The 115,093-nt window shown below is 61.5% G+C and carries 106 protein-coding genes, 2 tRNA genes, 1 pseudogene and 1 riboswitch (1 of these 110 only partly in view); of the genes and pseudogenes, 76 read left to right on the forward strand and 33 right to left on the reverse strand.

The window, feature by feature from the left end; genetic code table 11:
* Window positions 1–1,105 carry the 3' portion of a GNAT family N-acetyltransferase gene (locus LKX83_RS07540; protein ID WP_227881562.1) on the forward strand. The gene continues 278 nt to the left of window position 1, outside the view, so 1,105 of the gene's 1,383 nt are visible here — the last part of the coding sequence; the start codon falls outside the window, past its left edge; the stop codon is at window positions 1,103–1,105.
* A gap of 161 nt (window positions 1,106–1,266) precedes the next feature.
* Here the strand turns inward: LKX83_RS07540 and LKX83_RS07545 are convergent, their stop codons facing one another.
* Window positions 1,267–2,583, reverse strand: a complete 1,317-nt coding sequence (locus LKX83_RS07545) for a voltage-gated chloride channel family protein (protein WP_370639042.1) — start codon at window positions 2,581–2,583, stop codon at window positions 1,267–1,269.
* A gap of 54 nt (window positions 2,584–2,637) precedes the next feature.
* Window positions 2,638–2,698: riboswitch (Fluoride riboswitch) on the reverse strand.
* A gap of 119 nt (window positions 2,699–2,817) precedes the next feature.
* On the opposite strand from LKX83_RS07545, the gene LKX83_RS07550 reads away from it, so the two are divergent.
* The 3 genes from LKX83_RS07550 to LKX83_RS07560 all read left to right on the forward strand — a co-directional run bounded on the left by LKX83_RS07550 (window position 2,818) and on the right by LKX83_RS07560 (window position 4,743).
* Window positions 2,818–3,144 carry a GyrI-like domain-containing protein gene (locus tag LKX83_RS07550; RefSeq protein WP_227881563.1) on the forward strand — a complete coding sequence of 109 codons (327 nt, stop codon included), beginning with the start codon at window positions 2,818–2,820 and terminating at the stop codon, window positions 3,142–3,144.
* Between the two features lie 390 nt (window positions 3,145–3,534).
* Window positions 3,535–4,506, forward strand: a complete 972-nt coding sequence (locus LKX83_RS07555; RefSeq protein WP_227881564.1) for a copper amine oxidase N-terminal domain-containing protein — start codon at window positions 3,535–3,537, stop codon at window positions 4,504–4,506.
* Between the two features lie 63 nt (window positions 4,507–4,569).
* The gene (locus LKX83_RS07560) at window positions 4,570–4,743 is read left to right on the forward strand and encodes a hypothetical protein (protein ID WP_227881565.1); all 174 of its coding nucleotides are present in this window, start codon (window positions 4,570–4,572) and stop codon (window positions 4,741–4,743) included.
* Between the two features lie 63 nt (window positions 4,744–4,806).
* Here LKX83_RS07560 and dat read toward each other — a convergent pair whose 3' ends face one another.
* Window positions 4,807–5,643, reverse strand: a complete 837-nt coding sequence (gene dat / locus LKX83_RS07565) for a D-amino-acid transaminase (RefSeq protein WP_227881691.1) — start codon at window positions 5,641–5,643, stop codon at window positions 4,807–4,809.
* 109 nt (window positions 5,644–5,752) lie between these two features.
* Here dat and LKX83_RS07570 point away from each other — a divergent pair, with 109 nt between their 5' ends.
* Together LKX83_RS07570 and LKX83_RS07575 are read left to right on the forward strand one after the other, a co-directional pair.
* Entirely contained in the window at window positions 5,753–6,496 is a 744-nt protein-coding gene (locus tag LKX83_RS07570; protein WP_227881566.1) for a uracil-DNA glycosylase, read from the forward strand.
* On the forward strand, window positions 6,493–7,314 hold the full coding sequence (locus LKX83_RS07575) for an SPL family radical SAM protein (RefSeq protein WP_227881567.1): 822 nt from the start codon (window positions 6,493–6,495) through the stop codon (window positions 7,312–7,314). The genes LKX83_RS07570 and LKX83_RS07575 overlap by 4 nt, the downstream gene beginning before the upstream one ends.
* A 6-nt stretch (window positions 7,315–7,320) precedes the next feature.
* On the opposite strand, the gene LKX83_RS07580 is transcribed toward LKX83_RS07575, so the two are convergent.
* The 3 genes from LKX83_RS07580 to LKX83_RS07590 form a co-directional block, all read right to left on the reverse strand.
* Window positions 7,321–8,325: an S-layer homology domain-containing protein gene (locus LKX83_RS07580; protein WP_227881568.1), complete on the reverse strand. Its 1,005-nt coding sequence runs from the start codon at window positions 8,323–8,325 to the stop codon at window positions 7,321–7,323.
* Between the two features lie 159 nt (window positions 8,326–8,484).
* Window positions 8,485–8,560, reverse strand: a tRNA-Val gene (locus tag LKX83_RS07585).
* A 431-nt stretch (window positions 8,561–8,991) separates the two neighbouring features.
* Window positions 8,992–9,669, reverse strand: coding sequence for a helix-turn-helix transcriptional regulator (locus LKX83_RS07590; RefSeq protein WP_227881569.1), 678 nt, complete (start codon window positions 9,667–9,669; stop codon window positions 8,992–8,994).
* Window positions 9,670–9,726: 57 nt separating this feature from the next.
* Between LKX83_RS07590 and LKX83_RS34280 the strand changes: the two genes are divergently transcribed.
* The 6 genes and pseudogenes from LKX83_RS34280 to LKX83_RS07620 form a co-directional block, all read left to right on the forward strand.
* A complete protein-coding gene (locus tag LKX83_RS34280) occupies window positions 9,727–10,098 on the forward strand; it encodes a carbohydrate-binding protein (protein WP_370639043.1) in 372 nt (123 codons plus the stop codon).
* Between the two features lie 84 nt (window positions 10,099–10,182).
* The gene (locus tag LKX83_RS07600) at window positions 10,183–11,592 is read left to right on the forward strand and encodes an AraC family transcriptional regulator (RefSeq protein ID WP_227881570.1); all 1,410 of its coding nucleotides are present in this window, start codon (window positions 10,183–10,185) and stop codon (window positions 11,590–11,592) included.
* Between the two features lie 95 nt (window positions 11,593–11,687).
* Window positions 11,688–13,403, forward strand: a complete 1,716-nt coding sequence (locus LKX83_RS07605; protein ID WP_227881571.1) for an ABC transporter substrate-binding protein — start codon at window positions 11,688–11,690, stop codon at window positions 13,401–13,403.
* A gap of 142 nt (window positions 13,404–13,545) precedes the next feature.
* Window positions 13,546–14,472 (forward strand): ABC transporter permease, encoded by a 927-nt coding sequence (locus LKX83_RS07610; protein WP_370639048.1) that lies wholly within the window; start codon window positions 13,546–13,548, stop codon window positions 14,470–14,472.
* A gap of 13 nt (window positions 14,473–14,485) precedes the next feature.
* A complete protein-coding gene (locus LKX83_RS07615; RefSeq protein WP_227881573.1) occupies window positions 14,486–15,388 on the forward strand; it encodes a carbohydrate ABC transporter permease in 903 nt (300 codons plus the stop codon).
* 144 nt (window positions 15,389–15,532) lie between these two features.
* A pseudogene (locus LKX83_RS07620) lies at window positions 15,533–15,646 on the forward strand (IS1595 family transposase); the annotation flags it as partial.
* A gap of 115 nt (window positions 15,647–15,761) precedes the next feature.
* Here the strand turns inward: LKX83_RS07620 and LKX83_RS07625 are convergent.
* Both LKX83_RS07625 and LKX83_RS07630 read right to left on the reverse strand, forming a co-directional pair.
* Window positions 15,762–16,463, reverse strand: coding sequence for a hypothetical protein (locus tag LKX83_RS07625; protein ID WP_227881574.1), 702 nt, complete (start codon window positions 16,461–16,463; stop codon window positions 15,762–15,764).
* A gap of 109 nt (window positions 16,464–16,572) precedes the next feature.
* Window positions 16,573–16,648, reverse strand: a tRNA-Val gene (locus LKX83_RS07630).
* 179 nt (window positions 16,649–16,827) lie between these two features.
* Here LKX83_RS07630 and LKX83_RS07635 point away from each other — a divergent pair.
* Window positions 16,828–16,983, forward strand: a complete 156-nt coding sequence (locus LKX83_RS07635; protein ID WP_227881575.1) for a hypothetical protein — start codon at window positions 16,828–16,830, stop codon at window positions 16,981–16,983.
* A 73-nt stretch (window positions 16,984–17,056) separates the two neighbouring features.
* Window positions 17,057–17,275, forward strand: coding sequence for a hypothetical protein (locus LKX83_RS07640; protein WP_227881576.1), 219 nt, complete (start codon window positions 17,057–17,059; stop codon window positions 17,273–17,275).
* Between the two features lie 222 nt (window positions 17,276–17,497).
* Here LKX83_RS07640 and LKX83_RS07645 read toward each other — a convergent pair whose 3' ends face one another.
* Window positions 17,498–18,226 (reverse strand): MBL fold metallo-hydrolase, encoded by a 729-nt coding sequence (locus LKX83_RS07645; RefSeq protein ID WP_227881577.1) that lies wholly within the window; start codon window positions 18,224–18,226, stop codon window positions 17,498–17,500.
* A 179-nt stretch (window positions 18,227–18,405) separates the two neighbouring features.
* Here LKX83_RS07645 and LKX83_RS07650 point away from each other — a divergent pair, with 179 nt between their 5' ends.
* The 3 genes from LKX83_RS07650 to LKX83_RS07660 all read left to right on the forward strand — a co-directional run bounded on the left by LKX83_RS07650 (window position 18,406) and on the right by LKX83_RS07660 (window position 19,860).
* Entirely contained in the window at window positions 18,406–18,630 is a 225-nt protein-coding gene (locus LKX83_RS07650) for a hypothetical protein (RefSeq protein ID WP_227881578.1), read from the forward strand.
* A 242-nt stretch (window positions 18,631–18,872) separates the two neighbouring features.
* Window positions 18,873–19,451: a copper amine oxidase N-terminal domain-containing protein gene (locus tag LKX83_RS07655; RefSeq protein WP_227881579.1), complete on the forward strand. Its 579-nt coding sequence runs from the start codon at window positions 18,873–18,875 to the stop codon at window positions 19,449–19,451.
* 118 nt (window positions 19,452–19,569) lie between these two features.
* The gene (locus LKX83_RS07660) at window positions 19,570–19,860 is read left to right on the forward strand and encodes a DUF1292 domain-containing protein (protein ID WP_227881580.1); all 291 of its coding nucleotides are present in this window, start codon (window positions 19,570–19,572) and stop codon (window positions 19,858–19,860) included.
* Between the two features lie 104 nt (window positions 19,861–19,964).
* Here LKX83_RS07660 and LKX83_RS07665 read toward each other — a convergent pair whose 3' ends face one another.
* Window positions 19,965–20,387 (reverse strand): DUF1885 family protein, encoded by a 423-nt coding sequence (locus LKX83_RS07665; protein ID WP_227881581.1) that lies wholly within the window; start codon window positions 20,385–20,387, stop codon window positions 19,965–19,967.
* Window positions 20,388–20,494: 107 nt separating this feature from the next.
* Window positions 20,495–21,964, reverse strand: coding sequence for an aminotransferase class I/II-fold pyridoxal phosphate-dependent enzyme (locus tag LKX83_RS07670; protein ID WP_227881582.1), 1,470 nt, complete (start codon window positions 21,962–21,964; stop codon window positions 20,495–20,497).
* A gap of 222 nt (window positions 21,965–22,186) precedes the next feature.
* On the opposite strand from LKX83_RS07670, the gene LKX83_RS07675 reads away from it, so the two are divergent.
* A complete protein-coding gene (locus LKX83_RS07675) occupies window positions 22,187–23,371 on the forward strand; it encodes an MFS transporter (protein WP_227881583.1) in 1,185 nt (394 codons plus the stop codon).
* Window positions 23,372–24,155: 784 nt separating this feature from the next.
* Here LKX83_RS07675 and LKX83_RS07680 read toward each other — a convergent pair.
* Window positions 24,156–25,040 carry a transposase gene (locus tag LKX83_RS07680; protein ID WP_227881584.1) on the reverse strand — a complete coding sequence of 295 codons (885 nt, stop codon included), beginning with the start codon at window positions 25,038–25,040 and terminating at the stop codon, window positions 24,156–24,158.
* Window positions 25,041–25,661: 621 nt separating this feature from the next.
* On the opposite strand from LKX83_RS07680, the gene LKX83_RS07685 reads away from it, so the two are divergent.
* Window positions 25,662–28,670: an efflux RND transporter permease subunit gene (locus LKX83_RS07685; RefSeq protein WP_227881585.1), complete on the forward strand. Its 3,009-nt coding sequence runs from the start codon at window positions 25,662–25,664 to the stop codon at window positions 28,668–28,670.
* Between the two features lie 111 nt (window positions 28,671–28,781).
* Here the strand turns inward: LKX83_RS07685 and LKX83_RS07690 are convergent, their stop codons facing one another.
* A complete protein-coding gene (locus tag LKX83_RS07690; protein ID WP_227881586.1) occupies window positions 28,782–29,423 on the reverse strand; it encodes a YktB family protein in 642 nt (213 codons plus the stop codon).
* A 178-nt stretch (window positions 29,424–29,601) separates the two neighbouring features.
* Between LKX83_RS07690 and LKX83_RS07695 the strand changes: the two genes are divergently transcribed.
* From LKX83_RS07695 to gndA, 3 genes are all read left to right on the forward strand, one after another.
* Window positions 29,602–30,198: a hypothetical protein gene (locus LKX83_RS07695; protein ID WP_227881692.1), complete on the forward strand. Its 597-nt coding sequence runs from the start codon at window positions 29,602–29,604 to the stop codon at window positions 30,196–30,198.
* Window positions 30,199–30,337: 139 nt separating this feature from the next.
* Complete coding sequence (locus LKX83_RS07700; RefSeq protein ID WP_227881587.1) at window positions 30,338–30,991, forward strand: SGNH/GDSL hydrolase family protein; 654 nt, start codon at window positions 30,338–30,340, stop codon at window positions 30,989–30,991.
* A 116-nt stretch (window positions 30,992–31,107) separates the two neighbouring features.
* Window positions 31,108–32,523: an NADP-dependent phosphogluconate dehydrogenase gene (gndA, locus tag LKX83_RS07705; protein WP_227881588.1), complete on the forward strand. Its 1,416-nt coding sequence runs from the start codon at window positions 31,108–31,110 to the stop codon at window positions 32,521–32,523.
* 16 nt (window positions 32,524–32,539) lie between these two features.
* Here the strand turns inward: gndA and LKX83_RS07710 are convergent, their stop codons facing one another.
* On the reverse strand, window positions 32,540–32,824 hold the full coding sequence (locus LKX83_RS07710) for a hypothetical protein (RefSeq protein ID WP_227881589.1): 285 nt from the start codon (window positions 32,822–32,824) through the stop codon (window positions 32,540–32,542).
* Between the two features lie 133 nt (window positions 32,825–32,957).
* On the opposite strand from LKX83_RS07710, the gene LKX83_RS07715 reads away from it, so the two are divergent.
* Complete coding sequence (locus LKX83_RS07715) at window positions 32,958–33,485, forward strand: shikimate kinase (protein ID WP_227881590.1); 528 nt, start codon at window positions 32,958–32,960, stop codon at window positions 33,483–33,485.
* Here the strand turns inward: LKX83_RS07715 and LKX83_RS07720 are convergent.
* Window positions 33,480–33,782 (reverse strand): rhodanese-like domain-containing protein, encoded by a 303-nt coding sequence (locus tag LKX83_RS07720; RefSeq protein WP_227881591.1) that lies wholly within the window; start codon window positions 33,780–33,782, stop codon window positions 33,480–33,482. The two genes, LKX83_RS07715 and LKX83_RS07720, sit on opposite strands and share 6 nt — an antisense overlap.
* Window positions 33,783–33,899: 117 nt before the next feature.
* Between LKX83_RS07720 and aroA the strand changes: the two genes are divergently transcribed.
* From aroA to ptsP, 4 genes are all read left to right on the forward strand, one after another.
* Window positions 33,900–35,192 (forward strand): 3-phosphoshikimate 1-carboxyvinyltransferase, encoded by a 1,293-nt coding sequence (gene aroA / locus LKX83_RS07725; protein WP_227881592.1) that lies wholly within the window; start codon window positions 33,900–33,902, stop codon window positions 35,190–35,192.
* Between the two features lie 40 nt (window positions 35,193–35,232).
* Entirely contained in the window at window positions 35,233–35,661 is a 429-nt protein-coding gene (locus LKX83_RS07730) for a CoA-binding protein (RefSeq protein WP_227881593.1), read from the forward strand.
* A gap of 163 nt (window positions 35,662–35,824) precedes the next feature.
* On the forward strand, window positions 35,825–37,711 hold the full coding sequence (locus LKX83_RS07735; RefSeq protein ID WP_227881594.1) for a glucose PTS transporter subunit IIA: 1,887 nt from the start codon (window positions 35,825–35,827) through the stop codon (window positions 37,709–37,711).
* A complete protein-coding gene (gene ptsP / locus LKX83_RS07740) occupies window positions 37,708–39,462 on the forward strand; it encodes a phosphoenolpyruvate--protein phosphotransferase (protein ID WP_227881595.1) in 1,755 nt (584 codons plus the stop codon). Before LKX83_RS07735 ends, ptsP begins: the two co-directional genes overlap by 4 nt.
* Window positions 39,463–39,578: 116 nt before the next feature.
* Here the strand turns inward: ptsP and LKX83_RS07745 are convergent, their stop codons facing one another.
* Window positions 39,579–40,100, reverse strand: coding sequence for a type 1 glutamine amidotransferase domain-containing protein (locus tag LKX83_RS07745; protein WP_370639044.1), 522 nt, complete (start codon window positions 40,098–40,100; stop codon window positions 39,579–39,581).
* 109 nt (window positions 40,101–40,209) lie between these two features.
* Between LKX83_RS07745 and LKX83_RS07750 the strand changes: the two genes are divergently transcribed.
* From LKX83_RS07750 to LKX83_RS07770, 5 genes are all read left to right on the forward strand, one after another.
* Window positions 40,210–40,659, forward strand: coding sequence for a VanZ family protein (locus LKX83_RS07750; protein WP_227881597.1), 450 nt, complete (start codon window positions 40,210–40,212; stop codon window positions 40,657–40,659).
* Between the two features lie 135 nt (window positions 40,660–40,794).
* Complete coding sequence (locus tag LKX83_RS07755) at window positions 40,795–41,169, forward strand: hypothetical protein (RefSeq protein WP_227881598.1); 375 nt, start codon at window positions 40,795–40,797, stop codon at window positions 41,167–41,169.
* A 98-nt stretch (window positions 41,170–41,267) separates the two neighbouring features.
* Window positions 41,268–41,642: a bacillithiol system redox-active protein YtxJ gene (gene ytxJ / locus LKX83_RS07760; protein WP_227881599.1), complete on the forward strand. Its 375-nt coding sequence runs from the start codon at window positions 41,268–41,270 to the stop codon at window positions 41,640–41,642.
* A gap of 124 nt (window positions 41,643–41,766) precedes the next feature.
* Complete coding sequence (gene ccpA / locus LKX83_RS07765) at window positions 41,767–42,774, forward strand: catabolite control protein A (RefSeq protein WP_227881600.1); 1,008 nt, start codon at window positions 41,767–41,769, stop codon at window positions 42,772–42,774.
* Window positions 42,775–42,926: 152 nt separating this feature from the next.
* A complete protein-coding gene (locus LKX83_RS07770; protein ID WP_227881601.1) occupies window positions 42,927–43,622 on the forward strand; it encodes a 5'-methylthioadenosine/adenosylhomocysteine nucleosidase in 696 nt (231 codons plus the stop codon).
* Between the two features lie 945 nt (window positions 43,623–44,567).
* Here the strand turns inward: LKX83_RS07770 and LKX83_RS07775 are convergent.
* Together LKX83_RS07775 and LKX83_RS07780 are read right to left on the reverse strand one after the other, a co-directional pair.
* Entirely contained in the window at window positions 44,568–45,749 is a 1,182-nt protein-coding gene (locus tag LKX83_RS07775) for an acetoin utilization protein AcuC (RefSeq protein ID WP_227881693.1), read from the reverse strand.
* Window positions 45,750–45,784: 35 nt separating this feature from the next.
* On the reverse strand, window positions 45,785–46,417 hold the full coding sequence (locus tag LKX83_RS07780) for a GNAT family N-acetyltransferase (RefSeq protein WP_227881602.1): 633 nt from the start codon (window positions 46,415–46,417) through the stop codon (window positions 45,785–45,787).
* Window positions 46,418–46,634: 217 nt separating this feature from the next.
* On the opposite strand from LKX83_RS07780, the gene acsA reads away from it, so the two are divergent.
* Window positions 46,635–48,359, forward strand: coding sequence for an acetate--CoA ligase (acsA, locus tag LKX83_RS07785; protein WP_227881603.1), 1,725 nt, complete (start codon window positions 46,635–46,637; stop codon window positions 48,357–48,359).
* Window positions 48,360–48,460: 101 nt separating this feature from the next.
* Here acsA and LKX83_RS07790 read toward each other — a convergent pair whose 3' ends face one another.
* Window positions 48,461–51,556 carry a penicillin-binding protein 1A gene (locus tag LKX83_RS07790; RefSeq protein ID WP_227881604.1) on the reverse strand — a complete coding sequence of 1,032 codons (3,096 nt, stop codon included), beginning with the start codon at window positions 51,554–51,556 and terminating at the stop codon, window positions 48,461–48,463.
* A 235-nt stretch (window positions 51,557–51,791) separates the two neighbouring features.
* Between LKX83_RS07790 and LKX83_RS07795 the strand changes: the two genes are divergently transcribed.
* Both LKX83_RS07795 and LKX83_RS07800 read left to right on the forward strand, forming a co-directional pair.
* On the forward strand, window positions 51,792–52,313 hold the full coding sequence (locus LKX83_RS07795) for an NfeD family membrane protein (RefSeq protein WP_227881605.1): 522 nt from the start codon (window positions 51,792–51,794) through the stop codon (window positions 52,311–52,313).
* Between the two features lie 49 nt (window positions 52,314–52,362).
* Entirely contained in the window at window positions 52,363–53,838 is a 1,476-nt protein-coding gene (locus LKX83_RS07800; RefSeq protein ID WP_227881606.1) for a flotillin family protein, read from the forward strand.
* A 105-nt stretch (window positions 53,839–53,943) separates the two neighbouring features.
* Here LKX83_RS07800 and rpsD read toward each other — a convergent pair whose 3' ends face one another.
* Window positions 53,944–54,543 carry a 30S ribosomal protein S4 gene (rpsD, locus tag LKX83_RS07805; protein ID WP_227881607.1) on the reverse strand — a complete coding sequence of 200 codons (600 nt, stop codon included), beginning with the start codon at window positions 54,541–54,543 and terminating at the stop codon, window positions 53,944–53,946.
* A gap of 365 nt (window positions 54,544–54,908) precedes the next feature.
* On the opposite strand from rpsD, the gene LKX83_RS07810 reads away from it, so the two are divergent.
* The 6 genes from LKX83_RS07810 to LKX83_RS07835 all read left to right on the forward strand — a co-directional run bounded on the left by LKX83_RS07810 (window position 54,909) and on the right by LKX83_RS07835 (window position 60,455).
* Window positions 54,909–56,876 carry a diguanylate cyclase gene (locus LKX83_RS07810; RefSeq protein WP_227881608.1) on the forward strand — a complete coding sequence of 656 codons (1,968 nt, stop codon included), beginning with the start codon at window positions 54,909–54,911 and terminating at the stop codon, window positions 56,874–56,876.
* A 154-nt stretch (window positions 56,877–57,030) separates the two neighbouring features.
* A complete protein-coding gene (locus LKX83_RS07815) occupies window positions 57,031–57,690 on the forward strand; it encodes a hypothetical protein (protein ID WP_227881609.1) in 660 nt (219 codons plus the stop codon).
* Between the two features lie 107 nt (window positions 57,691–57,797).
* The gene (locus tag LKX83_RS07820) at window positions 57,798–58,913 is read left to right on the forward strand and encodes an aminopeptidase (RefSeq protein WP_227881610.1); all 1,116 of its coding nucleotides are present in this window, start codon (window positions 57,798–57,800) and stop codon (window positions 58,911–58,913) included.
* Between the two features lie 83 nt (window positions 58,914–58,996).
* Window positions 58,997–59,236 (forward strand): HPr family phosphocarrier protein, encoded by a 240-nt coding sequence (locus LKX83_RS07825; protein ID WP_227881611.1) that lies wholly within the window; start codon window positions 58,997–58,999, stop codon window positions 59,234–59,236.
* Between the two features lie 141 nt (window positions 59,237–59,377).
* Window positions 59,378–59,986 (forward strand): DedA family protein, encoded by a 609-nt coding sequence (locus tag LKX83_RS07830; protein ID WP_227881612.1) that lies wholly within the window; start codon window positions 59,378–59,380, stop codon window positions 59,984–59,986.
* Between the two features lie 178 nt (window positions 59,987–60,164).
* Window positions 60,165–60,455: an Fpa/YlaN family protein gene (locus tag LKX83_RS07835; protein ID WP_227881613.1), complete on the forward strand. Its 291-nt coding sequence runs from the start codon at window positions 60,165–60,167 to the stop codon at window positions 60,453–60,455.
* An 81-nt stretch (window positions 60,456–60,536) separates the two neighbouring features.
* Here the strand turns inward: LKX83_RS07835 and cax are convergent, their stop codons facing one another.
* Window positions 60,537–61,595 (reverse strand): calcium/proton exchanger, encoded by a 1,059-nt coding sequence (gene cax, locus LKX83_RS07840; RefSeq protein WP_227881614.1) that lies wholly within the window; start codon window positions 61,593–61,595, stop codon window positions 60,537–60,539.
* 181 nt (window positions 61,596–61,776) lie between these two features.
* On the opposite strand from cax, the gene LKX83_RS07845 reads away from it, so the two are divergent.
* Window positions 61,777–62,160 carry an Asp23/Gls24 family envelope stress response protein gene (locus tag LKX83_RS07845; RefSeq protein ID WP_227881615.1) on the forward strand — a complete coding sequence of 128 codons (384 nt, stop codon included), beginning with the start codon at window positions 61,777–61,779 and terminating at the stop codon, window positions 62,158–62,160.
* A gap of 92 nt (window positions 62,161–62,252) precedes the next feature.
* On the opposite strand, the gene ftsW is transcribed toward LKX83_RS07845, so the two are convergent.
* Complete coding sequence (gene ftsW, locus LKX83_RS07850; protein WP_227881616.1) at window positions 62,253–63,440, reverse strand: putative lipid II flippase FtsW; 1,188 nt, start codon at window positions 63,438–63,440, stop codon at window positions 62,253–62,255.
* Between the two features lie 19 nt (window positions 63,441–63,459).
* Window positions 63,460–63,804 (reverse strand): YugN family protein, encoded by a 345-nt coding sequence (locus LKX83_RS07855; protein ID WP_227881617.1) that lies wholly within the window; start codon window positions 63,802–63,804, stop codon window positions 63,460–63,462.
* Between the two features lie 194 nt (window positions 63,805–63,998).
* Between LKX83_RS07855 and LKX83_RS07860 the strand changes: the two genes are divergently transcribed.
* The 11 genes from LKX83_RS07860 to LKX83_RS07915 all read left to right on the forward strand — a co-directional run bounded on the left by LKX83_RS07860 (window position 63,999) and on the right by LKX83_RS07915 (window position 78,070).
* Window positions 63,999–65,171, forward strand: a complete 1,173-nt coding sequence (locus LKX83_RS07860; RefSeq protein ID WP_227881618.1) for a M20 metallopeptidase family protein — start codon at window positions 63,999–64,001, stop codon at window positions 65,169–65,171.
* A gap of 67 nt (window positions 65,172–65,238) precedes the next feature.
* The gene (locus tag LKX83_RS07865) at window positions 65,239–65,679 is read left to right on the forward strand and encodes a CBS domain-containing protein (RefSeq protein WP_227881619.1); all 441 of its coding nucleotides are present in this window, start codon (window positions 65,239–65,241) and stop codon (window positions 65,677–65,679) included.
* 200 nt (window positions 65,680–65,879) lie between these two features.
* The gene (locus LKX83_RS07870; RefSeq protein ID WP_227881620.1) at window positions 65,880–67,586 is read left to right on the forward strand and encodes a DNA repair helicase XPB; all 1,707 of its coding nucleotides are present in this window, start codon (window positions 65,880–65,882) and stop codon (window positions 67,584–67,586) included.
* On the forward strand, window positions 67,583–69,616 hold the full coding sequence (locus tag LKX83_RS07875; RefSeq protein ID WP_227881621.1) for a helicase-associated domain-containing protein: 2,034 nt from the start codon (window positions 67,583–67,585) through the stop codon (window positions 69,614–69,616). Before LKX83_RS07870 ends, LKX83_RS07875 begins: the two co-directional genes overlap by 4 nt.
* A 94-nt stretch (window positions 69,617–69,710) precedes the next feature.
* A complete protein-coding gene (locus tag LKX83_RS07880; protein ID WP_227881694.1) occupies window positions 69,711–70,199 on the forward strand; it encodes a YlbF/YmcA family competence regulator in 489 nt (162 codons plus the stop codon).
* A gap of 16 nt (window positions 70,200–70,215) precedes the next feature.
* Window positions 70,216–70,479, forward strand: a complete 264-nt coding sequence (locus LKX83_RS07885) for a YlbG family protein (RefSeq protein WP_227881622.1) — start codon at window positions 70,216–70,218, stop codon at window positions 70,477–70,479.
* 792 nt (window positions 70,480–71,271) lie between these two features.
* Complete coding sequence (locus LKX83_RS07895; RefSeq protein ID WP_370639045.1) at window positions 71,272–71,985, forward strand: response regulator transcription factor; 714 nt, start codon at window positions 71,272–71,274, stop codon at window positions 71,983–71,985.
* 219 nt (window positions 71,986–72,204) lie between these two features.
* A complete protein-coding gene (locus LKX83_RS07900; RefSeq protein ID WP_227881624.1) occupies window positions 72,205–75,630 on the forward strand; it encodes a response regulator in 3,426 nt (1,141 codons plus the stop codon).
* 133 nt (window positions 75,631–75,763) lie between these two features.
* Entirely contained in the window at window positions 75,764–76,198 is a 435-nt protein-coding gene (locus LKX83_RS07905; RefSeq protein ID WP_227881625.1) for a hypothetical protein, read from the forward strand.
* Window positions 76,199–76,338: 140 nt separating this feature from the next.
* Window positions 76,339–77,247, forward strand: coding sequence for a LysR family transcriptional regulator (locus tag LKX83_RS07910; RefSeq protein WP_227881626.1), 909 nt, complete (start codon window positions 76,339–76,341; stop codon window positions 77,245–77,247).
* The gene (locus LKX83_RS07915; protein WP_227881627.1) at window positions 77,234–78,070 is read left to right on the forward strand and encodes a PHP domain-containing protein; all 837 of its coding nucleotides are present in this window, start codon (window positions 77,234–77,236) and stop codon (window positions 78,068–78,070) included. The genes LKX83_RS07910 and LKX83_RS07915 overlap by 14 nt, the downstream gene beginning before the upstream one ends.
* Before the next feature lie 186 nt (window positions 78,071–78,256).
* On the opposite strand, the gene LKX83_RS07920 is transcribed toward LKX83_RS07915, so the two are convergent.
* On the reverse strand, window positions 78,257–79,996 hold the full coding sequence (locus tag LKX83_RS07920) for an Rqc2 family fibronectin-binding protein (protein ID WP_227881628.1): 1,740 nt from the start codon (window positions 79,994–79,996) through the stop codon (window positions 78,257–78,259).
* Window positions 79,997–80,201: 205 nt separating this feature from the next.
* On the opposite strand from LKX83_RS07920, the gene LKX83_RS07925 reads away from it, so the two are divergent.
* Complete coding sequence (locus LKX83_RS07925; protein ID WP_227881629.1) at window positions 80,202–83,033, forward strand: calcium-translocating P-type ATPase, SERCA-type; 2,832 nt, start codon at window positions 80,202–80,204, stop codon at window positions 83,031–83,033.
* Window positions 83,034–83,145: 112 nt separating this feature from the next.
* Here LKX83_RS07925 and LKX83_RS07930 read toward each other — a convergent pair whose 3' ends face one another.
* The 4 genes from LKX83_RS07930 to LKX83_RS07945 form a co-directional block, all read right to left on the reverse strand.
* On the reverse strand, window positions 83,146–83,334 hold the full coding sequence (locus tag LKX83_RS07930) for a twin-arginine translocase TatA/TatE family subunit (protein WP_227881695.1): 189 nt from the start codon (window positions 83,332–83,334) through the stop codon (window positions 83,146–83,148).
* A gap of 145 nt (window positions 83,335–83,479) precedes the next feature.
* On the reverse strand, window positions 83,480–84,232 hold the full coding sequence (gene tatC / locus LKX83_RS07935) for a twin-arginine translocase subunit TatC (RefSeq protein ID WP_227881630.1): 753 nt from the start codon (window positions 84,230–84,232) through the stop codon (window positions 83,480–83,482).
* A complete protein-coding gene (locus LKX83_RS07940; protein WP_227881631.1) occupies window positions 84,229–85,950 on the reverse strand; it encodes a GMC family oxidoreductase in 1,722 nt (573 codons plus the stop codon). Before LKX83_RS07940 ends, tatC begins: the two co-directional genes overlap by 4 nt.
* A gap of 16 nt (window positions 85,951–85,966) precedes the next feature.
* Window positions 85,967–86,752, reverse strand: coding sequence for a gluconate 2-dehydrogenase subunit 3 family protein (locus LKX83_RS07945; protein ID WP_227881632.1), 786 nt, complete (start codon window positions 86,750–86,752; stop codon window positions 85,967–85,969).
* A gap of 206 nt (window positions 86,753–86,958) precedes the next feature.
* Here LKX83_RS07945 and dapF point away from each other — a divergent pair, with 206 nt between their 5' ends.
* The 9 genes from dapF (at window position 86,959) to fmt (ending at window position 96,785) form a co-directional block, all read left to right on the forward strand.
* Window positions 86,959–87,789, forward strand: a complete 831-nt coding sequence (gene dapF / locus LKX83_RS07950) for a diaminopimelate epimerase (RefSeq protein ID WP_227881633.1) — start codon at window positions 86,959–86,961, stop codon at window positions 87,787–87,789.
* A gap of 153 nt (window positions 87,790–87,942) precedes the next feature.
* Window positions 87,943–89,847, forward strand: a complete 1,905-nt coding sequence (locus tag LKX83_RS07955) for a bifunctional homocysteine S-methyltransferase/methylenetetrahydrofolate reductase (RefSeq protein ID WP_227881634.1) — start codon at window positions 87,943–87,945, stop codon at window positions 89,845–89,847.
* 169 nt (window positions 89,848–90,016) lie between these two features.
* Window positions 90,017–90,277, forward strand: coding sequence for an extracellular matrix/biofilm regulator RemA (gene remA, locus LKX83_RS07960; protein ID WP_027084220.1), 261 nt, complete (start codon window positions 90,017–90,019; stop codon window positions 90,275–90,277).
* 13 nt (window positions 90,278–90,290) lie between these two features.
* The gene (gmk, locus tag LKX83_RS07965; protein WP_227881635.1) at window positions 90,291–90,926 is read left to right on the forward strand and encodes a guanylate kinase; all 636 of its coding nucleotides are present in this window, start codon (window positions 90,291–90,293) and stop codon (window positions 90,924–90,926) included.
* Between the two features lie 4 nt (window positions 90,927–90,930).
* A complete protein-coding gene (gene rpoZ, locus LKX83_RS07970; protein WP_227881636.1) occupies window positions 90,931–91,152 on the forward strand; it encodes a DNA-directed RNA polymerase subunit omega in 222 nt (73 codons plus the stop codon).
* Between the two features lie 287 nt (window positions 91,153–91,439).
* Window positions 91,440–92,705 (forward strand): bifunctional phosphopantothenoylcysteine decarboxylase/phosphopantothenate--cysteine ligase CoaBC, encoded by a 1,266-nt coding sequence (gene coaBC, locus LKX83_RS07975; protein ID WP_227881637.1) that lies wholly within the window; start codon window positions 91,440–91,442, stop codon window positions 92,703–92,705.
* A complete protein-coding gene (priA, locus tag LKX83_RS07980) occupies window positions 92,702–95,206 on the forward strand; it encodes a primosomal protein N' (RefSeq protein WP_227881638.1) in 2,505 nt (834 codons plus the stop codon). Before coaBC ends, priA begins: the two co-directional genes overlap by 4 nt.
* Window positions 95,207–95,225: 19 nt before the next feature.
* Entirely contained in the window at window positions 95,226–95,714 is a 489-nt protein-coding gene (gene def, locus LKX83_RS07985; protein WP_227881639.1) for a peptide deformylase, read from the forward strand.
* 114 nt (window positions 95,715–95,828) lie between these two features.
* Window positions 95,829–96,785 carry a methionyl-tRNA formyltransferase gene (gene fmt, locus LKX83_RS07990; RefSeq protein WP_227881696.1) on the forward strand — a complete coding sequence of 319 codons (957 nt, stop codon included), beginning with the start codon at window positions 95,829–95,831 and terminating at the stop codon, window positions 96,783–96,785.
* A gap of 136 nt (window positions 96,786–96,921) precedes the next feature.
* Here the strand turns inward: fmt and LKX83_RS07995 are convergent, their stop codons facing one another.
* Window positions 96,922–97,482, reverse strand: coding sequence for a hypothetical protein (locus tag LKX83_RS07995; protein WP_227881640.1), 561 nt, complete (start codon window positions 97,480–97,482; stop codon window positions 96,922–96,924).
* Between the two features lie 193 nt (window positions 97,483–97,675).
* A complete protein-coding gene (locus LKX83_RS08000) occupies window positions 97,676–98,029 on the reverse strand; it encodes a hypothetical protein (protein ID WP_227881701.1) in 354 nt (117 codons plus the stop codon).
* 57 nt (window positions 98,030–98,086) lie between these two features.
* On the opposite strand from LKX83_RS08000, the gene rsmB reads away from it, so the two are divergent.
* The 7 genes from rsmB to spoVM all read left to right on the forward strand — a co-directional run bounded on the left by rsmB (window position 98,087) and on the right by spoVM (window position 105,196).
* A complete protein-coding gene (gene rsmB, locus LKX83_RS08005; protein WP_227881697.1) occupies window positions 98,087–99,427 on the forward strand; it encodes a 16S rRNA (cytosine(967)-C(5))-methyltransferase RsmB in 1,341 nt (446 codons plus the stop codon).
* Between the two features lie 69 nt (window positions 99,428–99,496).
* Window positions 99,497–100,576, forward strand: coding sequence for a dual-specificity RNA methyltransferase RlmN (gene rlmN, locus LKX83_RS08010; protein WP_227881641.1), 1,080 nt, complete (start codon window positions 99,497–99,499; stop codon window positions 100,574–100,576).
* A 5-nt stretch (window positions 100,577–100,581) separates the two neighbouring features.
* A complete protein-coding gene (locus tag LKX83_RS08015) occupies window positions 100,582–101,346 on the forward strand; it encodes a Stp1/IreP family PP2C-type Ser/Thr phosphatase (protein ID WP_227881698.1) in 765 nt (254 codons plus the stop codon).
* The gene (gene pknB, locus LKX83_RS08020; protein WP_227881642.1) at window positions 101,343–103,394 is read left to right on the forward strand and encodes a Stk1 family PASTA domain-containing Ser/Thr kinase; all 2,052 of its coding nucleotides are present in this window, start codon (window positions 101,343–101,345) and stop codon (window positions 103,392–103,394) included. Before LKX83_RS08015 ends, pknB begins: the two co-directional genes overlap by 4 nt.
* 19 nt (window positions 103,395–103,413) lie before the next feature.
* Entirely contained in the window at window positions 103,414–104,319 is a 906-nt protein-coding gene (gene rsgA, locus LKX83_RS08025; protein ID WP_227881643.1) for a ribosome small subunit-dependent GTPase A, read from the forward strand.
* Window positions 104,320–104,322: 3 nt separating this feature from the next.
* Window positions 104,323–104,982: a ribulose-phosphate 3-epimerase gene (rpe, locus tag LKX83_RS08030; RefSeq protein WP_227881644.1), complete on the forward strand. Its 660-nt coding sequence runs from the start codon at window positions 104,323–104,325 to the stop codon at window positions 104,980–104,982.
* Between the two features lie 133 nt (window positions 104,983–105,115).
* Window positions 105,116–105,196, forward strand: coding sequence for a stage V sporulation protein SpoVM (gene spoVM / locus LKX83_RS08035; RefSeq protein WP_123039970.1), 81 nt, complete (start codon window positions 105,116–105,118; stop codon window positions 105,194–105,196).
* A gap of 164 nt (window positions 105,197–105,360) precedes the next feature.
* Here the strand turns inward: spoVM and rpmB are convergent, their stop codons facing one another.
* Together rpmB and LKX83_RS08045 are read right to left on the reverse strand one after the other, a co-directional pair.
* Entirely contained in the window at window positions 105,361–105,549 is a 189-nt protein-coding gene (rpmB, locus tag LKX83_RS08040; protein WP_185121791.1) for a 50S ribosomal protein L28, read from the reverse strand.
* A 105-nt stretch (window positions 105,550–105,654) separates the two neighbouring features.
* Window positions 105,655–105,843, reverse strand: coding sequence for a YHYH domain-containing protein (locus LKX83_RS08045; RefSeq protein ID WP_227881645.1), 189 nt, complete (start codon window positions 105,841–105,843; stop codon window positions 105,655–105,657).
* 266 nt (window positions 105,844–106,109) lie between these two features.
* Between LKX83_RS08045 and LKX83_RS08050 the strand changes: the two genes are divergently transcribed.
* The 4 genes from LKX83_RS08050 to recG all read left to right on the forward strand — a co-directional run bounded on the left by LKX83_RS08050 (window position 106,110) and on the right by recG (window position 111,396).
* On the forward strand, window positions 106,110–106,469 hold the full coding sequence (locus LKX83_RS08050; protein ID WP_227881646.1) for an Asp23/Gls24 family envelope stress response protein: 360 nt from the start codon (window positions 106,110–106,112) through the stop codon (window positions 106,467–106,469).
* Window positions 106,470–106,580: 111 nt separating this feature from the next.
* The gene (locus LKX83_RS08055) at window positions 106,581–108,422 is read left to right on the forward strand and encodes a DAK2 domain-containing protein (RefSeq protein WP_227881647.1); all 1,842 of its coding nucleotides are present in this window, start codon (window positions 106,581–106,583) and stop codon (window positions 108,420–108,422) included.
* 22 nt (window positions 108,423–108,444) lie between these two features.
* Window positions 108,445–109,305, forward strand: a complete 861-nt coding sequence (locus LKX83_RS08060; RefSeq protein WP_227881648.1) for a DegV family protein — start codon at window positions 108,445–108,447, stop codon at window positions 109,303–109,305.
* A 39-nt stretch (window positions 109,306–109,344) separates the two neighbouring features.
* Window positions 109,345–111,396, forward strand: coding sequence for an ATP-dependent DNA helicase RecG (recG, locus tag LKX83_RS08065; protein WP_227881649.1), 2,052 nt, complete (start codon window positions 109,345–109,347; stop codon window positions 111,394–111,396).
* 123 nt (window positions 111,397–111,519) lie between these two features.
* On the opposite strand, the gene LKX83_RS08070 is transcribed toward recG, so the two are convergent.
* Window positions 111,520–112,737: a glycosyltransferase family 39 protein gene (locus LKX83_RS08070; protein ID WP_227881650.1), complete on the reverse strand. Its 1,218-nt coding sequence runs from the start codon at window positions 112,735–112,737 to the stop codon at window positions 111,520–111,522.
* A 237-nt stretch (window positions 112,738–112,974) separates the two neighbouring features.
* Between LKX83_RS08070 and LKX83_RS08075 the strand changes: the two genes are divergently transcribed.
* Both LKX83_RS08075 and pdaA read left to right on the forward strand, forming a co-directional pair.
* On the forward strand, window positions 112,975–113,262 hold the full coding sequence (locus tag LKX83_RS08075; RefSeq protein WP_227881651.1) for a stage VI sporulation protein F: 288 nt from the start codon (window positions 112,975–112,977) through the stop codon (window positions 113,260–113,262).
* Window positions 113,263–113,535: 273 nt separating this feature from the next.
* Window positions 113,536–114,321 carry a delta-lactam-biosynthetic de-N-acetylase gene (gene pdaA / locus LKX83_RS08080; RefSeq protein WP_227881652.1) on the forward strand — a complete coding sequence of 262 codons (786 nt, stop codon included), beginning with the start codon at window positions 113,536–113,538 and terminating at the stop codon, window positions 114,319–114,321.
* Window positions 114,322–114,382: 61 nt separating this feature from the next.
* Here pdaA and LKX83_RS08085 read toward each other — a convergent pair whose 3' ends face one another.
* On the reverse strand, window positions 114,383–115,081 hold the full coding sequence (locus tag LKX83_RS08085) for an SOS response-associated peptidase (RefSeq protein WP_227881653.1): 699 nt from the start codon (window positions 115,079–115,081) through the stop codon (window positions 114,383–114,385).
* Between the last annotated feature and the right edge of the window lie 12 nt (window positions 115,082–115,093).

Here is a 115,093-nt window from a genome sequence, read left to right on the forward strand (position 1 = left end):
CGACTGCGGCTATCTGCACATGGTAGCCGTCGATCCCGATCATACAGGCCGGGGGCTCGGCTTCGGCGTCAGCTTGGCCGCCCTGCGCGCGATGGCCGATGACGGCAAACGGCAGGTCGCGCTCGAGACCGACGACTTCCGGTTGCCGGCCATTCGCACGTATGTGAAGCTGGGCTTTCGTCCGGACGCCTCCGAGGCGGCGATCCGGGACCGGTGGGAACGCGTCTATCGCCGGCTTCGGCTGCCCTACGGCGTGCGAGTCTCTGGCGAGTCGCAGGCGGGAAGTCCGGCGGTGCCGAACGAGGATGCCGTGGTCGTCAATCCGGACGCGAACGTATTTGCGGTCATCGACGGGGTGTCGGCCGTCGTGCCCTATACGGACGATGAGGGCCGCTCGGGCGGCTGCATCGCCGCTCGTCTGCTAGCGGACGAGCTGAGCGCCGCCGATCCCGAGCTCGATCTTCGGGCGGCGGTGCTGCGGGCCAACGCGTCGCTGCTGGCCCGCATGGAGGAGGCGGGCGTCGACGTCGCGGCGAAATGGAAGCGATGGGGCGCGGTGTTCGCCGCGGTCAAATGGGGCCTGACCCGCGTCGAATACGTACAGGCCGGCGACTGCATGCTGCTGGCCCGGTACGCGGACGGCGACGTGCGGGTGCTTACCCGCAACCAAGTCGCGGACTTCGACCGCCAGTCGCTGGGAGCCAAGCGGCAGCTCTCCCAGTCGGGCAAGCTGTCCGCGGAAGAGATCGCGGGCCGGATGAAGCCGGTATTCAAACACAACCGCGACAAGGCAAACGCGCCGGACGGCTACGGCGTCATGAACGGCGATCCCGCCCTGGCGGACGCGATGGAATACGGCAGCCTTTCCAAAGAGCGAATAACTCGCATTTACGCGGTGACGGACGGCATGTTCCATTTGATCGAGTACGACGACGACCCGCGCAAGTGGGAGAAGCTTGCGGACCGGCTGGACGCGATCGGCATCGCCGCGTACATGGAGGAGCTGCGCGAAAGGGAACAACGCGACGCGTCTTGTGAGCAATACCCGCGCCACAAAACGTCCGACGACAAATCGGCCGTCATCGTGGAACGGCTGTGGGAATAAGCGGCAAGCCTCGCGATCGGGAGTGCCGCTTTGGACGCCTTCGGGCGTCTTTTTTATGGGGCGGCGGAGGACGAGGTGGAGACACTTGGAGAGAAAGAACGCGCGAAAAAAAGACGGAACCCGGCATTCGCAGCGCGAATGGCCGGGTTCCGTCTGTCCGCCTACTTTCGCCGCGAACGCAGCGACGCCAGCGTGCTTTCATTCGGGACGAGGACGGCGCCGCTCTTGGAGATGCCGATCCGCTGCGCGGCGTAGATGCCGGTATGGCCGGAGAAGAGGTAGCTGACGACGCACCCGAGGAACAGGTACACCGCGCCTTCGGCGCCGAAAAGCTCGATGCCGAGGAGGAAGCAGGCAATCGGCGTGTTGGTCGCGCCGCAAAAGACGGAGACGAAGCCGATCGCCGCCAGGAACGGCGCCGCCAAGTGAAGGTAGGGCGCCAAGGCGCTGCCGAGCGTGGCGCCGATCGCGAAGAGCGGCGTCACTTCGCCCCCCTGAAAGCCTGCCCCGAGCGTCACCGAGGTGAACAGGGTTTTCAGCAAAAAGGCGAAAGGAGAGACGCTCTCCTCGAACGCATGCTGGATCAAGGGGATGCCGAGTCCGAGATAGTCGCGCGTGCCGAACAGGTAGACCATTCCGATGACGAGTAAGCCGCCGCCAAAGCTCCGGAGCACCAGGTGGGGAATCCGCTTCGCGAACAGCGCCTTCAAATAACGGGTCAGCTCGCTGAACAGCAATCCCGCCAAGCCGAACAGGATCGCGGCGAGCAGCACCTTGCCGAGGAGCGGGGCGCTCATGGCGGGCACGGGTCCCATGTCGTACGACAAGTGCCGGATTCCCCAAGCGGCCGTGACCCGGTCGCCGACGAAGCTCGCGACGAAGCAGGGGAGCAGCGCTTCGTACCGCATGAGGCCGATGGCGAGCACCTCCAGGCCGAAGACGGTGCCGGCGAGCGGCGTGCCGAATACGGAACCGAAGCCGCTGCTGATGCCGCACATGAGCAGGAGTTTCCGGTCGAACGCGTTCAGGCGCAGCGTCCGTCCGATCCCGTCGGCCAGGCTGCCCGCCATCTGGATCGCCGTCCCTTCCCGTCCGGCGGAGCCGCCGAACAGATGGGTCAACCAGGTGCCGATCAGGGCAAGCGGCGCCATCCGGAGAGGGACCGAACCCGGCTCGCCGTGAATTTGCGCGAGGATGAGGTTGTTGCCTTTGGCGGCGTCTTTGCCGACCTTCAGATATAGATAACTTACCGCGGCGCCGCCGACCGGCAGCAGCCACAGGAGCCAGCCGTGCGCCAACCGGGCGTCCGTAACCCGGTCCAGCCCGTAAAGGAACAAGGCGGACGCCGAGCCCGCCGCGACCCCGACGAGCCCGCCGATGATCCCCCAATAGAGGAGCGAGCCGACGAGGCCGATATGCGTCCACCGGGACGCGTATCCTCCCCAAGTCTCTTTCAAACGTGCATACCGCGTCTTCAAACACCCGTCTCTCCTTCCCGGAACGATAAACAAAAAACTCCTACCAGCTCAAATAAACTGGTAGGAGTCATTAGCGCTAAGGCGGTTTAAGGCGAACTCCATCGCCGATTCGGTTTGGTTAGCTACGATGAAGTATATACGCTGACCGGGGGCTTGTCAAATAGGTGGCTGATGTTCCTGCAAGGAAGGAATTGGGAGGAGTCGCTTATGAGCGAGGTCCGTATACAGGATGTCATGCAGGTCAAGCAAATTCAACTGGCCGCCATCCAAACGATCGGCTTTCGGGGGGAAGGCATCCAGGATGAGCACAAGCTGTTCCGACAATTGAAATCCCGAAAAAACGAAATCGAACATCGCATTGATGAGCACGCGTACCTGGTCATTAGTCCGGACGGGCTGTACGTCGCCGCTGCCGTAGCCCGCTTCGGAGCCATTCCCGAAGGGATGGAATCGGTCACCATCCCGGCCGGACGTATCAAGTGTTTCGGTTTGAAGAGAAGTATATCGGCGACTTCTGGAATGATTTCTGCAACCCTTCGGCGCAAGCCGAATATAACCTGAATGTGGACAAGATCCGATTCGAGATCTTTAAGGAAGATTTGCAGCCAACGGGCGTTACCGAAATTTACTTTCCGGTGAACGATTGAGCTTTGCGTACGCGTCCAATTCCCGCCCGGCCGGACGAGCGCCTTCTCCATTCGGAGCCATGCCGGCGTACACTGGAGGAACGACTCTTTTGCCCGGAGAGGAGGGTGCGCCATGTGGAAAAGGAGCCCGTCGTTCCCGCCGTTTCCAATCCCGCCGATACCGCCGATCCCCCCCATCCCGCCCGTGCCGCCGGTTTCGCCGGTGCCGCCGGTTCCTCCAGTCAGTCGTTGAGGGGAATCGAACAACTTCTCCCGACCAAGGCGCGTCTATATAACCAAGACACCGAAAAGGGAGGAATCTGGCTTGCGAAAGCAACTTGCGCTGCTGCTGGCGCTCTTTTGGATTGGGACAAGCAGTTTGGGGTGGATCGCGTCCGCCGCGGCTGAGGGGACGGCCGGAGAATCGGCGCCCCCCGTGGAGACGCCATCCGCGCCGGCTAACGATCAGGAGCCGAACGTCTACGTGAACGGCCAGCGGGTCGATTCGCCGTATGCCGCCAAACTCCGGCCGGATGGCACTGTATACGTATCCGTACGGCTCGTTTCGGAAGCGCTCGGCATGAAAGTTTCCTGGAATGGAGCAAAGCGGCTCGCCGTCGTGACGACGACGAACGATCAGGTGTTTTCCTTTCCGCTGTATCGGTCGTACTTTTGGTTGAACGGGCAGCGGTACGATCTGAAAGAAAGCACGGAAACGGTGCAGGACGGAACGGGTCCCGGTTTCTACGTCATGGTGCCGGCAGCGGCGATCGGCGAGCTGTTCGGCGCGGACGTGAAATGGGACGCAGAGACGCGGCAATTGAACGTGGCGAAGCAGGGCGGCAGCGTGCCCGCGGACCGCAAGGCCGCATTTCGACGGGAGTGGGATGCGTGGCAGCCGGAGCCGACCGATACGCTGCAGCTGGCGAAAGCGCTGTTCGCGAACGTAAAGCTGGTTGGCGGCAAGCTGACCGTCTCTATCCCTTCGGGCTGGGGGAACAAAGCCGGGTTCCTTCTTTACCAGGGCGACAAGGAAACGAACCTGAAGTCGGGCAGAACCTATACGTATGCGACCGGAGCGAAAAATGCCGGCGTCTATGCATATCGTGTTGGCGCCGGCGGAGCGATCGATGAGGAATATTGGATCTGGCTGGATCCGGGCAGTCCAAACTTCGCGGCCGGCATTTACGCGAACCAAGGGCTAAGCGTCCTCATCCAGGACATTCGCGGGCAAGTCGTCTCGCTGGAACGAATGAAACAGGCGCTCGCCGAGCGCGCCGCGGCTGCAGGAAAATAACCGGTCCGCGTAGAAAAAGTGGAGTCGGGCAAGACGATCCGGAGCCATGGGGAGCGAAACAGCATGACCAAGCAATATGCCATCGACAAAGCGAAAATTTTGTACCGGGAAAACAATCGCTCCTATTTCGTTATTCTGGAACCTGAGACGGACGAGTATCGGATTGTGGAACGGAAGGAAAGAGACGAAAAGCAGCTGAACCGTTACGTCATCTTCAGCATCGAAGCGGACGAATAGCGAAAACGCAAGAAAGCGTCTTCCCGTGCGGATCGGCGCTTCTGCTGCCGGGGGCGGCGAAGCTCAGCGATCGAGGCCGATCGCCCGGGCGAACGCCATCTGCAGCCGGCGGGTGATCGGACCCGGCACGCCGGATCCGATGGGGCGATCGTCGACGGAGATGATCGGCGTCACCTCGACGGTCGTGCCGGTGACGAACGCTTCGTCGGCCGCCAGCAGCTCGTCCACCGTGAAGGCGCGCTCCTCGGCCGGAATGCCTTCCGCCCGAGCGAGCCGCAGCGCGACGGCGCGCGTGACGCCGTGCAGGATGAGGTTGTCGGCCGGATGGGTGAGAATCCGCCCATCCTTGACGATCATGACGTTCGAGGCGCTGCTCTCCGTCACGGTGCCGCCGCGGTGCAAAATGGCGTCGCCCGCCCCGCGCTCCGCCGCCGTCTGCTTTGCGAGCACGTTCGCGAGCAGGTTCAGCGTTTTGTAGTCGCAGTGCAGCCAGCGCGTGTCTTCGAGCGTGATCGTCCGGATGCCGGCTTCCATCGCGGCCGCCGGGCGCGGCATCTCGTTGCAGTAGGCCATGACGACGGGGCGGGCGTCGGCCGGGAAGAGGTGGTTGCGAGGCGCGGCGCCGCGGGTAATTTGCAGGTAGACGGTGCCTTCGCTTACCTCGTTGCGCAGGACCAGCTCCTCCAGCGCCCGCTGCAGCTCCGCTTCGCCGAACGGGAGCGCGAGCTTGATGCCGGCAGCGCTGCGCGCGAGCCGCGCGAAGTGCAGGCCAGGCTCGAACAGGCGGCCGTTATAGACGCGATAGACTTCGTAGACGCCGTCCCCGAAGTAGTAGCCTCTGTCCTGGGGAGAGATGCGTACCGCCTCGGCGGGAATGAATTGTTGGTCGTACCAGTAGATCGACGACAAGGAAGACCCTCCTTTGGCATGGTTCGCCGCGTAAGTCCGCGTCGGAATTTGTTATAATGGAAGCTCGTACATCTTTCATCATAAATCAGGAGGGCCGCATATGCCAGCCGTGTTCGCCAACGATTGGAACGAGCTGCTCCAGCCGGAGATGGAGCAGCCCTATTACCGGGAGCTGCGCCAGCGGCTCAAGGAGGAGTACCGGGAGCAAGTCGTCTACCCGGACATGAATCATATTTTTCAGGCGCTGCATTGGACGTCGCACGCTGAAGCGAAGGTCGTCATCCTCGGCCAGGATCCGTATCATGGCCCCGGACAGGCGCACGGCCTCAGCTTCTCCGTGCAGCCGGGCGTGCCGCAGCCGCCGTCGCTTCGCAACATTTTCAAAGAGTTGCGGAACGACCTGGGCTGCGCCGTTCCTTCGCACGGGAACCTCGCCTATTGGGCGAAGCAGGGCGTCTTGCTGCTGAACGCGGTGCTCACGGTGCGCGCCGGGCAAGCCAACTCCCACAAGGGACTTGGCTGGGAGCGATTCACGGACGCGATCATTGCCGCGCTGAACGAGCGGGAGCGGCCGCTCGTCTTTATCCTGTGGGGAAGCCACGCGCAGAAGAAGGCCGCGTTCATCGACAAGAGCCGCCATCGCGTGATCGCGTCTGCGCACCCGAGCCCGCTGTCGGCGCACAACGGCTTCCTCGGCAGCAAGCCGTTTTCGCGGGCGAACGCGCACCTGCGCGAGCTGGGCCAGGCCGAGATCGACTGGTGCGTGCCGGAGCTGGGCGCCGAGTCGATCGCGGACGCGCGGCGGGAGGCTTCCGCGGCGGCGGAGCCGGACGGCCGGGCGTGAGCCAGGCGCGATGGCTGACGCCGGCGACGGGCTTCCTCGCCGGTTATACGCATACACTGAACCCGTACGTCGGCTGCGCGTACGGGTGTTCGTACTGCTACGTGCGGCGGCTGCCGGTCGCGCTGTTTCGCGGGGAGCCCTGGGGCGAGTGGGCGCAGCCCAAAGCGGGCGATCCCGCGACGCTGGCGCGCGAGCTGGCCCGCGCCAAGCGAAAAGGGCCCGTCACCGTGTTTTTCTCGTCGGTGACGGACCCTTATCAGCCGCTCGAAGCCAAGGAGCGGCTTACGCGGGCTTTGCTGGCGGCGATGGCGGACGAGCCGCCGGACTTCGTGCTTTTGCAGACGCGCGGTCCGCTCGTGACGCGCGACGTCGATGTGCTGCGGCGGCTGGGCGACCGCGTGCGCGTAAGCGTCACGGTCGAGAGCGACCGCGACGACATGCGCCGCGCGCTCACGCCTTCGGCGCCGCCGTACGCCGCGCGGCTCGCGGCGCTCCGCGCGCTGCGCGAGGCCGGCGTCCCGACGCAGGCGGCCGTTTCGCCGCTGCTGCCGTATACGCCGGCGTTCGCCGCGCAGATCGCGGCCGTCGCGCCGCGCGTCGTCGTCGACGACTATTTCCGCGGCGACGGCAGCGGCGGCCGACGCAGCGAGCGGCTTGGCATGCGCGAAGCGTACGCCCAACTGGGCCTCGCCGACTGGTACGCGCCGGAGCGGCTCGAGGCGTTCGTCGCCGAGCTCCGCGAGCGGATGCCGCCGGATGCCGTGACGGTGAGCGCCGAGGGCTTTAATCCGCCATCCGACCCACAATCCCGCTCTTAGCGTCGCTTATTCGGCGATCGGGAAGCCGGTGGAGCTTGAGGCGCCTCCGCCGTCCGCAGGTTTGGCCGGCTTGGCGGGGGAGGTCGAAATGCCTTCCTGGCCGCCGAGCACGGGCGTATAGGCGGCATCGATGTACGCGGACACCTTGACGGTCGTAACGACCTGCGGGTACATCATGTCCGGATCCGGTTCGATCACCCGGTAGCGGATGGTCGCCTGCTTATCCTTGAAGTCGATGCCGGCGATCTCGATGCCGTAGCCCGGATGGCCGACCTCGGCGGAGAGCGTCACCTTCTTGACGTCGGCGGAATAAGACTCGGTCGTCAGCTGCACGTCGCCCAGCCAGGTCGCCTGCGGAAGCGGCTCGATCGGCTTCGTTTTCTCAACGAACGAGAGCGCCTTATCCAGCATGACGGCCGCCTCGCTTCGCGTGATGACGTCCTGAGGACGGAAATTTTGCTTCGCGTCCAACGCGGCGATGTCGGCGATAACGAGTCTTTGGATGCTTCCCATATAAGCTTGGTTGACGCTCTTTTCGTCGTTCAAGATGACGTACTGGTCCGTCCAGGCATATTCGCCCTTCGTACTGAGCGCCTGAAACAGCCAATGCGCGAACTGTTCGCGGGTGACGCTGGCGCCCGGCTGAATGTCCTTCGGAAGATCCAAGCCGTTCAACTGCGCGATCATGAACGCTTCCGCATAAGGCGCGTCGTCCTTAATCGCAGTAAAGTAATCGCTGGCTTTGGGCTCCTTGATGAACCGAAGGTTATCGATGTTTAGCTTAAAGCCGTTGACGAGGAGCGTCACGGCGGTCGAAGCCGTCACCGGACCCTTCGGTTTAAAGAGTCCGCTTCCGTCGCCGCGAACGATTCCGAGCTCCTTCAAGTGCAGAATTTGGCTGCGGCCGGCGTCCTTGTCGATATCGCCGAAGGCGAAGACGGAGCCGCTCAAGAGGGTGCTGGCGAGTACGACGCCGAGACCCGTGACGGCCCATTTCGATTTTTTTTGCATCCTTGCTCCCTCCATGGGGTGGTGGATTTGCCGCCGTGCGGCATGCAACTACCTTGACGCATCGGCGTTGACAAATGTTGCATCTTCCGTTTGGAACGCCATATTCGAAAAGAAACGCAAAAAAACCTCGCGCGGTGGCGAGGTTGTCGTTGATGAGGATGGTGATCTGAACAGGGATCGAACCTGTGACCCCTACCCTGTCAAGGTAGTGCTCTCCCAGCTGAGCTATCAGATCATGATTGAGAAGGGTTTGTCTTTTGACTTAACCCATTATATAAGGTTGGGCGGCAAATGTAAAGTGTATTTTTCCGCCGCGTCTTGTACGGCGCGCCGGATTAAAGCGTTAGGCTTGGGGGGAACGGATTTTCATATTATCAGGCCAACCAGAACCTCTGGTTGGCCAATTTATTTGGCCGCAAGGATGGAGGATGCTAGAAGCGCTCAAGGCGGGTACTTGATCCGGCAATCGACTGCGCATTAAATATGAGGATCGATCAACGATCAGTTTGGATACGTCATTGTTTATGATTCTTTAATGGCATATCATAACCATTGTGGAAGCGTTGTCAAAACGATTGAATCATCCATTGCTAAAGTTTTAAAGATCAATTTTAGGGAAATTATCGCTGAGGGTTAATGCCAATAAGAGGGAAAGATGGCGCGGGCCTAGTTTCGCGACAGATTGACCTGATCTCCAGGCGCCGCTGTTCGATTAGCGGCATGGCTATGAAACTTTTTGGGTGTATACCCGGTTATTTGTTTGAATTGCCGGCAGAAGTGCTCCACGTTGTGATAGCCGCATTGAAAAGCGATTTCCGAGATGCTTTGGGAGCCATGGATCAAATATTCTTTCGCCAGCCGGATTCGTCCGTCAATGACGTCCTCCATGCAAGAAATTCCGAACGTTTTTTTGTAGATGATCTGCATATATCCCGGACTGATGCGGAGAATATCCGCCATTTTCGAAACCGTCCAGGGGTCGCTCGGGTTATTCTGAATGGCGGAGCGCAGCCTTAAGAGACTGTAATATTGAGGCGTAAATCCATTCTGGCAATAGGATTCCAGAAGCTTGTTGAACAGCGTTCGCAGCAAGCCGTCGATGGACGAGTTTTTGTAATCTCTATTAAAGTTATGCTCAATGACCAGAAGCTCGAATAATTTGTGGCAATAGTCGGGATCGTTCAGGGAAAAGGGAATGCCGAAAGGCAAAGAAGTTTTTGTAACGTAAGGTTCGTCGGACTCGAATCGGATCCAGTTATTGATGTATTTATCGGAGCAAGCCTGATAATAGATCTTTTGATGCGCTTCATAGAGAATGGCGCTATGGGCCGGATACTCCTTCAATTCCCCGTCGACCCGGAATTGGGCGGGCGTCTTGGTACAGACGAGGAGCCAGCATGGATGGCCTCGAGGAATGTCGAAAACAAAATTGCTTGCATGCGTAGCATCGCATTCCACGTAGTGAATATGGTTCATCCGATTTTCCTTCTTTCCTGCATTTACCGTCCTACTACCCATTATATAGAACCATTCAAGGAAGAGGATAGAAAGGGAATTCGAAGAGTCAAAATCAAGGTGCGAGGGTATTGCCGCGGTACCTTTGACGTCAAAACATCGTGGGACGGACCTGTCCTCGGCAAAATACCGGTTGACTTCACGAACGTATGTACGGAATATGCTGCCGATCTCGTCATTCCGGACGGGATACAGGCTTTGTATTTTACTTTTACGGGCATGGGCAATGCCAGTCTGGCTTCGTTTACATTGGAATAATCAACATTTATTAACGTACTCCTTTCCCGACCAAAACTCATCTTTGAGAGACGGAAAGGAGTATTTTTTTTGAGGAGAATGAATATGTCGGAATCTTTTGATCCTGGAAGAGATCTTTGCGCGGAGCTACATGCGATGTCCAATGTCCATTTTTCTTTCCAGATCTATGGTATCCATTGGCGAAATGTCCGACAAGGCTGGTCTTATCAGGAACACTCGCATCCGCTATTGGAACTTAATTTGGTACTGGAAGGCACACAAGCGACGCGGGTCGGAGACAAGGAGTATGTGCAGGGTCCGGGGGATTTGTTGCTTATACCGCCAGGCTGGACGCATGCCAGCAGGACTGAAGGGGTTGGGGGCATGACTTTTTTCTGCCTTCACTTAAACATTGACGATCACTTCATCATGGAGCCCTTGTATCATTTAACGGACATTCTGATGCCGAAAAATGCCGACTTGACCATGCGGCTTAGACCGCTGCTTGCCCCTTTTATAGAAGGAGCATCCCGCCCGTCGGAGCTCTCTTCGTCGTATCATCGAGTCAAGATCCAAGCCAATTCCCTTAACCTGATTACTGCTTTAATAGAGATGCTAATTAGTGACGAGAGCGGTTTCGCGAACAAGGAGTTTAATGATGCGGAAAGGAGAACGATGCTGGGAGCGGTCAAGATGAGAGAACAGACGTTGATGGAAAAGCGCGTACAGGATCTGTTTTATGGAACGCTTGGCGCGGACGTGTCCAAAACCTATGAAGCGCTGCTCCCATCCTATCGCTGGATCAGCGTCTGTTCGCTCTCCAGGAAAGAAACCCTTTATTGGGATAACAAAGATCGGGCGTACGCAAGGTCGTTGTTGGAGGAAGTGTTGTCTCCCCTGGGCTCGGTCGTCATCATCGACGATTTATTGATGACTGCCGTTGTATTCTCCAATCAAATATCGGTCCCGCCCGTCGAGCAGAAAATGCTGGAAGCGGAGAAGTGTCTGCAGAAAAATGTTGACCCGGAGCTCCATTTGGGCTTCGGAGGCATTGCCACGGACTTGCGAGAAGTCGGTTCCATGTACGAGCAGAGCCTAAGGGCATTCTCGGTTGATTCACTGGATACTTCGGGAAGTAGAACGATTGAGTTCGTAAATCGCATTATCCGGCTCGCGATGAATCGGCTCGAAACGGAGTACGCGAACAAGGACTTCTCGCTGGGCTTGCTGGCCGAGTCGCTCAACATCACCCCCAACTATTTAAGCGCGTTGTTCACGTCGGAGACAAGTATGACCTTCACGCAGCACTTGACTCGTATTCGGATGGAGCAAGCGAAGCGGCTCTTAAACGAAACACAGTTTAAAATTTACCAAATATGCAAAGAAGTCGGGTATTCGGATCAAGCCTATTTTAGTCGTCTCTTCAAATCGCTGGAAGGAATAAGTCCTTTCGATTATCGAGAGCATTCGAGAATTCGAGAGATACAACTAACCGTAGATAAGTTCAAGAAATGATAAATCCCCCGCATTCTCTCCCCGGGAATTGCGGTGGTATAACTGAATTGTAAGTGCTTTCAGAAAAAGATCATATTCAAGAGGAGGAGCAAGACATGGGGGTTGCAACGAGAAAGAAACTGTGGGGGACACTATATCTCGGGGTCGCGCTTAGCCTAGCGATTGCCGGCTGCAGCAGCAATAACAACAATTCTTCCGCGAGCCAGTCGTCGAGTCAGGCGCCTAGTTCGGCGAACGACAGCGCTTCGCCATCTGCATCGGCATCCGAGGATTTGAAACCGATTACGATTTCGGCTTTCATCGGCTCGCCGAATCAGCAGCCGACGGCAGATAATCGGATTTACAAGAAGATTCAGGACGAGCTCGGCGTGAAGCTGAACATGGAATTCCTGGTCGGCGAACTGCAGCAGAAGCTTGGCGTTATGATCGCAGGCGGGCAATATCCGGATCTCATTACTGCCGATCCGAAGTTGGTAACGGCAAAAGCGGTCATTCCCCTGGAAGATCTGATCGAACAGTACGGCCCGCACCTGAAGGAGCACTACGCGGCGTATTGGAACCGGATGAAGGATTCCAGCGACGGCCATATCTATTGGCTGCCTAACTATGGCGCCTACACTGGAGAGACTCATAGCAATTATTATTCAGGCCCGGCTTTCTGGATTCAGAAGGACATTCTTAAGGAGGCGGGCTACCCGACCCCTAAGACGTTGGATGATTACTTTAAGCTGATCAGCGACTATGCGGCGAAGCACCCGACGACGGCCGACGGCCAGCCGACGATTGGCTACACGACTCTCGCTTACGGCTGGCAGACGTTCGGGTTTCTCAACGTACCGGAGCATCTAAGCGGCCATCCGAATGACGGCGGCGTCGTGGTCGACAACGGAGTCGCTTCCGTATTCGCTACCAAGGATATCTCAAAGACGTATTACCGAAAGCTCAACGAACTCTATAACCAAGGCTTGATGGACAAAGAAGCCTTCGTCCAAAACCCCGACCAATATAATGCGAAGATCTCGTCTGGCCGCGTGCTCGGCATGTTCGACCAGCACTGGAACTTCCAGGGAGCCGAAGGTGAACTGATCTCTCAAAACAAGATCGGTCAAACGTACGTCGGCTTCCCGCTAGTGTACGACGGCATCAAGGATCACTACCTCGATCGCGGCGTCATCAACTTGAACAACGGGTTCGGCATCAGCAAGGACGCCAAAGACCCGGTTCGTATCATTCAGTTCCTCGACGCGCAGCTGGACGAGAAGTGGCAGAAGCTGTTGCAGTGGGGCGAACAAGACGTCGACTACAAGGTTGACGAGAACGGCAAGTTCTACCGCACGCCTGAGCAGCGCAAGCAGCAAGAGGATCCGACCTGGAGGCTGGCTAACAAAGCCGAGGTATTCCTTGGTTACGCGCCGAAGTTAGAAGGCACATACAGCGACGGCAACGCTACGGATGCGGGTGGCCAGCCGGACGAGTTTTACGCTTCGCTGAAGCCGGAAGATAAAGAGCTGCTCGATGCATACCACTTCAAGACTTGGACGGATTTCTTCTCCCCGGCTCCGGAGAACGAAGTCTATTATCCGGCATGGCAGATCGACCTGATTGACGGCTCCGACGCGTCGATCGCCAACAAGCAAATGACGGACGCTTCGCTAAAGTATTTGCCGAAGGCGATCATGTCCAAGCCTGACAAATTCGACGCCGTCTGGGATGATTACGTCAATGCTTATAAGAAGATCGACGTGAAGGCGTACGAGGATCGGATTAACTCGCAAATTCAGTGGCGGATCGAGAACTGGACCAGCAAATAACGGAAGAAACGATAGGTTGCGGAAAGCATCAGCCAATCGCCGATGCTTTCTGCAACTTGCGTTTTCCGTACTTGCAGTAAGAAGTTAGGAGGAGAGAACGATGGCGAGCGCCCCGAAAGCCATTTCATCGAAGACGGCTGCGATGACTGCCGTACCCCAATCGTCCCTATTCAAACGGATGCGCAGCCAAAAGCAGCTGATGCTAATGTCGCTGCCCATACTGCTGTACGTCCTGTTATTTTCCTACTACCCCATTTGGGGCTGGACGCAGGCCTTTCAGAATTACAAGCCAGCGTTACCTCTTTCCCAACAGGAATGGGTTGGCTTCAAGCAGTTCAAATTTCTTTTCAAAGACGATACGTTTCTGCTGGTACTTCGCAACACGATCGGAATGAGCTTCATCAACATGGTGCTCGGATTCGTCACGGCGATTGCGTTTGCCATTTTGCTTAATGAAATCAAGAACAAGCTGTACAAGCGCACAATACAGACCATCTCGTATCTTCCGCACTTTCTGTCGTGGATTATCGTAACGGGCCTCGTTGCGAATGCGCTGTCCGTGGACGGCGGCATCATCAACGTGTTGCTCATGAAGCTCGGATTCATTCACGAGCCGATCATGTGGCTTAGCAAGCCGCACTTCTTCTGGGGAATCGTAGGCGCTTCGCACGTGTGGAAAGAAATAGGTTGGAACGCGATTATTTACTTAGCGGCTATCACGTCCATTGACCCTTCGCTTTACGAAGCTGCGGAGATCGACGGGGCGAACCGATATAAGAAGATGTTTTACATCACCTTACCGGGAATCAGGTCGATCGTCGTTATTTTGCTGATCATGAACCTCGGTTGGATTCTGGATGCGGGCTTCGAAGTACAATACCTGCTCGGCAACGGCGTAGTCGTCAACTGGTCGCAGACGATTGATATTTTCGTGCTGAAATACGGCATACAGATCGGCAACTACTCATTGGCAACCGCAGCCGGCATCTTTAAAACGGTCGTCAGCATGACGCTGATCTTTGCGGCTAATGCGATCGCCAAACGCTTTGGCGAAGACCGACTGATATGAGGGGGGCAAACCGATGAGAACGAGAACGCTTCGGCTGGAGCCGGTTGTCTTCCACACGTTCAACACCATCGTCATGATCGCGCTGGCGGTCATCACGCTGTATCCTTTTCTGAATACGCTTGCCGTTTCGTTTAACCCGGGCAACGATTCGATCCGCGGCGGCATCTATCTATGGCCTCGAGTTTGGACCGATCAGAACTACAGGGCGGTGTTCGCAGGCGGAACGATCTATCACGCCTTCTGGGTATCGGTGGCAAGAACGCTCATCGCCACGGTGCTCAGCCTGTTCCTGACCTCTATGCTGGCCTATACGGTCAGCCGCAAGGAATACGTGTTCCGCAAGCCGGTTACGATCATCATTGTAATGACGATGTATTTTAATGCCGGACTAATTCCGTCCTATTTCCTGATCAAAGATCTGCATCTTCTGAACAGCTTCCTGGTTTATATCGTTCCAGGCCTCATCAGCGCGTTCAATATGATCGTCATTCGAACCTATATACAGACGCTGCCGGATGGGCTGATCGAATCGGCCAAGGTAGACGGCGCGGGAGATTTCAGGACGTTCTTCGCGATCATCCTGCCGCTATGTCAGCCGGTTCTCGCTACCGTTGCGCTGTTCGTCGCGGTCGGGCAGTGGAACTCTTGGTTCGATACGTTCCTGTATGCGTCCTCTAAGCAAAATTTGAGCACACTGCAGTACGAGCTCATGAAGCTGCTGTCCTCCGCGTCGTTCTCGAACAGCAACCCGGCCGTAGTCAATGCGAACAATGGGGCTGCCAAGCTTAACATGGTCACGCCGATCTCGATCCGGGCGGCCATCACGATCGTCGCATCCGTACCGATTCTCGTCGTATATCCGTTCCTGCAAAAGTATTTCGTGCATGGCATGCAGCTCGGCAGCGTGAAGGAGTAGGGATATAGAGGCTTAGCTCAATTATTGTCCTATAGCTTCCAACGAAGAGATCCTCGGGTATGGGGGATCTCTTCTTTGCTGTTCCACCATCATAAGCAAGGCTGAATTCAGCGTCTTTGTTGCTTCAAAGCAAGCTTTCAAGCCTTTTCGGAAAAGGGAACGCGCAAGCTTCCGCGTAAAGCTCGCAAACGCGAAGGTGTCGCCAAGAAACGTGGGATATCGAGTGAGCGAGTTTGTGTTCTCGTCGCCCGGGATCGGACATAAAAAACGCCAAGCCGGCAGGAGCCGGTTTGGCGCTTCCGTATTTCTGCTTCCTGCACGATTCGTAGCACGGATCGCAGCGCGATTCGCGGCGAAATCCGTTGGGCATTTGCTAAGCGTTCCGCTTTGCGTTCGGCGTCCAGCTCCGATGGATGCGCTCCTGAATCCGGACCTTTTCCTTTTCCAGCAGTCGATTCACGAGCACCTCTTCGCTAAGCCCTTTTTCCTTGCCCAGCTGCGCGATCGTTTTGCCGCTCTTCAGCTCTTCGATCAGCTTTTCGGGGGTGATGCCGAGCACGGCCGCGGTATCGGCCAGCCGGCGGCTTTCCTTGTAATGGCCTTTGCCGCCCCACAAGCCTTTATGCTCGACGATGCGCTCCGCGCGTTCCTTCATGTCGGACCGCCATCGTTGCGCTTCGTCGGCGGTAAGCCGGCCCGACTGGACGGCTGCGTCCAGCTTGGCCGCCTGCTGCGCGACGATCAGGTCGACGACTTTCGCCTTGTCCACGCCTTTTTGCTTGGCGACATCGGCGAGCGATTGGCCCGCGCGCAATGCCCGCTCCAGAGAAGCGGCGTCCGTCTTCAGCAGCGAGAGAAGCTGTTCGCTCCGCAGAAGGCCCATCTTGTGCCCGCCGTGGCCGCCTCCGGGATGGCGGTGGCCGCCGGGGTGGGATTCCGGTTCTGCGCCCGTTACGGCATCCGGTTCCGAAGCGGCGGACGCCCATACTTGCATGCCGCCGAGCGGGAGGAGGAGCGTCAGGGATAGCGCCAGCATGAGCAGGGTGCGGGTAATTCGGTTTTTGGTTGAATTCATGGTGTCATCACTCCTTCATTCCTATTGTAGGTCGGGGAGTGACGCTCTAAACGGGGATGGACGCAAAAAAACCACCGGCGAAAGGCCGATGGTCGGATGGATGAGGGGATGGTGATCTGAACAGGGATCGAACCTGTGACCCCTACCCTGTCAAGGTAGTGCTCTCCCAGCTGAGCTATCAGATCGCGTCTCTCAGAGACATTTAGTATCATACCAAGCCGAATGGACCCCGTCAATGCCCTTCCCGGGTTTTCGTTTGCACAAAAGACGCCAAATTCGAAAATATTTCGCCCGAACAGGGATGAACGCGCCGGCTACGACGTACATATGTACCATTTCATCCGTGTCGGGAGGCGCATGGCGCATGGAGAGTATGGCGGTGTTTTTCGTTTGGCTGATCGGCCTGTTCGGATTGATCGGGGTGGTGATGGCGGCGGTCGCGCAGATCATCCTGAAGGATACGATGGAGTACGACAAAGCGTTTACCTGGCAGACGCACAAGTATCGAGGGGAGGATTAGGCAGTTCGGTTAAGACGGCCCAAGTTGGCGCACACTGGAAAGGAGGTCCAGAAGGTCTAAAGGAGAACGCAACATGCAGATGTGGCCGAGCGTACGAAATTCGGGCCGGCGCGGCGCCGCCTGGGGGACGATGTTGATCCTGCTCGGCGCCTTGCTGACGGGCTGTCAGGCGGGAGGAGGCTCCGGCACGACGGATACGGTCGTCGCCGACGTTTACGCCCCTACGGTCGGACAAGACGTCTACGGGGCGCGGACGCCGCCTGAGGAAGGCGTGCGAGGGTTGTTAAGATAAGGCGAAGGCAAATCAAAAGGCTCCGGAAACGCGTACCGCACGCGTCTCGGAGCCTTTTTGGCGCGGAAGGGGATTCCGCTATTCCTCCCATTTGCGGGAGTACGCTTTTTTCGTGACCCACAGCGTGAGCCAGATCAAGGCGATGACGATGATGCCAGCGACGATCCAAGTGCCAACCATGCGATGTCGACATCCTTTCTTCTGCGAATAATCCGGTGGCGATCAGAACGAATAGACGCGGTGCTGCTCGACGAACGTCATCCGGCCGGTCTTGCCGACGAAGTCCGGCTGTGCGTCGCCGTAGTGCATCAAATAGATGCGGCCTTGAAGCTCCTCGGGCAGCGTCAACAGCTGCGGGAGGCAGGCGTGAACGACGCCGGGCGGTTCGAGCTGGCAATCGTGGAAGATCGTCTCGACGCCCCGGTCGTGGACGAGCGATGCGAGCAGCTCCGGATCGAATACCATATCCGCCGAATAAAAAAACGTATCGTTGAGCAGGACCGAATAGCTGAGCTTGTCCGGGATGTGCTTCGTCCGGATCAGCTCTGCGGTCAGTCCTGGCAGCACCTCGGTCTTGGCGCTCTCGCGAAGCGGGCGAAGGTCGAAGTAATCGTCCAGCCCGCGCAGCTTCTCCTGCTCGAGACCGCCGCGCAGCGAGCGCTCCCAGAGCGGTCCGGCGAGCGTGTCGGCGATGTAGAGCGTCGGTTTGCGATGGAAAAGGAACTTGTGCTGAAACGCGACTTCCTCCAGGCCGCCGATATGATCCGCATGCATATGCGTAATCAGGATCGCGTCGATCTCTTCCAGCGGATGGCCGAGCCGATGAAGCGCGAGCGGCGCCGTAATGCCGCAGTCGATCAGCAGCTTCTTTCCTCCAGCATATACGATGGCATTGTTGTTGTAAAAGGTTTTGGCGAACGCGCTGCCGCAACCGAGCATTTGAATGTCCATCCCGGGCCCCCTGTCGCCTGCGTTTCCGGCGTGGATAAGCTGCAAAGTTCCCATCCACCATACCATAATTTGTCTGCCCGCAAAAGGGAAATCAAAGCTAGTCCGCCTTTCGCACATTCGACCGGCTGCGCATATCGTAACGAGAAGCTTGCGCAGCAAGCGGAAGGAGGAGCGGCAGCATGAACAAGACGGCTACCAAATCAGGCAAAGCCTCGAAAGGCGGCACCAAGAAAAAAGCCCATTCCGATCATCACCAGCCGCAGATGAAGATCGTAACCTCGGACGTCTGCGCCGTATGCAAGACGCCCTGTACGCGAGGGCTCGCGTATTTGGACCGGATGAGCCAACCCGGCGCGATGGGCAATGGCGTTCCGTGCGTCCTGACGTTGCCCAAAGCCAAGTAAGGGCGATGGCGTCCCAACCTGCTTAACAAGCCGACAATGGCGGTCGCAAAGCGGGTAGGCGTAAGGGGAGCCCATTTCCCGGGCAACCGCATGATCTGGGGCGAGACGACAAATCGTGCGGAATTCGGTCGAATATCGGCCGCCCGGCTCTATTTTCTCCCCTTATCGCAACTTTCGAACGGAAAGGAGGTATAACCAATTGAAAACCGGATTATCGAGACGGAACGACGGAGGGAAAAAGGATGAAGATCCGCAAGCTGTTGATCTTGACCGTTGCGTTATCGCTCCTCGGAGGTACGGCCATCTTCGCGGATACGGTGACCCAGAAGGTGAAGGTCATCTTTAATAAGCAAGAGATTGACGATGCCGGCGCGCTCGTGGACGGCAAGGCGTTTCTGGGCGTTCGCTCGCTGGGCGACACGATCCAGGCGATCACCGTCTGGGACGATAGCGCCAAGAAAGTAACGATTTTCAAGCCGAACGTACATATTTTCCTGATGACGGGCAGCAAGCCTTTTGGAGAAGTGCAGAACGGCAAATCCACCAGCTTCAAAGTCTTTGCGCAGATCGACAATCTGCTGACCGACATTTCCGCCTTTAAAGTGACCATCTCCGATCCGTACGGAGAAGAGACGTGGATCGACGGCCGCACGTCCAAGGACGACGACTTCCCGAAGAGCAAGGACAACTTCTGGTTCACCTCGGACAACTTTACGTACAAGTTCAATTCCGCCGGACGGTACACGCTGCGATTCTGGATGAAGCCGTCGGACACTCAGCCGATGCAGATCGTGTCGGAGAAGACCATTATTTCCAAATAACCGACTCTCGCCGCCTCTTTCCTTTGCTGGAGAGGGGCGGTTTCGTTTGACCCCGGCATGGGCAAAGTGTTAGGATACGGGGGAAAGGCAAAATTAACCGACTGAACGGAGGTTCTCCATGAGCGATCATGTTCATGACGAAAACTGCGATCACGAGCACGACGAAGAAATCTTCGTCGCCACCGACGAAGACGGCAACGAACATGAGATGGTGCTGGTGTACGCGTTCGAAAGTGGAGACCAGGCTTATGCCGTGCTGATTGACCGGAACGACCCGGAAGACGACGGCGTTATTTTCCGCCTCGAGCAAGACGGGGAAGACGAAGTGCTGGTAAACATCGAAGACGACGAAGAATGGGAACGTGTCATGAAAGTGTACGAGGAACTGGCTGCGCAAGAGGAAGACTAAGCCGGACCTTGATGACGACAAACAAAAGGGGCCGCACCGGCGTCAATGGAGACGCTGGGGCAGGCCCCTTTATGCGTGAGATAGATCGATTCTCCGGGTGCCGGTTATTTGCGCGGATTGTAGTAAATGGTGCGGCCGTTGAACAGCCGGACTTCCGCCAGGAGCTGCTTGCCTAGCCATTTGCACAGCTCGTTGGCTTTCGCTTTGTCGCCGTGGGTGGCGCCTTCCGGCAGGACGACCTGAATGGCGGGCGCGGGATCTTCCGCGGGTTCTCCGCCGCGCGCGTAGCCGATGACAATGTACTTGTACGACGGTTGGTTGCCCTTCAAGTAGAACCAGCGCTGCTCTTCGCCCGGTTTGCTTTCCATCGTGTAGGGGAAAGCCGCGTTCGCATAATCCCAGCCCAACTGCTCGCCGGTCAGGGCGGTCTGCTCCCGGTAGTGCGCGAGCCGCGCCTTGATGTCTTCCAGCGTGATCTGATCGACCGCAGAGCCTTGCACAAGCGTGATGTAAGCGCTTTGACTCAAGGAAGCCACCTCCACAGCCACATGATAGCATTTCCTTCCTGCATTGGCAACGAAGATCAAAAACCCCGGCTCCGCATGCGCGGAGTCGGGGCCAAGAACGTAACCGATTAAGAGATGGCTGTCTCTTCAACAATAACCTTGACGTTCTCTACGGTGCGGTCTTCAGGCCCTTTGACGGGCAGGCCGACTTCGAGGTGGTCGACGATATAGTCGATGTTCTCCTGCGAGATGACTTCGCCCGGGAGCAAGATCGGGATGCCTGGCGGATAAACGTAGATGAACTCCGCGATAATCCGACCGGCGGACTCGCGGAACGGCACGACCTCCGTCTCGCCGTAGAACGCGTCCCGCGGCGTCAGCGACAGGTGCGGGATTTCCGGGATCGTCACGACGAGCTCCCGGACTTCGCCCGTATGGCGGTGCGTTTCCGACAGTTGCCTGAGCGCAGAGAGCAGCAGGTCGATCGACGAGGCGTCATCGCCTGGCGTGACAAGGCACAAAATATTGTACATATCGCTCAGCTCGACCTCGATATTATGATGCTCGCGCAGCCAATTTTCCGCGTCGTAGCCGGTAATGCCGAGATGCCGGACGTGAATCGTCAGCTTCGTCGGATCGTAATCGAATGTCGCCTCGTCACCGAGCAGATCCTCGCCGAAGCTGTAGAGGCCCGGGATCTCGTTGACGGCTTGGCGCGCTTGTTGGGCCAGTGCGACCGTGCGCGCGGCGAGCTCCCGCCCGTGCAGCGCGAGCTGGCGGCGGGCCGTGTCGAGCGAGGCCAGCAGCGGGTACGAGGTCGATGTCGTCGTGAGCAGGCTCAAGATCGTCTGCACGCGCTGGATGTTGACGCGGCCGGCGCGAACGTTCAGCACCGAGCTTTGGGTCATCGAGCCGCCGAGCTTGTGCACGCTCGTCGCGGCCATGTCCGCGCCCGCCTGCATGGCGGAGAGCGGCAGCTCGTCGGAGAAGTGGATCAGCGCGCCGTGCGCTTCGTCGACGAGGACCGGAACATCGTATTCGTGTACGAGATCCACGATCTCTTTCAGGTTGGCGCAGACGCCGAAGTAGGTCGGATTAATGACAAGCACGGCCGCCGCGTCCGGATGGCGTTCCAGCGCACGTCGGACCGAGCGGGTCGTTACGCCGTGATCGATGCCGAGATTGCGGTCGCGGACCGGCGAGAGAAAGACCGGGCGCGCGCCCGCAAAGATGATGGCCGACAGGATGGACTTGTGCACGTTTCGCGGCACGATTATTTTGTCGCCGTTTCCGCAGACGGACAAAATCATCGCCATGATCGCGCTGCTCGTCCCCTGAACGGAGAAGAAGGTGGCGTCCGCCCCGAAGGCGTCCGCCGCCAGCTTCTGCGCTTCCAGAATGACGCCGACCGGCTGATGCAGGTCGTCGAGCGGCGCTATATTGATCAGGTCGATATCGAGCACGTTTTGCCCGATGAAGCTTCGGAATTCGGGATCCATGCCCGCGCCTTTTTTGTGGCCGGGGATGTGGAACTGTACCGGGTTTTGTTCCGCGTGACGCCGCAGCGCGTCAAACAGCGGGGTGCGTGAATGATCCAATGAATGCTCACTGCCTTTCGATGCCCAGGCATAAGGATAATCTAAACAAGCATGAGTATAGCAAAACTAGGGGGGATTGCAACCGCTCCGTCCCAAGGCGGCCGTGGAAAGCGGGCTTGTCACCAAAACGTCAAGAAGGAGTTTTTGGAACCGTTCCCTTCGGTATGCTACGATGAAGAAAAGGAATTCGTCCCCCACGGGGCTTTCAGAGGAGAGAACGTCGTGAAAAGCAAGCTAGCCATCGTCGCGTTAATGCTTATGACCACCTTTGTCGGCTTCGGCATCATCATCCCCGTTTTGCCGCAAATGGTTTCGGAAGTCAGCCCTCAATCGGCCAACTGGCATACGGGCGCCATGCTCACCTTGTACTCGCTCGCTTCCTTTTTGCTCTCTCCGGTATGGGGGAGCCTGTCGGAGAAGATCGGCCGCCGGCCGGTCATCATGACGGGCGTGCTCGGCTTTTGCGTCAGCTTCCTGCTGTTCGGATTGGCGGACGGGAACTTGACGATCATGTATGCCTCCCGCTTGCTCGGGGGCCTGTTCTCGGGAGCCGTGACCGCCAGCATCGTGGCTTACGTGGCGGACATCACGACCGAGGAGGAGCGGACCAAGGGAATGGCCGTCGTCGGCATGAGCATCGGACTCGGCTTCACGTTCGGTCCGTTCGTCGGCGGCGTGCTGAGCGAAGTTTCCCTGAATACGCCATTTTATGTGGCCGCCGGTTTGTCGCTACTGACCTTCATCGCGGCTTGGACCCGGCTTCAGGAGTCGATGACGCCCGAACGGCGAGCAGAAGCGGCTTCGCGCAAGCGCGTGTCCCGCTGGACCGCTTTTCAAGGGTCGCTTAAGTATTTGTACGTCCTTGCCTTCTTCGTCACTTTTTCCCTGGCGATCCTGGAGGCGACGCTGCAGCTGTTCGGCATGGACAAGTTCAACGTGACGCCGCTGAACATCGGGATGATGTTCTTCTTCTGCGGCCTCGTAGGTGCGCTTATCCAAGGCGGCGTCGTGCGCAGGCGAGTCAAAAAAGGCCAGGAAGGCATCTACATCGCCGTTGGACTCGTGATCTCCGCGGTCGGCTTCTTCCTGCTGCTGACCGCCAAAAGCTGGCTGCTCGCGACCGTTTACCTTTGCATATTCGGTATCGGCAACGCGCTCATCCGTCCGTGCGTCACGTCCCTCATCACGCAGAAGACGACTGTCGGCCAAGGCATCGCGTCCGGGCTCAGTTCCTCTATGGACAGCCTCGGCCGCATCGTCGGCCCAGTGCTCGGCGCCGCATTGCTGGGGCTGCAATCGTGGCTCCCGTTCCTCGTGTCCGGCCTGCTCTCGCTGGCGGCGCTTGGCCTCCTCGCCCGCTTCCGCAGCGCCGACCGCGCCGCCCAACAAGCGCAAACCCAGGCCTAGTCCCGTACCCGGGTGTCTTGCATGTTCGTGTATAGTTTGCGAACGGCGCACAACCAAGTACGGCAGCAAAGTCACGCATCTAGATTCGGCATCAAAGCCCCGTTCTCGCCTCTAACGCGAAATGGGGCTTTTTGTTGAAAGCATCACCGTTGTGGGAGCAGTTGAGGTGCCTCAATTTCCTCTCTAATCTCCTTTTGTCCATCGTCCCGTTCGCTCAGGCAACATGGGATTTACCTTTTAACGGTACGCCCACCTCTATTTTTTCCCTTCGCTCATTATCCCGTTCGCTCAGGCAACGTGGGATTTACCTTTTTAACGGTCTGCCTACCTCTATTTTTTCCCTTCGCTCATTATCCCGTTCGCTCAGGCAACATGGGATTTACCTTTTAACGGTCTGCCCACCTCTATTTTTTCCCTTCGCTTATTATCCCGTTCGCTCAGGCAACGTGGGATTTACCTTTTTAACGGTCTGCCCACCTCTATTTTTCTCCCTTTGGTCATTATCCCGTTCGCTCAGGTAACGTGGCATTTACCCTTTTAGCAGTCTGACCATCTCTACTTTCCCCCTTTGTTCATTGTCCCGTTCGCTCAGGTAACGTGGCATTTACCCTTTTAGCAGTCTGACCAACTCTACTTTCCCCCTTTGTTCATTGTCCCGTTCGCTCAGGTAACGTGGCATTTATGACACACAAGAGGTGCACTTTTTTTTGGAGTTGTATATAGAAAATGGGAAATTAGAAAGCGACTCACGCTTCCATTCGCAATAGGCGGAGGACAGAGACAGCTATGCGGCATTGGATATGAGATCTTCTTCTTCGAAAAGATGGCAGCGAATGATCCAGGAGTAGGGACGTTTGCGGGTATTGGCGGCCAATATCGTTACATGTTCGACAAACGAATCCACATCGGCAGAGAGATTATAGCGATAACTGAATTCGTCAAGATAGGCCTGGAGATGTTTGCTGCCGATTCCGCAGAAAGTATCGCTCATCCAACGGAACGCATGTTTGCAAAGTGCTACAAGCGGCACGTATTCGGCATTGCCGAAGCGATGAAGCGTGCAGTGGGCCTGACTACGAACCGCAGACTCGACGTGGTTCTTCAAAAACTGTTCGCCGTCCCTGCGGTGAATCGAGCGATAATGGGTTTCGGTTTTCAAAACTTTCTTGATCTTGACCTGAACGGGAAGCCCTTGACGGTTAACGGTGGCGCCTGCTAGAAGAGGCTGCTCGCGAGGGTGGAAGTAGATGCTGGGGTGGAAACGCCGTTCCGCATAAAAAATGCCTTTGATATGAACTTGGCCGGACAATTGCCACTTCCGGTCGGCCTCTTGGATGGCGCGGCGGAGCTTGTGGTTGATCAACCAGGCCGTTTTGTAGGTAACGCCAATCAGACGGTGCAACTGGGTCGCGCTGATTCCTGCAGAAAGATAGCGAATCGCTTGAAACCACTTGCTGAGCGGGGTGCGGCTTCCCTCCATGACCGTGCCGGCCGTGAGAGAGGTCTGATGGCCGCAAGTACGGCATTGATAAAGAGGATAGCGGCGTGAACAAATGCTATAAAAATAGCGCTGGCCGCAACGAGGGCAAACGATCCCGTTCGGCCACTTCGCGTCAAATAAACGCTGCGCGCATTCAGCTTCGTCATCCGGAAAATGAAGTTGCATCATACGTTTCATCACCTCTTTATCGGAACATATGTTCTTATCCAATGATATCAAATAACTAGTCAACGTTCAACAAAAATCTTCCAAATCCAACTCGGAATTGGATGCTGGCAAAGAAGATGCAAACAAGGATCCCCGTATCTTCGATGAATGGCTTTTTCCGTGTAGAAATGGGTGAAATCGCAGAGTAGACTTCCCTGAGCGAAGGGGATAAGGCCGAAAGGAAATAGTCCAGAGATAAAACCAGTCTAACCTGATCGAACGGGATAATGCCCAAAGGGAATAAGCGGAAGGTAGAATAGTCCGGAGCTGACCTAAGGGGATAATGCCCAAAGGGGGAGAAAACTACACCTACCAGCTGCCGAAGCAACCGCACGACGGTGACGGCGAGAGGACGATCTGGCTTGCAGCCGTGGATAACGTGAGGCCGAGGGTGGCCTGGCGCTATCTCCAATGGACATCCAACAAGTGGAAAGGCTTCGAAAGCGCCTTGCGTCGGATTCTTCCTCAGACTTGAGTCCAGGCGCAAATCCGGTCTGCAGCCGTTTCTCGACTCGACCGCTCGCGTTTTATGCTGAATGAGGAGAAGACAGGAGAAAACGTGGAGTGGAAGGGGAAACCGGCGTGAGATCATTCATTCAAGGCGCTTTTCGCAACAAAGCGGCCATCGTCATCCTTGTGGTGATGGTGCTCGGATTAGGCATTTTCAGTTATTTTAAACTTCCGATGGAGTTTCTGCCCGAGGCGGACAATCCGCAGGTGACGGTAAGCGTCATCGGCCCGGGCTACGACGCGGCGACGATGGAGAGAACGGTGACGGGCCCGCTGGAGCAAGCCGTCGCGGGCGTCAAGGGCAAGACGAACACGTTCTCTTCGTCGGGGGACGGATTCTCTCAACTGAACTTGGACTTCGATTCGAAGACGAACATGAAGGATGCGAAAGCGGAGGTCGAGCGCGCGGTGAACGCCGTTCAACTGCCAGAACGAGTCTCGCCGCCGTATGTCGTGCAGTTTAACACGTCGATGATTCCGATCTCGTTCGTTTCGCTGACGTTCAAGGAAGGAACGACCGATGCGGAAAAGGAACTCGTCGAACGTCGTGCGATGGATGCGTTCCAGGCGATCGACGGCGTCGGACCGGTGCAGCTGTCCGGTAAATCCAATCCGATCGTAAGCGTCACGCCGGATCCGGAGAAGCTGGCCGCGAAGGTCGTGCCGCTGCAGGCGCTTTACGGCGTCCTGCAAGGCCGCGACGCTTCGGCCTCCGTCGGGGAGACGACGCTGGACGGCGCGATCGTCAACCTGAACGTGGCCGCCAGCGGTTTGGATAGCGTGGACGCACTCAAGAAACTGCCCGTGGCAAACGGCGTAAGTCTCGGCGACGTCGCCGAGGTCAAGCTGCAGGACGATCAGGAGAGCGTCAGCCGGATCGACGGAAAAGATGCGTTGATGCTGGTCGTCTCCAAAGGCGCCAACGCGAATGCCGTTCAGGTCGGCAAAGAGGTGGAGAAGTCCGTCGAGCGGTTGAACGAAGACAACCCTTCGGCGAAGCTCGAAGTCGTCATGAGCACGTCGGAGCAAATCGTCGGCTCCGTCAACAGCATGCTTCGCGAGGTGCTCATGGGCGCTCTGTTCGCTACGATCGTCATCCTGCTGTTCATGCGCAACGTGCGGGCGACGCTCGTCACGATCGTCTCGATTCCGCTGTCGCTTGGACTGACGCTGTACCTGCTCGATGCGTCCGGCATCACGCTGAACATCCTGACACTGGGCGGGGTCGCGGTCGCGGTCGGACGACTCGTCGACGACAGCATCGTCGTCATCGAGAACATATTCCGCCGCTTGCAGAAAGAGCCGTTCTCCGCCTCGGTCGTCATCGACGCGACGAAGGAAGTCGCGACGGCCATTACGGCATCGACGCTCACGACGGTCGCGGTCTTCCTGCCGATGGGCTTGCTGAGGGGCTCGCTGCAATCGTTTCTGCTGCCGTTCGCGCTGACCGTCACGTATTCGCTGCTGTCGTCGCTGCTCGTGGCGCTGACGGTCATCCCGCTCATGAGCGCGGGGGTACTGAAGAATTCCATGATCAAGGAGCATCAGCCTTCCAAGCGGTTTACTGCGTTTCTCGCGTGGAATTTGAAGCACAAGTGGCTTCCGATCCTCCTCGCATTCGTGCTGCTGGTCGGTTCGCTGGCGACGTACGCCTCGATGCCGAAAGGCTCGATCGATTCGTCCGACGCGACCAGCTTAAACGTCACGCTGGAATACAAACCGGATACGCCGGTCGATCAAGTGTTCGAGAGCGGCAAGAAGCTGGAATCGTTCCTGATGAAACAGGACGGCCAGCAGTGGGTGAGCATGGACATGGGCAACAGCGCGGACGCGGCGAAGTATGGCAGCGTGAAGTCGCCGACACTCGTTACCTTCATGGTCCAAATGAAAAAAGGCGCCGACGCGGACCGCATAATCGAAGCCGTAAAGGGTGAGCGGCTGAACTACCCGGGCGCGGAGCTGAATGCGGGAGCCGGCTCGTTCTTCGGCAGCGGCAGCGCTACGCAGGTGTACGTCGACATTACCGGCGACGACTTGGCGCAACTGACCCAAACGGCGGACGCCGTCATGGCCAAGATCAAGCCAATCAAAGACGTGCTCAAGGTGCAAAGCAACCAGGAAGAGAAAAAGACGGTTTACACGCTTAAGGTGGACGCCGCCCAAGCGAAAGCCGGCGAGATCGCAACGCAGCTGCAGGGCATGTTGAATCCGGTGCCGATCGGCTCCCTGACGACGGGCGGGCAGTCGCTCCCCGTCATGATGCAGCCGGTGCTGAAGCCGCGGTCGTCCGAAGACTTGAACAACGTTACGGTCATCACCGACCAAGGTCCGAAGCCGGCGTCAGCCGTTGCCGAGTGGGTCAAAGCCGAGCTGCCGACGAAGTTTTACCACAAGGACGGCAAGAGCTACGTGCGCGTGTCCGCCACGGTCGAGCCGAGTCAGCTGTCGATCGTCGGGAGCGAAATTCAAAAGGCGATGAAGGACTTCGCCCCGCCGGAAGGCGTCAAGCTGTACGTTGGCGGCGCGTCGGCCGACCAATCGGCGGACTTCTCCAGCCTGTTCATGATGATGCTCATATCCATCGGGATCGTCTACCTGATCATGGTCATCACGTTCAAGACGCTGCGCGCGCCGCTCGCGATCATGGCGTCCATCCTGTTCGTGCCGATCGGAGCGGTACTCGGACTGATCGTGTCCGGCGTCACTCCCGACTTTACCGCGATCTTCGGCGTCGTCATGCTCATCGGCATCGTCGTAACCAACGCGATCGTGCTGATCGACCGCGTCAAGCAAAACGAGCAGCGGATGACGATCCGCGAAGCGCTGCTCGAAGCGGCGGGCACGCGGATGCGGCCGATCCTCATGACGGCCATCGCGACCGTCTGCGCGATGCTTCCGCTCGTGTTCGGCACGTCGGAAAGCGGCAGCATCGTCTCCCAGAGCCTCGCGATCGTCGTTATCGGAGGCCTCGTCGTCTCGACGCTGCTCACGCTTGTCATCGTGCCTTGCCTCTACGAGCTGCTGTTCTTTCGCAAGTCCCGCCGTCAACGCCGGACCCAGCAGCAGAGCGCCGCGGCATGATCGATGCATGACAAACAGGGCAATCCCGTTTGCCGGATTCCGGCGGGGGATTGCCCTGTTTGGCCTTTCTATGAAATGGTGTATGAATTAGGTAAGCGGCAGGCGATTCCGCTAGAACGAGAGCTTGTACAGAGGCTTCAAGGTGCGAAACACCTCTTGCGCTTTCCCGAGCAACGCGCTTCCGTCCGCCAGGAGCGGGTCCGTGCGAGGGATATGGAGACCGCACGTCACCTCGGCGGCTTTGACCGTCTTCAGCCTGGCCAGCCAGGCGGTCAGTTCCTCGTCCGAAAGCGAGCGGTGCGGCGTGCCTTCCGGCTGCATATGATCCTTGGACCAGACGTACTCGGCCGGGACGGCCGAGCGAACGGACGCCAGCTCCGCGGCGGCGCGCTCCGCAAAGACGGTTTTGTTCGGGCTCTCGTAAATGATCGCGAACTGGATGAACAGGTGCGTCGACCATAGTCCGATCTGGAAATGGGGGTGCGCCTTGTAGCCGCGAGGATGGCGCGACCAGGCGACCCAGGTGTCGTCTGGCGGATTGACCGAGCGGCGGGCGTGCTTGGCCACGTGCGCGTACATAGGCTCCCCGCTTAGTTCCGAAACGGCCGGGGCCAGGGCTTCGCCCAGCATATGTAATTTCGGCCGGACGCGGCCGATGATGGCTTCCATCCGCCCCTCCAGGCCGGGCGTAGTCAGGGCGTCGAAGTCCGCGTCGGCGAACCCTGTAAAGTCGGTTTGGATCGTAGTAGGCAAGCTGCTTCACCTCAGGCTAAATTTTGGTGTGCGATTTGCCCTCACTATACGCGAAAATAGTCAAGAAACCAAGTTGCCAGAACATATGATGAAGTATAAGATAAAGGTAAGCAACAATAGTCAGACAATTCGGTCAACAACTCAGTCTGTGTAGACGCCGCAGGAGGGGGGGATGGCCGTGAATCGAAGCCACGAAGTCGAGTACTGCAACTTGGAGCTTCGTTTCGATCGCAGGCAGATTCAAAATTTGATCCGGGAGCTCATTCAGGAAGGCTACTCCCTCTACTGGAACGAGAGCGAGCACCAGTTCCTCATCTCCGTCCGCACCGGGCGCAAGCTGCTCAAGATGCGCTTCCAGCGCACCCAGAGCCGTTACAAGATGGTGGGCGACTATCTCGTCAAGGACGAGAAGCTGGCTTTCCTGATCGAGAAGCTGATCAACGATTCCCGGGGGCATGCCGTCGTCAAGCGTTTTCGAGATCGTCAGGTACTCATCGAGAACATCATGTTTGGTGAAATCATACGTCTCGTGGAGGTGTCAGGCATGGAACATCGGATTATTTTCCAGAAGCGCCCTCAGATTACGGTAGAAGACATGATTCAGGCCTATAAATCCAAGAGAGCCGAGCACCGGGCGGGCGTCTTGCGACTTGAAATCGATTACGAGCTTGCCCTGCTGCACGAAGCCCTGCAGGAAGGACGCTCCGAGGATGCGGAAGCCTGCAAGCAAAAGCTCGCTGCCATGCGCACCGAGAGCCTGCTGCTGGAGCTGTGATCCGGTCCTTTGGCCGCATAGAACGATATACAGGTACGGACGTTCTTCGGGACGTCCGTTTTATTTTTTGGTTCTGTCCTTTTCTGCGTTGAACGGTTAAAATGTGGGAGGTGAATAACGCGGATGAGGAGGAAACAGAATGAAGTTAGCGCATGGCGATAAACTGGTGATGATCGGCGATTCCATCACGGATTGCGGCCGGGGACGGCCGATCGGGGAAGGGCTCGGCGACGGTCTCGGCCGGGGATACGTATCGATGGTGGAAGGCTTGCTGCAGACGGTCTACCCGCAGCTCGCGATCCGGATCGCCAACGTCGGGACAAGCGGGAATACGGTCCGCGATCTGAAAGCGCGTTGGCAGACGGACGTGCTCGATCTGAAGCCCGACTGGCTGTCGGTCATGATCGGGACGAACGACGTGTGGCGCCAGTACGATCAGCCTTACATAAAGGAATCGCACGTCTATCCGGACGAATACGAAGCGACGCTGGACGAGCTCGTCGAGAAGACGAAGAACGGCGTCAAGGGCATCGTGCTCATGACCCCGTTCTATCTCGAGCCGAACCCATCCGACGCCATGCGGGCGACGATGGACGCCTACGGGGCGATCGTGAAGCGGACCGCGGAGAAGCACGGCACGCTGTTCGTCGACACGCAAGCCGCATTCGACAAGGTGCTGGCCCACATTTACCCGGCGACGATCGCTTGGGACCGCGTGCATCCGAGCACGGGTGGGCATCTGACGCTGGCCAAGGCGTTCCTCGACGCGATCGAATTCTCCTGGAACGGTTGAAAACAGAAGATAGTTTTCATAACGGGGTAAAAAGAGTACAATAAGCAGTGTTGAATCGCGGCGAAGCCGTGAGGAACGGCAGGGGAAAAATTCGATTCAAAGGAAGGAAACGAAACATGTCCAAAGCAAACATCGGCGTCGTCGGCATGGCCGTCATGGGACGCAACCTGGCATTGAATATCGAGAGCCGCGGCTATACGGTAGCCGTCTATAACCGCTCCCGGGAAAAGACCGACGATTTGATGAACACGGAAGGACAAGGCAAAAACCTCGTGCCGACCTACTCCGTCGAAGAATTCGTCGCTTCGCTCGAGAAGCCCCGCAAAATTCTGATCATGGTCCAAGCGGGAACCGGCACCGACGCGACCATCGAATCGCTCGTTCCGCACCTGGACAAGGGCGACATCATCATCGACGGCGGCAACGCCTACTTCCCGGACACCCAACGCCGCAGCAATGACCTGACCGCGCGCGGCTTCCACTTCATCGGCACCGGCGTATCCGGCGGCGAAGAGGGCGCGCTGAAAGGCCCGTCCATCATGCCGGGCGGACCTGAAGAAGCCTACCGTCTCGTCGAGCCGATCCTGACCAGCATCTCCGCGAAGGTGAACGGCGACCCGTGCTGCACGTACATCGGACCGGACGGCGCAGGCCACTATGTCAAAATGGTGCACAACGGCATCGAGTACGGCGACATGCAGCTGATCTGCGAAGCCTACCAGCTGCTGAAGGACGTGCTGGGCGTGTCCACGGACGAGCTGCACGAGATCTTCAAGGAATGGAACAAAGGCGAGCTCGACAGCTACTTGATCGAGATCACGACCGACATTTTCGCCGAGAAGGATCCGGAAACGGGCAAGCCGATGGTTGACGTCATCCTCGATTCCGCCGGCCAGAAGGGCACCGGCAAATGGACGAGCCAAAGCTCGCTCGATCTGGGCGTGCCGCTGTCAATCATCACCGAATCCGTCTTCTCCCGCTTCCTGTCGGCGATGAAGGAAGAGCGCGTCGCGGCGAGCAAGGTGCTCCAAGGGCCGAAGACGACGCCGTTCACGGGCGATAAAGCTGCGTTCATCGAGAGCGTGCGCAAGGCGCTGTTCGCGAGCAAGATCTGCTCCTACGCGCAAGGCTTCGCGCAAATGCGCGCGGCTTCGGAGGAGTACGACTGGAATCTGCAGTACGGCAACATCGCGATGATTTTCCGCGGCGGCTGCATCATCCGCGCCCGCTTCCTGCAAAACATCAAGGACGCCTACGACCGCGACCCGGGGCTGCGCAACTTACTGCTGGACGAGTACTTCAAAGGCGTCGTCGAGTCGTATCAGGATGCATGGCGCGAAGTCGTCGGCACGGCCGTCCGTTACGGTATTCCGGTGCCGTCGTTCGCAAGCGCGCTGGCGTACTACGACAGCTACCGCTCCGAGCGCCTGCCGGCCAACCTGCTCCAAGCGCAGCGCGACTACTTCGGCGCGCATACGTTCAAGCGGCTGGACAAGGAAGGCACGTTCCACCACAACTGGCTGCACAACTAAGCGCCCGGCCGACCGGCTAGCGCATGTCCGCCAGCATGGCGCGCAGGCACGCGGCGTCTTCGCCGCATAAGCTTTGCCGCTGCACCAGGCGCATCGCGAGGCTCGCATAGCACGCGAAGTGCGCCAGCAACTGTGGCCGATCGAGCTCCGACCATTCGGGGGCTCCATCGGCCACTTTGTGTTTGATGTAATCGAGCGCCCAGAGCACGTCTTCCCGGCAGAGCGGGTAGTCGGGGGTCTGGAGACGGCGCAGCATGTCCGAAGCGGGCAGCGGCCTGCCGGGGTTCCGTGCGGGTTCCATGTGGCATCACACCTTCGGGAAGGACTTGGTTACACTATCATCCTTACGGAAAAAGTCGTTATTTTATACCTGCAGTCGATATGCTATGATAGGAAAAGCGTACAGGCCATGTCACGTGGAAGTGGGGAATAACGTGTCCAGCGAGGAATATCAATGCCGCAACGTCGTGTTGGTCGGCTTTATGGGGACGGGCAAATCGACCGTGAGCCGGCTGCTCGCGGAGCGGCTGGGCTGGTCCCGGATCGATACGGATGACGAGATCGTGCGGCGCGCGGAGCGCACCATTCCGGAGATCTTTGCAGGCGAAGGGGAGGCCGCGTTCCGCGAGCTGGAAAGCGCGGTCATCCGCGACGTGCTCGCCGGCGAGCGGCGCATCGTCGCCACGGGCGGCGGCGCCGTCCTCCGCGACGACAACCGCGCCGCCATGCTGGCGGGCGGGCTCGTCGTCGCGCTGACGGCGGATCGCGAGACGCTTATCGCCCGCGTCGTCGCTGGCGGCGAAGCGGCGGGACGCCCGCTGCTCGCGGGCGACGCCGAGGCGCGCATCGACGCGCTGCTCGCCACGCGGCGGCACGCATACGACTTCGCGCACGTCGCCATCGACACCTGCGGGCGGACGCCCGAGGAGATCGCGGAGCTGGTGCTCCGCCAGGTATTATAGCTCGTTCCAGGCGAGCATGCCGCCCAGCATATTGACCGGACGCTCGAAGCCGAGCTCGGCCAAATATTCGCAGGCGCGGCCGCTGCGGGCGCCGCTGCGGCAGATGAAGACGACCTCGCCTTCGCGCGGAATTTCGTCGAGCCGCTGCGGGATCGTACCGAGCCGGATGTGCACGGCGCCGGGGATCATGCCTTCGGCGACTTCTTCGTCCTCGCGAACGTCGATCAGATGGATATTTTCGCCGGCGTCCAGCCGGGCTTTCAGTTGCTCGGCCGTCGTCGTCTCGTACGTACTCATGGAGATCGTTCCTTTCCTTATTGGCGGATGGTACTGACTCCTCCTAAGGATACGGCGGCCGGAACGACAAATCAACTGTGCAAGGGCGATAGCTAGACAGAAGGAGCGGATGTACATATGGATATGATCGTGACGCCTACCGGGCGGCTGCAAGGTGAAATACAAGCGTTGTCCTCCAAAAACTATACGACCCGCTATCTGCTCGTCGCCGCGCTGGCGGACGGCACGAGCACGATCCGCTATCCCGCGCACAGCGAAGACAGCGACGCGCTGCGTCGTTGCGTCCGCGATCTGGGCGCCGTCATCGAAGAAGACGACGAGAAGATCGTCATCACCGGTTTCGGCAAGCATCCCCGCCTGGCGAAGGAACTGGACGTCGGCAACGCCGGCGCCGTCCTGCGCTTCCTAATGGCGGTCGCGGCGCTGCTTCCGGAGGTCACGTTCGTGAACAATTACCCGGAATCGCTGGGCAAGCGGCCGCACGACGATCTCATCGAGGCGCTGCAGGACATGGGCGTGACGATCGAGCACCGCGAGGGCAAGCTGCCGATCACGATCCGCGGCGGCGCGCCGCGCGGCGGCAAGATCCGGGTTTCCGGCAGCGTCAGCTCCCAGTTCCTGAGCGCGCTGCTCTTCCTGACGCCGCTGCTGGACGAGGACAGCGAGATCGAAGTGCTGCACGACCTGAAGTCCAAGGTCGTCGTCGGGCAGACGCTCGAGGTGCTGGCGCAAGCCGGCATCGTCATCGAAGCGTCGGAGGATCTGATGCACTATTGCATCCCCGGCCACCAGCAGTACAAGGCGCAGGAATACACGGTGCAAGGCGACTACCCGGGCTCGGCCGCCATTCTGGCCGCCGCCGCCGTGACGGAGTCGGACGTGACCGTCCGCCGACTGCTGGAAGACAGCAAGCAGGGCGAGCGCGCCGTGGTGGACGTGCTGAAGGCGATGAACGTGCCGCTCGAGCACGAGAACGGCGTCGTCCGGGTACGGGGCAACGGCAAGCTGATCGCGGGGGAATTCGACGGAGACGCGTTCACCGACGGCGTGCTGGCGATGGTCGCCGCAGCCGTATTCGCCGAAGGCACCTCCCGGTTCTATAATGTAGAGAACCTGCGCTACAAGGAATGCGACCGCATCACCGACTACTTGAACGAGCTGCGCAAAGCGGGCGCGAACGTCGAGGAAAAGCGCGACGAGATCATCGTTCATGGCCGCCCGGAAGGCGTGGAAGGCGATGTCGAGATCGACGCGCACTTCGACCACCGCGTCATCATGGCGCTAACCGTCGTCGGCTTGCGTGCGGCGCAACCGATCCGCATCAAGGACGCGCACCATGTCGCCAAGTCGTACCCGAACTATTTCGACCATCTGCGGGCGCTTGGCGCGCAGGTCCAGTGGGTAGAATAAGGAAGCCGCAAGCCAATCTCATTCCTGGAGGGTGATCCCGATGGTATTCGAGAATCCGTCTCGCGAAGAGATCAAGCAGATTCTGCAACAGGCGAACGCGATCGCGGTCGTCGGCCTGTCGGACGATCCGTCGAAGACGAGCCACATGGTATCCGCCGCGATGCAAGCCAAGGGTTACCGCATCATCCCGGTTAATCCGAAGGCTCAGACGATCCTCGGCGAGAAGTGTTACGCCAGGCTGGCCGACGTGCCGGAGCCGATCGACATCGTCAACGTGTTCCGCCGGCCGGAGCATACGCCGCAAATCGCCGAGGAGGCGGTCGCGGCCGGCGCCAAGGTGCTATGGCTGCAGCTCGGCATCGCGAGCGACGAAGCGGCGCGGATCGCGCAGGCGGGCGGTCTGACCGTCATCATGGATCGCTGCATCAAGGTCGAAGACTCCATTCTGCTGCCCCACGGCAAGCAGTAAGGCCGCCGCTTCATCGCCGGGACGGCCTCCGCCGAAGTCGCGCTGCGCTTCGCGGAGCCCGTCCCGTTTGTTTCGGAGACGGCTCTTCGGTCGTTTTTCGACTTATCGTCATCAACAGCGCTTTCAATCGATACAAACATAGAAAGGAGAGATTCCGAAGATCATGTTCGGCGTGGGCTTTCTCCAACGGCTGGGCCGGGCGATGATGCTGCCGATGACGGTGCTGCCCGCGGCGTCCGTCTTTTTGCTCCTCTCCCGGCTCCCGTGGGAGTCGTTCGGCTGGCCTCAAGCGCCCCAGCTGCTGTACGCGGCCGGGATGGCGATGTTCCAGTACATTCCGTACGTTTTCGCCGTCGGCATCGCGCTCGGGCTCTCCAACCAATCGGTGCACGCAGGGATGGCCGCGCTGGCCGGGATGATCATCTTCAGCGCGGTCACGTCGAGCTTCGACCCCGGTGGCGTGCAGCCGTCCATGTTCGCCGCCGTCGTCATCGGCATTCTTTCCGGGTGGGCGAGCGAGCGGTTCAAGTCGTTTCAGCTGCCGGAGTCTTTGCAGTTTTTCGGCGGGCCGCGGTTCGTGCCGATTTTCATGAGCGGCTTCTCGTTCCTGTTCGCCTGGCTCATGATCGGCGTCGGGCAGGGCCTGCTCGCCTGGATTAGCGCTTCCGGCGGCATCGTCGAGTCCGCGGGCGGCTTCGGCGTTTTCCTGTACGGCTTTTTGCACCGGATTCTCGTCGCTTTCGGATTGCACCACCTGCTGAACCATCTGTTCTGGTTTCAGGTGGGCGAGTATCGGACGCCGGACGGCGGCGTCTTCTTCGGCGACCTGCCGCGCTTTTTCGCCGGCGATCCGTCGGCGGGCATATACATGGCCGGCCTCTATCCCATTATCATGTTCGCGCTGCCCGCCATCGCGTACGCCATCATCCACGAAGCGCGCGAGGACTTGAAGCCCAAGACGGCCAAGCAATTCCGCGTCGCCGCACTGACGGCGTTCCTCACCGGGGTGACGGAGCCCGTGGAATTCGCCTTTCTGTTCGTCGCGCCTTACTTGTACTTGGTGCATTCCCTCATCTCCGGCGCCGTCATGTGGGTGACGTACGAGTTGGGCATCCGGTCGGGCTTTACGTTTTCCGCCGGTGCGCTCGAGTACATCATCAACCTGCGGATTTCGGAGCGCGGCTGGTTGATCGTCCCGTTGGGGCTGACCGTCGGCCTGCTTTACTACGTGCTGTTCCGTTGGAGCATCCGCAAGTTTCAGCTGTCGACCCCCGGCCGCGAAGATTCGACCCGCCTGGACGACTGGGCGGGCGACATTCCATACCGCGCGCCGCTTGTGCTCCAAGCGCTCGGCGGCAAGGAGAACATGGTCCATCTTGAAGCCTGCATCACGCGGCTCAGGCTGACGCTCGTCGACGACCGGCGGGTCGACGTCAAGGCGTTGCGCCATCTCGGCGCCGCCGGTGTCATCCGGCTCGGCGGAGGCCACGTACAGGTGGTGTTCGGCACCTACTCCGATCTGATTCGGGGCGAGATCGCCAAGCTGATGCAGCTGGACGTCCATCAGGTACAGTTTCACGCGCCCGTGCAGGGCAGGATGATCCCCCTCGAGGACGTCGACGATCCGATCTTCGCGCAAAAGCTCGTGGGACGGGGCGTCGCGTTCATTCCCGACCGGGGCGAGCTCGTCGCGCCGGTGCGGGGCAAGATCATCCACCTGTACCCGTCGCTTCACGCGATCGGGATCGAGACGCCGGAAGGACTGGAAGTACTGCTGCACATTGGGATTGACACGTCGCATTTGAAAGGAAAAGGATTCACGGCGCTCGTGCAGGAAGGGGACGAAGTGACGCCCGGCCAGCCGCTGATCCGATTCCATCTGCCGACGCTCAAGGCCGAGGCCAAGTCACTGGCCACGCCAATGATCATCACCAATCCAGATATCGTCCGCTCCTGGCGGTTCGCGCCGTTTAAGACGGTGAAAAAGGGTCAGGCCGCCGTCATGTCGGTCGTCGTGCGAGAGAGAGAGAACAAGGGGGGAGAGTCATGATCCAAGGGCTAGCGGCATCGGAAGGCATCGCGATCGGCAAGGCGTTCGTCCTGCCGAACTGGGAGTGGGAGATGCCGGAGCAGAAGATCGACGTGGGCGATCTGGCGCTCGAGTTCGATCGTCTTTACGAAGGCGTCAACCGCTCCAAGTCGGAGATCCACCAGATGAAAAGCGAGCTCGACGAAGCGGTCGGCATCCAGGAAGCGAGCATCTTCGACGCGCATCTGGCCATCCTGGACGACCCTGTGTTCATGAACGAAATTCAGGGGATCATCCAGCGGCAATACAAAGCGGCCGAAGTGGCCGTCAAGGAAGCGATCGACCATTTCGTCACGATGTTCGATCTGCTCGACGACGACTATATGAAGGAGCGGGCGCTCGACATCAAGGACGTCGGCAACCGGCTGCTCAAGCATCTGCTCGGCGTGCCCGAGATCGCGCTTCCGACCGATACCCAGCCGTTTATTCTCGTCGTGCGCGAGCTGACGCCGTCTCAGCTGATCCATCTAAAGCCCGACGTCGTGCTCGGCATCGTCACGATGGTCGGCAGCCCGTCGTCGCATTCGGCGATCATGGCCCGGGCGTTCGGCATCCCGCTCGTCATGGGCGTGGAGGCAAAGCTGGAGGAGCCGATCGCAACGGGCGACCTGCTCATCATGGACGGCGGCACCGGCGCGCTTCACGTCATGCCGGACGCCGAGACGGTGGCGAGCTATACGGAGCTGCGCCGCCGCCAGCTCGCCCAGCGCGAGCAACTGCAGTCGCTGGCGCAGGTGCCGGCGGTGACGCCTGACGGGGAGAGCGTGATCCTGAAAGCCAACATCAGTTCCATCAAGGAGCTGGAGGCGGCGCTCGGCAGCGGCGCACAGGGCGTCGGTCTGTTCCGCACGGAATTTCTCTACATGGACCGAACGTCGTTCCCTTCCGAAGAGGAGCAGTACGAGGTGTACCGGGCGGCCGCCGAACGACTGAAGGGACAGACGCTCGTCATTCGGACGCTCGATATCGGCGGCGACAAGCAGCTCGATTACTACGAGATGCCGGAGGAGGACAACCCTTTCCTCGGCTACCGCGCGATCAGGTTCAGCCTGGACCGCAAGGACCTGTTCAAAATCCAGCTGCGGGCCATCCTACGAGCCGCCGCGCACGGCGACGTGCGGATCATGTACCCGCTCATCGCTTCGATCTCGGAGGTGCGGGAGGCGAACGCGCTGCTCGCCGAGGCGGAGCGGGAGCTCGAGGCGGAAGGCGTGCCGTTCCGCGGCGGGTTGCCGACCGGCGTCATGATCGAAGTGCCGGCAGCCGTGCTGATCGCGGATCTGCTCGCCGCCGAAGTGTCGTTTTTCAGCATCGGCACAAACGATCTCGTACAGTTCACGCTGGCGGTCGATCGCATGAACGAGCAGATCAGCCACCTGTACGAGCCGTTCCACCCGGCGATCATCCGCATGCTGCAGGCGGTGACGGAAGCGGCCAATCGGCGCGGCATCCCCGTCAGCGTCTGCGGCGAGCTCGCGGGCGACGTCCGCGCGATGCCGATCTGGCTCGGGCTCGGCGTCGACGAGCTTAGCCTGTCCGCGCAGGCGATCCTGCCGGTCAAGGACGCGATGCTCCGCACGTCCGCGCAGGAGAGCCGCCTCGTCTTCGAGGAGCTGTTCGCCCTGCCGACGGCGCAGGCGATCACCGAGCGGCTCGAGCGGTTCCACGCGGAGACTGCGCTCGCCGCGGGCAAGGTTAAGCCGGGCGTCTGACCGAAGGCGCGCCCGACGGGATCGGCGGCGCCAGAGCGCCTTGCGGCAGGCGCCGCCCTGAAAAGCGGCAAGGGACCTTGGGGCGTTATGCCCGCAAGGTCCCTTGCGTCTTCGGCTCAGCGCCCGAAGAGCGCATCGCAGAACGCCTTCGCGTACGCCGGCAGATCCGGCGGCCGGCGGGCGGAGACGAGGTTGCCGTCGACGACGACGGCTTCGTCGAACCAGATCGCGCCGGCATTCTCCATGTCGTCGCGGATGCCTGGCGTCGAGGTGACTTTCCGCCCTTGCAAAATCTTGGCGGAAACGAGCACCCAGCCCGCGTGGCAGATCTGGCCGATCGGCTTGCCGGCGGCGTCGATCGCTCGGACGAACGCTTGGACGCGCTCGTCCCGCCGGATTTTGTCCGGCGCCCAGCCGCCCGGGACGAGCAGGCCGTCGCAAGCGTCGGCGTTCAGCTCCGCGTAGGAGAGATCGGCGACGGCGGGGACGCCGTACTTGCCGATATGCTTGCGGCCCTTCTCCGGGCCGGCGAACCGGACGACCGCGCCTTCTTCACGCGCGCGGTAGACGGGGTACCAGAGCTCGAGATCCTCGAACTCGTCGTCGATGAGACAGATGACCTGTTTGATCGCGGTCATGATCATTCCTCCGATTCCTGCAAATGAGGCCGTAATTCGGCGGTTTTGCCGTATTCATCGTACCATAATCCAACGCCGCGCACATCCGCGCGCCGAGAGGAGCTACCCCATGCGTTCCACCCGCAAATCCTCCTGGTCGACTCCCTTGTGGCGATGGCTGCCTGCCGTCGCCTGCATGCTGATCATCTTTTTGCTGTCCGCGCGCACGGGCAACGATCTCGATGGCTGGCTGCCGTGGGCGCAAAAGCTGTTTCCGGGTCTCCGGAGTTTCGACCCGGTCCACTACTTCGCTTATTTCGCGCTCGCCGTCACCTTCGCATACGGGTTCGGATTTCACCGAATCGACGCCTCCCGCGCTCTCTTCGTCGTCCTGTTCTGCGTCGTGTACGGAGCGACCGATGAATGGCACCAAGCCTACGTGCCGGGCCGCTCGCCCGACTGGGCGGATCTGCTGCACGACGGGATCGGAGCGCTCGTCGCGGCCGTACTTCTCTATGGCTGGCGTACCTGGCGCCAATGGCGCCAAAAGCGCGGCAATACCAGAAATTACAGCGGTTAACAAGGCAGGAGAACAGCGCGCCCGGCGCGAATACATGGGGAGCGGGAAAGGCGGCGCGACGCCGGCGGCCCGCGAAGACCGTGTAAGGAGAGGGCGAAGTTGTTCAAACGTTGTCCATGCGGAGATACCATGCGCTTGACCTTGAGATCTGTGATCTACGCCAAGTTGGTGAACATCACGAGCGTTCCCGTGTACGCCTGCGAGGGATGCTCCCGCAACGAGGTGTTTCCCGGCGTCAAGTCCGACCTGGGGATGCTGGTCAATCGGCTCGGCGCCAAGCCGCCGGCCCAGACGATCCCGTTCGACGAAATCCACGAGTTGGCCGGCGTTTTGAGTCACGCGCAGCACCGCTCGAAGCCGCTGCGCCAGGCGACCGTCGCCCGCGTCGCCGAGGAACGGACGAACGAGCTGTTGGACCTGTGGATCGTCGCTTCTTCCGTCGGAGACGAGGCATGGATGGCCGAGCTGCGCGGGCGGCTGTCCCAATTAAGCGCGCAATACATATCGTAAGACGAAAGAACGGGGCGGATCGCTCCGTTTTTTTGCGTCTGACGGGCATTTCTGATACCATGAAAATCAACGGATTGATTTTCAAGGAGGTATGGCAAATGGCAGAGGCGAAGCGTCTGACGACGATCGAGCAATGGGAAGAAGCCCTCCGGGGCTCCGCCGAGCGGCCCTTGCTTCTCTTCAAGCACAGCACGCAGTGTCCGATCAGCGCAGGCGCGCATGAGGAGCTGCATCATTATATGGCGGATGCGGACGCGCAGCCGGTGGATTTCGCGATCGTCCACGTCATCGAGGAACGGCCGGTGAGCAATGCGATCGCCGAGACGCTCGGCGTGCAGCACAAGTCCCCGCAAGCGATTCTGGTACGGGACGGACAGCCGCTGTGGGACGAATCGCATTGGCGGATTACCTACAGCTTTTTGAGCGACAAGTTCGGCGGGCCGGAAACGGCCGGGGAAGCGTCCAGAACCTAAGGGGATCGCAGCTGTAAGCCTTTGCGATCATTGCGGAAACACTCGTTTTGTCGTATCATTACCTTATTATCCCATGGACAGGCAGTCTTCCTGACAGCCTTCCGTGAACATTGGAGCGGTGAATGTGACGGTAACCATTTATGACGTGGCGCGTGAGGCCGGCGTATCCATGGCCACGGTATCCCGCGTTGTCAACAACAATCCGAACGTGAAGCCGCAAACGCGGAAAAAAGTGTACGAGGCCATTGAGCGCCTCGGCTATCGGCCCAACGCCGTCGCGCGCGGCCTGGCCAGCAAGAAGACGACGACGGTCGGCGTCGTCATCCCCGACATCGCCAACGCGATTTTCGCCGAAGTGGCGCGGGGCATCGAAGACATCGCGAACATGTACCACTACAACATCATTCTCTGCAACGCCGACAAGCGCAAAGAGAAGGAAATCCGCGTCATCAATACGCTGCTCGAGAAGCAGGTGGACGGCCTGCTGTTTATGGGAGGCGCGGTGACGGAAGAGCATTTGCTCGCGTTCAATACGTCGAACGTGCCGATCGTGCTTTGCGCCACGACGGACGAGAAGGGCACGATGCCGTCCGTAGATATCGATCACGAGGCGGCTGCTTTCGACGCGGTGCAGCGGCTGATTGCCGACGGCCATCGCAAGATCGCGATGATCAGCGGCACGCTGCAGGACCCGGCGAACGGATACGCCCGTTACCAAGGCTACAAGAAAGCGCTGGAGCAAGCCGGTATTCCGCTAAACGAAGAGTACGTGCGTATCGGCAACTATCGCTACGAGTCCGGCATCGAGGCGATGCAGTATTTCCTGGGGCTCTCCGACCGGCCGAGCGCGGTGTTCGCGGCGACGGACGAGATGGCGATCGGCGCCATTCACAGCATCCAGGACGCCGGGCTCAAAGTTCCGGAAGACGTGTCCGTCATCAGCGTCGACAACATTCGCATGGCTTCGATGGTGCGTCCGCAGCTGACGACCGTCGCCCAACCGATGTACGACATTGGGGCCGTTTCCATGCGGCTTCTGACCAAACTGATGAAAAAGGAAAACGTCGAACAGGCGCGCGTCGTGCTCCCGCACGAGCTCATCGTTCGCAGCTCGGTTTCCGCGCTGAGCTGAGCGGACGCTCCCGATGCCAGGTTGAACGGGTTCACCCGAAGCCAAGCAACGGGTTCGTCGTATTGGAAGACCACATCGCACTCGACAGTCGCCCTGCGCGGGAAGTGAGAATCCCGCAGCAGGGCCTCTTCGATAGGAGGCGGAATAGAGGGATGGAATTGATCGGCATTATCGGAGCGATGCAGGAAGAAATCGATCTGCTGCTCGAACATTTGGAAGACACCGTGGAAATGAAGCGCTCCGGCATCCCGTATTATACGGGCTCGCTGAACGGGAAAAAAGTCGTCATCTGCAAGTCCGGCGTCGGCAAGGTAAACGCGGCCGTCTGCACGCAGGTACTGATCGACCGCTTCAACGCGGTGCAGGTGATCTTCACCGGCGTCGCCGGCGCGCTCGATCCGGTGCTGGACATCGGCGATATTGTCATCTCCACGAGCAGCATGCAGCACGACGTCGACGTGACGCCGCTCGGCTTTGCCCGCGGGGTCATCCCTTATCAGAACGTGTCCGAATGGCCGGCCGACGCCGTGCTCGTAAAGGCTGCCGTCGAAGCGGGAGAGAAGGTGTTCCCCGGACACTGCAAGACGGGAAAGGTGCTGTCAGGCGATCAATTCATCGCCGACCGCGACGTCGTCCGGCAGCTCCACGAGGAGCTGGGAGGCACGTGCACGGAGATGGAGGGAGCCGCCGTTGCGCAGGTTTGCGCCTTGAACGAGGTGCCGTATGTCGTCATCCGCTCGATGTCGGACAAGGCCGACGGTTCGGCTGACGTCAACTTCGCCGAATTCACCGTGACAGCGGCAAACCGTTCCTACGCAATCGTAGACGAAATGCTTCAGCGCCTTTAAGCGGCCTTTGAGCTTCCAGCCCCTATCCTTTTTGCTCCGATGGACGAAAGGGTAGGGGCTTTTCACGCCTTTTGCGACCCTTCGGGCATCATCCCTTTCGCTCAGGTGCTCGGAAGGGGCAGGGCGGCTTTCTATGTCTTTTGAGTTCCTTGATGCATGATCCCCTTCGGTCAGTTGGACGTAATCGGTGAGGGCTTTCCATATCTCTTGAATCCCTTGTGACATTATCCCCTTTGCTCAGGCGAGTGAGGGGGCATTGTCTTTCTTAGGCCATTATCCCATTCAATCAATTTTGTCGGCTGTGCTATCGGCGTTTTTAAAACTCGTTACTCGATGTTCACCTGACCGAACGGGATCATGCAAAAAGGGCTGGAGAATAGCAGACCAACCTGAGCGAAGGGGATCATACACAAAGGGCTGGAGAATAGCAGACCAACCTGAGCGAAGGGGATCATACACAAAGGGCTGGAGAATAGCAGACTGATCGAAGGGGATCATGCACAAAGAGTTGGAGATTAGCAGGCCAGCCTGAGCGAAGGGGATAACGTACGAAAGGCTGGCGAAATGGTAGACAACCTGACCGAACGGGATCATGCACAAAGGGCTGGAGAATAGCAGACCAACCTGAGCGTAGGGGATCATACACAAAGGGCTGGAGAATAGCAGATCAGCCTGACCGAATGGGATCATGCACAAAGGGCTGGAGAATAGCAGACCAACCTGATCGAACGGGATCATACACAAAGGGCTGGAGAATAGCAGGCCAGCCTGAGCGAAGGGGATCATGCACGAAGGGCTGGAGAATGGCAGAACAACCTGTCACCCACCCAACATCAGCGAAAACGAAAAGACCGTACTTCTAGCACATAGCTGAACGTACGGTCATTTGGATTGAAAAGCATTCGTTATTCGTTCCAAGATCGGCGGGAAATGGCCGCTGCACGCTTATCCCAGATGCTGAAGCGCGAGCGCCAGCACTTCCCGGTTTTTGGCGGCGATCTCCGCGCGCCTCGGCATCGGCGCCCAAGCGGCCGTATCGTCGAGCCACGTACGGGGAAGATCGGCCGGACGGTGCGGCGAGACGATGCGTGGCCAATCGGTGGGCAGCGGAGTACCTTCCGGAGCCGCGTCGATGACTTCGAGCAGCGGATGGTCGGTCATCTCGAGCCACAACAAGCCCCAAGCACGCGGCACGACGTGCCAGTGCTCGTAGCCGCCGCCACCGAGCGCGATCCAACGTCCGTCGGTCCATTCGTGCGCCAGCCGGTGAATGAGGCGGGGCATCTCCCGGTAGATTCGCATGCTGCAGTGCACGTGCGCCAGCGGATCCAGCGCATGCGCGTCGCAGCCGTGCTGGCTGACGATGACGTCGGGCTTGAAAACGCGGATGACGCGCTCGAGCGCCGTCGAAAAGCTCTCGAGCCAGGAGTCGTCCTCCGTGTAGGGCTCGACCGGCACGTTCAGGCAGGCGCCGTAGCCGGAGCTCTCTCCGCGTTCATGGGCGAATCCGCTGCCGGGAAACAGGAACTTGCCAGTCTCGTGAATGGAAAAGGTGAACACGTCCGGATCGGTGTAGAAGCTCCACTGGACGCCGTCCCCGTGGTGTACGTCCGTGTCGACGTAGAGCACCTTGGCGCCGTGCTTGCGCGTCATCCAGCGGATGGCTGCGGCTGCGTCGTTGTAGACGCAGAAGCCGGCGCCGCGATCCTGGAACGCATGATGCAGCCCGCCGCCCAGATGGAGGGCATGGCGGGTCAGACCCGACATAACCGCTTCGGCGGCGGCCACCGATCCGGTGACGATCGCGGCCGCGGCTTCGTGCATGCCGGGAAAGTACGGCGTATCGCCGTCCAGCTCGAAGCCGTATTGGCCGGCAAGGGCGATCGCTTCGGAGCCGGGCGCGCTTTCGCTGAGCGCCCGAACGGCGGCAATGTAGTCCGCCCGGTGGATCCAATCGAGCACTTCGTCGGCGTGCGGTGTCAGTGGTTTCATTTTCTGGTCGGAGCGAAGCGCCCCGCACGCATCGAGCAAGTCTTCCGTCAGGGCCAGCCGGATCGGATGAAACGGATGGTCCTCGTGAAACCGATAATGCGAAGCCGCCGCGCTGTCGATCCACAGCGCTTCCATGCGGGAATGAGTCAACTGAGGTCGCCTTCCTTTCGTCAGTACATGAACCGTTGCCGGAACCGGACGCGGTCGAACTGCTCCGCGGAGGAGAGAGGGACATCCTTGCCGATCCGTACCATAAGACAGTTCGCCGGATGGGCGCAGATCTCGGGATCGTCCGTCGCGAACCAGACCATGCCGACGGACTTCATCAGCTTCTCCATCATGTCCCGGTACTCCCAGACGCTGAGGCCGCTGTTGTCCAGATCCCAATGCCAATAATATTCGGTCGTATAGACGATCGCGTTGTCCAGCTGGCCTTCAGCGAAAGCTGTGGAGATGAGCGCCTTGCCGAGGCCAAGCGAGCGGTAGTCGTCGGCCACTTCGATGGCGCCGAGCTCGATGAGATCGTCCATGCCGCCCTCGGACCAGCGCTCCATCTCGTCGGGGTAGTGGAAGGTCACGTAGCCGACGACGATGTCTTCGTCTCGCGCGACGATGATGCGTCCTTCGGGCAGTTCGGCGATCTCGACGAGCGCCTCGTGCTGCTCCTTGGGACGGCGGAACGCATCCAGCTTCTCATGGAGCCGATACTGCCGGAGCCGATCCGGTTCGACGGGGCCTTCCACGACGATCGGGCCGTCTTTGCCCGGCCGCGTGGAATACTGGTAGCGCTTCACATGTTCCATGCGGGATCTCTCCTTTGAATGCTGTCATTATACACGATAATACGGACGAACCGCCGCTTTTTCCTCGAAAATGTCCCTTCTTCGCGGAAATTCTCCTGCCGAGTCCGTGCCGAGCCTGGCGGAGCTGTGATATAATGGCTAAGGCGGGCCGCGCGAGCCCCGGTTGTAAGCGCATTCGCGCTTCGCAAGGATGTATTCAAACGGGAAGGTGATGGAAATGACCTCAGCGCACGAAGAAAAATTGGCCGTCACGGCCGAAAAGGCAAACCTCGAATCGTACGAGGAAGCAGTGCAGCATTTCCGATGGGAAGATATCGAAGCGCATTTCTCCTGGTCGCAGACCGGGAAGGTTAACATGGCGTACGAAGCCATCGACCGACATGTGGAGAACGGCAAGGGAGACCGGATCGCACTGCATTACAGCGACGCCGCCCGCGACGAGAGCTACACCTACGCGGACCTCGCCAGACAATCCAACAAATTCGCCAACGTGCTCCGGGATCTCGGCATCGCGAAGGGCGACCGTGTGTTCATCTTCATGCCGCGTACGCCAGAGCTGTACTTCAGCCTGCTCGGCGCACTGAAAGTCGGCGCCGTCGTCGGCCCGCTGTTCGAGGCGTTCATGGAGACGGCGGTGCGGGACCGGCTGCAGGATAGCGGCGCGGTCGCGATCGTCACGACGCCGGCCCTGCTGCCGCGCATCGCACGGTCGGAGCTGCCGGACCTGAAGCACGTGATCGTCTTCGGCGAAGGCGTCGAGGCCGGAGAAGGCATCGTCGACTTCAGTCAAGCGATGTCCTCCGCTTCCGAGCAAGCCGAGATCGAATGGCTCGGCCGGGAAGACGGTCTCATCCTTCATTACACTTCCGGCTCCACAGGCAAGCCCAAAGGCGTCTACCACGTGCAAAATGCCATGATCCAGCATTATTATACCGGACGGATCGTCCTCGACCTGCGTGAAGGCGACGTGTACTGGTGTACCGCCGACCCGGGCTGGGTGACGGGAACATCCTACGGCATCTTCGCCCCCTGGCTGAACGGCGTAACCAACGTCATCCGCGGCGGCCGCTTTAGCCCGCAAGACTGGTACGAGACGCTCCAACGCTACAAGGTCACGGTCTGGTACAGCGCGCCGACGGCGTTCCGGATGCTCATGGGCGCCGGCGACGAGGCCGTCAAGCCGTACGACTTGTCGAACCTCCGCCATGTGCTGAGCGTGGGCGAGCCGCTGAACCCCGAAGTCGTCCGCTGGGGCTACAAAGTGTACGGCCAGCGGATCCACGACACGTGGTGGATGACCGAAACCGGCGGACAGCTGATCTGCAACTATCCGCGCATGGAGATCAAGCCCGGCTCCATGGGTCGCCCGATCCCGGGTGTGCAGGCCGCGATCATCGACGATCAGGGCAACGAGCTGCCGCCGCTGCGGATGGGTAACTTGGCGATTCGCACGCCGTGGCCGTCCATGATGCGCAAAATCTGGAACAACCCGGCCAAGTACGAGGAGTACTTCCGCATTCCGGGCTGGTACGTTTCCGGCGACTCGGCTTACCGCGACGAGGACGGCTATTTCTGGTTCCAGGGGCGGATCGACGACGTCATTAATACGTCGGGAGAGCGCGTTGGCCCGTTCGAGGTCGAAAGCAAGCTCGTTGAGCATCCGGCTGTCGCCGAAGCCGGCGTCATCGGCAAGCCCGACCCGCTGCGCGGGGAGATCATCAAAGCGTTCATCTCGCTGCGCGAAGGCTACGAGCCGTCCGAGGAGCTCAAGGCGGATATCGCCAAGTTCGTAAAGATCGGCTTGTCCGCGCATGCCGCGCCGCGCGAGATCGAGTTCAAGGACAAACTGCCGAAGACGCGCAGCGGCAAGATCATGCGCCGCGTGCTCAAGGCATGGGAGCTGAATCTGCCGACCGGCGACTTGTCGACGATCGAGGACTAAGCGTCTAAAATACAAGAGGCCTGCACTCCCGAAGGGGAATGCAGGCCTCTTTTGGTGTTTGCCGACTTGCTGGAGAATGCGGATGCGGCGCTTGCCGACGATCAGTTGCCCGACTTGACTTCGACCGAGGCCGAAGCGTCGGATCTTCCGCTGTCGTTGACGGCCCGGATGCGGTACCACCCGGACGGATCGGGCTCGAACGACTCGTAGCGGGCGTCGACGACGGAGTCGAGGCGCTTGTAGCTGCCTTTCTCCGTCGCGCTGTACCACACCTCGTAACGGGTGACGTTCTCGCTCGCCGGGTTGGCCGTCCAGGTGAGCACGGCGCCGAAGGCGCTCCGCTGCGCCGTCAGTCCGCTCGGGACGGATGGCGCGGCGCCCTGACCCTGCTCCGACCCAGGCGGATTTGCGGTGCTGCCGTCCGAAGGCAAGTTCGGGTCGACGGGATTATAGCTGCCGTCGCCGCCAACGCCCGCCGTGGCGCTGCGTCCGGATTCATGGCCGCCGATGTCCACCGCGGTCACGTAATAGCTGACGACGCTGCCGGGCGTGATGTAGTTGATGAACCGCGATTCTTCGCCGGTCAGGACGGTGCCGTCGACCTTTTGGTAAGGAGCGCCGTTCAGCGACCGATAGAGGCGGTAGCCCGCGACGTCCGATTGTCCGCTCGCAGAGAAGCTGATCTTGACCTTGCCGCCATCGAGCGCTTCGGCGAGCACGTTGCCCGGCGGGGAAGGCGCGGCGCCGTCGTCAACGCGCGGATCGACCTTGGAGGGGGCGCTATCCTGGGCGTCCTTCGGCAAATAGTAGCTGAGCGACTTGCGGCTGTTGGCCGCGACTTTGCCGAGCGCCGCTTGGAGCTGCTCGACGAGCGTATCGATCGGCTGTTCCCGCTTGATCATGACCGCTTCGCGCAGCATATCCTCCGGGGTTTCCGGATGCGGCACGTAGTTGACGCCGTTGTAAGAGATGTACTTCATCTTGACGAGCGCGTCGTCTTCTTCGGTCGGCAAAAATTTCTTGTTGAAAATGTCGGTGACGAGCTTGCCCGCCTGTCTTGTCAGATCCGTCGGCAGCTTGCCGCTGACGCTGGAAACGGTCATGCTGACGATGCCGTCGGGCTTGTCGAACGACTTGGTCGGGAACAGGTCCGGCCGCGCGTCGGTGACCGCGTTCATGACCTTCGACCAAATTTCGCGGGCGCGGGCGTGGCCGTCGGTCGACAGCGTGTGCGCTTGCTTCTCGTAGCCCGCCCAGACGCCGAGCGTGATGTCCGGCGTGTATCCTTGGAACCAAACGTCGCCGTAGTTTTGGGTTGTCCCCGTTTTGCCGACGACCGGGATTTTGCCGTAATTTTTGAACCACGACTTGATCGTTTTGCCGGTGCCGTCGGTGACGACCGTGCGGAGCATATCCGTCATGAGGTAGGCGGACTGCTCGGTGACGACCCGCTGCGGGTTCGGCTTGTGCTGGTAAACGACGTTCCCGTTCACGTCGGTGATCGACTCGATCAGATACGCGTCGTTGAACACGCCTTTGTTGGCGATGGCGCCGTACGCGTTCGTCAGCTCCTCGACGGTAACGCCGTACCTCAAACCGCCGATGACGCCCGTTTGGGCTCCGTCATCTTCGGGTACGAGCGTGGTGATGCCCAGCTTGCGGGCGAACGACCACGCTTCCTTGATCGTGACTTTGTCCAGGAACACTCGGATGGCCGGGATGTTGAGCGATTGATTCAGCGCGTACCGCGCGGTGACCAACCCCGTATACCGGTTGTTGGAGTTTTTCGGGATGTGCATCGACGAACCGCTGCTCTTCAAGATAACGGGCGAATCGTCGAGCACGCTCGCCGGGCTGATCAAGCCTTTGTCGATGGCGGGCAGATAGGCCGCGATCGGCTTCATCGCGGAGCCGGGCTGGCGCTGCATCTGCGTCGCGAAGTTCATCTGCTCGATGTGGAAGTCGCGGCCCTCGATCATGCCGAGGATTGCGCCCGTCTTGTGGTCGAGCATGACCGCGGCGGTTTGCTCCACGCCTTTGACGGCGTTGTCCGGCGCGAAGTTTTTCGGATCCTCCGCAACCTTGTGCATCAAGTCGTAGACTTGCTTGTCAATCGTCGTATTCACCCGGTAGCCGCCGCGAAGCAGCTGTTCGCGGGCGTCCTCGACGAGCGAAGCGTTCTCTTTCTTGTTGAGATCCTCGAGCTTAAGGTTCGGATTTTGCTTCAGGACGAGCAGTTGCGCCGCTTGGCGTTCGGCTTCGAGCATCAGATAGGGATAAGTGTTGTACGCTTTCTCGGTCGGTTTCGCCAGCGACTTGTAAATGTCGAACTTCAGCGCGTCCTCGTATTGCGTTTGGGTGATCTTGCCCGTCTCCAGCATCTTTTGCAGCACGAGCTTTTGGCGGGTCAGCGCGCGCTTGAAGTTTTTCTCGTTGAAGTCGCCTTTGCCGTTAAACGCCGAGTAGGCGGAAGGCAGCTGCGGCAGCCCGGCCAGATAGGCCGACTGGGCGAGATTCACCTTCTTCAGATCGTCGATGCCGAAGATGCCCTTGGCGGCCGCCTTGATTCCGTACAGCTGATAGCCGGACGAGCCGTTGCCGTAGGGAATCTTGTTGAGATAGGCCGTGATGATCTCTTCTTTGCCCAGGAAGCGTTCCAGCCGGAGCGCGAGGAAGATTTCCTTCGCTTTGCGGCTTTGCGTCTGGTCGAGGTTCAGAAAGACGCGGCGGGCGAGCTGCTGAGTGATCGTGCTGCCGCCCGTCTGGACGTCCTCGTTCAGCAGCTGCTGCTTCACCGCCCGGAACAGGCCGTTCGTGTCGACGCCCACGTGGGTCTCGAAATTCCGGTCCTCGATCGCGATGACCGCGTCCAGAATGATCTGCGGAATTTCGTTGTAGGAAACCGGCTGGCGGTCTTCTTCGGTGCGCAGCTGGCCGATAAGCGTGTCGTCCCGGAAGAAGACGAAGCCCGTCGCGTTGTTTTCGTTGATTTTTTCTTCGATGAGTGCGCGCGAGCGCACGGGGTCTTCTTTGACCAGCGCCGCAATATAGCCTCCGACCGCGCCGCCCGCAGCCAATCCGGCCAGCACGCCGAACAGGATCAGCCACAGGATCGTATAGAGGGTCAAACGACCCGCCATGCCCCAGGCGGAGCCTTTTTTGTACGGCGGGGAAGGGGGCTGCTTCGTTTCGTTCATCGGTATCCTCCTTCAAAAAACAAACAGACCTATTATACCACATTCCCCCACGGTTTGACTTCCTCCCGGGAACCGGGACCGAGGGAGGGGAGCGCCCACCCCAAGTATCGCACATGGCTTCCATGATTCTCCTGAAATGTGGACAAACTTTTACAAATAACAGAAACATTCTGCCGTTTACGTCGTATTTATTCACAAGACCTCATTTCCAAGCTGAATCGAAAGGAGGAGGCCGATGGAAGCGATATTCTGGTGCTGTCTGGCCTTCGGGACGCTGATGGCGATCGTGACGCTCGTGTTCGGGGACTTGCTGGACGGCGTCAGCAGCTGGTTCGACTGGCTGACGATCGACGGCCATCATCTGATCCAGCCGGTCGTCTTGGCGGGAGGAATTACCGTCTTCGGCGGCGCGGGACTGCTCCTGCACCGATACTCCCCGATGGCGGCGGCCGGCGTCTACATCGCGTCCGCGGCGTTGGCGGCGGCGATCGGAGCGGCGATGTATTTCGTCTACGTGCGACCGATGAAGGCCAGCGAGAATTCCGTAGGATTCTCGATGCACGATCTGGAAGGCAAGCGGGCCGAGGTGCTGACGTCGATTCCGGCAACCGGCTTCGGCGAAGTGTTGGTCAAGATCGGAGCGGGCCATACGAACCAGATCGCAGAGAGTTTCGACAAAGAGGACGTGCCGTCGGGCACGGAGGTCGTGATCGTCCGGGTGCGGGGCGAGGTCGTATACGTGTCGCGCCTGGACTGAGCTTTATCAAGATTGAAACCCCATACTAGAGAGAAAAGGAGATATGCCGATGTCCGATTTTCCCGATTACCTGTACATACCCGTCATTGTCGTCGCCGTCCTGCTCGTCCTGGGCCTGGCTTTCTGGGCCCGCTACAAGACCGTAGCCCCGGACGAAGCGATGATCGTCACCGGTTCCTTTTTAGGCAGCAAAAACGTCTCCGTCGACGAATCCGGACGCCGCATCAAGATCGTGCGCGGCGGCGGCGCCTTTATTCTTCCGATCTTCCAGCAGTCCCAGTTCCTATCGCTGCTCTCGCACAAGCTGGACGTAAGCACGCCGGAGGTGTATACCGAGCAGGGCGTGCCGGTGCTGACCGACGCGGTCGCGATTATCAAGATCGGCGGCTCCGTCGAAGACGTGGCGACGGCAGCGGAGCAGTTCATGGGCAAGCCGACCGACGCGCTGCGGGCTGAAGCCCAGGAAGTGCTCGAAGGTCACCTGCGGGCGATCCTCGGGACGATGACTGTCGAGGAAGTGTACCGCAACCGCGAGAAGTTCGCGCAGGAAGTGCAGGGACAGGCGGCCCGCGACTTGAAGAAGATGGGTCTGCAGATCGTCTCCTTTACGATCAAGGACGTGCGCGACAAGCACGGATACTTGGAGGCGCTGGGTAAGCCGAGGATCGCGGCGGTCAAACGCGACGCCGACATCGCGGAAGCGGAGGCGGTCCGGGACGCCCGGATCCAGAAGGCTGCCGCGGAGGAGCAAGGCCAGCGGGCCGAGCTTCTGCGGGATACGAACGTAGCCGAAGCGACAAAGGACAAAGAACTAAAGGTCGCCTCCTTCAAAAAGGAATCGGATCTCGCCAAGGCAGAAGCCGATCAGGCGTATGCGGTTCAGGAAGCCCGCTCCAAGCAGAGCGTCGTCGAGGAGCAGATGAAGGTCGAGCTCGTCCGCAAGGAGCGGGAGATCGACCTCGAGGCGAAAGAGATCCTGCGGCGCGAAAAGCAGTATGACGCCGAAGTGAAGAAAAAGGCGGACGCCGACCGCTATGCCGTCGTGCAGGCGGCTGAAGCCGACAAGTCGCGGCGCATGAACGAAGCGGACGCCCTCAAGTACCGCATCGAAGCCGAAGCGCAGGCGAACGCCGAGCAAAAGCGGCTCGACGGCTTGGCGGCCGCCGACGCGGAACGCGCCAAAGGGACGGCCGAAGCGGAGGTCATCCGTTTGCGGGGCCTTGCCGAGGCCGAGGCGAAGGAGAAGCTCGCGCAAGCGTTCGAGAAGTTCGGCGAAGCCGCGGTGCTCGATATTATCGTCAAGATGCTGCCGGAGCTCGCCGGCAAGGTCGCGCAGCCGATCTCGTCGATCGACAAGCTGACCGTCGTCGACACGGGCAACGGCGAAGGGGCGGCCCGCGTGAGCAACTACGTCACGTCGCTCATGGCGACGGCGCCGGAGATGCTGAAGAGCGTGTCCGGCATCGACTTCGGACAGCTCGTGCAGAACCTGACCAAGAAGGGCGGAGCGAGAAAGCCGGAGTGATCTGCGGCACTCGCGAACGAGGAGGACGACAACGCCCCTTCTCGGGAACACGAAAAAACCCCCGCGATCCGAACGATCGCGGGGGTTTTGCCATAAAGGCGCCGATTAACGGCTGTAGAATTCGACGATTTGTTGTTCTTCGATGTCTTGGGACAGCTCTTCGCGGCTAGGCAGGCGAACGTACTTGCCTTCCATGGCTGCTGCGTTGTAGTCCAGGTAACCGGCCAGGTGATGACGGCCTTCGGAAGCTTCCTTGATGGACTTCATGCTGCGGCTGCGCTCGCGCAGGCCGATCACGTCGCCGACTTGAACGGTGTACGAAGCGATGTCGACCTTCTTGCCGTTGACCGTCACGTGGCCGTGGGAGACCAGCTGACGGGAGCCCGCGCGGGAGTTGGCCCAGCCCAGACGGAAGACGAGGTTGTCCAGACGGCTCTCGAGCAGGAACATGAAGTTTTCGCCGGCTTTACCTTTCAGCTTGGAAGCGCGGTCGAACAGGTTGCGGAATTGCTTTTCGTTCAGGCCGTACATGTGGCGAAGCTTTTGCTTCTCCATCAGCTGCAGGCCGTAGCCGCTGATCTTGCGGCGTTGGTTCGCGCCGTGTTGTCCCGGAGGGAACGCGCGCTTCAGTTCTTTGCCGGTGCCGCTCAGGGAGATGCCCAGGCGGCGGCTCAATTTAAACTTGGGTCCGGTATATCTCGACATGAATGTGTGACTCCTTTTTCAAAAGGGAATGTTTTGAAAATGGGTTGTCGTTGCGCCGAGCGCATTCCGAAAGGGCGCGCGGCAATGCCGCTCGTCCCCTCTTGGCAAGAAGTTCAGCCGCTGCCCGCCAAGGGAACCGATCGTGAGGGTGACACAAACAATGAGCCCAATGTTCAACTATAAACATTATAAGGAATTGTGCTGGATTGTCAAGCGTCATCCGGCCGCGACACCGTACGCGGGGAAGACGTTGCATGCTGGAGAAGAAATGAGGCGTAAGTCCCTGTATTTACCTTTCAGACTAGTGCAAAAATCACGTATTCATTGTATAGTTAAAGCAGAAGGAAGGCTAGGAGGGATCAGAGATGGTTCAACCAAGCGTTAAACGAGACTCGGTTCGACATCATCCCGCCTCCGGCGCCTTGGACGAATGGCCGGAATGGGTGCGCCAACAGGACCTGACCGAGGCCGATCTGCCTTATCTGCACAAGCTGCTGGCGGACGGATTCGCGGACTGGCTGGAGGAGGCCGAGGGATTTCCATGGCTCTCCGAGCGCCGCATCGTCCTGCTCCACCCTGATCATACCCGCGTTGCCGCTTCGGCGGGCGACGCCGATGCTCCCGCACCGGCGGACTGGAGCACGGAGCTCCTGGGGGGAACGGCCGCCAGCCTCGCATTTTCCTCTTGCCGCCCCGCGCATCTCCGGGGAGTCGAGCACGATTCGCCATCCATGCGCGCGTACGATTCGTACGCCGTTCCTATTTTTTCCCGCACGACCGGATTCGTCATCGCCGCGCTGGCCTGCCTGCTCCCTGCGGACACGCCGCTGGGCGGCGAGCTGAAGCTGCTGCAGGCGGCCGCGCTGCATTATCGCAGCAGCCTTTACCGCCGTTTCGAGCGCCTGTTCGTCGGAGACCTGATTCGCTCCAACCGGTTGACGGGCCGCGAAGAGCGCCGCCGCAACCTGCTCTTCGACGTGATGAGCCGGCTTCACGACCATATCGACGTCGAGCACGTCCTCGCCGAAGCGTTCGACAGCCTGGAGCGGCTCTTTCCGCTCTGCCGGCCGGACCTGTACCTGTCCCAGGACTACAGCAGCACGAATGAGAATGTCAAACCGCTCGCCTTTCACCAGCAGGGCATGGACCTTTGCTGGCGCGCGTTCATGGACGGCGAGCGCCGCGAGGAGACGGACGGGGGACGCCGGATCATGGCGTTTCCGCTGGCCGGCAAGCAGGGCGTCTACGGCGTGCTGCGGCTTGACGTGGAGGAGGAAGCTTTCGACGACGTGGACGTCCGGTTCGTCGAGATGCTGACGGGCGCCGCCGGCACCGCCTTCGAGAAGGCAAGGCTCCACGAGCAGGCGAACGTGCTGATCGGCGAGCTGCGGCTGATCAACGAGCTGACTCAACGCCTGAACAGCAGCCTGCGCCTCTCCGATACGATGCAGTTCGCCAACGCGGAGCTGCTGCACCTGTTCAAGGCGGATCACTGCTTTATCCTTCAGCTCGATCCGATGAAAGGACATTTCACCGTCATGTCGTCGAATTTGCCCGCGCTGAACAAGGAAGTGTTCGCGACCGATTACGGGTTTTGCGGCGTCATGCTGAGCACCAAGGAACCGATCATCCTGTCGGACTATCGTTCCGCGACGCCGATTAGCTCGCACCTCATGGAGGTCACCCAGTCCCGCTCGCTGCTCGCGTCTCCGCTGCTGCTGAACGGCGAAGTGATCGGCGCGGTGATGGTCACGCATCAACAGGCCAGCCACTTCTCGTACGACAACTATAAGCTGCTGCAAGTGCTTTCGGCGCATCTGGGGCTGGCGGTTTCGAACGCGTCGCTTCACGCCGAAGTGAGGCGCATGGTCATCACCGACAATCTGACCGGACTGTTCGCCCGCCATTACCTGAACGAGCGCATTCAGCGCAAGCAGGAGCGCGACGTGTCGGGCTCGCTCATCGTCGTCGATATCGACCACTTCAAGAAAATCAACGACACTTACGGGCATCAGGTCGGAGATGCGATTCTGATGCAGGTCAGCACGATCATCCGGGCCGCGATCCGCGAGTCCGATATCGCCGCCCGCTGGGGCGGGGAGGAGCTGGCGATCTATTTGCCGCAGCTCAGCCTGGATCAGACGCTGCGGGTCGCCGAGCGGATCCGCAATCGGGTGGAGGCGGAGACCGCGCCGAAGGTCACCGTGTCCTGCGGCGTGTCGGAGTGGACGTCCAGCGACGACCGGGTCAGCGTCGAATCGCTGTTTTACCGGGCGGATATGGCGCTCTACGAAGCGAAGCACCGTGGCCGCAACTGCGTGGCGATTGGCTGACTGTCGGCCGCCGCGCACGTGGCCTCCAAACGCTAGACGAACCGATCAAAGAGAAGGGCGCCCCGACGGGGCGCCCTTCTTGTCGCCGCGGCAGTCTCTCGCGCATAAGCCGGAGGCGGCGGGAGACGATAGGAGAAAAAAGGGGGGGAGCTGCATGGATAGACCGGGCCGTCGACCGTGGAAAGGGGCGCTGCGCTTGCTGGCGATCGCGCTGTTCGCCACAGCAATGCTGGCGGCAGGGTCGGGCTGCGCCCGCCGGGCGCCGGACAAGCCGCCGGCCGAAGCGTTCGCCCTGTCGGCTTCCGCCTTGTCCGGCGACAACCGGTTCGCCTATACCGGGGAGGCCGCCGCTTACGACGGGCAGGGCGTTCTCGTAAGCCGCGTCCCGTACGGGGGCGAAGTGACCCATCATCGGCTCGCGGCGCTGAGCGGCGCAGGGGCGGAGGCGAGCACGCAGCGCGGGCTCGAGCGGCCGCTCGAGCTTGTGTCGGCGGCGGAGCGGGAGGCGGTCTCGGTCGCCTACGCGCCTGAACGGCGGGCCGGCGAAGTCTCGCTGAGGCTGGTGCTCTCGCCCGGCGCGGCGCAGCGCAGAATGAGAGAGGCGCTGCGCGATACCCTGCCCGCCGAAGCGCTGCGGACGCTGCACGCCGACACCGTCGTCTGGTGGACGGCCGACCGGCGCACGTGGTTTCCGATCCGGATGCGGGAAGAGTCGGTCGTCCGGTACCGATCCGACGGCCGCGACCGCGAGGAGCGGCGGACGTCCGTCACCGATTTCCACAGGACCCCCGACAGTGATACAATAAGACGGTGACCAGGTAAGTCAAGTCCGCAACGGGCCGGCCGCGATGCCGACCGCAAGAGGTCTAAGCCTTCCGGAGCGGGCCGGCGGACCGATTTTCGAAGGAGGAACCACCATTTATGCGAGATCCCAGAATTCAAAAGCTTGCGGCCAATCTGGCCGGATATTCCGTGAACGTTCAGCCGGGCGACAACGTCCTGATCGAGATGATCGGCTCCGAGCGCGATCTGTTGAACGCCTTGATCGAGGAAGTGGCGCAGCGCGGCGGACGCCCGTTCGTCGAGATCGAAGACCGCTCGGTCACCCGGGCCCTGTTACATAACGCGACGCCCGAGATGATCGAAACGTGGGCGGCGTACGACCTCGAGCGCATGAAGCGGATGGACGGCTATATCGGCATCCGTGCCGGCGCCAACGTGAACGAGCTGGCCGACGTGCCCGCCGAAAAGATGAAGCTCTATGACCGCGGCCACCGTCATCCGGTACATCTCGAGCAGCGCGTCAAGCATACCAAATGGGTCGTGCTCCGTTACCCGAACGACGCCATGGCGCAGCTCGCCAACATGAGCACGGAAGCGTTCGAAGACTTCTACTTCGACGTCTGCAACCTGGACTACGCCAAGATGGACAATGCGATGGACCCGCTGAAGGCGCTCATGGAGCGGACCGACAAGGTGCGGATCGTCGGCCCGGGGACGGATCTTCGCTTCTCCATCAAAGGCATCGGCGCGAAGAAATGCTCCGGCGAGCGCAACATCCCGGACGGAGAAGTGTACTCCTGCCCGGTGCGCGACTCCGTCAACGGCACGCTGTCCTACAATACGCCCAGCGTCTACAACGGGTTCGCGTTCGAAAACATCCGATTTACCTTTGAGAACGGCAAAATCGTCGAAGCGACGGCCAACGATACGGATCGCCTCAACGCGGTGCTGGACAGCGACGAGGGAGCCCGCTACATCGGCGAGTTCAGCCTCGGCTTCAACCCGTTTATCCTGCACCCGATGAAGGACACCCTGTTCGACGAAAAAATCGCCGGCAGCTTGCACTTCACGCCGGGGCAAGCCTACGAGGATTGCGACAACGGCAACCGCTCTTCGGTCCATTGGGATCTGGTGCTCATTCAACGGCCGGATTACGGCGGCGGCGAAATATATTTCGACGACGTCCTCATTCGCAAAAACGGCTTGTTCGTGCTGCCCGAACTGGAAGGCTTGAATCCCGATGGGCTGAAATAAAGCGTTTTCCTACTTGCAAGTGGCTTTGTGTACAGGTATGATGGGTAAAGAAATCGTAAACCCTATAATTTGGAGGGATTTCCATGTCGAACAATGCAGCTATCGTGGAATTATCTCAAGCCGCGAACAAATTCCGCTCTTCCATCGTACTCCAAGCCGAGAACAAGTACATCGATGTGAAAAGCATCCTGGGGCTGTTTACGACCTTGGTAGGCGGCCACTCCTATGAGCTGCACGTGCATGGTCCCGATGCCGACGAAGCGAAAAAGGAGCTTGGCGAAATTTTCGCCAAACACAACCTGAACGTCACCGTCGTGGAGTAATTCCGCGAAGCCGGCTCCGACGCTTCACGGTCCTTACCCCATACGGCGTCCGCATCCACATCCCCCGTCCTTTCGGACGGGGTGTTTTGCCTTTGACCCGCCGCTCGCGCTATACAACCAGATGCTAGGAGTTGCCTTGACATGACGGATACGATGCTCGGACTTGTGTTTCACTATGGCTACTGGGGCTTGTTCTCCGCGATCGCGCTCGGCATTGTCGGTCTGCCGATGCCGGACGAGGTGCTGCTGACGGCGGCCGGCTTTCTGATGTCCCACGGGCATCTGAAGCTCGGGTGGACGATGCTGGCGGCCGTCTCCGGCAGCCTTGTCGGCATGAGCGTCAGCTACGCGATCGGCCGGACGGTCGGCCGGCCGCTTTTGGCCAAGTTCGGCGCCCGTCTTCGGCTTACCCCGGGCAAGCTCGCGAAGCACGAGCAGCGGTTCGCCAAGTGGGGGCACATGCTCGTGCTCGTCGGTTATTTCGTGCCGGGTCTCCGGCATGCGACCGCGCTGCTCATCGGCATGGGCAAGCATCCTTTCCGCACGTTCGTCCTCTACGCCGGTATCGGCGCGTTGGCCTGGACCAGCTGCTTTTTGCTGCTCGGCCAGACGCTCGGCGAGCATTGGCGCGAGGTGACGACGCTGATCGCGCCGGGCCGGGGACTGCTCATCGCAGCCGCCTTCGCGCTCGCCGCAGGTGTCGTCTGGGGCTGGCGCCGCTACGCTTGGAAAAGAGGCGCGTCCGAATAGCCGATCCGGCCGGCTTTCTAGCAATTTGTCCGCGTTCCCGGCCCACCTGTCCTTGTGCTGGCGCTCGTTTTCGTCTAATATGGAAGGGATAGATGGTGCAACATCCCTTCGATACGAGGGGAGAAGTAGACGGACTGCTCAGCTAGGGTTGGCATGATAGGGTACAGGGGGAGTGGGAATGGCTTCATCGGATGTCACGGTGCACCTGAATCAGAAGGCGCTTCGCCTGCTGCAGGACGACGCCGGCAAAATCGAGAAACTGATCGCCATCCAAATGGAAAATTTGGCGACCCGCAAATGCCCGCTGTATGAAGAAGTGCTGGACACGCAGATGTACGGCTTCTCTCGGGCGGTCGATTTTGCGGTGCGGGCCGGTCTGGTGGATGAGCAAGCGGGCAAGCAGCTGGTTAGCGAATTGGAACGCAATCTCGCGTTGCTATACGAAGCCTTGGCACGCAAGGAAGAGTAGTGCCGCACGGCCACAATTGGAAAAAGCCTTCGCCGCGTCTCGCGTGCGAAGGCTTTTTTTCGCGCGGAAACGCGCGGCGGTTCAAACGAAGTAGAAGGCGACGCCCAAGACGATATAGACGAGCAGCAGCAGCTTGCCTTCGTACCATGTCGTGGCGCCGTCCCGGGAGATCGAGGTGGCGATAAGGACGGCAACGCCGATCGCGGCAATTTCCACCGTTGTGAACAAGATGTCCATGTGGTTGCCGAACAGCAGGCTTACGAAGACGAGCACCGGCGCGACAAACAGGGCGATCTGCAGACTGCTGCCGACGGCGATCTCGACGGCCGCTCCGATTTTGTTTTTGAGCGCGAGCATGACGGCCGCGCTGTGCTCCGCCGCGTTGCCGACGATGGCGACGATAAAGGCGCCGACGAATAACTCCGACATGCCGTACTGGGTCGTAAACGTATGCAGCGTGCCGACGAGCCATTCGCTCACGAAGGCGACCATGACGGTGGCGACTACGAGAAACAGGATCGATTGACCTTTGGACCAGACGGCGGTCTCGCCGTGGTCCGCCTGCGTATCCTCATGGTCCTCCAGCAGGCTTTTGTGGGTGACCATCGAGTAGATCAGCCATCCCGCATAGGCGATGATCAGCACGGCTGCGATCGTGACGCTGAGCGTCATCGTGTCATGGCGGGAGAGATGCTCGGACTTCACGAAGACGGCGGGGATGAACAGCGCGATCACGCCGAGCAGCATAAGCGAAGCATTTTGTCCGGCCAGGTGAATGTTGAATTTCTGCTCCTTGAATTTCAGTCCTCCCGCCAAGGCGCTGGCGCCCAGGACGAGCAGCAGATTGCCGATGATGGAGCCGGTCAAGCTGGCCTTGACCATGTCGAACAATCCTTCTTTGACGAGAAAAATGGCGATGATGAGCTCGGCAGCATTGCCGAACGTGGCGTTCAGGAAGCCGCCGAGCCGCTGTCCCGCATAGTGGGCGACCGCCTCCGTCGCTTTGCCGAGAAAGCCGGCCACGAAGACGACGGCAACGGCGGAGAGGACGAACTGCGCCACCGCGTGCCAATGCAGGTAGTGCGCGATGGCGCTTAAAGCGAAAAACACGATCAACAGCGGGAAAAACAGCCTTTTCAACCTCGATACACCTCTTTTACGTCATCCGATGGGAATCGATGGAACGAGCCTAGCATCCTTTACTATATCCAAAAGGATCCTATTCCTACAATACCCAAATGCGGAGGCGGCGATCGGTTGCAAAAGGCTTCCGTCTTCCATTACAATGGAAGCAGTATCGTAACGGGAGTGTGAGCCGCCAATGTCGGAAATCATCGATCAAGGCCTGATTCGAATCTCTGATGATGTCGTCGCTACCATCGCCGGATTGGCGGCGTTGGAGACGCCGGGCGTGTCCGCCATGTCGGGCGGCATCTCCGAAGGGCTTGCCAAGCGCCTGAGCGGCAAGAACGCCCAGCGGGGCGTCTCCGTCGAAGTCGGCCAAGTGGAAGCGGCCATCGATCTGCGGATCGTCGTCCAGTACGGCAGTCCGATCCAAGAGGTGGGCCGGCGTCTGCAGGAGAACGTACGCGAAGCCGTTGAGAACATGACCGGCCTGCGCGTCGTCGAGGTCAACGTGAAGGTGGAAGGCGTCGCGTTTAAGGATGAGGCCGAGCCCGAGGACGCGGCCAATCGCGTCAAATAAGATCCGCTGCATGAAATAACGCCAAAAACGGCGCTCCCTCCGCGGTCGAAACCGCGGGAGGAGCGCCGTTGCTGCTGATGGGAGGCAACGGATCAGCCGTGGGAGGCCGACGTACGCGAGGGAGCCCTGGCCGGGCGTCCGACGCGATTGTACTCCCGGGAAATGCTGAGCAGGATGCCCATGCCGATCATGAGCGTAAAGAGGGACGAGCCTCCGTAGCTGATGAACGGCAGCGTCACGCCGGTCATCGGGATGGCGTTGCTGACGCCGCCCATATTGATCAGTGCCTGGATGGCGATCAGGGAGACGAGGCCGACGCCCACGAGCGTCCCGAAGGTATCGGGGCACCGCAGCGCGACGATGAGCGCCCGCCACAGGAACAGAATGTAGAAAATGAGAAACACCGTCACCCCGATGAATCCGAGCTCCTCGGCCATGACCGAGAAGATAAAGTCGTTGTAGGCTTCGGGCAAGTAAAAGAGCTTCTGGACGCTGTTCCCGAGCCCGGCGCCGGTCAGACCGCCGTGTCCGAACGCCTCGAGCGACCGCAGCAGCTGGAGGCCCGAGCCCATCTTGTCCGCGAAAGGGTCCATGAACGCCGTGAATCGCGCCATCCGGTAGCCTCCGTCGGAGCCGGGATGGGTCAGGAAGTACAAGCTCATCGCCAGCGCCGCGATGCCGCCGATGACGGCTCCGGAGAGAAAGACGTGCTTCAGGTTCGAGCCGCCCGCCACCACGATCGCGGTCGCCGTCAGCAGCAGGATGATGCTCGAGCCGAAGTCCGGCTGCATGATGATCAGCCCTGCCACGACGCCGACGACGACCATGACGGGAAAGAGCCCCCGCTTGAATTCGCGGAATTTCTCCTGCTTTTTCGAGATCAGCGCGGCGAGATACAAAATGACGGCAAGCTTGGCCAGCTCGGTCGGCTGGATGCCGAGTCCGAAAAGCTGCAGCCAGCTTCGCGCGCCATTGATCGAAGCGGTAAAAGGCACGAGGACGAGCAGGGCGACCGTGACCATCATGAGCGGCAGGAACCACTTCTTGAACTTCGCGTAAGGGATGTTCATGGTGATCAGCATGACAAACGTGCCGAGTCCCGCCCACATGAATTGCCGTTTCGTGAAATAAAGCGCATCGTTCCGGAACTTATCGGTGGCAACCGTCATGCTGGAGCTGGCGCTGAACACCATGACGAGACCGAAGCCGACCAGGAGCAGCGTCAAGATAAGCAGCAGAAAATCCGGCGCGCCGCGCGGGTGGTTCTCGGGGGATTTCATCGCTCTATTCCCCTGAAGCTCAGCTGAGCAGCTGCTTCAGTTCTTGGACACGTTGGGTAGCCGTATTCAAGATCGGTTGCGGAACGGGCGATTCGTATTCGAGCCCGTGCGGAAACGTCGCACGACCGATATAGACGGATTCGATCGCGAGGATCGCGTCCGGATTCTCGAGCTTGCCCTCGACGGCGCGGGTGCTGATCCGCAGGAAGTACTCGTTGTTGCTGGCGTTGTCGACCAGCTTCAAATCGTATGTAGCGCGGGTATACTCCCATTGCCAGCGCACGAAGCCAAGCTTCTCGCCGGATTCGTCGAGGTGCGCAAGATCGCTTTTGATGCCGTTCAGACCCGTATTTTCGAGAATCATCAAATGTTCCTCCTTTGGAAAATGCAAACAAGCCTCTGTTCAAACTCCATCATAGACGGTTTAAAGACCTTCTGCAACCCCGCCCGCCGGGCGCCGGGCGAACATTCTTTGACTTTTGACGCGCATTACGGAAGGCGTCGGTTTCTGGTACAATAAGGGGCAATAGAGAGCGGCATGGAGAGGAGTGGCCCCCGATGACGATAGGCGAACACGAATGGAAAGAGCTCTACGAACGGATGGTGGAGTGGCGCCGCCACCTGCACCGTCACCCGGAGCTTTCCTTTAAAGAGACGGCGACGGCGGAGATGATTGCGGGCTTGCTCGAAACGTGGGGGCTGGAGGTGCAGCGGGGCGTGGCCGGGACCGGCGTCGTCGCCCGCCTGCGGGGCGAGCTGCCGGGAAGGACGATCGCGCTGCGCGCGGATATCGACGCCTTGCCGATCCAGGACGAGAAGGACGTATCCTACGCCTCGACGGTGCCCGGCGTGATGCATGCCTGCGGACATGATGGCCATACGGCCCAGCTGCTCGCAGTCGCGTATGGGTACAGCCGGAATCGGGAACGGACGGCGGGCACGCGCGTCTTTCTGTTCCAGCCCGGCGAGGAGGTGCTTCCCGGCGGCGCGCTCGGCATGATCCGCGACGGCGCGCTGGACGGCGTGGACGCGATCTACGGCATCCATTTGTGGTCGCCATTCCCGTATGGGCGGATCGCGACCCGGCCGGGGCCGTTCATGGCGTCGCCGGACGAATTCGAGATCGAGATCGTCGGCAAGGGCGGCCACGCGGGCTTGCCCCATCAGGCGACGGACGCCCTCGTGACCGGCGCCCACCTCGTCGTGGCGCTTCAGACGATCGTCTCGCGCAACGTCGATCCGCTGACGTCGGCCGTCGTCTCGGTCGGACAGCTGCAGGCGGGAACGGCGCGCAACGTGATCGCCGAGCGGTGCTATTTGAGCGGCACGGTGCGTACGTTCACCCCCGAATCCCGAACGGAGGTCCGAGAGCGGCTCGAGGAGGTTGCTCGCCACGTCTGCGGGATGCACGGCGCGACGTACAAGCTGACTTATCACGAAGGTTATCCGCCGGTCGTGAACGATCCGCGCGAAGCCGACCGGGTGCTGCGGGTCGCAGGCGCGCTGCATCGGGGCGGCCCGGTGGAGGTGTGCGCGCCGATCATGGCCGGCGAGGACTTTTCCTATTATTTGCGCGAGCGCCCGGGTTGCTTCTTCTTCGTCGGGGCGGGCGCGGCGGATGGCTCCTCGGCGCCGCACCACCATCCGCGATTCGACCTGGACGAGCGCGCGATGCTCGACTCCGCAAGACTTCTCGTCGGCATCGCCGACGACGCGGCCGCGGACGACTGACGCATGATCGGGCTTCCTTTCGGTTAGGCTAGGGACGATAACGAAAGGAAGGGGACATTTTTAACCCATGCGCAAAGTTTCCGACATCATGACGAAGGATTGCCAGACGGTCACCCCGGCGGACAACGTGTACGAGGTCGCCGTCCTGATGAAAAAGCACGACATCGGCTTCGTGCCGGTCGTCGAGCCAAACGGCCGCAAGCTGCTCGGCGTCATTACCGACCGCGATCTCGTGCTTCGGGGATACGCGGAGAAGCATCCGGGCTCCGCGTCCGTGACGGAGGTCATGACGGACGAGGTCGAGACGATCTCGCCGAATTTGTCCGTCGACGAAGCCGCGTCCAAGATGGCGGAGCACCAAATCCGCCGGCTTCCGGTCGTGGAAGGCGGGGAACTGCTCGGCGTCGTCTCCATCGGCGACCTGGCCGTTCGCGAGATTTTCGTCAACGAAGCGGGCGACGCCTTGAGCCGTATCTCCGAGCAAGATTCGCCGCAAGCGTATCACTGAACCCCCGGCCGAACTTGTCGTCGGCACCTCCTAACCAAAGGCTCTTTCGGGCATGGCCCGAAAGGGCCTTTTGCGCGTGGTGCCACCGACCGCCGCTGGCGCCGCGCCGGCACCTCCCGGCAGACGATCCCGCGCTTAAGGCTTCCCGGATTTGGACATCATGGAAAAAAGAACGGCCATCTGCAAAGGAGGAACGCGTTATGACGATGCCCACCCCGGCCATCGCCCCGCTCATCGTTCAATCCGACGGCACGCTCCTGCTCGACGAACGGCTGCCGCGGGCCGAGGAGGCGCTTGCGCTGCTCCGGGAAGTCGCGGAGCTGCGCAAACGTCCCGGGTCGCTCCACACGTATGCGATGACCCCGGTGACGATGTGGAACGCCGCCGCCTCGGGCTGGACCCCCGAGCGGGTGCTGGCCGGACTGCGCGCCGCGGCGCGCTACGGGGTTCCGGCCGCGCTCGAGCGCGAAGTGCAGCGCGTGATGGGCCGCTACGGGCAGCTGCGGCTCGTTCGCCTGGGGGACGAGCTGCGCTTGACGGCCCAAGATCCCGCTCATTTGCGGGAAATCGCGGCGATGAAGGAGATCCGGGGCTGGCTGCGGGACGAAGCGGGCGACGGTTGGATCGGCGTTTGTCCGGAAGCGCGCGGATGGCTCAAGCGGGAACTCGCCGCTCGGGGCTGGCCGGTCGTCGATGAAGCCGGCTACCGGAGCGGGGAGGCGCTGCGCATGGACCTGTGCGAGACGTCCGGATCGGGGCGGCCGATCCGGCTGCGCGACTACCAGGCCGAAGCCGTCGAGGCATTCGCGGGCAGCACGGCAGGGGACGGAGGAAGCGGGGTCGTCGTCCTGCCCTGCGGTGCCGGCAAGACGTGGGTCGGCATGGCGGCGATGGCGCGGCTGCGCTGCGAGACGCTTATTCTGACCCCGAACGGCATCTCGGTGACGCAGTGGATCCGCGAGCTGCTGCGCAACACGACGCTGACCGAGGCGGATATCGGGGCGTATACGGGAGATACGAAGCAGGTGCGGCCCGTGACGGTCGCGACCTATCAAGTGCTTACGCACCGTCAGGCGGGAAAGGCGGACAATCCGCACTGGCAGCTGTTCGTGGACCGCAACTGGGGGTTGATCGTCTACGACGAGGTTCATCTGCTGCCGGCTCCCGTCTTCCGGTTGACAGCCGACCTGCAGGCGACGCGCCGGCTCGGGCTGACGGCCACCCTCGTGCGGGAGGACGGGCTGGCGAGCGACGTGTTCGCCCTCGTCGGGCCCAAGCGCTACGACGCGCCGTGGAAAAGCCTCGAGCAGCAAGGCTGGATCGCCGAAGCGGCCTGCCGAGAGGTGCGGGTGCCGCTTGGAGGCGAGTCGGCGGAGCGCTATGCGGCCGCTCCCGCCCGTGCCCGGCACCGGATTGCGGGCGAAAATCCGGCCAAGACGGAGGTCGTCCGGCGGCTGCTCGCGCGCCATGACGGGGAGCCGACACTGGTCATCGGCCAATACTTGAGCCAGCTCCGGGACGTTTCCGAAGGACTCGGCATCCCGCTCGTGACGGGGGAGATGCCGCAGCAGGACCGGCAGCGGCTGTTCGACCGGTTCAATTCGGGCGAGGTCGGCGTGCTGGCTCTGTCCAAAGTGGCGAACTTCGCGGTCGATCTGCCGGACGCCGCGGTGGCGATCCAGATCTCCGGCAGCTTCGGCTCGCGGCAGGAGGAGGCCCAGCGGCTCGGCCGCATCCTGCGGCCGAAACGCGATGGAGCCGGGGCGACGTTTTACTCGCTTGTCAGCGAGGAGACGGACGAGGTCGAGTTTGCCCGCAAACGCCAGCGGTTTCTGCTGGAGCAAGGCTACGAATACGAAGTAAGCCGGTGGCCGGCAGGCGCGGCGGAAGGAGGCGCGAAGGGATGAACACGAGGGAAATCGCGGGGAAGATGCCGGAGCGGCTCGGCGCCTGGCTGGGCGAAAGCCCGCTGCTGGCCGCCAGGCTCGGCAGCGGACGGCCGTGGTCGGACGTGCTGGGCGACCCGGCTTGGGCCGCCGAATGGGCGGCATCGGCAGCGCCGCTCCCGCAAGCGCTGCTCCGACTGATCGTCCGGCGGTTTGCCGGCCTGCCGTTCGAGGAGGAGAAGCTGCTGCAGGCCGCCTCCGAGGAGGGAGGGCGCACCGGCGCCGAGGCGCGCGTGGCGCTCCAGCGGCTGCGCGGAGACGGCGTCCTGTTCGCCGTCCGCAAGGCGTGGGGAGACCGCCTTTACTACTTGCCTTCGGACATGGTGAAGGTCTGGCAGCGGCTGCTCCTGCCGCTCGCGGCTGCACCGGTCGATGCGGAGACCGCCATCGGCATCGCGCCCGCTGCGGACGGCTTTCGGCTGCCGCTGTCCCAGGAGTTGCTGCGCGCTTGGTCGGCCATCCGCCGCTACGGCTTGCCTCTCACGGCCAAAGGGACGCCGCACAAGGCGGCGGTCGCCAAGGTGGCGGCCGCGATGGGGCTTGAGGCGTCCGCGCTCGACGCGCTCGGCCTCTTGCCGGGCGCCGGCGATCCGACGCCCCTGCAGGCGGCGCTGGCGCTCGATCTTGGCTTGTACGCGGGTGTGTTGCGCCGCGGGAACTCGGAGATCCTCGTCGACGAGGAAGGGGCCGTGCGCTGGCTGGTTGGGACTGCCGCCGCCCACGAGGCGAAGCTGGCCGAGATGGTAGCTTCGCGGTACGCCGGGCAGGACCCGGCCCTGCACTTTGCCGCGACGGCGCTCGCGATGGCGGCGCCCGGCGCGTGGTACCGCGAGGACGCGCTGGCCGCCGGCTCCGCGCCGGGAGCAGACGCCGCGGTCGCGGCGGCGCTCGCGCGCTGGCTGGACGCGCTAGCCGCCTTCGGCTGGGTCGAACGCGGCGTGCTGAACGGCATGCCGGCGTGCCGGTGGACGGTCGATCCCGACCCCGACCGCGCCGCCCGGCGGGAGCCGCCCCCGGCGGGGCTGGATCGGTACGAGGTGCTGCCCGACCTGGAGATCGTCGTTCCGCCCGAGACACCGCCGCTCGCGCGCTGGCGGATCGCGGAAGTTGCAGACCTTTCGTCCGCCGACGTCGTCTCCTTTTACCGGCTGACGCGGAACGCCTGCGAGCGTGCGAGCCATCGAGGGCATACCGCGGATACGGTCGCCGCCCTGCTCGAAGCGGGCTCGGGGGCGCCGCTGCCGCCCCCCGTACGCGATGCGATGGACGACTGGTTCCGCAGGCTGGGCCGCGTCGAGGTGCTGGACGCCGTCGTGCTGCGGACGGACGAGCCCGGCCTCGCCGACTTGATCGCAGCCGATCCCGAAGCGACCGGCATGCTCGGCGAGCGGATCGGCGAGCGGCACTATCTCGTACGCGGAGAGGCACGCGGGAGGTTGGAGGAGCGTCTCGCTTCGCTCGGCTATCCGCCGTACCGGCCGCAAGCGCAGGCAGCGGCCGACCTGGCCGAATCCGGAGCGAACCCGGGCGAACCCGGTGCGATTCCGGCCGCTCGGCTCGCTCAGCCGCCTCAAGCGGTCCTCGACCCCGGCTGGACGTCCCGCCGGCCGGTGCTGTCGTTCTACGAGCTCGATCCGGCGCCCCCCGCCGGCTTCAGCGAGCTGTTCCCGGGACTTGGCGAGGTGCCGGCGGCGTGGTTGCGGCAGCCGCGGGCCTACCACGCCTCCACCCGCCGGGAGCTGGTGGAACGGGCGGTGCGCTGGCGAACGGCGATCCGCGTCCGTCCGTCGACGGAGGACGGGGGGGTGGACGGCTGGATGACCTTCGTCCCGCAGGCGGTGACGGGTACGGGGGAACGGTGGCAGGTCAGCGGGCTCGTGCGGGAATCCGGCTTCGCAGAAAGCGGTCCGCCGCCGGCCGAAGTCCGCGTGACGCTGCCGGCCGACGGCATCGGCGAGCTGATGATCGTCCTGCCGGACGAAGCGCGGTAGCCGGCTGCCGATTCCATTGACCGGCGGATGCGATTCTGTGGTATGATAGGAGCATGATCGCATGCCGAGAGATGAGGTGGCCCACTTGCCGGGAATGACGGAAACCCTCCCTGCAGCGTCGGCGCCGGGCGAAGCGGCCTTCGGGGCCACTGCCGATTTGGCGGCGCTCGCGTCCCGCGCCTTCGAGCTGGGAGATTTGATCAAGCACTCCGCCCTCGCGGCGGAATACGCATACTGGAAGGAACGCGTCCAACGCCACGACGGCGCCCAGCAGCTCATCCACGAGTTCGCCCGGGCGAAGGAGCAGTTTGCCGAGTGCGAACGGTTCGGACGCTTTCATCCGAATTACAACGAAGCGCTCGACCGCATCTATGCGGTTGAGACGAGGCTGGACGAGATCGAGCCGGTCCGCCGGTTCAAGGCGGCCGAAGCCGCGGTCGATCAGCTGCTGCACGAGGTGGCCATGACGATCGCGCGGTCGGTATCCGATACGATCAAGGTACCGGACAACGATCCGAATCCCAAGGCCAAGGGATGCGGAGGCGGCGGCAGCTGCTCCTGCGGCAGCGGCGGCTGCGGATAAGAGGGGAGGTTCGCGCATGTTCGCGGAACGCACGGGATACATCGTCTGGTTCAACGATTGGAAGGCGGCGCGCGCCTTGGACAAGTACGGGACGCTGCATTACCTGTCCCGCAGGATGAATTATGCGGTGCTGTACGTCGATGCAGATGCAGCCGAGGATACGGTTCGCAACGTGCAGCGGCTGCCCTACGTCCGCAAGGTCGAACGTTCCTACCGGAGCGAGATCAAGACGGAATACGAGCGCAATGTGCCGGACAAGACCCGATTCTACGGCCTGTAGAGCCGGGCGCGACCGGACCGGATCGACGCACGCCAGACGCCGGCAGCCCGCCGGCGTCTTTCTTTTATACGAAAACCCCCAGTTTGACTGGGAGTTCAGGGAAGCTATTGCTGTGAATAGTCATCCTTTGAACGCCATGATGATCGCCTGAAGTTCAAAGGTGTTCGATGATTAGAATACAATAGGCCACCTAGGGCGATAGATGATCGAATGTATTCGATTTTTAGCACACGATGCGCACCTCAGGGGGCTAGATGACGAAATGTATTCGATGATTAGAATTTAATAGGCCCCCAGGGCGATAGATGACGAATGTATTCGATTTTTAGCACACCATGCGCACCTCAGGGACTATATGACTAAATGTATTCGATTAATCGTGAAATCGCAATCAGCTTAAAGAAGATAAGAAGTCTGATCCACTCACGTTGAAAGAACGGTTCGACCCGTTTACGGGCGAGTCGGCGAAAAAGGGCGTGTAAAGAGGCCACTTTTCAGGGGCTAGCCCGAGGCAACACGCGATTGACAGATCTACAGTTCGCCTTAGAGGCGCTTGCTAGCAGCATTGCCCTTATAGGGCTAATGGAAGCCGCCGGCTAAGCCGGTGGTCATGACTTTTCACCGCTCGGATCTGGATCGTTCGGCCAGGAACTGTGCGGAATTTTCCAGGAATTCGACATTATTCTAGGTATTTCGGGCTATATAGACAGTATCTGGGGCAGTCGATATAATTACAGATGGAAAATTGTTAGTAAAACATATGAATTTCATACCATTTCTTCTCGACTAGAGGTGCGCGTATTGACCAAAGTTCTCGTCATCGAAGATGAGATCGTCGTCGGAGAGATGATCTCGATGTACTTGACGGACGAGGGCTTCGACGTGAGACGGGTCGAGACCGGGTACGCCGGACGCGAGGCGCTGGTGTCCTTTCGGCCCGACGCGGTGCTGCTCGATCTCGTTCTGCCGGACATTCGCGGCACCGATTGGTGCTCCGACGTCCGTCGGCAATCGGATGTGCCGATACTCGTCATTTCGACCGAGACCAAGGTGATCGAACGGATTGAGGCGCTGGAAGCCGGAGCGGACGATTACCTGTGCAAGCCGTTCAGCATGCAGGAGCTGAAAGCGAGGATCGGCGCAGCCGTCCGCCGCGCGAAGCCGGCCGCTCCCCGGACCAGTTCGGCGCAGCCGCAGGGCCTAGGTCCCGCGCCCGATTGCGCCCTTCGTCTGGACCTGTACAAGCGGCAGATTTTTGTCGGAGATGCGCCGGTGGAGACGACGTTCACCGAGTTCGAGCTGCTCAAGCGGTTTTTCGGCTCACCGGGCCGCGTATTCAGCCGGGACGAGCTCATCAACACGGTACGGGGGATCGACTCTTACGTCAACGATCGAGCGATCGATGTCCATATTACCAATCTGCGGCGCAAGCTCGAAGCGAATCCCAAGCAACCGCGGTATCTCAAGACGGTCTGGGGCGCGGGCTACAAGCTGATGCTCGAGTGAACGCCGCATCGCGCGCACGCCGCGCGGCGTCGCCCGGACATTCGCGGGCCAGCTTCTGCCGTCCGTCCTAGCCTCCTTCCTCGCGTCCTCAGCGCGGGAAGGAGTTTTTTTTCGGCTTGACCGTCGTAACCCGCGTTCGAAGGCGTCGAAGCCGGCGGTCCGGCGGGCGGAGGACGGAGCTTAGCGCCTGACGACAGAAACAGCCAAGGGGGATGCCCGATGTTTCGTTCACTTCGCTTCCGTTTGTGGCTGCTGCTTCTGCTTACGACTGGCGTCACGCTGTTTTTGACGGGATGGTTTTATTATCATTCCGCCAGGACGACCATCCACAATGCTTTGCTCGAGAACGCGACGGCCAAAGTCGCCGCGAACGCCGAGTCGCTTTCCGTCTGGGTTCAAACCCGCATACAGCAGCTGGAATCGCTCGCTTCCGATGAGACCGTCCGCTTCGGCGAACAAGCGCTGCGGCAAGCGCGCCTGGAACGGGTCCTCCAGCGGGACGGAGCCTACGAGTCGTTGGTGCTTCGTGACCGGGAGGGCGGACTCCTCGCGTCGGCCGGCGGCTTGGCCGGCGCGATTCCGGCCGGCGCCTGCCCCCGATCCGGGTCGGACAGGCCCGCGGTCTCGGGGCCTTTTCCCGTTCGGAGCTTCACTCTCCCGCACAGGGCGATCGCGGTTCAAATTCCCGTACTGGACGTATTCGGCACCGCGGAATCCTATCTTTGCGCGACGGTGCGGGCCGACGCCATTCTCGCCGACACGGTTGAATTCGAGATGAACATGCGGACCAATGCGGCTCTCGTGAACGATCGCGGAGGCATCGTCTACGCGCCGGATGGAGGGGACGCCTGGAAGAACGAGGCGCTCTTACGCCTTGCGGCGGCGACGCAAGGAAAGGAAATGTTTCAGCTCCAGCAAGGGGGAAACCTCTTTATCGGCTCGGCGGTCGAAGGGACCGGCTGGCACCTGGTCGTGCAAATTTCGACGGACCGGCTCTACGCGCCGCTGCATCGTCTGCTCCTGCTGACGATCGCGGCGGGCGTCGCAGCGGAAGCCGCGTTGGCCGTACTCCTCTATTTGCTGATCCGCCCGCTGCTGAATCGAATCAAAGCCATTTTGAAAAAAACCGAGGCGGTGGCCGCCGGTCAATTCCGCGTCTCGCCGCTCGCCATCGACAAGGAGGACGAGATCGGCGCCCTGGCCGCGTCCGTCAACGGCATGGTCGAGCAGCTGCGCCGGCTGTTCGAGCCGCTGCAAGCGGTCACCCACCAGAGCGACTACGGAATCGTGGTCACAGACGAAGCGTACGTCATTACTCAGTTCAACGAGTCGGCGGAGCGCATACTCGGGTATGCGGCGGATGAGCTCGTCGGCCGGCATACGCCGCTCGTCTACGCCGACCCGGCGGACTCGCGTGCGCTTGCCGAGCGGCTGTCGGACAAGCGCGGGAGGAAGATCGAGCCCGGCTTGCCCTATCTCCGCGAGCAGCTATTAAACCGGCCGACGATCACCGAGGACCGGATCTTCGTCCACAAAGACGGCGCCAAGCTGCCCGTCCACTTGAACGTCAGCAAAATCTTGGACGACCAGGGCCGGGTGACGGGTTACGTTGGCTTGTTCAGGGACATCACGAGACAAATCGGGATTCAGGCCGAGCTGATCGAGGCGAAGCTGGAGGCGGAGCGGGCGAACGAAGCGAAAAGCTCGTTTCTCGCCCGGATGAGCCACGAGATCCGCACGCCGATCAATGGCATCGTCGGATTCACGCAGCTGCTGGAGCGGACGCCGCTCAGCGACGCCCAGCGCGGCTACGTGCAGAAGATCGCCTCCTCTTCGGAGGCGCTGCTCGGCACGGTAAACCACATTCTAGACTTTTCCAAGATCGAGGCCGGCAAGTTCGAGCTGGAGCAGGTTCCCTTCGATGTCGACGACTTGATCCGCAAGCTGGCCGATACGCTGAGCATCTTCCTCGGCCCCAAGCCCGTGGAGATGATCTTCGACATCCCCGACGACGTCCCGGCCCGTTTGCTGGGGGATCCGCTGCGGCTGGAGCAGGTGCTGCTGAATTTGACGAACAACGCGATCAAATTTACCGAGCAGGGGTATGTACTCTTGAAGGTGCGCGCGAGAGATCGGCAGCCGGGCTCGGTTGCCCTGCACTTTTCCGTCACCGACACCGGCATCGGCATCCGCGATGATCAGCTGGCGCAGCTGTTTCAGCCGTTCGTACAGGCGGACGGCTCGACCAGCCGCAAATATGGCGGCTCCGGGCTGGGGCTCGTTATTGCCGACGAAATGGTCGCGCTGATGGGCGGGCAACTGGAAGTGGAGAGTAAGCCGGGCGTCGGGAGCCGCTTTTTCTTTGAATTGACGTTTCCGGTTGAATCGGCGGCCCGCAAGATTGAACCTTCCGCGTCGCTGCATCGTTCCATCTTGTGTATCGAACGTCCGGGCCTTATGCAGCAAACGCTTCTCAACATGCTGATGCCGATTCGCGACGCCCTGGTCTTCGCCGACTCGTGGACCGACGCCATCGCGCTGCTCGACTCGCTGCCAAAAGGACGAGCGTTCGATTACGTCATGTTTAACATGGAGATGGCCGACATGGACGGAGAATCGACCTGGCTTCGGCTGCGGACCGCGGCGCGAGGCGCGCGCACGGTCGCCATGACGACCACGCTCGGTCAAGCTGAATTGCTGCGGATGGCGGAAGAGGACCGGCCGGACCGTTCGCTGATCAAGCCGATCAACCGGCGCTCGCTGCGGCTCGTGCTGGCGGGGTTGGAGGAGGAGAGGCGCCACGACCGGGAGCACCCTCCGCACGAGCCGGCGGCGACAGAGGGGCCGGTCCCGGTTCGGGTGCTCGTCGTGGAAGATCACGAGATCAACCAGGAGATCGCCCGCGAACTGCTGGCGGATCGCGGATTCGAGGTCGGCGTCGCTGCGGACGGCTACGAAGCGCTGCGGATGGCGGCCGAGCAGCATTGGGATCTGGTGCTGATGGACGTGCATATGCCGGCGCTGGATGGCTACGAAGCGACCCGGCGGCTGCGCGAAATCCATCCCGCCTGGTCGCTGCCGATCGTCGCCATGACGGCGAACGTGATGGCGAAGGATCGTCGCAAATGCTACGAGGTCGGGATGAACGACGTGATCACGAAGCCGATCCAAGCCGCGGCGCTGTACGAGGTCGTGCGGCGATGGGTGGCGACGGCCAGAGCGGTGGATTGGGGGGAGGCCGGCGAGCGGGTGAACGGAAAGACGCATATTTTGCGCCGGATGGTTCAGCGATTTCGCAGGGATTACGCTGATTTCGCCGATCGGCTGACCACGCTGCTCGAGCGGGGAGAGCGCGACCGCGCGCTGCGGCTTCTTCATACGTTCCGGGGCGTGACGAGCAATTTGTCCGCCAAGGCTTTGTACGCCGCGGCGACAAGGCTGGAACGCGAGCTGGCGGAGGCGCGGGAAGGCGATGCCGGGCTCGACGGGCCGCTGAGCCCGGCCCGGCCGGATGCGCGGTTCGAGGCGCGATGGCGCGCGCAGCTGGATGTGCTGACCGAGGCGCTGGAGCCGGCACTCTGCGCGATGGCGCTGCTGGAACAGGGAGGTCGGCGCTCCCCGGAAGAGTCGAATTTTGAGAAATAATGTAATGATTGACAGCGATTTATTTTAATGTTGAATCCTCGGGAATCGGTGAGGTAGAATATACTTAAATTCCTATTTTCGTTTTCTTTCGAGATAGTACTTAAGGCCCACAAGGCGAAAGGAGGAACACCCGGTGAAGGATAAGCATACGGAGCGCTGGAGTACATACGAGCCTTTCTACGTCGCCCTCGGGGACAAGAAAGTCGCGGATATCATCATCACCAATCATGCTAGGGTCCGGTGGACCGACCGGGTGGAGACCGAGAAGACGGGTTTCTCCGATATCGCCCAATACTTGTGGGAATGCCTGAAGGAAGGACGCGTCGTGTCCTACTATCGAAATGAAGAAGACGTTTACACCATCGACGACGACCTCGTGTTCGTGGCGGAGTTCACGCCGTCGGAGCAGGTCGATTTGGTGGGCAATCCGCTGCACAAGATGATCGTCGTCACGTTTCTTGGCCGCATGTCGGAGACGATGGAGTTGCGGGATTTGAAGACGTATTACTCCTGGCTTCGCCATTCCCGCCGGATGACGCTGATCAAGAACAACCGCAAACGCCGCTGAACCGCGGCCTCTTTCCCTTTCGCATGCCGATCCGGCATGCTTTTTTTGTCGTTTTGAAGGCCGCGGACACCAAGATTCGGAGAACCATGTGATATAATGCTTTCAAACGCATGGAAGAATGGGGAAGGCAGGAGACGTAATTGGCGCTTAACGTGCATCAGCTCCATATCTTTTATACGGTTGCGGAGCGAGGCAGCTTCTCCGCGGCGGCGCAGACGCTGCATATGACCCAGCCGGCGGTGACGATGCAGATCCAGGCGCTGGAAGAACGTTACGGGGTCAAGCTGCTGCAGCGGTCGGCCAAAAAGCTGGAGCTTACCGACGCCGGGCGCTGCCTGCTCCCGCAAGCGCGCAAGGCGATCGAGCTGATGCGGGAAACCGACGATTTGATGGCGAGATACGCCCTTCTTCTCAAGGGGCAGTTGAAGTTCGCGGCAAGCCTGACGATCGGGGAGTACGTGCTGCCCCGAATGCTGGGGCCGTTCCTCAAGCGGTACCCCGATTTGTCCGTCAGCATGCGCATCATCAATACGACGGAAATTCTCGACGAAATCGAACATCACGGGCTGGCCTTCGGCCTGGTGGAAGGACGGGTGGACGGACCGGGGCTTTACGTGGAGCCGGTCATGAACGACGAGCTCGTGCTGGTCGCCCCCGCGGACCATCCGTTCGCCTCGCGCGCCGAGGTGACGCTGGACGAGGTGCTGGAGGAGCCGATGGTGCTCCGGGAAACCGGCTCCGGCACGCGGCAGGTCATGGAGGAAGAACTGATCCGCCACGGGGCGTCGCCCGAGCGGCTGCGCGTCGTCAGCGACTTCGGCAGCACCGGCGCGGTGAAGTCGGCGGTCGAGGCGGGACTCGGGCTGTCCTTCTTGTCCGTCTGGACGTTAAAGCACGAGGCGGCGCTCGGGCTCTTGAAGCCCGTCCGCATCCGGGGCGTGTCGTTCCGCAGGCAGTTCTACGCGGTCCGTCAGCAGTCGGCCGATCTGCCGCTGGCGGCGTCCGCTCTACTAAACTATCTAAGGGGATTGCCGGATGAACTTAGCTGATTTGCACACGCACACGACCGCCTCCGACGGTCTCCACCGGCCGGCGGACAACGTCCGGATGGCCCGCGAGGCGGGACTCGCCGCGATCGCGATCACCGACCACGACACGGTGGCGGGCATCGGCGAAGCCCGGGATGCGGGAACGCGTTACGGTGTCGCCGTCGTGCCCGGCGTCGAGATCAGCACGGCGAGCGACGGGCAGGATATTCACGTGCTCGGGTATTATGTCGACGAGCGCGACGAGACGTTTTTGGCACGGCTTGCGAAGCTGCGCGGCGTACGTGAGCGGCGCAACGAGGCAATCGTCGCCCGGCTGAACGAGCTCGGCATCCCGCTCACGATGGCGCAGGTAATGGACGCCGCGGGGGACGGCAGAGGCGCCGACGAGACGATCGGGCGGCCGCATATCGCAGAGGCGCTTGTGCGCGCGGGCGCCGCGGCGAACGTACAGGAGGCGTTCGATCGGCTTCTCGCGGAAGGCCGACCGGCCTACGTGCTTCCGCCTCGCATCTCCCCCGAGCAGGCGATCGCCTGGATTCACGAAGCGGGCGGGACGGCCATCATCGCGCACCCGGGCCTCTACGACCGGGACGACCTGGTCGCGTCGCTGCTCGCGCAGGCGGGCGCCGACGGACTCGAGGCGTACCATTCGGACCACTCGGAGGCGGACGCCGCCCGTTATCGGGCGATGGCCGAGGCGCATGGCAAGCTTGTCACGGGCGGATCGGACTTTCACGGCGCCCGCAAGGGTAAAATTTATCACGGCTCGATCGGCAGCCGGACCGTCGACGCCGCCGTGCTGGTTGCGCTGCAGGGCAAGTAGCCGCCCCGGCGGCAGGCGGGCGCAGTCGGGCGCCGGGAGGATCGGCGCATAAAAAAAGAGGGTGTTCCCGAGGTCGGCAGCGACCGGAAGGGAACACCCTCTTTTGGCGATAAGGCGTCATGCGGCGCGGAACGGCTCGCCCGACACGCGCGGTCCCTAGCCGGGGACGACGCGCGGATGAGCGCGCTACACTTGCTTCACGGTGCTGGGCAGGCTGCGAACGACGGCTTCGTCGGGCGTGATGAACAGCGTCTTTTGGCCGTCGTAGATGACGAATCCGGGCTTTGCGCCGTTCGGCTTGCGCACCAGCCGGATCTTCGTGTAGTCGACGGGGACGAGGCTCGATTCGCGGCCCTTGCTGTAGTAGGCAGCCAGCATCGCCGCTTCGCGGAGCGTTTCTTCGCCGTAAGCGGAGCTTCGGATCAGCACGTGCGAGCCGGGGATATCCTTCGTATGCAGCCAAGTGTCGGACGGCTGTCCCAGCCGATTGGTGACGTAATCGTTTTGCGTGTTGTTTTTGCCGACGTAGATCGGGATGCCTTCGCTGGACGTGTAGCAGAGCAGCGCGGGGCGGTCGTTCTTTTTTTTGCGGGGACCTTTGCGCCCGCCACGCTCCCGGATGTAGCCCTGCTCGACGAGCTCGCCGCGGATCTCTTCGATGTCGGCGGGTGTGGCCGTGTCGAGGCCTTGCGCGACGGAGTCGAGGTAGCGCAGCTCCTCCTTGGCGCCCTCGATCTGATCGACGACGATCGCCCGGCTGTTTTTGAGCTTCGTATATTTGCGGAAGTAGCGTTGCGCGTTCTCGTTCGGCGTGAGAAGAGGATCCAGCGGGATCGACAGCGCGGGCTGCTCCTCCTCGTAATAATCGACGACCTCGACCGCGGCGTCTCCCTTGCTTACCTGGTGCAGATGGGCCGTCAACAGCTCGCCGTACTTCCGGAGCCGGTCGGCGCCCGAAGCCTCCTCCAGCGTTTCAGCCAGCTTTTCCAGCTTTTTTTCGTTTTTCGCGGTTTCGTTTTGCAGCCAGCGGGCCAGATCGGCCGTCCGCTGCCGTACGAGGTCGCGTTCGGCTTTGTCCGCGTAGTAGGTTTCCAGGCATTCGTGGATCGTCGCGAATGGCCGATGCGTTCCCGGTACATGGGTCAGGGGAAGCGCATGAAAGACGCTGCGTCCGTCGCCGGTCTCCACGATCGAGGGCGCGTATCGATGCGCGGCCGCGTCGGCCATCGCGTCGAGAAAGGCAGCCGGAATTGTTCCGGCTTCGTCTTCGGCACGATGGACGATCTCCTTGGCGAGCAGCGGGCTAATCCCCGTAAAGGCGCCGACGAGCGCCGAGGACAGGCTGCCCGGCAGGCGACCCGGATCGGCCGCCCCCAAGGCGGCTTCGACGTCCGCCGCGGAGGCGTCGAGCGGCGACCGCTTGTGCTGGGACGGCGGGGCGACATAGGCGGTTCCCGGCATGACGATCCGGTGGCTGCTCATCGAAGGCGTAACGTGCCGGATGCTGTCGTGCACGACGCCGGTCGCCGGATCGAGCAGGATGAGATTGCTATGGCGTCCCATGATCTCGAGGACGAGGCGCTTCAGCGACAGATCGCCGAGCTCGTCCCGGTGGCGGACGTCGATCTCGACGACGCGCTCGAGCCCGACCTGGCGGACCGCTTCGATGACGCCGCCTTCGCAATGCTTGCGGAGCAGCATGCAGAACATCGGAGGCTCCTGGGGATTGGCCCACGGCTGCTCGGTATAATGCAGGCGGGGCAGTGACGGGTGGGCGGACAACAGCAGCTTGCGGCCGAAGCCCTGGCCCCGGATATGGAGCACGAGCTCGTGATCGGTCGGCTGATAGATTTTATGAATGCGCGCGCCGGCCACGGCTTGCAGCTCGTGGACGAGGGCGCGGGTGACGATGCCGTCGAGTGACATTGGCGTAGACTCCCGGTAATCGAATGATTTCGGATGCGAATCCGTTCTTCCTATGATGCCACAGTTGCCCGCAAAGGGAAAGGGCGCCCTTACCGCCGTCTCCCGGACAAGTCGGGATATTTCGCGGCTTGTCTGAATACACATAGGGCAGAAAGGGCTGTCCGGCGGAAGCGGGGCGGCGCACTTGCGGGAGGAGGAGACTTCAGTGGAGGGGAAGGCTTGGCACCAGTTGGACGAAGCCGAACTGGCGACGGCGCTCGGCACCAACGTCAAGGAGGGCTTGGCGGCAGATGAAGCGGCTTCGCGGATCGCGCTTCACGGGCTCAACGAATTGGCCGAACGGCGAAGGGAGTCCCCGTTCAAGCTGCTGATCAATCAATTCAAGGACTTCATGGTGCTGGTCCTGGCGGGCGCGACCGTCGTTTCGGGCTTGCTCGGAGAAATGCTTGACGCGCTCACGATCATCGCGATTATCGTGCTCAACGGGCTGCTCGGGTTCTACCAGGAGTTTCGGGCGGAGCGCTCGCTGCAGGCGCTGAAGGAACTGTCCGCGCCATCCGCCCGCGTCCTGCGCGGCGGCATGATGGAGACCGTGCCGGCGCGAAATCTCGTGCCGGGCGACGTCGTCCTGCTCGAGAGCGGGGACCGTGTGCCGGCGGACCTCCGGTTGATCGAGAGCAACCAGTGCACGATCGAAGAAGCGGCGCTGACCGGGGAGTCGGTGCCGGTGGTCAAGGACGCGGTCCGGCTCGAATCGGGCGAAATGTCGCTCGGCGACCGAAAAAACTGCGCCTATCTCGGCACGATGGTGACGCGCGGCACGGCGAAGGGCGTCGTCGTCATGACGGGCATGAACACGGAGATGGGCAAAATCGCCGATCTGATCCAGCAGACGGAGGAAGCGGACACCCCGCTGCAGCACCGGCTGGAGCAGCTGGGCAAAATTTTGATCGTCGTCGCCCTCGCGTTGACGGTGCTCGTCGTGGTTGCCGGGGTGCTGCACGGCCAGCCGCTCTACGGCATGTTCCTGGCCGGCGTCAGCCTGGCCGTCGCCGCCATCCCCGAAGGCTTGCCGGCGATCGTGACGATTGCGCTCGCGCTCGGCGTGCAGCGGATGATCCGGCGCAAGGCGATCGTCCGCAAGCTGCCGTCCGTAGAGACGCTGGGCTGCGCTTCGGTCATTTGTTCGGACAAGACCGGCACGCTGACGCAGAACAAAATGACGGTTACGAAGGTCTGGGTCGGCGGCCGCGTCGTCGAGGTGACGGGCGAAGGCTACGAGCCGCACGGCCAGCTGATCGAGAAGGGCAAAACGATCGACGTCAAAGGCGACGCGGCGCTGCGGCGGCTGACGCAGATCGCGGCGCTGTGCAACAACGCGCAGCTCGCCCGCGCGGATCGTTCGGAGGAGCTGCGCAAGCGCAAGGCGACGCGGGAAGCCGGAGAGCTGGCGGAAGGCGGCGAATGGCAGGTCAAGGGCGATCCGACCGAAGGCGCGCTGCTCGTTCTGGCCGCCAAGACCGGGCTCGGGCGCGCATCGATCGAGGAGCTGTATCCGCGCGTCAAGGAGTTTCCGTTCGATGCGGACCGCAAGCGCATGTCGGTGCTCGTCTTGCATCAGGGCGGGCGGCTCATCTGCACGAAGGGAGCCCCCGACCTGCTCGTCGAGCGCTGCGCGTACGTGCTCTGGGACGGAAAGGTCGTGCCGTTCACCGGCACCCTCCGTCAAAAGGTGCTGCAGGCCAATGGGGAGCTGGCGCAGGAAGCGCTGCGCGTGCTGGGATTCGCCTACCGCGACGTGCGTCCGCAGGATGCCTGCGAGGACGAGACCGATGCGGAGGAAGGGCTCGTCTTCGTCGGCTTGAGCGGGATGATCGATCCGCCGCGCCGCGAAGTCGCGGATGCGATCGGCAAATGCCGCGCCGCCGGCATCAAGACGGTCATGATCACGGGCGACCACCAACTGACGGCCGAAGCGATCGCGCGAACGCTCGGCATCTTGCCCCGCGATGGCAAGTCTCTCAGCGGAGCCGAGCTTTCCGGGTTGAGCGACGAGCAGCTCGACAAGATCTCGGACACCGTTTACGTTTATGCCCGCGTCTCGCCGGAGCACAAGCTGCGCATCGTTCAGTCGCTGCAGCGGCACGGGCACGTCGTGGCGATGACGGGCGACGGGGTTAACGACGCGCCGGCGGTGAAGGCGGCCGACATCGGCATCTCGATGGGCATCACCGGCACCGACGTGACGAAGGAAGCGTCCGCCCTCGTGCTGGCCGACGACAACTTTGCCTCGATCGTGGCGGCCGTCGAGGAGGGCCGCGGCATCTACGAGAACATTCGCAAGTTCATCCGGTACCTGCTCGCCTCGAACGTCGGCGAAATTCTCGTCATGTTTTTCGCGATGATGGCCGCGCTGCCGCTGCCGCTCATCCCGATCCAGATTTTGTGGGTCAACCTGGTCACGGACGGCCTGCCGGCGATGGCGCTCGGCGTCGACCAGTCGGAGAGCGACCTGATGCGCCAGAGGCCGCGCTCTTCCAAGGAAAACATCTTCGCGCGGCGGCTCGGCTGGAAGATCATCAGCCGGGGCGTGCTGATCGGCGTCTGCACGCTCGCCGCGTTCGTGCTGACGCTCGGGGGCCGGACGGGCGACGCACAGCATCTGGTGCACGCGCAGAGCGTCGCTTTCGCCACGCTCGTGTTGGCGCAGCTCATCCACGTGTTCGACTGCCGGAGCTCGCGTTCGATTTTCCACCGGCGGTTTTTCGAAAACAAGTTCCTCGTGCTCGCCGTCCTGTCGTCGCTCGTGCTGCTGCTCGCCGTCCTGTACTTCGAGCCGATGCAGCCGATCTTCAAAACGGTGCCGCTCACGCTGCGCGATTGGGCGCTCGTCTTCGTCGCGGCCGGCATCCCGACCTTCGCGATGGGCATCGGCAGCGTTTGGGGTTCGTCGCGCCGCCGCCGCCGTCCGGGCAACCGCATCACGTACGGCGGCTCCGGCGCCAATACCCGCGCCGCCGCTCCGTACGCGCGCTGAGCCGGGCGAAGTCCTCGTCCCCAAAAAGCAACCCGCTCGTCGGATCGCCTCGAGAGAGAGGCGAGCCGGAGCGGGTTGCTTGCGTTGGAGGGACCTCGTGCTTTCGGCGGGGCTACTCGATCTTGATGGGCTTCGGCTCCTCTTCCGCGCCGTCGTCCGCAATGCCTTTGGTCGAGTTGCGGAATTCGCGCAGCGTGTCTCCGAACGCGCGTCCAAGCTGCGGCAGCTTGGCGGGGCCGAAGACGATCAGCGCGATGGCCAGGATGATGACGAGGCCGGAAACACCGATGTTGTTGAACAGAGGGAACACCTCCCTTCCAATACATTCGAATCATGGCTTGTAGGCCGAAAATATCGGGTGCAGCCCGGTGGAATCGATTCTTTCGCGACCTAACAAGCCGAAAATCTAGGCTCCCGCGACTTCGCGCCCGGGAAACCTCCCGCGCTTACGCCGGTCGGACCGACAGCCGCTCCCGGCGGCGGTGATAGCGCGTCGAGACGAAGGCGCTGATCTCGAACAGCAAAATGAGCGGCACCGTCACCGAAAGATGCGAGACGAAATCGGGCGGCGAGATGCAGGAGCCGAGCACGGCGAGCCCGACGTATGCGAACTTGCGCACCCGTTTGAGCGAGCCGGGGGTGAGCAGACCGATCCGCGTCAGAAACAGCAGCACAAGCGGCATCTCGAAAGCGATGCCCATCGGGAAAAGGAAGCTCAGCAGGAACGACATGTAATGGTGGATGCCGTACACCTCGTGCGCGCCGATGCTCTGGTTCAGCCGGATCATGAAGCGGATCATCATCGGCAGCGCCACCGTATAGCCGAAGCCCATGCCGGCGACGAACAGGACGAACGACACCGGCACGTACAGCAGCGTCGCCCGCGCCTCCGTCTCCGTCAAACCGGGACGGGAAAAGCGCCACACGTGGTACATCGCGAACGGAAGCGTGAGCACGAAGCCGAGCAGCATCGCGCATTTCATATAGACGAGCAGCCCGTCCGACAGGGAGAAGACGCTCCACTCCACCTGGATGCCGCCCAGGTGCGTCCGCACGTAGGCGAGCAGGTGGGGCGACGCGTACAAGCCGACCGCCAGCGCTGCGAAAAACCAAAGCCCGACGTAGATCAGCCGCCTGCGCAGCTCGCCGAGAAGGCGGACGAGATCCGCGTCGAGCGCCAGCCCTTTGGCCGCTTTCACACGAGGGATCCGGGCTTCTGCAAGTACTTGGAGACTCCCTCGGCCGCCCGGTAGGCCAGCGCCCCAACCGTCGCGGTCGGGTTGAAGCCGCTGTTGTGCTGAAAGTTGGACGCGCCGCAGATGAACACGTTCTCGGCGTCCCACATCTGCAGGTAGTTGTTGACAACCGACATCGACGGATCCCCGCCCATCGTCGTGCCGCCCGTGTTGTGCGTCGATTGGTACGGCACGATGCTGTAGGTGGACAGGCTGTCCTTCATCTCCGTCTTGGTCGCGCCCATCTGGTCGGCGATTTCTTTCGTTTTGGAGGCGATGAACTTCACGAGCTCCTTGTCCTGGTCCTCGAAGTCGAACGTCATCCGCATGAGCGGCAGGCCGAGCGAGTCCTTGTACACCGGATCGAGGTCGAGATAGTGATGGCGGAACGGAAGGGACGCACCCTGTCCGGAGATGTTCAACACGCGGTTGGCGTATTGGATCGAAGCCTGCTTGAACTGCTGGCCCCAGCCGGGCGTGCCCGACGGCGTCGGATTGTGCTGGATCGGGCGCAAGCCCGCCTGCGTGTACCGGATGTTGGCGCCGTGGAGAAACTTCAGGTCGGTATGGTCGAAGTTGTCGCCGTTGAAGTCGTCGAGGCTGCTGCCGAGCGCCCCCGCGCCCATGAAGATGTTGAATTCCTTGTCGTCGTAAAAAGCCGTCGTCGACGCCCCGTTCACCTGGTAGCAATAGTTGCGGCCGACGGCGCCCGTGCCCGTCGCCGGATCGTAGGGCTTGCCCAACTTGGACAGGAGCAGCAGACGAACGTTGGAAAAGACGTAGCTCGCGAGTACCACGACGTCCGCCGGCTGAAAATATTCCTCTCCGGTCGGCGTATGCACGTAGGTGACGCCTGTCGCTTTGCCGCCGCTGTGGGAGACGCCCGTGACGTTGGCGAACGTGCGCAGCTCCAGCTTGCCCGTCTGCTGCGCGACCGGCAGAACGGTGACGACCGGGTCGGCCTTGGCGCCGTATTCGCAGCCGAACCGCTCGCAGTAGCCGCAGTATTGGCAGGCGGCGCGCGAGACGCCGTCCGGGTTGGTGTAATCCTGAGACAGGTTCGCGGACGGGATCATGTACGGCTTGTAGCCGAGCTTTTTGGCTGCGTCGTGGAACAGCTTCATGCCCGGCGTCACTTTCATCGGAGGCGTCGGGAACGGCTTGGACATCTTGCCTACGTTGTCCTGCGTCGTCGGTTCGCCCGAAATGCCCGCCATCTGCTCGTACTGGACGAAATAAGGCTCCAACTCGTCGTATTTGATGCCCCAGTCTTGGAGCGTCATCCCTTCCGGCATTTTGCCTTTGCCGTACCGGTCGATCGTCTTGGAGCGGATCTCGAAGTCGTAGGGCAGGAAACGATAGTATTGTCCGTTCCAGTGAACGCCCGCTCCGCCCAGGCCGTCGCCGAGGAGGAACGAACCGTAGCTGCGCATCGGCAGCGCCCGGACTTTCTCGTTGTTCCGGTAGGTGACGGTCTCTTTGGACAAATCCTGCATCAGCTCGTAACGGTTCGCGTAGCGCAGCTCGTCGTGCACGTGGTAATAATCTTCCGTGCTGCGGCTTTTGCCTCGCTCGAGACCCACCACTTGAATGCCGGCCTTGGTCAGCTCGGCGGCGATGATGCCCCCGACCCAACCCATGCCGACGATGACGACCGGTACTTTCGGCAGTTTGGTAGCCATAGGTTCGATTCTCCTCTCAGGAAGTCAGGTGATCGTGCAGGCTGAGCGGCTCGATTTTGACGAGCCCGTCCTTTTCGATCACGTCGGTGTAGCTCATTTGGTTGCCCGGGAAGCTGCGCATTTTCCAGCCGCCCATGTTTTTGTTGCCGCCGTACAACGGGTCCGAATAGACGCCTTCGAGCGTCAGCGCACGCAGCATGTTGAAGAAGGTCGGGGCCGGCACGGCTTGAACGTCCGCCTTGTCCGATTCGAAGGCGGCGAGGACGGCGTCCTGCTCCTCGGGCGTCAGCTTGACGAATTTCTTTTGGTAGTTTTTGGTGCTGAATCCGTCCAGCGCCTCGAGCCCCAGCACGAACAGCTCGCGCCGGCGGAACGCCATCTGATAGCCTTGATAGGCTTCGGCCTTGTAGAACGGGGCCATCATGTAATCCTTCGCGTTCGACCCGTAGGCGCTGGCCAACTGGTGGTCGATGAAGAAGGCGACGCCGAGCTCCTTGGCTCCGGGGCCGAGGTCGTCGGCCGGGAAAATGCGCTCGGTCGCGGCTTCGGTGATCTGGAACTGGTTTTGATTGAAGAACATGAGCGCCTGGTTGTAGTCGCGGTCCGATTCGGCCGCGGGCGGCGCGGGTGAGGCGCCCGGCGCGGGAGCGCCGCTTTTCGTCTTGTTCGCGTTGGCGCCGATCAGGCCGCCGACAATGCCCCCGACGACGACGCCGCCGATCGCGGTGCCCGTATATTTTAGGAATCTTCTGCGCGAGTCGTCCTGCGGCTGCTGCGGCGGACGCTTATCTTCGTTGGCCATGATGGGGTCCTCCTTCGTTTGGGCGAACAACGTTTGCAGTCAGTCGTATGATTACCTGCGCTTGCAATGTTATCCATAAAGGCGGGCCGATCGTCAGAAAAATGCAAACAATCCGGCGATTGCTGTATGCGCGGCGGGAAAAATATACGGTATGATAGGAAATCGAAAAGGACATTCCAAGCCTATCGATCTGGAGGGTAAGCCTCATGGAATTTACAAAAATGCACGGCCTCGGCAATGACTTTATCGTGGTGTACGGCGAGCAGGCGCTGCCCGCGGACGCGTCCTCGCTCGCGGTGCGCCTGTGCAACCGGTTCTTCGGCATCGGCGCCGATGGACTCGTCTACATCCTGCCTTCGGACAAGGCCGACTTCATGATGCGGATCATGAACTCGGACGGTTCCGAGGCGGAGCAGTGCGGCAACGCGATCCGGTGCGTAGCCAAATACGTCAACGACAACGGCTTGGCCAACCGGACGGAAATCACGATCGAGACGTTGGGCGCGGGCGTGCAGCCGGTTCAGCTCGAAGTCGTGGACGGCAAAGCGCGGCGCGTGCGCGTCGATATGGGAAAACCGATCCTGAACGGCCTTGACGTCCCTACGACGATCGACGCCGATCCGGTTGTCGGCGCGACGGCGACGGTGGACGGACGGGACTTTACGTTTACAGCGGTGTCGATGGGCAATCCGCATGCCGTCATTTACGTGGACGACGCCGTTCATTTCGATCTGGCGAAATGGGGACCAAAGCTCGAGACGCATCCCCTGTTCCCGCGCAAGATCAACGTGGAGTTCGCCACGGTTAACTCCCGCGAACAGGTGGATATGCGCGTCTGGGAACGCGGCGCCGGCCCGACGCTCGCCTGCGGCACCGGCGCTTGCGCGACGCTCGTGTCCTCGGTGCTGAACGGCCTCACCGACCGCCGGGCGACGATCTCGCTGACGGGCGGCGACCTGTACATCGAGTGGGACGAAGAGACCGGCCGCGTCTATATGACGGGGCCGGCCGAGACGGTCTATACCGGTACGCTCTAAAGCGGGCAACCGCCGCCTTTCGCCCGACAATGCCCGGCTCCGGCCGGGTTTTTGGCATTTCCGGCATCGGGGAAATGTGCTACATTAATAACACCTGATACGCTTGGCAATCGTATTCTGCCACGACTTTGCACAGATTGGATGGGAAGCCTTTTGAAACCGGATTTGCGCGCAGCCCTCGCCGGGCGAGCGCTCGTCGGCGACGGCGCGATGGGCACTTATTTGTACCAGCTCGGATTCCCCATCGGGGTTTCGTTCGAAGAATACAACTTGCTGCAGCCGGACGTGATCGCGGACGTGCACCGCCGCTATATCGCGGCCGGGGCGGAAGTGATCGAGACGAACACCTTCTCCGCGCAGTACGCCAAGCTGGCCAAGTACGGCCTGCAGAAGCAGGCGGAGCGGATCAACGCCGCCGGCGTCGAGCTCGCCCGCAAAGCGGCGGGCGACCGCGCTTACGTCGTGGGAGCGGTCGGCGCGATCCGGGCGGGACGCCGCAAAAACGTACGGACCGCGAGCATTCGCCGGGACTTCGAAGAGCAGATCGGCGCGCTGGTCGGGGCGAAGCCGGACGGGCTGCTGCTCGAGACGTTTTTCGACCTGGAGGAGCTGTCGCTCGCGCTCGGCATCGTCCGCAAGCTCAGCGATCTCCCCGTCATCTGCCAGTTCGCCGTAGAAGACCCGACGCGGACGCACGACGGCGTGCCGCTGCCGGAGGCGTTCGCGCGCCTCGCGGCCGAAGGTGCTGACGTCATCGGCTTTAACTGCCGCAGCGGACCGAACGGCATTCTACGCGCGCTCGAGGCGATCCCGCGCGACTTCGAACGGCCGCTCAGCGCGTTTCCGAATGCCGGCCTCCCCGACTACGTGGACGGCCAGGTCGTCTATTCGGCGACGCCGGAGTACATGGGGACGAACGCACGCCGCTTCGCCGACTTAGGCGCACGGTTGATCGGCGGCTGCTGCGGGACGACGCCGGACCATATCGCGGCGATCGCGGGCGCTCTCCGCGGCTACGCGCCCAGCGCGACCGCCGCGGAAGCGGCCGAGGCGCAGGCGGCGCAGATCCGGCTCGCGGAGCCGGTCGTGCCGGAGCCGGCCAGGCAGGCGGCCGCGCCGTCGATCGTTGAGCTGGCCAAGCGGCGCCATACCGTCATCGTCGAGCTGGATCCCCCGCGCGAGCTCGACATCTCGAAGTTCATGGCCGGCGCTGCCGCGCTTCGGGAAGCGGGGGCGGATGCGCTGACGATGGCCGACAACTCGCTCGCCGTGACCCGGATGAGCAACATGGCGCTCGCCGCACTTGTGCAGGAGCGGGTCGGCATCCGGCCGCTCGTGCACCTGGCTTGCCGGGACCGCAATCTGATCGGCACGCAGTCGCATCTGATGGGCTTCGACGCGCTCGGCATCGACCACGTGCTGGCCGTGACGGGCGACCCGGCGAAGTTCGGCGACCTGCCGGGAGCGAGCTCGGTTTACGATCTGACGTCGTTCGAGATCATCCGCATGATCAAGCAGTTGAACGAAGGCATCGCCTTCTCGGGCAAGCCGCTTAAGCAGAAGGCAGGCTTCGTCGTCGGCGCGGCGTTTAACCCGAACGTCAAGCATCTGGACAAAGCGGTGCAGCGGCTAGAGCGCAAAATCGCGTCCGGGGCGGACTACGTCATGACCCAGCCGGTCTACGACGCCGGACTGATCGAACGGATCGCGGAGGCGACCCGTCACCTGAACGTCCCGGTCTTCCTCGGCATCTTTCCGCTCGCGAGCGGGCGCAACGCCGAGTATCTGCACAACGAGGTGCCCGGCATCCAGCTGTCCGACGAGGTCCGGGGCCGCATGCAGCGTCTCGAAGGCGCGGCCGGCCGGGCGGAGGGCGTGGCGATCGCGAAGGAATTGCTAGATTCGGCGATGAAGCATTTCAACGGCATCTACCTCATGACGCCGTTCCTCTTTTACGAGATGACGGCCGAGCTCGCCGCATACGTCAAGGCGCGGAGCGCGGCGTCGTTCGAAGATGAGCAAACCTCTTGTCCGTCCGAGAGATTTCAAGTAGAATAAACAAATATGGCCAGCGAACGGAACGCCCAGCCGCATCGGCGCGCGACCGGGAGGCCAAGTGTATCCACAGTCCCGCAGTATGCGTAGGGCCGCTTTCGGCAACAATGAGAGCGTAGTAGGGTTGCCCCGGGGTGCTGCTTGCGAGGAATGGACCGGAGGGAAAAGTGGCATGGCGATCAAGCTGATCAATATCGGATTTGGCAATATCGTGTCCGCGAATCGGATTATTTCGATTGTCAGTCCGGAATCGGCACCGATCAAACGGATCATTCAGGAAGCGCGCGACCGGCACATGTTGATCGATGCGACGTACGGGCGCCGCACGCGCGCCGTCATCATCACCGACAGCGACCACGTCATCCTGTCGGCCGTCCAACCGGAGACGGTGGCTCACCGGTTGTCGACCAAAGACGACGAACATGACGAATGAATCGGGGAAGTCCATGAACAGAGGTTTGCTTATCGTATTGTCCGGCCCTTCGGGCGTCGGCAAAGGCACGGTTTGCGCCGCGCTTCGGCACAAGCTGCCGGGGCTGACGTATTCCGTGTCGGCCACGACCCGCGCCCCGCGCGCGGGAGAGAAGGACGGTGTGAACTATTTCTTCCGGACGCGCGAGCAGTTTCAGGAGATGATCGCCAAGGATCAGCTTCTGGAATATGCGGAATACGTCGGAAACTATTACGGCACGCCCCGCGATTTCGTCGAGAAGACGCTGAGCGAGGGCAAGGACATCATTCTTGAGCTCGAAGTGCAAGGCGCCGTCAAAGTGAGAGAGAAGTTCCCGGAGGGGATCTTCGTCTTTTTGTTGCCGCCTTCCCTTCGCGAGCTGAAGGAGCGGATCACGGGCCGCGGGACCGAGTCCCAGGCCACGATCGACCATCGGCTGTCGGTAGCCGTCCAGGAGATGAACTTGCTGGAGCACTACGACTACGCCGTCGTCAACGACGAGATCGATACCGCATGCCATCGCATCGAGGCGATTCTGATCGCCGAACATTGCAAGCGCGAGCGTTTCCTTCACGAGCTGTTCGAGGAGCTCGACCGCTTGCCGCTCACTGAAAACGTAACGGAGAGGTGATCCCATGCTGTACCCATCGATCGACGAATTGGTCCGCAAGGTAGACAGCAAGTATACGCTGGTCGTCGCCGCCTCGAAGCGGGCGCGCTCGCTGCGCGAAGGCAAGATCAGCAGCCTGGACGCGCCGAAGTCCCACAAGGTCGTCGGCGTCGCGCTCGAGGAGATTTACAGAGACCTCATTACGGTCGAAGCCATTCGAAACGAAGAAGAACCGGAAGAAGAATGATGCACCGAAAGAAACAACCCTCGCGGTTGTTTTTTTTCTCCGCGTTTCTCCGTTAGGGGCATCTTCGGCCGTTCGGCCGCGGAATGCGGTCGAACGGGCCTCGGCCCTCGCTTCCAGCGCGGCAGGCGCGGTTCGCAGCGGACGGCGGGGACGCCGCCTTCGCCGGCGCCGTCGTTCGCGCGTAAACGGACCAGCCCTCTACTCGGAGCAGGCGGGTCCGTTTTTTATGAAGAGAGAGCCGTCGCTTTCCCTTTCGGGAAGGCGGCGAAAAGAGAGGGGAATGCAGGATGAGTCCAACGCTTACGGGCAAAACGATCGTGCTGGGCATTACCGGAGGGATCGCGGCATACAAGGCGGCTACCCTATGCAGCCGGCTGGTCGGTCTCGGCGCAGAGGTCCGGGTCATCATGACCGAAGGCGCGACCAAGTTCATCGCTCCGCTGACGCTGCAGACGCTTTCCCGCCACCCGGTGGCCACCGACGTCTTCGACGAGCGAGACGCTTCCGTCGTCCAGCATATCGACTGGGCGGATGCGGCGGACCTCGTCATCGTGGCGCCGGCAACCGCCAATCTCATCGGCAAGCTGGCCCACGGGATCGCCGACGATATGCTGAGCACGACGCTGCTCGCGACGACTGCCCCCGTGCTGGTCGCGCCGGCGATGAACGTTCACATGCTCGCGCACCCGGCCGTGCAGATCAACCTGGATACGCTGGCGCGCCGCGGCGTCCGGTTCGTGGAGTCGGGCACCGGACAGCTCGCCTGCGGCTACGTCGGCAAAGGCAGGCTCGCCGAGCCGGACGAAATCGTTTCGGTTATCGTGGAGCTGCTCGCCGGGCCGCGTCCGTTGGCCGGCCGGCGGGTGCTGATCACGGCGGGCGGCACGATCGAGCGGCTCGATCCGGTCCGCTACATCACGAACGACTCGTCCGGCAAGATGGGCTTCGCCCTGGCGGAGTCCGCGAGGGGTCTCGGCGCCGACGTGACGCTTGTCTGCGCGCGGACCGACGGCCCGCCGCCGCCCGGCGTGACCGTCGTATACACGGAGTCCGCGGCCGACATGCACGAGGCTGTCCTCGCGCGGATGCCGACGACCGACTTTGTCGTGAAGGCGGCGGCCGTCGCCGATTACCGTCCGGCGCAGCGGCAGCCTTCGAAGATGAAGAAGGGCGCCGAGCGGATGACGCTCGAGCTCGTGCGCAACCCCGATATTCTGCAGGCGATCGGGGATTGGAAAGCCAGGGTGGCCGGGAACGGCCCCGCGCCGTTCGTCATCGGCTTCGCGGCGGAGACGGACGATACCGAGCGCCACGCGATGGACAAGCTGAAGCGCAAGCGCTGCGACCTGATCGTCGCCAACGACGTTTCCCAGGCGGGCGCGGGCTTCGGAACGGATACGAATATCGTCAGCGTGTACGGGGAAGAAGGGCTCGTCGCCGCGCTGCCGCTGCAATCCAAGCGCGCCGTCGCCGACCGGATCTGGGAGCTGGCCATCGCGCGCGCGGAACGGCGGGACGGACCGACCGACGGCGGGAAGGGGCCGGGAGCATGAAGATCGCCCGCGTCATCGTCGACGTGCCTAGCCGGGAGACGGACCGGCCGTTCGACTATCTCGTGCCCGAACGGCTGGCGGACTGGGTCGAGACGGGCAGCCGCGTCGCGGTCCCGTTCGGCGGTCGGACGCTCCAGGGCATCGTGCTCGGCTCGGCCGGCGAAGCGGAGGTCGACCCGTCCCGGCTGAAGCCGATCGCCGATGTGCTGGACGCCGTGCCGCCGTTGTCGGAGGAGCTGGTGGAGATCGGCCTCTGGATGAGCCGACGTTGGTTATGCCCGTTGACGGTCGCGCTGCAGGCGATGCTGCCCGCGGCGCTTAAGGGCCGGACCGAGAAATACATTTCGCCCGCGCCGGACGCGGCGTGGACGGTATTGGAGATGTCCGTTTACGCCGATTTTTTGCGCGCCTTGGAAAGCGGCGGGCCGGTGAAGCTGTCGCAGCTGCTTCAGCAGCATCCCGAGCGGGCCGACATCGTGAAGATGTGGGTGAAAGAAGGCAAGCTCGAGGAGCGGCAGAAGGTCGAGGACCGGTTGTCGGTCAAAACGGTGCTGACCGTGTTCACCCCCGCCGAGTCCGAGCTTAGGCAAGCTTTGGACGCGCTGCCGGCTCGGGCGGCCAAGCAGAAGGAGCTGCTTTCGTATTTGCTGGCGCATCCGGAGCCGGTCGCCCAGTCCGTCCTGGCCGAAGCGGTCGGCACGACGACCGCCGCGATCCGCGCTCTCGCGGATAAAGGCGTCCTCGAGGTGCGGGCCGTGACAGCCGAGCGCGATCCGTATGCGGACCGCAGCTTCGCGCCGTCCGCGCCGCTGCCGCTCACGCCCGCCCAACGGGAGGCGTACGCGCCGATCGCCGAAGCGGTCGAGTCCAGGAGGCACGAGACATTTCTGCTGCACGGGGTGACCGGCAGCGGCAAGACCGAGATCTATCTGCAGGCGATCGACCGGGCGCTCGCGCAAGGCCGCGAGGCGATCGTGCTCGTGCCGGAAATCGCGCTCACTCCGCAGATGGTGGAACGGTTCAAGGGGCGGTTCGGCGCGCGCGTCGCCGTCCTGCACAGCCGTCTCTCGAACGGCGAGCGCTACGACGAATGGCGCAAAATCCGGGAAGGCCGGGCGCAGGTAGCGGTCGGCGCGCGGTCGGCGGTATTCGCCCCGTTTACCCGGCTAGGACTACTTATTATCGACGAGGAGCACGAGACGACGTACAAGCAGGAGGAGAGCCCCAAGTATCATGCCCGCGACGTCGCAATCGAACGGGGCCGGCTGAACGGAGCCGCCGTCGTGCTCGGGTCGGCCACGCCGTCGCTGGAAACGTATGGGGCGGCGACCGGCGCCGCGCCCGCGTTGGGGGAAGGGGACGAGGCTGTCCGCCCGGTCTACGTCCCGCTGCCGCAGCGGGTGGCCGACCGGCCGCTGCCGCGCGTGAGCATCGTCGACATGCGGGAGGAACTGCGGCTCGGCAACCGGGCGATGTTCAGCCGCGCGCTCGCCGACGCGCTGCGGACGCGGCTCGAGCGCGGCGAGCAGTCGGTGCTGCTGCTGAACAGGCGCGGCTACGCGACGTTCGTCATGTGCCGATCCTGCGGCTACACGGCAATGTGCCCGCACTGCGACATCGCGCTGACCTACCACCGCGGCTCGCAGAATCTCCGGTGCCACTACTGCGGCTACGCGGAGCGGGAGCCGGACAAATGCCCGTCCTGCGAAAGCCCGCACATCCGCTTTTTCGGCACCGGAACGCAGAAGGTTGAGGAAGCGCTGGCCGAGACGTTCCCGGGCATCCGGGTCATCCGCATGGACGTCGACACGACGACGGAAAAAGGCTCGCACGAGCGCTGGCTGACGGCGTTCCGCGAGCGCCGGGCGGACGTGCTGCTCGGCACGCAGATGGTGGCGAAGGGGTTGGACTTCCCCCACGTGACGCTGGTTGGCGTGCTCGCGGCGGACGCCGCGCTCCGGCTGCCGGACTTCCGGGCGGCGGAGCGCACGTTTCAACTGCTCACCCAGGTCGCCGGACGGGCGGGCCGCCACGAGCTGCCGGGCGAAGTGATCGTGCAGACGTACGAACCGGAGCACGAGTCGATCTCGTCCGTGGAGCATCACGACTACCGCGGCTTCACGGCCAAGGAACTCGGCCATCGCCGGGCGCTCGGCTATCCGCCCTACGGACGGCTGCTCACGCTGACGTTGTCGCACGAGCAGGTGCCGCTGCTGTTGTCGATGGGCCAGTCGTTCGCGGCCAAGATGCGGGAGCGGGCGGCGAAGGAGGGGTTGGGCGGAGACGATCCGAACGCGCCGCGGGCCGCCGAGGTGCTCGGACCGGTTCCGTCGCCGATTCCGAGATTGAAAGATCGCTACCGTTTTCAATGTATGGTAAAATATCGGGGAGACGTAGACGCGCGCGCCTGGGCGGCGGAGACGCTGAAGGAGCTGGCTGAGACGGCTAAGCGCCACGGCGTGCAGCTCGGCGTGGACGTCGACCCGCAAATGATGTTGTAAAAAAGGAAGGTTGAGCGCGATGTCCATTCGTTTGATCGTGAAGCATCCCGATGACGTTCTGCGCGAACGCGCGCAGGAAGTGACGAAGTTTAACGCCAATTTGCACAAGCTGCTGGACGACATGGCCGATACGATGTACGATGCGGACGGCGTCGGCCTGGCAGCGCCGCAGGTGGGCATCTCGAAGCGGGTCATCGTCGTCGACGCAGACGAGGAACACGGTCTGATCGAGCTGGTCAATCCGGAGGTCGTCTCCCAGGAAGGGGAGCAATTCGGACCGGAAGGGTGTCTCAGCATTCCCGGACTGCAGGGCGACGTACGGCGCGCGCTGAAGGTGAAGGTCAAAGGCCAGGACCGGCACGGCAATCCTGTCGAGTACGAAGGCTCGGAGCTGCTCGCCCGCGCGTTCCTGCACGAGATCGATCACCTGAACGGCGTGCTGTTCATCGATATCGCCGAGTCGATCTACGAGCGCAAGGCGCCGGAACCGGACGAAGCGCAGGATTGACGCCGCCCCCGGGGCGGACCAAGGCTCTCCGAAGAAGGCGGTCCCCGTTTCCGGCGGCGTTGGACGGATCGATGCGAGGAATCGCGAACTACGCGAGATAGGATGACATCTATGTTGAAGATCGTATTTATGGGGACGCCGGAGTTCGCCGTCCCTTCGCTGCGCGCGCTGCTGGACGTGTCCGACGTGGAAGTGGCGGGCGTCGTTACGCAGCCCGACCGGCCGAAGGGGCGCAAGCGCGAGCTGACCCCGCCGCCGGTCAAAGCGTTCGCCCTGGAGCGGGGTCTCCGGGTGCTGCAGCCGGAGCGCATGCGCGCGCCCGAAGCGGTTGCGGCGGTGGCGGAGCTGGCGCCGGATCTCATCGTGACCGCCGCGTACGGGCAGATTTTGCCGCGCGGCGTGCTGGAGCTGCCGCGTCTCGGCTGCGTCAACGTTCACGGCTCGCTGCTGCCCCGGTACCGGGGAGGCGCGCCGATTCAGCGCTCGGTCATCGACGGCGAGTCCAAGACCGGCGTCACGCTGATGTACATGGCCGAAGGGCTCGACACGGGCGACATGATCGCCAAGGTCGAAGTGCCGATCACCGACGAAGACTCGTCGGGCACGATGTTCGCGAAGCTGAGCGAGGCCGGCGCCGAGCTGCTTATGCAGTGGCTGCCGCGGCTTGCAGACGGCACCGCGCCGCGCGAGCCGCAGGACGACGCCTTGGCGACCTACGCGCCCAATCTGACGCGGGACGACGAGCGGCTGGACTGGAGCGCCCCGTCGCGCGCCGTTTTCAACCGCGTGCGGGGGCTGTCGCCGATGGCGGGCGCGTTCACGACGCTGGGCGGCGAGGTGTTCAAAGTGTGGGGCGTGCGCGCGCCCGTAGCGGCGGACGCCGACCTGCGCGCCGCGTGGAGCGACCAGCCGCCCGGGACGGTGTTGGACAGCGGCGCCGACGGCATTCGCGTGCGGACGGGCGACGGCAGCGTCGTGCTGACCGAGGTGCAGCCGGCCGGCAAGAAGGCGCTGCCCGCGGCCGATTATGCGAGAGGCGCCAGGCTGGCGTTCGGAACGGTGCTCGGATAGAGCGCCGTTTTTCGTTTGGTGAGGCGGAACGAGGAAGCGCGGAGCGCGGAGTGCCTCGAGCAGGCAATGGCGGCCGAAGAAGGAGTCGTGGACGCCTACATGGGGGCTGTGGCGGCAAGATCGGCCGAAGAAGGAGTCATAGACTCCTACATGGAGGCTGCGGTGGCAAAATCGGCCGAAGAAGGAGTCGTGGACGCCTACATGGAGGCTGCGGCGGCAAGATCGGCCGAATCGAGCAAGCGCCAAAGTGTGTATGTAAACTACTTACATTCAACGAAATGGTCGAGCAAGCGCCAAAGTGCGTATGCAAACTACCTACATTCAACGAAATGGTCGAGCAAGCGCCAAAGTGCGTACGCAAACTACCTACATTCATCGAATTGGTCGAGTAAGCGCCAAAGTGCGTATGCAAACTACCTACATTCAACGAAATGGTCGAGCAAGCGCCAAAGTGCGTACGCAAACTACCTACATTCATCGAATTGGTCGAGTAAGCGCCAATGTACGTATGTAAACTACCTACATTCGTCGAAGAAGCCAGTCCGGCACCAAAGTGCGTATGCAAACTACCTACAACGATCGAAATGACCGGCGAAGCCGCACGCTGCTCGGCTTGAAAACGGGAGCATCGGCGCATTTCGCAATTTTCATAGACGAACGGGATATACTCGAGAGGAACGGACGATGGCGGCGCCATTGCCCGCGGCCCGTCTCGAAAGGAACGAGGTGCGGATTTGGAAGGACAAAACAATTCGAAGCGCTCCTTCGCCCAACTGGCGAAGGCGGCTAGCCCGCGGACGGAAAGCCGACCCGGCGGTCCGCCGTCCAGAAGCGGACAAAGCACCGGCAAACTGCCGGCCAAAAGCGGACAAGGTGCCAGCGATCAGTCATCAAGAGTCGCGCATGACGCCGGCAAACAGCCGCACAAAGGCGCCCGAAGCACCCGCAATCAGCCAGCTCAAAGCGGACAAGATGCCAGCGAATGGCCGTTCAAAACGGCACCGGCCACTGGCGATCGGCCGCACAAAGGCGCCCAAAGCGCCGCCAAACAACCGTACAAAGGCGCCCAAAGCGCCGCCAAACAACCGCACAAAGGCGCCCAAAGCGCCGCCAAACAACCGCACAAAAGCGCCCAAAGCACAGCCAAACAGCCGCGCATTGATGCCCAAAGCGCCGCCAAACAACCGCACAATAACGCCAAAAGCGTCGGCAAACAGCCGAACATAGGCGCCCAAAGCGCCCACAATCGGCCGCCCAAAAGCGCCTCGGGCGCCCGCAAGCAGCCGGCCACCGCGCGGGAGGTGGCACTCCAAGTGGTGCTTCGCGTCGAGGAGAAGGGTGCCTACAGCGGCCTGGAACTGAATCGTACGCTGACGGAGGCCGGGCTGTCCCGCGCGGACGCGGGACTTGCCACCGAGCTTGTCTACGGGACGATCCAGCGACTGCGCACGATCGACTACGTGCTCGCGGCGCGCGTAAAAGGCTGGCCCGCGAAGCTCGAGCCGTGGGTGCGCTGCCTGCTGCGCCTGAGCTACTACCAGCTCCGCTGGCTCGACCGCGTGCCCGCGCACGCCGTCACGGACGAGGCGGTCCGCATCGCCAAGCGGCGCGGACACGCGGGCATCGCCGGCCTCGTCAACGGCGTGCTGCGCGGCCTGCTGCGCGAAGGCGTGGCGCCCCCGCTGCCCGCCGATCTGCCGGCGGTAGAGCGCATCGCGCTCGAGCATAGCTACCCGAGCTGGCTCGTCGCACGCTGGATAGCCGCCTACGGCGAAGCCGCGGCTGAAGCGATGTGCGCGGCGGGCAACACGCCGCCCCACGTTTCGGGCCGCGTGAACCGCACCCGCGCGTCGCGGAAGGACCTGCTCGCGCGGATGGCGGAAGCAGGCGTGGAGGCGCGGCCGTCGGCGCTGACGGCGGAAGGGATCGTCGCTTCGCGGGTGGGAAGCCTCGCGTCGACGCCCTGGTTCGCCGAAGGGTTACTGTCGGTGCAGGACGAGAGCTCGATGCTCGTCGCCGCCGTATGCGACCCCCGGCCGGGCATGCGCGTGCTCGACTGCTGCGCAGCGCCGGGCGGCAAGGCGGCGCACCTGGCGGAGCGGATGGACGGACGAGGCGAAGTCGTCGCCAACGACGTGCACGCGCACAAGGAGGCGCTCATCCGCGAGCAGGTGGAGCGACTTGGGCTGTCCAACGTGACGACCCGCGTCGGGGACGCGGAGACGCTGGCGGAACGCCTGCCGGCGGGCGCGATGGACGTCGTGCTGCTGGACGCGCCCTGCTCCGGGCTCGGCGTCATTCGGCGCAAGCCCGAGATCAAGTGGAACAAGCGGTCCGAGGACATCGCGAGCCTGGCATCGCTGCAGCGCCGGCTGCTCGCGTCGGCGGGCGACATGGTGAAGCCGGGCGGCACGCTCGTCTACAGCACGTGCACGATCGCGCCCGAGGAGAACGAGGAGACGGTGCGCGCGTTTCTCCGGGACCGTCCCGATTTCGCGCTCGATCCGGCATGGCCGGAGGAGACGCTCGCGCCGCTGCGAACGGCCGGCGCGCTGCCCGCCCCGTTCAAGGGAATGGTTCAGCTGCTGCCCCAGCACTTCGGCAGCGACGGGTTTTTTATCGCCCGATTGCGACGCAAATAAGGCCGCACCTGCGAATCTTCTGCGGGAGGGGCGTTTATGGTAAAATAGAGCGAATGGTGGTGACTTCCCTTGTTAAAAAACAAAGATTACGTTCCCGCTGACGGGAAACCTTTCATTTACGATTATACGCTCGAGCAGCTGCAGGACTGGGTCAAGGCGCAGGGCGAGCCCGCTTTCCGCGCCGGTCAAATCTACGATTGGCTGTACGTGAAGCGCGCGACCGACTTCGACGGGATGTCGAACCTCTCCAAGGCGCTGCGCGAGAAGCTCGCGGACAGCTTTAATTTCGTTACGCTGACCGAGATCACGAAGCTGGAGTCCAAGGACGGCACGGTGAAGTTCCTGTTCGGCCTCGCGGACAATCACGCGATCGAGACGGTCATCATGCGGCACAACTACGGCAACAGCGTCTGCGTCACGACGCAGGTCGGCTGCCGGATCGGATGCACGTTTTGCGCCTCGACGCTCGGCGGCTTGAAGCGCAACCTGACGGCCGGCGAGATCGTCGCCCAGGTCGTCAAGGCGCAGCAGCTGCTCGACCCCGAAGGCGAACGGGTATCGAGCATCGTAATCATGGGCTCGGGCGAACCGTTCGAGAACTACGACGCGACGATGACGTTCCTGCGCCAGATGACGCACCCGAAGGGGCTGAACATCGGACAGCGGCACATCACGGTGTCGACGAGCGGCATCGTGCCCAACATGCTCAAGTTCGCCGACGAGAACACGCAGATCAATCTGGCGATCTCGATCCACGCGCCGAACGACACGCTGCGCTCCAAGCTGATGCCGGTTAACCGCCGCTACCCGTTCGAGGAAGTGATGGACGCCTGTCGCTACTACATCGAGAAGACGGGCCGCCGGATCACGTTCGAGTACGCGCTGATCGGCAGCGTGAACGACCGGCCCGAGCACGCGGAGGAGTTGGCCAAGGTGCTGCAGGGCATGCTCTGCCACGTCAACCTGATCCCCGTCAATTACGTGCCCGAGCGCGACTACGTCCGGACGCCGCGGGACGACATCTTCGAATTCCATCGCATCCTGGAGCGCCGGAACATCAACGCCACGATCCGGCGGGAGCAGGGACACGACATCGCGGCCGCTTGCGGCCAGCTGCGGGCGAAGCATATGGAGACACAGGCGAGGTGACGCGGTTGAGAACAGCGCTTAGAAGCCACATCGGACGAGTCCGGCAAGTAAACGAAGACCGTGCGTGGATCGGCACCGTCTCGAGCGGCTTGACCGCGGCAGCGGTGGCCGACGGCATGGGCGGGCACAACGCCGGCGACGTGGCGAGCACGATCGCCATCGACACGTTGTCCCGGTCGCTTTCGCTCTGGGCTTCGGACCTGTCCGAAGAAGCGAGCGAGAGCAAGCTCCGGGATTTGATCCTGAAGGCGAACGCCGCCGTTTTCGAAGCGGCGGAGAGCCATGCCCAGTACCACAACATGGGCACGACGGTCATCCTCGCCCTCGTGGACGAGAAGGAGGGGCTCATCGGCCATATCGGCGACAGCCGGGTATACCGCATCCGCGGCGGCGCCATCGAGCAGCTCACCGAGGACCATACGCTCGTGAACGAGCTCGCCAAGTCCGGGCAGCTGAGCCCCGAGGAAGCAGCCAACCATCCCCGCCGCAACGTGCTGATGCGGGCGCTCGGCACCGACCGCGACGTCGCCGTCGATGTCATGCGGATCGACATGCTGCCCGGCGACCGGCTGCTGCTTTGCAGCGACGGCCTTAGCAATCTCGTCGAGCGGGAGACGATCCTTGGGACGCTGACGGCGCCGGATCTCGATCTGGAGCAGGCGGCAGACCGGCTCATTGCCCTGGCGCTCGAAGGGGGCGGCTACGACAACGTCACCGTCGCCCTGATCGACTACGTGCCGGCCGACGCCGCAGAAGGAGGTGCCCCATGATCGGACATCTGCTCAGCGGACGCTACGAGATCATGAACCGCGTCGGCGGCGGGGGCATGGCGCTCGTTTACAAGGCGCGGGACATCCTCCTGAACCGCTTCGTCGCCGTAAAGGTGCTCCGGCAGCAGTTCGTGCACGACGACGAGTTCGTCCGCCGGTTCCGCCGGGAGGCGCAGGCCGCGGCGTCGCTGTCCCACCCGAACATCGTCAGCATTTACGACGTCGGCCAAGAGGACGACACGCACTATATCATTATGGAATACGTGGACGGCGCCAACCTGAACGAAATCATCCGCGACCGGGCCCCGCTCCAAGCCGCGGAAGCCGTGCGCATCGCCAGCCAGATCTGCGACGCGCTCGATCACGCCCATCATAGCCAGATCATTCATCGCGATATCAAGCCTCATAACATCCTGATCGGCAAAAACGGGCGGGTTAAGGTGACGGACTTCGGCATCGCGCGGGCCGTAACGGCTTCGACGATCACGCAGACGGGCTCGGTCGTAGGCTCGGTCCATTACTTTTCTCCCGAGCACGCGAAAGGCGTGGCGACCGGCGAAAAGTCGGACATCTATTCGCTGGGCATCGTGCTCTACCAGATGCTGACGGGCCGGCTGCCTTTCCTCGGCGAGAGTCCGATCAGCGTCGCGCTCAAGCATCTGCAGGAGCCGTTCGAGGAGCCGCGGCTCGTCAACCCGCACATCCCGCAAAGCGTGGAGAACATTATCCTCCGGGCGATGCGCAAAAATCCGCAGGAGCGTTACCGCTCCGCGCAGGAGATGCTCGCGGATCTGGAGACGTGCCTGCAGCCGCAGCGGCTGAACGAGCCGCGCGCGCAGTTCGGCGAGGACGCGGACGAGGGAGAGCAAACGCGCGTCATTCCGGCGATCCGGCCCAACATGGGCACGTCGGCGGGCGACACGATCATCAAGAAAGGCTCGGAAAGCGAGCGGCGGGACGAGCCGGAGCCCGAGCGGCGCAGGCGCCGCTGGGTGATGCCGACCGTCTTCGGGCTGCTGGCCGCCTTGTTGATCGGCATTTTGCTGTGGGCCGTGTTTTACCTGAAGGGGCAGCTCAGCCCTTCGGACGTTCAGGTGCCGACCGTCGTCGGCGACACGCTGGAGGATGCTCGCACCAAGCTGGAGGGGGTCGGGCTGAAGGTCGCCGACCCCGTCCTGAAGGAAGCCAGCAGCGAGGTGGAGGAGAACCACGTCATCCGGCAGTCCAAGCAGGATATGGCCGTCAAGGAAGGCTCCTCCGTTACGCTGACGGTGAGCACCGGCCCCGAGCTGCCGACGATGGAGGCGCTGAAGGGCAAAATGTACAACGACGCCGTCGACATCTTGAAGGGCCTCGGCCTGACGACGGACGTCGTCAAAAACGAAGTGTTCGACGAGAGCGATCCGGGCACGGTGCTGGACCAGAAGCCGGCGGCGGGCGAGACGTTCGACCCGGCCAAGGACACGGTCACGCTGACCGTCAGCAAAGGGCTGGAGTCGTTCCCGATGCCGAACCTGATCAGTATGACGCTCGCCGAAGTGAAAGCCGAGTTGGCGAAGTACAACCTCAAGCTGCCGGACCGCAACATCTTCCAGGAGCCGAGCTACACGACCAAAGGCAAGGTGTTCAAGCAATTCCCGGCCGAGCAGAACGAAACGGTTCAGGCCGGCACCGAGGTGCAGATCTGGATCAGCAGCGGATTCCCGGCGGACGCCAAGCAGAAGTCGGTGCCCGTAACGGTGTCGCCGGTCGAAGGGAAGTCGAGCACGATCAAGATCGTCGTCACCGACGCGCTCGGCGACAGCCATGTCGTCTGGGGACCGAAAAAGATTTCCGCCACGACGACGATTCCGGTGAAGGTCGTGCTGTCGCCGGGGCAGCAGGGGCTTATCATGGTGTTCCGGGACGACCAGTATTTCGACAGCATCCCGGTCCCGTACGAGGACGCGCCGGTCATCGTCGATCCGCCGTCGTCGCCGGATCCTACCACGACGGACGATCCGAACGCCGGCACCGATAATGGCACGAACCAGGACGGCGGACAATGAGCAAAGGGGATTTCGACGCATGCCCGTAGGCACGATCGTGAAGGCGCTAAGCGGATATTATTACGTGCAGGGCGATGAGGCAGAAGCCACGGTGCAGTGCCGCGCTCGCGGCATCTTCAAGAAGCGCGGGGAGTCTCCGCTCGTCGGGGACCGCGTCGTCTTCGGCGAGACGGAGAACGGCGAAGGCACGGTGGACGAGATTATGCCGCGCCGGACGTCGCTCGTCCGGCCGCCCGTGGCCAATGCGGACCTGGCGGTGCTCGTCTTCTCGGTTATCCGGCCGGAGCTTAACTTGCAGCTGCTCGACAAGTTCCTCGTGCATATAGAGCACGCGGGCCTGGACGCGCTGCTCGTGCTGACGAAGGCCGACGCGCTGGAGGCAGCGGAGGCCGCCGCCCGTATCCGCGGGGATGTGGAGGCCGCCAGACGGCTCTACGAGTCGATCGGCTACCGGGTGGTCGTGACCAGCTCCCGGCGAGGGGAGGGTCTCGAACCGCTGCGGCAGGAGCTGCACGGCCACGTGAGCGTGTTCGCCGGCCAGTCCGGGGTCGGCAAGTCCTCGCTTCTTAACGCTCTCGTGCCCGGACTCGCCCTCGAGACGAACGAGATCAGCGAGAAGCTCGGACGGGGCAAGCATACGACCCGGCACGTCGAGCTCGTGCAGGTGCCGGGCGGCGGCTTCGTGGCGGATACGCCAGGCTTCAGCCAACTGGACTTTCAGGAGCTGGGCGTGGAAGAGATCGGCGCCTGCTTCCGTGAATTCCGCGCGCTCGCGCCGGGCTGCAAGTTCCGGGGCTGCACGCACGTCCACGAGCCGTCGTGCGCGGTCCGGGAGGCGCTGGAGCGCGGCGAGGTCGCCGAAAGCCGCTACCGCCACTACGCGGAATTCATGACCGAATGGAAAGAAAAAGCGCGGAGGTACTAGACGATGGCCATTATCGCACCATCCATCCTGTCGGCGGACTTCGCGAGACTGGGAGAGGAAATCCGCGACGCCGAACGGGCCGGCGCGGACTGGATTCATATCGACATCATGGACGGACAGTACGTCCCGAATCTGACATTCGGGCCGCCGATCGTGGCGGCTGTCCGCTCCTACACGAAGCTGCCTTTCGACGTGCACCTGATGGTGCATACGCCGGAGCGGCTGTTCGCGGATTTGAAGGCCGCCGGAGCGGACCGGATCACGGTTCATGCCGAAGCCTGCGTTCACCTGCACCGGACGATCCACGCGATCCGGGAACTGGGTCTCGCCGCCGGCGTCGCCCTGAACCCGCATACGCCGCTGTCCGTGCTCGATTACGTGCTGGGGGATATCGATCTGGCGCTGATCATGACGGTAAACCCGGGCTTCGGCGGACAGTCGTTCATTCCCGCGATGCTGGACAAGATCCGCGCGCTGCGCGAATCGCTCGATGCGCGCGGTCTCGCCGCCACCCACATCGAGGTGGACGGCGGGATCAACGCCGAGACCGCGAAGCGCGTGACGGAGGCGGGCGCGAACGCGCTCGTCGCCGGCAACTTCATCTTCGCGCAGGCCGACCGCGCCCAGGCGATCGCGGCGCTCAAGGATGCGGCCGCCGGCTGAAATTTCGTCTCCCCTTCGGTATAGGGTCAAGCCTCTTTTGCATACATTGAATCAACGGCGCATGCGGATGAAGATGCGCGGCCGTATGTAGGCATGAGCGGCAAAGGCATTTGACCGGAGGAGGGTGGGAACGATGAAGTTTTACACCATCAAGCTGCCGAAGTTTTTGGGCGGATTCGTAAAAGCGCTCTTGAACACATTCCAAAAAAACTGACGCCTCCCGAGGAACCCGCGGTTCCCGGAGGCGCCGGCTCTGCCGGGAAGCCGCTTGCGACGGTCTGTGCAAGCTTGGCGAGGGCGAACCCGAACTTGCCGTAAACATAACAAAAAGCACCTGGCCTCCAGGTGCTTTTGTCATGCGCCGCGATCGCAGCGGAATTAGACGCGGGTTACTTTGCCGGATTTCAGGGCGCGTGTACTGACGTAGACGCGCTTCGGCTTTCCGTTCACCAAAATGCGAACCTTTTGTACGTTGACGCCCCACGAACGCTTGTTGTGGTTGTTGGCGTGCGAGACGTTGTTGCCGGAGCTCGGTTTCTTACCCGTGATATAACATTTGCGAGCCATTAAAATCCACCTCCCTACCAAGACCTTGCAGACACTTCTAATATCATAGCATACGGCCTAGGGGGTTGCAATCGGTTAAATCGGCTTCGAGCCGATGTTTTCGCATTATCGATGATCATAATAACCCGTGCACAATCCCTTTTTCTTCGACTTGGTCGAGCAGTGGTGCCCGCCGTGCTTACCCGGCTTCCCGCTGTGGGCCGGCGCCGCGCCGGCCGTGCCCAGGATGAGCGAAGCTGCGGGCAGAAACGCGATCGTTTTCTTCAGGTCCATCACCTGCCTGCCGGGCTCCATCGGATGGAGGACTTCTGCAACGTGCGGCGATTCCTACTGTAACCTGAGTTCGGATCTTGTTCAACCCTTCCGTTTTCCCGGGCCGTGACGGATGTGAACGAAACCTGGCAGGCGGTTTGACCGTATCCTTCCTCATACGGTATCATTCTTAAAACCGGGCAAGACGGGAAAATCGGCGCCCCGCTGCGCGAATGGGATGAACTTGAGGGTGCTTTATAGTACAATGAAGTATGGTCCATAATAGACCCATAAAGGAGTGAATTTCCATGCCTATGCAATTGGCGACGGAAAACGGGAAAATCGACGTAGCCGACCAAGTGATTTCCGTCATCGCGGGATCGGCGGCGATGGATTGTTATGGACTGGTGGGCATGGCCTCCCGCAAGCAACTGAAGGATGGCATCGCCGAGATGCTCGGCAGGGAGAACCTGTCGAAAGGGGTCGAGGTTCGCCGGGAAGGCGAGGCGCTCCACCTCGATTTGTACGTCATCGTGAGCTACGGGACCAAAATCTCGGAAGTGGCCCACAACATTCAATCCAAAGTCAAATACGTATTGGAAGAGGTCGTCGGGCTCGCAGTCGATCATGTGAACATTTTCGTTCAGGGCGTACGCGTTAATCGCTAGGCACGACCGGACGCAAGCAACGCAGATTCGACATCATCCGATCGCACCTCGGCTAATCGAACGTCGGCCTCGGCCGACCTTCGAATATGCCTTCGAAAAGGGGAATATTCATTGACGACGCGCAATTTGCACGGAACGGACTGGTCGGCGATGGTGCTGGCCGGCGCGGAGCGGCTCTCGCGCAACGCGGAGCTGATCAACGCGCTGAACGTGTTCCCGGTACCGGATGGGGATACGGGCACGAACATGAATCTGACCATGTCGGCCGGCGTGGCCGAATTGAAAAATAAACCCGCGGAGGAAGTCGGCCGCGCGGCCGAAGTGCTCTCCAAAGGACTGCTCATGGGGGCGCGTGGCAATTCGGGTGTGATCCTCTCGCAGTTGTTCCGAGGCTTCGCCCAGTCCGTCGCGGGGCAGCGTGAGCTCGGGGTGCCTGGGTTCGCAGCAGCTCTCCAACAGGGAGTTGATACCGCTTACAAGGCGGTCGTGAAGCCGGTGGAAGGCACCATCCTGACGGTGGCCCGCGAAGCCGCCCGCCACGGGCTCGCCCATTCCCGCAAGACGGAAGACCTGATCGAATGGATGAGCGAGGTTCATGCCAAAGCCGCCGAGACGCTCGCGCGGACGCCCGATATGCTGCCGGTGCTCAAGCAAGTGGGCGTCGTCGATTCCGGCGGACAGGGGCTCGTCTTTATATATGAAGGGTTTGTGCATTACCTGACGACCGCATGGGCGGGAGGCGCGGGCGCCGCGGGCTACCCGGCGTCGGCCCCCGTATTCGCCGCGCCGGCTCCGGTGCCGCCGTCGGCAAGTGCCGCAGCGGCGGCCGCTGCCGCTGCCTCGGTCCCTGCAAGAGCCGCCGCCCAGTCGAAGCTCGCGACGGAGTCGATCTGGTTCCCGTACGACATGGAGTTTTTCATCCGCCGGCCTTCCGCGCACGCCCCGTTTCCGGAGGCGGCCTTCCGCAAGGCGCTCGAACGCGACGGCGACTCCATCATCCTGATCGCGGACGGCGACATCGTGAAGGTGCACGTCCATTCCCGCCGTCCGGGCGACGTGCTGAACGCCGCGCTGGCTTACGGGGAGCTGACCAACTTCCATATCCTCAACATGCAGGACCAGCATCGCGACCTGCTGCGTCCGGAGCAGGCGCCCCGCGTGAACGCGCCCTACACGGAGGAGGCGGAGGCGCTTGGCTTCGAAGCGGCATCCGGCATTCCGCCGGTGACCGAAGGCTACGCGGGCGAATCCGCCGCGCCGGCCGAAGAGGCGCATCCGCTCGCCCATGAGATGGCGCCGTTCGGGGTCGTCGCGGTCAGCGTCGGCGAAGGCAACGCGGAGCTGTTCCGCAGCCTCGGCGTGGACATCGTTATCTCCGGCGGCCAAAGCATGAATCCGAGCACCGAGGATCTGATGCAAGCGATTCAGTCGCTCGCCGCCGAGCATATTTTCGTGCTTCCGAACAATCCGAACATCCTGCTCGCCGCCAAGCAGGCGCAGGAGCTGGCGGACCGGCCTGTCACGGTCGTCCCGACGCGCAGCATCCCCCAAGGGATGGCCGCGATGCTGGCGTTTCAGGAGGAGCAGACGCCGGCGTACAACGCCGATCGGATGGAGAAGGCGATCCAGCGCGTGCTGTCCGGCTCGGTCACCCAGGCGGTCCGGGACACGGTCATGGACGGGGTCGAGATCCGGGGCGGGCAGCATATCGGCATCCTCGACAAGAAGATCGTCGCGGCGGCGGACACCGTCATTGGCGCGGCGCGGGCGCTGCTGGAGGAGATGATGTCCGCCGGCGACGAGACGGTCATGGTGCTGGGCGGCGCCGACGCGGACGAGGCCGACACGCGGGACCTGCTCGGCTGGCTGGCCGAGCGGTATCCGGACGCCGAAGTCGAGAGCCACGCGGGCGGACAGCCCCTGTACCCGTATCTGATCCTGGTCGAGCAATGAGGAGAGAGGAAGGAGAATGCCGGTGAGCGAAGTGGTACTGGTAACGGACAGCACGGCGGACATTCCGCAGGAAACCCGGGAACGTCTGGGCATCGAGATGGTGCCGCTGCAAGTGCTTTTCGGCGAGGAGAGCTATCTGGATCACGTCACGCTCTCTCCCGCCCAATTTTATGAGCGGCTGAAGGCGTTTGGCGGCATGCCGAAGACGTCCCAGCCTTCGCCGGCCGAGTTTCTGAGCGTTTACGAGCGGATCGTCGCGGAAGGGAAGTCGGTCGTCTCCGTGCACCTGTCCTCGGCCTTCAGCGGAACGTACCAGTCGGCCGTGCTTGCCGAGTCGATGCTGGAAGGCAAAGGCCGCGTCACGGTCATCGACTCGCGCTCGGCCTCCTACGGCTACGGCATGATGGTGGTGAAGGCCGCCGAGATGGCCCGCCAGGGCGCGAAGCACGACGAGATCGTCGCGGAAATCGGGCGGCTGCGCAAGGAGATGCGGCTGTATTTCCTGGTCGATACGCTCGAGTATTTGCAGCGCGGCGGCCGGATCGGCAAGGCGGCGGCGCTGTTCGGCACGCTGCTGAACATCAAGCCGATCCTGACGATCGGGGACGACGGCGTCATTTACCCGGTTGACAAGGTACGGGGGCAAAAAAGGGCGTTCGCGCGCATCGCGGAGCTGATCGAAACGGACTTCGGGACGGGGCCGATCGAGCTGTTGATCGTCGATACGCCGGGCGATACGGAGGTTGCCGACGAGTTGACCGAGATGCTGAAGTCGCGGTTCGACGTGCGGCGGTTCCACCGGTCGGAGGTCGGCTCGGTCATCGGCGCGCATGCCGGACCGGGTACCGTCGGCTTGTTTGTACTACCCGCCGGGACGGCCTAAGGCCGGCTTCGGGGCGGGGCGATAACGGAGTGGATGGACATGGAGACGGATTTGTTTGCCATCCCGATCGAGGCCATGAAGGGCGTGAGCGCTCCCAAAGCGGGAGAGCTTCACGCCTTAGGCGTTTCCACGGTCGGCGATCTGATCGAATACTATCCGTTCCGGTACGAGGATTACCGGGTGCGGGCGCTGCACGAGGTGAAGGACGGGGAAAAGATCACCGTCCAGGGCACGATCGCGGCGCACGCGTCGCTGCAGCGGTTCGGCGGCAAAAGCCGCCTGATCTGCCGCGTCACCGTGGAGGGGCTGCTGCTCACGGCCGTCTGGTTCAACCGCGCCTTTCTGAAGGACCAGATGGAGGTCGGCCGCGACATCATCCTGACGGGCAAATGGGATCAGCGCCGCCGGCAGCTGACCGTCGCCGAATCGGAGTTCCCGGACCGCGGCGGCGGCCGCTCGGGGACGCTGCAGCCGGTCTACTCGGTCGCCGGCAGCTTGACGCAGTCCTGGATGCGGCAGAAGATCGACCGCGCGCTCGACCAATACGGCGCGATGATTCCCGAGCTGCTGCCGGCGGAGCTGCTCGACCGGCACCGGCTCATGCCGCGGCGCGAGGCGATTCACCGGATCCATCGTCCGGAAAACACGAACGAAGGACAGGAGGCCCGGCGCCGCATGGTGTACGAGGAGCTGTTCCTGTTCGAGCTGAAACTGCAGGCGTACCGGGCGCTGAACCGCAAGACGCCGGACGGGATCGCGCACAAGATCAGCGGCGAGGACATCCGCGCGTTCGCGGCCGCGCTGCCCTTCGAGCTGACCGAAGGCCAGAAGCAGGTCATTAACGAAATTACGCACGACATGAAGCAGCCGTTCGCGATGAACCGGCTGCTGCAGGGCGACGTCGGCGCCGGCAAAACCGTCGTCGCCGCGGTCGCGCTGTACGCGACCGTCCGCCACGGCTGCCAGGGCGCGCTCATGGTGCCGACGGAAATTTTGGCGGAGCAGCACGCGCGGTCGCTCGGCCGGCTGTTCGAGCCCCACGGCATCCAGGTGGCGCTGCTCACCGGGAGCATGACCGAACGCAAGCGGAAGGACGCGCTCGCCGCCTTGCAGATGGGCCTGATCGACATCGTCATCGGCACGCACGCGCTGATCCAGGAGGACGTCTTTTTCCGGCGGCTCGGGCTCGTCGTGACGGACGAGCAGCACCGGTTCGGCGTCAACCAGCGCAGCATTTTGCGGCGCAAGGGGCTGAACCCGGACGTGCTCATGATGACCGCGACGCCGATCCCGCGAACGCTCGCCATCACCGTCTTCGGCGACATGGACGTATCCACGATTCGGGAGCGGCCGAAGGGGCGCAAGCCGATCAAGACGTATTGGGTCAAGCACGACAAGATGGACCGCGTCCTCAGCTTCATCCGGCGCGAAGCGGAGCTTGGGCACCAGACGTTTTTTATTTGCCCGCTCATCGAGGAGTCGGAAAAGCTGGACGTGCAAAACGCCATCGACCTGCACGCGCAGCTGCGGCTCGCGCTGCCGGACCTGCAGATCGGACTGCTGCACGGCCGCATGTCGGCGGCGGAGAAGGACGCGGCGATGTCGACGTTTGCCGAGGGCGGGACGTCGGTGCTCGTCTCGACGACGGTCATCGAGGTCGGCGTCGACGTGCCGAATGCGACGCTGATGATCGTCATGGACGCGGACCGGTTCGGCCTATCGCAGCTGCACCAGCTGAGGGGGCGGGTCGGTCGGAGCGATCGGCAGTCCTACTGCGTGCTGATCGCCGACCCGAAGTCGGAGAACGGGCTCGAGCGCATGCAGGCGATGACGGATACCGACGACGGCTTCGAGATCGCCCGGCGCGATTTGGAGCTGCGGGGACCCGGGGAATTTTTCGGAACCAGGCAAAGCGGTGTGCCGGAGTTTAGGCTGGCCAATCTGATCAACGACTTCGCCGTGCTGGAGCAGGCGCGCGACGACGCGGCCGCGCTCGCGGCGGACCCGGCGTTTTGGTCGTCGCCGGCTTATGCCGGCCTGCGGGACGACCTCGCGCGCGAGGCACGGGCCGGCAGAGAGGCGCTGGACTGAGATATGAATCGTTAACTTAGCCGCATCTATCAATGAAACCGGCCTGTGAACCTGCGCGTCCCCGCAGTTCGCAGGCCCTATTTTTAGCTCTTCGCGATTCCTTCCAAAAAACTTACCCAGTGCTTATTTTATAAAATTCTTTATTGTGCTTTTTGAAATAACTGCATGATAGATGAAAACGAATAAGTATCCCATTCCTAACATGCAAATGGGGATCGCGGAAAAGAAATATCTTGGCGTGGGAGCAAAAGGCAAATAAGCAACGAAACTTATAAAACCGAGCAACGCGGGGGTACATATTTCTTTGGTTTTGTACTGAATAGACATGACGATCATCCCTAAGAATCCCATAAAAACAACAATATAATGCAAAAGCCGAATCGTCGGTTCATTCGCAACCTGGTTATTGCCGGGCCAGATCGCTTTGATTAAATACCAAGATTTTCCCCATGTGTACCAACTGGCGTAAAGTAAAGGCTGCTTTGTAAACCCGCTCTTTATTCTCTCCATTGCCATTGTTTTCATCATAGCGGGATCTTGACTCACATCTATTTTGGGTGCCGCATTAAAGGGATAGGTTCCCCATAATAATGGATTTCCGCCTTGCTCAGCCAGCATTACGAATTTTCCTAAAGAAACGTAATTTCTAACGATCCAGGGCGACATTACAATTCCAAAGCCTAAGAGCAATAATAATAACGTCCGTAACGTTTTCCTAAGCTCGTTTTTGTTTAGAATCAAAAGATAAAGGCAGTAAACGAGGATAAAAGGAAATATGGCTGGTCGAATGAGTACGCAAATCGCAAATGCGAACCCGGAAATGAAATGAAATAAATGGTTAAAACGTGATCCGTTATAGGAAAGGGTTAGAAAAAGAATAAATAATAGGAATACGAATGTATAGAGCGTTTCCGTCAAGAGAAAGGATGAAGAATAAATAAAAGATGGATGAAATAACATTAAAATCATGACGAAAAGGGATATATGTTTGTTTTTGATGATAGGTAGCGAGATGTTGTACAAAATTAGAGCACTTCCAACAGAAAGGATCGCTTGAAATATTCTTATCGGCTCTATAGGGATGTAAGCTTCGTTAAATCCAAAAATCCAATAAAATACAGCAATGAATAAGGGATATCCCGGTGTCGTAAACGCATTTGAAACATGCGAATAAGAATAAGGAGTATAACCGTAAATACCCTCATAAAGTAGTTGTTTTACCATCTTGTCGTAACCGATTTCATCCCCTGCAAGCGTTCCTCCCCAGTTCATCACGCTTAATCTGATAATGAAACCTATGACTAATAGAGAAGTTATCATTATTTTTCGGTTGACTTTCATTTTTAACGGCTTCTCTCCCTTTATTTCAATCGCGAGTATCGATTTAGACTATACGGAATCATTTCGCGGAGAGTTGCACTCGGAATTCTTAATATTTGCTTAATTGCCATTTTGAACAAATCAAAATGGTCTTCGAATGGGCTTGTCGTCAGCGGCGGACGGCGCTTTTCGGAGGGACATTTCGCCTCCTTCCCGGCATAGGATAGAACGAAGAGTGCCCGAAGGGAAGTGACCGAGATGAGCTGGCAAAAATTCGGCATCCGACCGGATTTGGTCGAGCGCGTGAAATTCAAAATGAAAAATCCGGCGACCAAGGACCGCATGAAGGCGCTGCTGGACGGCGTCAACAAGTTCGATCTGCAGGACCGGGCGAAGGTCAAACGCCTCGTCAAGTCGGCAGGCCGCATCCTGAACGAACCGCTCACGGACGTGCAGGAGGAGCAGCTCGTCAGCTTCGTGCTGGCGCAAAGGATCGACCCAAAAAACACGCTGCACCTGATCCGGCTGTGGGCGATGTTCCGCTAAGTCCGGGCGCTGCGACCGGGCGAAATCGCGCGCAAGGCGCGCAGACGCCGCGTAATCCGGCTAACGCCGGAAATCGCCTCGCCAACCAACGAAGCCGCATCCCGATCGACGGGATGCGGCTTCGTTCGTTTCCGCCGGGCGAAAAGCGCATAAGAGCCCCTGCGCAGGTACAACCTACATCCGATTACGACCTTGACGACCGGTTCCTTCGGCTGCGAACGAGAGAAGCCTTCTCGGATAAAGGAACATTTACAGCTTAGGAGGGAATACACGATGAAAAAATGGGTCGCGCTGCTGACCGTCCTCGTCTGGTGCTGGGGGATTGCCGTTCCGGCCGCCGCGGCGCAGGGCGTTTCGGAGCCGTACCACTTCGGGTTCAAAAAGAGCAAAAACGGGCAGCTTCCCTCGATCGCCGAAGAAGGCTTCATGAGCGTCGTGCGGAAGCACCAAGCCGTTTTTCTCGGGGATACGACCCAAAAAGAGCTCTATCTGACGTTCGACAACGGGTACGAGAACGGCTTTACGGCCGAGATTCTCGATCTGCTGAAGGCCAAAAGGGTTCCGGCGGCTTTTTTCGTCACCGGGCATTATGTGAAGGATCAGCCGGAGCTGGTCAAGCGCATGGCCGCCGAGGGGCATGTCGTGGGCAATCATTCTTGGAGCCATCCGGATATGACGCGGTTGTCGTCCGCCCAAATCAAGGACGAGTTGGAGAAGGTCCGACTGGCGGTCGCGGAGCTGACGGGCCGGCAGGAAATGCCGTTCCTGCGTCCGCCGCGAGGCATATTCGGCGATCGTATGCTGGCCGCATGCCGGGAGTATGGCTATACGAACGTCTTTTGGTCGGTCGCGTACAAGGATTGGGACGTGAAGCAGCAGAAGGGGGCGGACTTCGCCTACAACAGCGTCATGGGGCAACTGCATCCTGGCGCCGTCATGCTTCTCCATTCGGTATCGAGCGACAATGCCCGCGCGCTCGGCAGAATCATCGACGACGCCCGCAAGCAAGGCTACGAGTTCAAAAGTCTTCATCAGATGCTGGTCAAAAGCTACCGCTGACGCGCGTGCCGAGGCTTTTCGCTCCTTCGGGGAGGGAATGGCTTCGGCTTTCGTTTCGGGGTTAGAAAAGCGTGCCTTGCTCGCCTCCGCCTACGGGCGCGAGCAAGGCCGGATCGTCGTTGGCGACGTTGCCGACGCGGCGGTCGACCTCGTAAGCCGTCATTTCGCCGGCCGGATAAGGTGCAAGCAGCGGAAGGAGCGGGCCGGGATCCTGGATGCGGCGATCCAGCCAGCGCGCTTCGTCCTCCGGGCGCAGGATGACCGGCATCCGGTCGTGGATGTCCGCCATCAGCGCGTTCGGCGACGTCGTCAGCACCGCGCACGTATGCAGCTTGGCGCCGTCCGGCCCGACCCACGTTTCGTAAAGCGCCGCGAGGCTGAACAAGCCGCCGCCGCGCAAGGTGATGCGCATCGGACGCTTGCCTCCGTCCGCCGTTCTCTGCCATTCGTAAAAGCCGTCCGCCGGAATGAGGCAGCGCTTGGTCCGGAGCGCGCTGCGGAAAGCCGGACGCTCCAGCGCCGTCTCGGACCGGGCGTTGATCATCTTGTAGCCGATCTTCGGATCGTCGGCCCATGGAGGGACGAGGCCCCACTTGAGCTCGCCCAGCCGGTTCCGCCGCCCGTCGCTTACGATGGCGGGGACGAGCTGTCCCGGCGCCACGTTGTAGCGGGGGCCGTAGTAGGACGAAGACGCCTCGTCTAGAAAGTAGTGCGCGATCAGCTCCTCCAGCAGCACCGTGATCGTATAACGTCCGCACATGGCGATTCCTCC

Source organism: Cohnella baijiui, from assembly GCF_020731285.1.
Classification (GTDB): Bacteria; Bacillota; Bacilli; order Paenibacillales; family Paenibacillaceae; genus Cohnella.

Excerpts from the sequence above, each read along its gene's own strand:
- LKX83_RS08085 (WP_227881653.1), bottom strand. The coding sequence starts at position 115,081 with ATGTGCGGACGTTATACGATCACGGTGCTGCTGGAGGAGCTGATCGCG.
- LKX83_RS07650 (WP_227881578.1), top strand. The coding sequence starts at position 18,406 with ATGAACAAGACGGCTACCAAATCAGGCAAAGCCTCGAAAGGCGGCACC.
- LKX83_RS07720 (WP_227881591.1), bottom strand. The coding sequence starts at position 33,782 with ATGAGTACGTACGAGACGACGACGGCCGAGCAACTGAAAGCCCGGCTG.
- spoVM (WP_123039970.1), top strand. The coding sequence starts at position 105,116 with ATGAAGTTTTACACCATCAAGCTGCCGAAGTTTTTGGGCGGATTCGTA.
- LKX83_RS07885 (WP_227881622.1), top strand. The coding sequence starts at position 70,216 with ATGTTCGCGGAACGCACGGGATACATCGTCTGGTTCAACGATTGGAAG.
- LKX83_RS07920 (WP_227881628.1), bottom strand. The coding sequence starts at position 79,996 with ATGTCACTCGACGGCATCGTCACCCGCGCCCTCGTCCACGAGCTGCAA.
- rpoZ (WP_227881636.1), top strand. The coding sequence starts at position 90,931 with ATGCTGTACCCATCGATCGACGAATTGGTCCGCAAGGTAGACAGCAAG.
- LKX83_RS08075 (WP_227881651.1), top strand. The coding sequence starts at position 112,975 with ATGAGCTGGCAAAAATTCGGCATCCGACCGGATTTGGTCGAGCGCGTG.
- LKX83_RS07835 (WP_227881613.1), top strand. The coding sequence starts at position 60,165 with ATGGCTTCATCGGATGTCACGGTGCACCTGAATCAGAAGGCGCTTCGC.
- pdaA (WP_227881652.1), top strand. The coding sequence starts at position 113,536 with ATGAAAAAATGGGTCGCGCTGCTGACCGTCCTCGTCTGGTGCTGGGGG.
- LKX83_RS07915 (WP_227881627.1), top strand. The coding sequence starts at position 77,234 with ATGAACTTAGCTGATTTGCACACGCACACGACCGCCTCCGACGGTCTC.
- ytxJ (WP_227881599.1), top strand. The coding sequence starts at position 41,268 with ATGGCAGAGGCGAAGCGTCTGACGACGATCGAGCAATGGGAAGAAGCC.
- rpe (WP_227881644.1), top strand. The coding sequence starts at position 104,323 with ATGGCCATTATCGCACCATCCATCCTGTCGGCGGACTTCGCGAGACTG.
- LKX83_RS07810 (WP_227881608.1), top strand. The coding sequence starts at position 54,909 with ATGGTTCAACCAAGCGTTAAACGAGACTCGGTTCGACATCATCCCGCC.
- LKX83_RS07655 (WP_227881579.1), top strand. The coding sequence starts at position 18,873 with ATGAAGATCCGCAAGCTGTTGATCTTGACCGTTGCGTTATCGCTCCTC.
- priA (WP_227881638.1), top strand. The coding sequence starts at position 92,702 with ATGAAGATCGCCCGCGTCATCGTCGACGTGCCTAGCCGGGAGACGGAC.
- LKX83_RS07845 (WP_227881615.1), top strand. The coding sequence starts at position 61,777 with ATGTCGGAAATCATCGATCAAGGCCTGATTCGAATCTCTGATGATGTC.
- LKX83_RS07995 (WP_227881640.1), bottom strand. The coding sequence starts at position 97,482 with ATGGCGCCGCCATCGTCCGTTCCTCTCGAGTATATCCCGTTCGTCTAT.
- LKX83_RS07710 (WP_227881589.1), bottom strand. The coding sequence starts at position 32,824 with ATGGAACCCGCACGGAACCCCGGCAGGCCGCTGCCCGCTTCGGACATG.
- LKX83_RS07680 (WP_227881584.1), bottom strand. The coding sequence starts at position 25,040 with ATGATGCAACTTCATTTTCCGGATGACGAAGCTGAATGCGCGCAGCGT.
- pknB (WP_227881642.1), top strand. The coding sequence starts at position 101,343 with ATGATCGGACATCTGCTCAGCGGACGCTACGAGATCATGAACCGCGTC.
- LKX83_RS07580 (WP_227881568.1), bottom strand. The coding sequence starts at position 8,325 with ATGCAAAAAAAATCGAAATGGGCCGTCACGGGTCTCGGCGTCGTACTC.
- LKX83_RS07940 (WP_227881631.1), bottom strand. The coding sequence starts at position 85,950 with ATGGCTACCAAACTGCCGAAAGTACCGGTCGTCATCGTCGGCATGGGT.
- LKX83_RS07795 (WP_227881605.1), top strand. The coding sequence starts at position 51,792 with ATGGAAGCGATATTCTGGTGCTGTCTGGCCTTCGGGACGCTGATGGCG.
- remA (WP_027084220.1), top strand. The coding sequence starts at position 90,017 with ATGGCGATCAAGCTGATCAATATCGGATTTGGCAATATCGTGTCCGCG.
- recG (WP_227881649.1), top strand. The coding sequence starts at position 109,345 with ATGGAGACGGATTTGTTTGCCATCCCGATCGAGGCCATGAAGGGCGTG.
- LKX83_RS07660 (WP_227881580.1), top strand. The coding sequence starts at position 19,570 with ATGAGCGATCATGTTCATGACGAAAACTGCGATCACGAGCACGACGAA.
- LKX83_RS07730 (WP_227881593.1), top strand. The coding sequence starts at position 35,233 with ATGGTATTCGAGAATCCGTCTCGCGAAGAGATCAAGCAGATTCTGCAA.
- LKX83_RS08045 (WP_227881645.1), bottom strand. The coding sequence starts at position 105,843 with ATGGAGCCCGGCAGGCAGGTGATGGACCTGAAGAAAACGATCGCGTTT.
- LKX83_RS07825 (WP_227881611.1), top strand. The coding sequence starts at position 58,997 with ATGTCGAACAATGCAGCTATCGTGGAATTATCTCAAGCCGCGAACAAA.
- gmk (WP_227881635.1), top strand. The coding sequence starts at position 90,291 with ATGAACAGAGGTTTGCTTATCGTATTGTCCGGCCCTTCGGGCGTCGGC.
- LKX83_RS07560 (WP_227881565.1), top strand. The coding sequence starts at position 4,570 with ATGACCAAGCAATATGCCATCGACAAAGCGAAAATTTTGTACCGGGAA.
- gndA (WP_227881588.1), top strand. The coding sequence starts at position 31,108 with ATGTCCAAAGCAAACATCGGCGTCGTCGGCATGGCCGTCATGGGACGC.
- LKX83_RS07625 (WP_227881574.1), bottom strand. The coding sequence starts at position 16,463 with ATGAATTCAACCAAAAACCGAATTACCCGCACCCTGCTCATGCTGGCG.
- LKX83_RS07635 (WP_227881575.1), top strand. The coding sequence starts at position 16,828 with ATGGAGAGTATGGCGGTGTTTTTCGTTTGGCTGATCGGCCTGTTCGGA.
- LKX83_RS07570 (WP_227881566.1), top strand. The coding sequence starts at position 5,753 with ATGCCAGCCGTGTTCGCCAACGATTGGAACGAGCTGCTCCAGCCGGAG.
- rpsD (WP_227881607.1), bottom strand. The coding sequence starts at position 54,543 with ATGTCGAGATATACCGGACCCAAGTTTAAATTGAGCCGCCGCCTGGGC.
- rsgA (WP_227881643.1), top strand. The coding sequence starts at position 103,414 with ATGCCCGTAGGCACGATCGTGAAGGCGCTAAGCGGATATTATTACGTG.
- LKX83_RS07860 (WP_227881618.1), top strand. The coding sequence starts at position 63,999 with ATGACGATAGGCGAACACGAATGGAAAGAGCTCTACGAACGGATGGTG.
- acsA (WP_227881603.1), top strand. The coding sequence starts at position 46,635 with ATGACCTCAGCGCACGAAGAAAAATTGGCCGTCACGGCCGAAAAGGCA.
- LKX83_RS07645 (WP_227881577.1), bottom strand. The coding sequence starts at position 18,226 with ATGGACATTCAAATGCTCGGTTGCGGCAGCGCGTTCGCCAAAACCTTT.
- LKX83_RS07865 (WP_227881619.1), top strand. The coding sequence starts at position 65,239 with ATGCGCAAAGTTTCCGACATCATGACGAAGGATTGCCAGACGGTCACC.
- LKX83_RS07945 (WP_227881632.1), bottom strand. The coding sequence starts at position 86,752 with ATGGCCAACGAAGATAAGCGTCCGCCGCAGCAGCCGCAGGACGACTCG.
- LKX83_RS07855 (WP_227881617.1), bottom strand. The coding sequence starts at position 63,804 with ATGATTCTCGAAAATACGGGTCTGAACGGCATCAAAAGCGATCTTGCG.
- def (WP_227881639.1), top strand. The coding sequence starts at position 95,226 with ATGTCCATTCGTTTGATCGTGAAGCATCCCGATGACGTTCTGCGCGAA.
- LKX83_RS07735 (WP_227881594.1), top strand. The coding sequence starts at position 35,825 with ATGTTCGGCGTGGGCTTTCTCCAACGGCTGGGCCGGGCGATGATGCTG.
- LKX83_RS07880 (WP_227881694.1), top strand. The coding sequence starts at position 69,711 with ATGACGGAAACCCTCCCTGCAGCGTCGGCGCCGGGCGAAGCGGCCTTC.
- LKX83_RS07800 (WP_227881606.1), top strand. The coding sequence starts at position 52,363 with ATGTCCGATTTTCCCGATTACCTGTACATACCCGTCATTGTCGTCGCC.
- ptsP (WP_227881595.1), top strand. The coding sequence starts at position 37,708 with ATGATCCAAGGGCTAGCGGCATCGGAAGGCATCGCGATCGGCAAGGCG.
- LKX83_RS07870 (WP_227881620.1), top strand. The coding sequence starts at position 65,880 with ATGACGATGCCCACCCCGGCCATCGCCCCGCTCATCGTTCAATCCGAC.
- rpmB (WP_185121791.1), bottom strand. The coding sequence starts at position 105,549 with ATGGCTCGCAAATGTTATATCACGGGTAAGAAACCGAGCTCCGGCAAC.
- LKX83_RS08050 (WP_227881646.1), top strand. The coding sequence starts at position 106,110 with ATGCCTATGCAATTGGCGACGGAAAACGGGAAAATCGACGTAGCCGAC.
- LKX83_RS07815 (WP_227881609.1), top strand. The coding sequence starts at position 57,031 with ATGGATAGACCGGGCCGTCGACCGTGGAAAGGGGCGCTGCGCTTGCTG.
- LKX83_RS34280 (WP_370639043.1), top strand. The coding sequence starts at position 9,727 with ATGGCCTCGAGGAATGTCGAAAACAAAATTGCTTGCATGCGTAGCATC.
- LKX83_RS07830 (WP_227881612.1), top strand. The coding sequence starts at position 59,378 with ATGACGGATACGATGCTCGGACTTGTGTTTCACTATGGCTACTGGGGC.
- LKX83_RS07600 (WP_227881570.1), top strand. The coding sequence starts at position 10,183 with ATGTCGGAATCTTTTGATCCTGGAAGAGATCTTTGCGCGGAGCTACAT.
- LKX83_RS07700 (WP_227881587.1), top strand. The coding sequence starts at position 30,338 with ATGAAGTTAGCGCATGGCGATAAACTGGTGATGATCGGCGATTCCATC.
- LKX83_RS07550 (WP_227881563.1), top strand. The coding sequence starts at position 2,818 with ATGCAGGTCAAGCAAATTCAACTGGCCGCCATCCAAACGATCGGCTTT.
- coaBC (WP_227881637.1), top strand. The coding sequence starts at position 91,440 with ATGAGTCCAACGCTTACGGGCAAAACGATCGTGCTGGGCATTACCGGA.
- LKX83_RS07745 (WP_370639044.1), bottom strand. The coding sequence starts at position 40,100 with ATGACCGCGATCAAACAGGTCATCTGTCTCATCGACGACGAGTTCGAG.
- LKX83_RS07750 (WP_227881597.1), top strand. The coding sequence starts at position 40,210 with ATGCGTTCCACCCGCAAATCCTCCTGGTCGACTCCCTTGTGGCGATGG.
- LKX83_RS07790 (WP_227881604.1), bottom strand. The coding sequence starts at position 51,556 with ATGAACGAAACGAAGCAGCCCCCTTCCCCGCCGTACAAAAAAGGCTCC.
- LKX83_RS07610 (WP_370639048.1), top strand. The coding sequence starts at position 13,546 with ATGACTGCCGTACCCCAATCGTCCCTATTCAAACGGATGCGCAGCCAA.
- LKX83_RS07900 (WP_227881624.1), top strand. The coding sequence starts at position 72,205 with ATGTTTCGTTCACTTCGCTTCCGTTTGTGGCTGCTGCTTCTGCTTACG.
- LKX83_RS07820 (WP_227881610.1), top strand. The coding sequence starts at position 57,798 with ATGCGAGATCCCAGAATTCAAAAGCTTGCGGCCAATCTGGCCGGATAT.
- aroA (WP_227881592.1), top strand. The coding sequence starts at position 33,900 with ATGGATATGATCGTGACGCCTACCGGGCGGCTGCAAGGTGAAATACAA.
- LKX83_RS07775 (WP_227881693.1), bottom strand. The coding sequence starts at position 45,749 with ATGGAAGCGCTGTGGATCGACAGCGCGGCGGCTTCGCATTATCGGTTT.
- LKX83_RS07640 (WP_227881576.1), top strand. The coding sequence starts at position 17,057 with ATGCAGATGTGGCCGAGCGTACGAAATTCGGGCCGGCGCGGCGCCGCC.
- ftsW (WP_227881616.1), bottom strand. The coding sequence starts at position 63,440 with ATGAAATCCCCCGAGAACCACCCGCGCGGCGCGCCGGATTTTCTGCTG.
- LKX83_RS08070 (WP_227881650.1), bottom strand. The coding sequence starts at position 112,737 with ATGAAAGTCAACCGAAAAATAATGATAACTTCTCTATTAGTCATAGGT.
- LKX83_RS07770 (WP_227881601.1), top strand. The coding sequence starts at position 42,927 with ATGGAATTGATCGGCATTATCGGAGCGATGCAGGAAGAAATCGATCTG.
- LKX83_RS07615 (WP_227881573.1), top strand. The coding sequence starts at position 14,486 with ATGAGAACGAGAACGCTTCGGCTGGAGCCGGTTGTCTTCCACACGTTC.
- LKX83_RS07605 (WP_227881571.1), top strand. The coding sequence starts at position 11,688 with ATGGGGGTTGCAACGAGAAAGAAACTGTGGGGGACACTATATCTCGGG.
- dapF (WP_227881633.1), top strand. The coding sequence starts at position 86,959 with ATGGAATTTACAAAAATGCACGGCCTCGGCAATGACTTTATCGTGGTG.
- LKX83_RS07875 (WP_227881621.1), top strand. The coding sequence starts at position 67,583 with ATGAACACGAGGGAAATCGCGGGGAAGATGCCGGAGCGGCTCGGCGCC.
- LKX83_RS07780 (WP_227881602.1), bottom strand. The coding sequence starts at position 46,417 with ATGGAACATGTGAAGCGCTACCAGTATTCCACGCGGCCGGGCAAAGAC.